The 112,810-nt window shown below is 72.7% G+C and carries 109 protein-coding genes and 1 pseudogene (2 of these 110 only partly in view); 89 read left to right on the top strand and 21 right to left on the bottom strand.

Annotated features, from left to right (window positions below; all coding sequences use genetic code 11):
- The 3 genes in view from grpE to J2S46_RS17255 are tightly spaced (at most 50 nt apart) and all read left to right on the top strand, a layout consistent with a single transcriptional unit that may run on beyond the window.
- Positions 1-800: the 3' portion of a nucleotide exchange factor GrpE gene (gene grpE / locus J2S46_RS17265; protein ID WP_191289647.1), read on the top strand. 151 nt of this gene lie to the left of the window's left edge; only the last 800 of its 951 coding nucleotides appear in the window; the start codon falls outside the window, past its left edge; the stop codon is at positions 798-800.
- A gap of 50 nt (positions 801-850) precedes the next feature.
- Positions 851-3,385 (top strand): Hsp70 family protein, encoded by a 2,535-nt coding sequence (locus J2S46_RS17260; RefSeq protein ID WP_191289648.1) that lies wholly within the window; start codon positions 851-853, stop codon positions 3,383-3,385.
- Positions 3,382-3,873 (top strand): tetratricopeptide repeat protein, encoded by a 492-nt coding sequence (locus tag J2S46_RS17255; RefSeq protein WP_191289649.1) that lies wholly within the window; start codon positions 3,382-3,384, stop codon positions 3,871-3,873. Before J2S46_RS17260 ends, J2S46_RS17255 begins: the two co-directional genes overlap by 4 nt.
- 38 nt (positions 3,874-3,911) lie before the next feature.
- On the opposite strand, the gene J2S46_RS17250 is transcribed toward J2S46_RS17255, so the two are convergent.
- The 4 genes from J2S46_RS17250 to J2S46_RS17235 form a co-directional block, all read right to left on the bottom strand.
- A complete protein-coding gene (locus tag J2S46_RS17250) occupies positions 3,912-5,003 on the bottom strand; it encodes an ADP-ribosylglycohydrolase family protein (RefSeq protein ID WP_191289650.1) in 1,092 nt (363 codons plus the stop codon).
- A gap of 46 nt (positions 5,004-5,049) precedes the next feature.
- Positions 5,050-6,351 (bottom strand): DUF2786 domain-containing protein, encoded by a 1,302-nt coding sequence (locus J2S46_RS17245; protein WP_229912639.1) that lies wholly within the window; start codon positions 6,349-6,351, stop codon positions 5,050-5,052.
- 118 nt (positions 6,352-6,469) lie between these two features.
- Positions 6,470-8,077 (bottom strand): transporter, encoded by a 1,608-nt coding sequence (locus J2S46_RS17240; protein WP_191289652.1) that lies wholly within the window; start codon positions 8,075-8,077, stop codon positions 6,470-6,472.
- Positions 8,074-8,862 (bottom strand): ABC transporter ATP-binding protein, encoded by a 789-nt coding sequence (locus tag J2S46_RS17235; protein WP_191289653.1) that lies wholly within the window; start codon positions 8,860-8,862, stop codon positions 8,074-8,076. Before J2S46_RS17235 ends, J2S46_RS17240 begins: the two co-directional genes overlap by 4 nt.
- A gap of 234 nt (positions 8,863-9,096) precedes the next feature.
- On the opposite strand from J2S46_RS17235, the gene J2S46_RS17230 reads away from it, so the two are divergent.
- The 9 genes from J2S46_RS17230 to J2S46_RS17190 all read left to right on the top strand — a co-directional run bounded on the left by J2S46_RS17230 (position 9,097) and on the right by J2S46_RS17190 (position 21,805).
- Positions 9,097-9,711 carry a DUF1707 and DUF4190 domain-containing protein gene (locus tag J2S46_RS17230; protein ID WP_229912640.1) on the top strand — a complete coding sequence of 205 codons (615 nt, stop codon included), beginning with the start codon at positions 9,097-9,099 and terminating at the stop codon, positions 9,709-9,711.
- A gap of 297 nt (positions 9,712-10,008) precedes the next feature.
- The gene (locus J2S46_RS17225; protein WP_191289654.1) at positions 10,009-11,682 is read left to right on the top strand and encodes a hypothetical protein; all 1,674 of its coding nucleotides are present in this window, start codon (positions 10,009-10,011) and stop codon (positions 11,680-11,682) included.
- Between the two features lie 68 nt (positions 11,683-11,750).
- Positions 11,751-13,343 (top strand): DUF2142 domain-containing protein, encoded by a 1,593-nt coding sequence (locus tag J2S46_RS17220; protein WP_191289655.1) that lies wholly within the window; start codon positions 11,751-11,753, stop codon positions 13,341-13,343.
- Between the two features lie 418 nt (positions 13,344-13,761).
- Positions 13,762-14,133, top strand: coding sequence for a 30S ribosomal protein S12 (gene rpsL / locus J2S46_RS17215; protein ID WP_014144289.1), 372 nt, complete (start codon positions 13,762-13,764; stop codon positions 14,131-14,133).
- A gap of 2 nt (positions 14,134-14,135) precedes the next feature.
- Positions 14,136-14,606: a 30S ribosomal protein S7 gene (rpsG, locus tag J2S46_RS17210; protein WP_073924319.1), complete on the top strand. Its 471-nt coding sequence runs from the start codon at positions 14,136-14,138 to the stop codon at positions 14,604-14,606.
- 39 nt (positions 14,607-14,645) lie between these two features.
- Positions 14,646-16,751 (top strand): elongation factor G, encoded by a 2,106-nt coding sequence (gene fusA / locus J2S46_RS17205; protein ID WP_190210875.1) that lies wholly within the window; start codon positions 14,646-14,648, stop codon positions 16,749-16,751.
- Between the two features lie 234 nt (positions 16,752-16,985).
- The gene (gene tuf, locus J2S46_RS17200) at positions 16,986-18,179 is read left to right on the top strand and encodes an elongation factor Tu (protein ID WP_190210874.1); all 1,194 of its coding nucleotides are present in this window, start codon (positions 16,986-16,988) and stop codon (positions 18,177-18,179) included.
- Positions 18,180-18,422: 243 nt separating this feature from the next.
- Entirely contained in the window at positions 18,423-20,483 is a 2,061-nt protein-coding gene (locus J2S46_RS17195) for a hypothetical protein (protein ID WP_194506020.1), read from the top strand.
- Between the two features lie 116 nt (positions 20,484-20,599).
- Positions 20,600-21,805 carry an acyltransferase family protein gene (locus tag J2S46_RS17190; protein WP_191289657.1) on the top strand — a complete coding sequence of 402 codons (1,206 nt, stop codon included), beginning with the start codon at positions 20,600-20,602 and terminating at the stop codon, positions 21,803-21,805.
- Positions 21,806-22,011: 206 nt separating this feature from the next.
- Here the strand turns inward: J2S46_RS17190 and rfbC are convergent, their stop codons facing one another.
- Positions 22,012-22,614: a dTDP-4-dehydrorhamnose 3,5-epimerase gene (rfbC, locus tag J2S46_RS17185; protein WP_073924315.1), complete on the bottom strand. Its 603-nt coding sequence runs from the start codon at positions 22,612-22,614 to the stop codon at positions 22,012-22,014.
- Positions 22,611-23,486, bottom strand: coding sequence for a glucose-1-phosphate thymidylyltransferase RfbA (rfbA, locus tag J2S46_RS17180; RefSeq protein WP_073924314.1), 876 nt, complete (start codon positions 23,484-23,486; stop codon positions 22,611-22,613). Before rfbA ends, rfbC begins: the two co-directional genes overlap by 4 nt.
- A gap of 82 nt (positions 23,487-23,568) precedes the next feature.
- Here rfbA and rfbB point away from each other — a divergent pair, with 82 nt between their 5' ends.
- The 43 genes from rfbB (at position 23,569) to glmM (ending at position 54,149) form a co-directional block, all read left to right on the top strand.
- Positions 23,569-24,546, top strand: coding sequence for a dTDP-glucose 4,6-dehydratase (gene rfbB, locus J2S46_RS17175; protein WP_073924313.1), 978 nt, complete (start codon positions 23,569-23,571; stop codon positions 24,544-24,546).
- The gene (gene rfbD, locus J2S46_RS17170) at positions 24,543-25,478 is read left to right on the top strand and encodes a dTDP-4-dehydrorhamnose reductase (RefSeq protein ID WP_191289658.1); all 936 of its coding nucleotides are present in this window, start codon (positions 24,543-24,545) and stop codon (positions 25,476-25,478) included. Before rfbB ends, rfbD begins: the two co-directional genes overlap by 4 nt.
- Entirely contained in the window at positions 25,475-26,806 is a 1,332-nt protein-coding gene (locus tag J2S46_RS17165) for a lipopolysaccharide biosynthesis protein (RefSeq protein ID WP_191289659.1), read from the top strand. The genes rfbD and J2S46_RS17165 overlap by 4 nt, the downstream gene beginning before the upstream one ends.
- A gap of 68 nt (positions 26,807-26,874) precedes the next feature.
- Positions 26,875-27,564, top strand: coding sequence for a glycosyltransferase family 2 protein (locus tag J2S46_RS17160; RefSeq protein ID WP_229912641.1), 690 nt, complete (start codon positions 26,875-26,877; stop codon positions 27,562-27,564).
- On the top strand, positions 27,561-27,953 hold the full coding sequence (locus J2S46_RS17155; RefSeq protein ID WP_073924310.1) for a DUF2304 domain-containing protein: 393 nt from the start codon (positions 27,561-27,563) through the stop codon (positions 27,951-27,953). Before J2S46_RS17160 ends, J2S46_RS17155 begins: the two co-directional genes overlap by 4 nt.
- A gap of 3 nt (positions 27,954-27,956) precedes the next feature.
- Complete coding sequence (locus tag J2S46_RS17150) at positions 27,957-28,865, top strand: glycosyltransferase family 2 protein (RefSeq protein ID WP_073924309.1); 909 nt, start codon at positions 27,957-27,959, stop codon at positions 28,863-28,865.
- A gap of 245 nt (positions 28,866-29,110) precedes the next feature.
- A complete protein-coding gene (locus J2S46_RS17145) occupies positions 29,111-30,919 on the top strand; it encodes a hypothetical protein (protein WP_191289661.1) in 1,809 nt (602 codons plus the stop codon).
- Between the two features lie 540 nt (positions 30,920-31,459).
- On the top strand, positions 31,460-31,768 hold the full coding sequence (gene rpsJ / locus J2S46_RS17140) for a 30S ribosomal protein S10 (protein WP_012785157.1): 309 nt from the start codon (positions 31,460-31,462) through the stop codon (positions 31,766-31,768).
- A gap of 14 nt (positions 31,769-31,782) precedes the next feature.
- Positions 31,783-32,430 (top strand): 50S ribosomal protein L3, encoded by a 648-nt coding sequence (gene rplC, locus J2S46_RS17135; RefSeq protein ID WP_073924307.1) that lies wholly within the window; start codon positions 31,783-31,785, stop codon positions 32,428-32,430.
- A gap of 4 nt (positions 32,431-32,434) precedes the next feature.
- A complete protein-coding gene (gene rplD / locus J2S46_RS17130; RefSeq protein ID WP_073924306.1) occupies positions 32,435-33,112 on the top strand; it encodes a 50S ribosomal protein L4 in 678 nt (225 codons plus the stop codon).
- On the top strand, positions 33,112-33,432 hold the full coding sequence (gene rplW / locus J2S46_RS17125) for a 50S ribosomal protein L23 (RefSeq protein WP_073924305.1): 321 nt from the start codon (positions 33,112-33,114) through the stop codon (positions 33,430-33,432). Before rplD ends, rplW begins: the two co-directional genes overlap by 1 nt.
- A 43-nt stretch (positions 33,433-33,475) precedes the next feature.
- The gene (gene rplB, locus J2S46_RS17120; protein ID WP_073924304.1) at positions 33,476-34,312 is read left to right on the top strand and encodes a 50S ribosomal protein L2; all 837 of its coding nucleotides are present in this window, start codon (positions 33,476-33,478) and stop codon (positions 34,310-34,312) included.
- A gap of 11 nt (positions 34,313-34,323) precedes the next feature.
- Positions 34,324-34,605, top strand: a complete 282-nt coding sequence (gene rpsS / locus J2S46_RS17115; protein WP_030055821.1) for a 30S ribosomal protein S19 — start codon at positions 34,324-34,326, stop codon at positions 34,603-34,605.
- 50 nt (positions 34,606-34,655) lie between these two features.
- Entirely contained in the window at positions 34,656-35,003 is a 348-nt protein-coding gene (gene rplV / locus J2S46_RS17110) for a 50S ribosomal protein L22 (RefSeq protein WP_033824229.1), read from the top strand.
- Complete coding sequence (gene rpsC, locus J2S46_RS17105; protein ID WP_073924303.1) at positions 35,003-35,839, top strand: 30S ribosomal protein S3; 837 nt, start codon at positions 35,003-35,005, stop codon at positions 35,837-35,839. The genes rplV and rpsC overlap by 1 nt, the downstream gene beginning before the upstream one ends.
- A gap of 5 nt (positions 35,840-35,844) precedes the next feature.
- Positions 35,845-36,264 (top strand): 50S ribosomal protein L16, encoded by a 420-nt coding sequence (gene rplP, locus J2S46_RS17100; protein ID WP_030055824.1) that lies wholly within the window; start codon positions 35,845-35,847, stop codon positions 36,262-36,264.
- Positions 36,264-36,488 (top strand): 50S ribosomal protein L29, encoded by a 225-nt coding sequence (gene rpmC, locus J2S46_RS17095; protein ID WP_030055825.1) that lies wholly within the window; start codon positions 36,264-36,266, stop codon positions 36,486-36,488. Before rplP ends, rpmC begins: the two co-directional genes overlap by 1 nt.
- Positions 36,488-36,766, top strand: coding sequence for a 30S ribosomal protein S17 (gene rpsQ / locus J2S46_RS17090; RefSeq protein ID WP_073924302.1), 279 nt, complete (start codon positions 36,488-36,490; stop codon positions 36,764-36,766). Before rpmC ends, rpsQ begins: the two co-directional genes overlap by 1 nt.
- Before the next feature lie 102 nt (positions 36,767-36,868).
- Complete coding sequence (rplN, locus tag J2S46_RS17085) at positions 36,869-37,240, top strand: 50S ribosomal protein L14 (RefSeq protein ID WP_035800854.1); 372 nt, start codon at positions 36,869-36,871, stop codon at positions 37,238-37,240.
- A 15-nt stretch (positions 37,241-37,255) separates the two neighbouring features.
- Positions 37,256-37,567, top strand: a complete 312-nt coding sequence (rplX, locus tag J2S46_RS17080; RefSeq protein WP_073924734.1) for a 50S ribosomal protein L24 — start codon at positions 37,256-37,258, stop codon at positions 37,565-37,567.
- Positions 37,567-38,145 carry a 50S ribosomal protein L5 gene (gene rplE, locus J2S46_RS17075; protein WP_073924301.1) on the top strand — a complete coding sequence of 193 codons (579 nt, stop codon included), beginning with the start codon at positions 37,567-37,569 and terminating at the stop codon, positions 38,143-38,145. The genes rplX and rplE overlap by 1 nt, the downstream gene beginning before the upstream one ends.
- 7 nt (positions 38,146-38,152) lie before the next feature.
- On the top strand, positions 38,153-38,338 hold the full coding sequence (locus J2S46_RS17070; protein WP_030393303.1) for a type Z 30S ribosomal protein S14: 186 nt from the start codon (positions 38,153-38,155) through the stop codon (positions 38,336-38,338).
- Positions 38,339-38,609: 271 nt separating this feature from the next.
- On the top strand, positions 38,610-39,017 hold the full coding sequence (gene rpsH, locus J2S46_RS17065) for a 30S ribosomal protein S8 (RefSeq protein WP_073924300.1): 408 nt from the start codon (positions 38,610-38,612) through the stop codon (positions 39,015-39,017).
- Positions 39,018-39,039: 22 nt separating this feature from the next.
- A complete protein-coding gene (gene rplF / locus J2S46_RS17060; protein WP_073924299.1) occupies positions 39,040-39,579 on the top strand; it encodes a 50S ribosomal protein L6 in 540 nt (179 codons plus the stop codon).
- Positions 39,580-39,582: 3 nt separating this feature from the next.
- Positions 39,583-39,966, top strand: a complete 384-nt coding sequence (gene rplR, locus J2S46_RS17055) for a 50S ribosomal protein L18 (protein WP_073924298.1) — start codon at positions 39,583-39,585, stop codon at positions 39,964-39,966.
- Between the two features lie 48 nt (positions 39,967-40,014).
- Positions 40,015-40,632: a 30S ribosomal protein S5 gene (gene rpsE, locus J2S46_RS17050; RefSeq protein ID WP_073924297.1), complete on the top strand. Its 618-nt coding sequence runs from the start codon at positions 40,015-40,017 to the stop codon at positions 40,630-40,632.
- Positions 40,632-40,814, top strand: a complete 183-nt coding sequence (gene rpmD / locus J2S46_RS17045; RefSeq protein WP_073924296.1) for a 50S ribosomal protein L30 — start codon at positions 40,632-40,634, stop codon at positions 40,812-40,814. The genes rpsE and rpmD overlap by 1 nt, the downstream gene beginning before the upstream one ends.
- A 1-nt stretch (position 40,815) precedes the next feature.
- Positions 40,816-41,268 carry a 50S ribosomal protein L15 gene (gene rplO / locus J2S46_RS17040; protein ID WP_073924295.1) on the top strand — a complete coding sequence of 151 codons (453 nt, stop codon included), beginning with the start codon at positions 40,816-40,818 and terminating at the stop codon, positions 41,266-41,268.
- A 330-nt stretch (positions 41,269-41,598) separates the two neighbouring features.
- A complete protein-coding gene (gene secY, locus J2S46_RS17035; protein ID WP_073924294.1) occupies positions 41,599-42,909 on the top strand; it encodes a preprotein translocase subunit SecY in 1,311 nt (436 codons plus the stop codon).
- Positions 42,909-43,556: an adenylate kinase gene (locus J2S46_RS17030; protein WP_191289662.1), complete on the top strand. Its 648-nt coding sequence runs from the start codon at positions 42,909-42,911 to the stop codon at positions 43,554-43,556. The genes secY and J2S46_RS17030 overlap by 1 nt, the downstream gene beginning before the upstream one ends.
- A gap of 154 nt (positions 43,557-43,710) precedes the next feature.
- Positions 43,711-44,550: a type I methionyl aminopeptidase gene (gene map / locus J2S46_RS17025; protein WP_190210859.1), complete on the top strand. Its 840-nt coding sequence runs from the start codon at positions 43,711-43,713 to the stop codon at positions 44,548-44,550.
- A 135-nt stretch (positions 44,551-44,685) separates the two neighbouring features.
- A complete protein-coding gene (mscL, locus tag J2S46_RS17020) occupies positions 44,686-45,111 on the top strand; it encodes a large conductance mechanosensitive channel protein MscL (protein ID WP_191289663.1) in 426 nt (141 codons plus the stop codon).
- A 166-nt stretch (positions 45,112-45,277) separates the two neighbouring features.
- Positions 45,278-45,499, top strand: a complete 222-nt coding sequence (infA, locus tag J2S46_RS17015; RefSeq protein ID WP_003956442.1) for a translation initiation factor IF-1 — start codon at positions 45,278-45,280, stop codon at positions 45,497-45,499.
- Positions 45,500-45,553: 54 nt separating this feature from the next.
- Positions 45,554-45,667 carry a 50S ribosomal protein L36 gene (rpmJ, locus tag J2S46_RS17010; RefSeq protein WP_003956441.1) on the top strand — a complete coding sequence of 38 codons (114 nt, stop codon included), beginning with the start codon at positions 45,554-45,556 and terminating at the stop codon, positions 45,665-45,667.
- 174 nt (positions 45,668-45,841) lie between these two features.
- Entirely contained in the window at positions 45,842-46,222 is a 381-nt protein-coding gene (rpsM, locus tag J2S46_RS17005) for a 30S ribosomal protein S13 (protein ID WP_073924290.1), read from the top strand.
- A 73-nt stretch (positions 46,223-46,295) separates the two neighbouring features.
- The gene (gene rpsK, locus J2S46_RS17000) at positions 46,296-46,703 is read left to right on the top strand and encodes a 30S ribosomal protein S11 (protein WP_073924289.1); all 408 of its coding nucleotides are present in this window, start codon (positions 46,296-46,298) and stop codon (positions 46,701-46,703) included.
- A 149-nt stretch (positions 46,704-46,852) separates the two neighbouring features.
- Positions 46,853-47,875 carry a DNA-directed RNA polymerase subunit alpha gene (locus tag J2S46_RS16995; RefSeq protein ID WP_030232516.1) on the top strand — a complete coding sequence of 341 codons (1,023 nt, stop codon included), beginning with the start codon at positions 46,853-46,855 and terminating at the stop codon, positions 47,873-47,875.
- Positions 47,876-48,018: 143 nt separating this feature from the next.
- Complete coding sequence (gene rplQ / locus J2S46_RS16990) at positions 48,019-48,492, top strand: 50S ribosomal protein L17 (protein ID WP_073924288.1); 474 nt, start codon at positions 48,019-48,021, stop codon at positions 48,490-48,492.
- A 103-nt stretch (positions 48,493-48,595) separates the two neighbouring features.
- A complete protein-coding gene (truA, locus tag J2S46_RS16985) occupies positions 48,596-49,516 on the top strand; it encodes a tRNA pseudouridine(38-40) synthase TruA (RefSeq protein ID WP_191289664.1) in 921 nt (306 codons plus the stop codon).
- Positions 49,517-49,599: 83 nt separating this feature from the next.
- On the top strand, positions 49,600-51,264 hold the full coding sequence (locus J2S46_RS16980; protein WP_191289665.1) for an ABC-F family ATP-binding cassette domain-containing protein: 1,665 nt from the start codon (positions 49,600-49,602) through the stop codon (positions 51,262-51,264).
- Positions 51,265-51,616: 352 nt separating this feature from the next.
- Complete coding sequence (gene rplM, locus J2S46_RS16975) at positions 51,617-52,063, top strand: 50S ribosomal protein L13 (protein ID WP_073924285.1); 447 nt, start codon at positions 51,617-51,619, stop codon at positions 52,061-52,063.
- A gap of 48 nt (positions 52,064-52,111) precedes the next feature.
- On the top strand, positions 52,112-52,615 hold the full coding sequence (rpsI, locus tag J2S46_RS16970) for a 30S ribosomal protein S9 (protein WP_073924284.1): 504 nt from the start codon (positions 52,112-52,114) through the stop codon (positions 52,613-52,615).
- A 166-nt stretch (positions 52,616-52,781) separates the two neighbouring features.
- Positions 52,782-54,149, top strand: coding sequence for a phosphoglucosamine mutase (gene glmM / locus J2S46_RS16965; RefSeq protein ID WP_073924283.1), 1,368 nt, complete (start codon positions 52,782-52,784; stop codon positions 54,147-54,149).
- Between the two features lie 123 nt (positions 54,150-54,272).
- On the opposite strand, the gene coaA is transcribed toward glmM, so the two are convergent.
- Complete coding sequence (coaA, locus tag J2S46_RS16960) at positions 54,273-55,268, bottom strand: type I pantothenate kinase (RefSeq protein ID WP_073924282.1); 996 nt, start codon at positions 55,266-55,268, stop codon at positions 54,273-54,275.
- Positions 55,269-55,367: 99 nt separating this feature from the next.
- Here coaA and glmS point away from each other — a divergent pair, with 99 nt between their 5' ends.
- Positions 55,368-57,224, top strand: a complete 1,857-nt coding sequence (gene glmS / locus J2S46_RS16955) for a glutamine--fructose-6-phosphate transaminase (isomerizing) (RefSeq protein ID WP_191289666.1) — start codon at positions 55,368-55,370, stop codon at positions 57,222-57,224.
- Between the two features lie 50 nt (positions 57,225-57,274).
- On the opposite strand, the gene J2S46_RS16950 is transcribed toward glmS, so the two are convergent.
- Positions 57,275-57,823: a Uma2 family endonuclease gene (locus J2S46_RS16950; RefSeq protein WP_191289779.1), complete on the bottom strand. Its 549-nt coding sequence runs from the start codon at positions 57,821-57,823 to the stop codon at positions 57,275-57,277.
- Positions 57,824-58,011: 188 nt separating this feature from the next.
- Between J2S46_RS16950 and J2S46_RS16945 the strand changes: the two genes are divergently transcribed.
- The 6 genes from J2S46_RS16945 (at position 58,012) to J2S46_RS16920 (ending at position 63,723) form a co-directional block, all read left to right on the top strand.
- Entirely contained in the window at positions 58,012-58,380 is a 369-nt protein-coding gene (locus tag J2S46_RS16945; RefSeq protein WP_190210852.1) for a holo-ACP synthase, read from the top strand.
- Positions 58,381-58,412: 32 nt separating this feature from the next.
- Positions 58,413-60,017 (top strand): NAD(P)H-hydrate dehydratase, encoded by a 1,605-nt coding sequence (locus J2S46_RS16940; protein WP_191289667.1) that lies wholly within the window; start codon positions 58,413-58,415, stop codon positions 60,015-60,017.
- 77 nt (positions 60,018-60,094) lie between these two features.
- On the top strand, positions 60,095-61,291 hold the full coding sequence (gene alr / locus J2S46_RS16935; RefSeq protein ID WP_191289668.1) for an alanine racemase: 1,197 nt from the start codon (positions 60,095-60,097) through the stop codon (positions 61,289-61,291).
- Positions 61,292-61,357: 66 nt separating this feature from the next.
- Positions 61,358-62,719, top strand: coding sequence for an alpha/beta fold hydrolase (locus J2S46_RS16930; RefSeq protein ID WP_191289669.1), 1,362 nt, complete (start codon positions 61,358-61,360; stop codon positions 62,717-62,719).
- Positions 62,720-62,845: 126 nt separating this feature from the next.
- A complete protein-coding gene (gene tsaE, locus J2S46_RS16925) occupies positions 62,846-63,388 on the top strand; it encodes a tRNA (adenosine(37)-N6)-threonylcarbamoyltransferase complex ATPase subunit type 1 TsaE (RefSeq protein ID WP_191289670.1) in 543 nt (180 codons plus the stop codon).
- Positions 63,389-63,507: 119 nt separating this feature from the next.
- Positions 63,508-63,723, top strand: a complete 216-nt coding sequence (locus J2S46_RS16920; protein ID WP_191289796.1) for a hypothetical protein — start codon at positions 63,508-63,510, stop codon at positions 63,721-63,723.
- Positions 63,724-63,803: 80 nt separating this feature from the next.
- Here the strand turns inward: J2S46_RS16920 and J2S46_RS16915 are convergent, their stop codons facing one another.
- Positions 63,804-64,376: a hypothetical protein gene (locus J2S46_RS16915; protein ID WP_191289780.1), complete on the bottom strand. Its 573-nt coding sequence runs from the start codon at positions 64,374-64,376 to the stop codon at positions 63,804-63,806.
- A 187-nt stretch (positions 64,377-64,563) separates the two neighbouring features.
- Here J2S46_RS16915 and tsaB point away from each other — a divergent pair, with 187 nt between their 5' ends.
- The 5 genes from tsaB to J2S46_RS16890 all read left to right on the top strand — a co-directional run bounded on the left by tsaB (position 64,564) and on the right by J2S46_RS16890 (position 68,115).
- Positions 64,564-65,217 (top strand): tRNA (adenosine(37)-N6)-threonylcarbamoyltransferase complex dimerization subunit type 1 TsaB, encoded by a 654-nt coding sequence (gene tsaB / locus J2S46_RS16910; protein WP_191289671.1) that lies wholly within the window; start codon positions 64,564-64,566, stop codon positions 65,215-65,217.
- Between the two features lie 50 nt (positions 65,218-65,267).
- Positions 65,268-65,753: a ribosomal protein S18-alanine N-acetyltransferase gene (gene rimI, locus J2S46_RS16905; RefSeq protein WP_191289781.1), complete on the top strand. Its 486-nt coding sequence runs from the start codon at positions 65,268-65,270 to the stop codon at positions 65,751-65,753.
- Positions 65,746-66,882: a tRNA (adenosine(37)-N6)-threonylcarbamoyltransferase complex transferase subunit TsaD gene (gene tsaD, locus J2S46_RS16900; protein WP_229912642.1), complete on the top strand. Its 1,137-nt coding sequence runs from the start codon at positions 65,746-65,748 to the stop codon at positions 66,880-66,882. The genes rimI and tsaD overlap by 8 nt, the downstream gene beginning before the upstream one ends.
- Positions 66,879-67,139: a hypothetical protein gene (locus tag J2S46_RS16895; protein ID WP_191289672.1), complete on the top strand. Its 261-nt coding sequence runs from the start codon at positions 66,879-66,881 to the stop codon at positions 67,137-67,139. Before tsaD ends, J2S46_RS16895 begins: the two co-directional genes overlap by 4 nt.
- 79 nt (positions 67,140-67,218) lie before the next feature.
- Positions 67,219-68,115 carry a polysaccharide deacetylase family protein gene (locus tag J2S46_RS16890; protein WP_191289673.1) on the top strand — a complete coding sequence of 299 codons (897 nt, stop codon included), beginning with the start codon at positions 67,219-67,221 and terminating at the stop codon, positions 68,113-68,115.
- Between the two features lie 41 nt (positions 68,116-68,156).
- Here J2S46_RS16890 and J2S46_RS16885 read toward each other — a convergent pair whose 3' ends face one another.
- Positions 68,157-69,332, bottom strand: coding sequence for a class I SAM-dependent methyltransferase (locus J2S46_RS16885; protein WP_191289674.1), 1,176 nt, complete (start codon positions 69,330-69,332; stop codon positions 68,157-68,159).
- 423 nt (positions 69,333-69,755) lie between these two features.
- Between J2S46_RS16885 and groES the strand changes: the two genes are divergently transcribed.
- The 3 genes from groES to J2S46_RS16870 all read left to right on the top strand — a co-directional run bounded on the left by groES (position 69,756) and on the right by J2S46_RS16870 (position 72,939).
- Entirely contained in the window at positions 69,756-70,061 is a 306-nt protein-coding gene (gene groES, locus J2S46_RS16880; RefSeq protein WP_049654366.1) for a co-chaperone GroES, read from the top strand.
- 116 nt (positions 70,062-70,177) lie between these two features.
- Entirely contained in the window at positions 70,178-71,809 is a 1,632-nt protein-coding gene (groL, locus tag J2S46_RS16875; RefSeq protein ID WP_073924271.1) for a chaperonin GroEL, read from the top strand.
- 128 nt (positions 71,810-71,937) lie between these two features.
- Positions 71,938-72,939, top strand: coding sequence for a LysR family transcriptional regulator (locus tag J2S46_RS16870; protein WP_191289675.1), 1,002 nt, complete (start codon positions 71,938-71,940; stop codon positions 72,937-72,939).
- A gap of 578 nt (positions 72,940-73,517) precedes the next feature.
- Here J2S46_RS16870 and J2S46_RS16865 read toward each other — a convergent pair.
- Positions 73,518-73,844, bottom strand: a complete 327-nt coding sequence (locus J2S46_RS16865) for a WhiB family transcriptional regulator (protein WP_073924269.1) — start codon at positions 73,842-73,844, stop codon at positions 73,518-73,520.
- Positions 73,845-74,397: 553 nt separating this feature from the next.
- On the opposite strand from J2S46_RS16865, the gene J2S46_RS16860 reads away from it, so the two are divergent.
- The 4 genes from J2S46_RS16860 to J2S46_RS16845 all read left to right on the top strand — a co-directional run bounded on the left by J2S46_RS16860 (position 74,398) and on the right by J2S46_RS16845 (position 79,315).
- Positions 74,398-75,009, top strand: coding sequence for a response regulator transcription factor (locus tag J2S46_RS16860; RefSeq protein WP_014136228.1), 612 nt, complete (start codon positions 74,398-74,400; stop codon positions 75,007-75,009).
- 553 nt (positions 75,010-75,562) lie between these two features.
- Positions 75,563-76,120 (top strand): RNA polymerase sigma factor ShbA, encoded by a 558-nt coding sequence (gene shbA / locus J2S46_RS16855; RefSeq protein ID WP_073924730.1) that lies wholly within the window; start codon positions 75,563-75,565, stop codon positions 76,118-76,120.
- A gap of 385 nt (positions 76,121-76,505) precedes the next feature.
- Positions 76,506-78,020: an IMP dehydrogenase gene (gene guaB, locus J2S46_RS16850; protein WP_190210837.1), complete on the top strand. Its 1,515-nt coding sequence runs from the start codon at positions 76,506-76,508 to the stop codon at positions 78,018-78,020.
- 167 nt (positions 78,021-78,187) lie between these two features.
- Positions 78,188-79,315: a GuaB3 family IMP dehydrogenase-related protein gene (locus J2S46_RS16845; RefSeq protein ID WP_191289676.1), complete on the top strand. Its 1,128-nt coding sequence runs from the start codon at positions 78,188-78,190 to the stop codon at positions 79,313-79,315.
- A gap of 56 nt (positions 79,316-79,371) precedes the next feature.
- On the opposite strand, the gene J2S46_RS16840 is transcribed toward J2S46_RS16845, so the two are convergent.
- The gene (locus J2S46_RS16840) at positions 79,372-79,938 is read right to left on the bottom strand and encodes a hypothetical protein (protein ID WP_191289677.1); all 567 of its coding nucleotides are present in this window, start codon (positions 79,936-79,938) and stop codon (positions 79,372-79,374) included.
- Positions 79,939-80,216: 278 nt separating this feature from the next.
- On the opposite strand from J2S46_RS16840, the gene J2S46_RS16835 reads away from it, so the two are divergent.
- Positions 80,217-82,238, top strand: a complete 2,022-nt coding sequence (locus J2S46_RS16835) for a serine/threonine-protein kinase (protein WP_191289678.1) — start codon at positions 80,217-80,219, stop codon at positions 82,236-82,238.
- Positions 82,239-82,250: 12 nt separating this feature from the next.
- Here the strand turns inward: J2S46_RS16835 and J2S46_RS16830 are convergent, their stop codons facing one another.
- Positions 82,251-82,817: an SHOCT domain-containing protein gene (locus tag J2S46_RS16830; protein WP_191289679.1), complete on the bottom strand. Its 567-nt coding sequence runs from the start codon at positions 82,815-82,817 to the stop codon at positions 82,251-82,253.
- Between the two features lie 96 nt (positions 82,818-82,913).
- Here J2S46_RS16830 and J2S46_RS16825 point away from each other — a divergent pair, with 96 nt between their 5' ends.
- The 8 genes and pseudogenes from J2S46_RS16825 to J2S46_RS16790 all read left to right on the top strand — a co-directional run bounded on the left by J2S46_RS16825 (position 82,914) and on the right by J2S46_RS16790 (position 95,493).
- Positions 82,914-83,990 (top strand): serine/threonine-protein kinase, encoded by a 1,077-nt coding sequence (locus J2S46_RS16825; RefSeq protein WP_191289680.1) that lies wholly within the window; start codon positions 82,914-82,916, stop codon positions 83,988-83,990.
- Positions 83,991-84,152: 162 nt separating this feature from the next.
- Positions 84,153-85,805: a serine/threonine-protein kinase gene (locus J2S46_RS16820; RefSeq protein WP_268255683.1), complete on the top strand. Its 1,653-nt coding sequence runs from the start codon at positions 84,153-84,155 to the stop codon at positions 85,803-85,805.
- Positions 85,806-85,910: 105 nt separating this feature from the next.
- Positions 85,911-87,539 carry a succinic semialdehyde dehydrogenase gene (locus J2S46_RS16815; protein ID WP_191289681.1) on the top strand — a complete coding sequence of 543 codons (1,629 nt, stop codon included), beginning with the start codon at positions 85,911-85,913 and terminating at the stop codon, positions 87,537-87,539.
- A gap of 207 nt (positions 87,540-87,746) precedes the next feature.
- Complete coding sequence (locus J2S46_RS16810) at positions 87,747-89,579, top strand: GMC family oxidoreductase (RefSeq protein ID WP_191289682.1); 1,833 nt, start codon at positions 87,747-87,749, stop codon at positions 89,577-89,579.
- A 326-nt stretch (positions 89,580-89,905) separates the two neighbouring features.
- On the top strand, positions 89,906-91,519 hold the full coding sequence (locus J2S46_RS16805) for a hypothetical protein (protein ID WP_307350372.1): 1,614 nt from the start codon (positions 89,906-89,908) through the stop codon (positions 91,517-91,519).
- Between the two features lie 1,185 nt (positions 91,520-92,704).
- Positions 92,705-94,300, top strand: a complete 1,596-nt coding sequence (guaA, locus tag J2S46_RS16800) for a glutamine-hydrolyzing GMP synthase (RefSeq protein WP_073924259.1) — start codon at positions 92,705-92,707, stop codon at positions 94,298-94,300.
- Positions 94,301-94,479: 179 nt separating this feature from the next.
- Positions 94,480-95,001: pseudogene (locus J2S46_RS16795) on the top strand (DoxX family protein); the annotation flags it as partial.
- Positions 95,002-95,049: 48 nt separating this feature from the next.
- On the top strand, positions 95,050-95,493 hold the full coding sequence (locus J2S46_RS16790) for a Rieske (2Fe-2S) protein (RefSeq protein WP_370882315.1): 444 nt from the start codon (positions 95,050-95,052) through the stop codon (positions 95,491-95,493).
- Between the two features lie 73 nt (positions 95,494-95,566).
- Here J2S46_RS16790 and J2S46_RS16785 read toward each other — a convergent pair whose 3' ends face one another.
- Together J2S46_RS16785 and J2S46_RS16780 are read right to left on the bottom strand one after the other, a co-directional pair.
- Entirely contained in the window at positions 95,567-95,884 is a 318-nt protein-coding gene (locus J2S46_RS16785; protein ID WP_191289685.1) for a hypothetical protein, read from the bottom strand.
- A complete protein-coding gene (locus J2S46_RS16780; protein ID WP_191289686.1) occupies positions 95,881-97,323 on the bottom strand; it encodes a PspC domain-containing protein in 1,443 nt (480 codons plus the stop codon). Before J2S46_RS16780 ends, J2S46_RS16785 begins: the two co-directional genes overlap by 4 nt.
- A gap of 132 nt (positions 97,324-97,455) precedes the next feature.
- Here J2S46_RS16780 and J2S46_RS16775 point away from each other — a divergent pair, with 132 nt between their 5' ends.
- Together J2S46_RS16775 and J2S46_RS16770 are read left to right on the top strand one after the other, a co-directional pair.
- Positions 97,456-98,934 carry a PspC domain-containing protein gene (locus J2S46_RS16775; protein WP_229912643.1) on the top strand — a complete coding sequence of 493 codons (1,479 nt, stop codon included), beginning with the start codon at positions 97,456-97,458 and terminating at the stop codon, positions 98,932-98,934.
- 16 nt (positions 98,935-98,950) lie between these two features.
- Positions 98,951-99,637 carry a LuxR C-terminal-related transcriptional regulator gene (locus J2S46_RS16770; protein WP_307350368.1) on the top strand — a complete coding sequence of 229 codons (687 nt, stop codon included), beginning with the start codon at positions 98,951-98,953 and terminating at the stop codon, positions 99,635-99,637.
- 86 nt (positions 99,638-99,723) lie between these two features.
- On the opposite strand, the gene J2S46_RS16765 is transcribed toward J2S46_RS16770, so the two are convergent.
- Positions 99,724-100,638: a hypothetical protein gene (locus tag J2S46_RS16765; protein ID WP_191289688.1), complete on the bottom strand. Its 915-nt coding sequence runs from the start codon at positions 100,636-100,638 to the stop codon at positions 99,724-99,726.
- A gap of 190 nt (positions 100,639-100,828) precedes the next feature.
- The gene (locus J2S46_RS16760) at positions 100,829-101,896 is read right to left on the bottom strand and encodes a C40 family peptidase (RefSeq protein WP_191289689.1); all 1,068 of its coding nucleotides are present in this window, start codon (positions 101,894-101,896) and stop codon (positions 100,829-100,831) included.
- Positions 101,897-102,166: 270 nt separating this feature from the next.
- On the opposite strand from J2S46_RS16760, the gene pcrA reads away from it, so the two are divergent.
- Positions 102,167-104,830, top strand: a complete 2,664-nt coding sequence (gene pcrA, locus J2S46_RS16755) for a DNA helicase PcrA (protein WP_191289690.1) — start codon at positions 102,167-102,169, stop codon at positions 104,828-104,830.
- Between the two features lie 103 nt (positions 104,831-104,933).
- On the opposite strand, the gene J2S46_RS16750 is transcribed toward pcrA, so the two are convergent.
- Together J2S46_RS16750 and J2S46_RS16745 are read right to left on the bottom strand one after the other, a co-directional pair.
- Positions 104,934-105,710 (bottom strand): M23 family metallopeptidase, encoded by a 777-nt coding sequence (locus J2S46_RS16750; RefSeq protein ID WP_229912644.1) that lies wholly within the window; start codon positions 105,708-105,710, stop codon positions 104,934-104,936.
- A 297-nt stretch (positions 105,711-106,007) separates the two neighbouring features.
- Positions 106,008-106,904, bottom strand: coding sequence for an esterase/lipase family protein (locus tag J2S46_RS16745; protein ID WP_191289692.1), 897 nt, complete (start codon positions 106,902-106,904; stop codon positions 106,008-106,010).
- A gap of 413 nt (positions 106,905-107,317) precedes the next feature.
- Here J2S46_RS16745 and icmB point away from each other — a divergent pair, with 413 nt between their 5' ends.
- Complete coding sequence (gene icmB, locus J2S46_RS16740) at positions 107,318-107,725, top strand: coenzyme B12-dependent isobutyryl CoA mutase small subunit (RefSeq protein WP_191289784.1); 408 nt, start codon at positions 107,318-107,320, stop codon at positions 107,723-107,725.
- 123 nt (positions 107,726-107,848) lie between these two features.
- Here the strand turns inward: icmB and J2S46_RS16735 are convergent, their stop codons facing one another.
- The gene (locus J2S46_RS16735) at positions 107,849-109,555 is read right to left on the bottom strand and encodes a DUF5691 domain-containing protein (protein WP_191289693.1); all 1,707 of its coding nucleotides are present in this window, start codon (positions 109,553-109,555) and stop codon (positions 107,849-107,851) included.
- Positions 109,556-109,687: 132 nt separating this feature from the next.
- Positions 109,688-111,013, bottom strand: coding sequence for an SWIM zinc finger family protein (locus J2S46_RS16730; protein ID WP_191289694.1), 1,326 nt, complete (start codon positions 111,011-111,013; stop codon positions 109,688-109,690).
- Between the two features lie 226 nt (positions 111,014-111,239).
- Between J2S46_RS16730 and J2S46_RS16725 the strand changes: the two genes are divergently transcribed.
- On the top strand, positions 111,240-112,352 hold the full coding sequence (locus J2S46_RS16725) for an ATP-binding protein (protein WP_191289695.1): 1,113 nt from the start codon (positions 111,240-111,242) through the stop codon (positions 112,350-112,352).
- 34 nt (positions 112,353-112,386) lie between these two features.
- Positions 112,387-112,810, top strand: the 5' end (the start) of a protein-coding gene (locus J2S46_RS16720; RefSeq protein WP_229912645.1) for a DUF5682 family protein. The gene runs 2,120 nt beyond the window's last position; the window shows 424 of its 2,544 coding nt (coding positions 1-424); it begins with the start codon at positions 112,387-112,389; its stop codon lies beyond the right edge, outside the window.

Here is a 112,810-nt window from a genome sequence, read left to right as displayed (position 1 = left end):
CCATCGACGAACAGCCGCTGCCGGTACCGCCCGGCGCCGCGGACGTGGACCTCGCGGACGCCTTCGGCAAGCTGCTCTTCCGCAGCGCCTTCGCCCAGCGCAAGCGTGCCGAGGAGGCCAGGGAGGCCGAGAGCGGCCTGCGCGACCTCCTGCTCGGCCTGCTGGAGGTCGACGACGCGCTCGGCGCCATCGCCGGCCCCGAACTCCAGCCCGGGCCGTACCCCGAACGCCTGCTCGGCGCCCCTGCCACGGCGGGGGCGGGGGCGGCGGCGACCCGGCGGCTGCTGCGGCTCAAGCTGGCCCGGGCCGGGGTGCGGCCGATGAGCTTCGACAACCGGCTCGCGAACACCGCCGTCTCGGAGATCGTGGCCACCACCCCGGTCGCTGGGATGCCCGAGGACACCGTGGTCGAGGTGGTGCAGGCCGGGTTCTTCTGGCAGGACCAAGTCCTGCGCCGGGCCCGGGTCGTGGTCTCCGTACTTCCGGAGGAGCTGCCGGAGGAGCTGCCAGGGGAACTGCCGGACGAGTCGCCGGCGCCCGAGCCCGTGCCCGAAGCGGCGTCCGAGGCCGTACCCGAACCCGTAGCCGAGCCCGTGCCCGAACCGGCGCCCGAGCCGCTCGCCCCCGAGCGCCCCCGGCCCGTCCGCAGGCAGCCGAAGCGGCAGCAGTCCCGGGCGAAGCGCCGTACCACCGCGGGCAGCGGCAGCGGCGCCGGCACGGGTGGCACCACCGACAGCACCAGCACCGACACCACCAGCGCCGACACCGGCAGTACCGGCACCGGCAACACCGGCGGCTGAGACCAGCAGCAGCACAGTGCCGACGGACGGCGCAGTGAGGGGACAGGGACGTGTACAGGACGCTCGGTATCGACCTCGGCACCACGAACTCCGTGGTCGCCCAACTCCGCCGGGGCGAACCGGAGATCATCCACAACCGGCAGAACCAGGAGGCCACCCCCTCGGTGGTCGGCCGGGGCAAGCGCGGTGAGCTGCTGGTCGGCTCCAGCGCGCGCGGCCGGGTGGCCACCGACGCCGAGAACATCATCCGCTCGGTGAAGCGCTTCATCGGCCGCAAGTTCAAGGACCCGCAGGTCCAGGCCGTGCTGAAGGATCTGGCCTACCGGGTCACACCGGGCCAGGACGGCGACGTCAACGTCTGGTTCAACGGCCGCGCCTACACGCCGATCGAGTTGTCGGCGATCATCCTGCGCAGGCTCAAGGAGGACGCCGAGCTGCGGTCCGGCGACGTGTTCCACCGCGCCGTGATCACCGTGCCGGCGTACTTCGGCGAGCGGCAGGTGGCCGCGACCCAGGAGGCCGGCCGGCTGGCCGGGTTCCAGGTGCTGCGGATCATCAACGAGCCCACGGCGGCGGCCCTGGCCTACGGGATGACCGGCGACCTCGGGGACGAGGGCCGGACCGTCCTCGTCTACGACCTGGGCGGCGGCACCTTCGACATCTCGATCCTGCTGCTGATGCCGGGTTCGGTGTCCGTGCTCGGCATCGAGGGCGACAACCTGCTGGGCGGCGACGACTTCGACCGGCTGCTCACCGAGGAGCTGCTGCGGGAGATCCGCGCCGAGCACGGCGCCGGCTACCAGCCCGACCAGCGGGACCGGCCGAGGATCGACGGCGCGGCCGAGGGCGCGAAGATCGAGCTGTCCAGCCAGCTGGTGGCCGACCTCAACCTGACCGGGCTCGGCGGCGGCCGGCTGATCCTGGAGACCGAGCTGGAGCGGGAGCGCTTCGAGCAACTGGTGGCCGGCCGGATCGAACGGACCCTGGAGCTGACCCGCAAGGCCGTCCGGGAGGCCAACCTGACCGTCGGGGACATCGACGAGGTCCTGCTGGTCGGCGGTTCGACCGCGATCCCGCTGGTCGAGCGGGAACTGGCGGCGCTGTTCGGGCCGGAGCGGATCCGCCGCGGCGTGAACCCGATGCAGTGCGTGGCGCTCGGCGCGGCCGTGCAGTCCGCGCTGATCGCCGAGCTTGACTGCCCGTCCTGCCGCACCGACAACCCGCTCGCCGCCGCGGACTGCGCCGGCTGCGGCAACTCGCTGCTCGGCGAGCCCCGGACGACCTGCCAGGGCTGCTTCCTGCCGGTCGACCCGCAGGCCGCCGAGTGCCCCAAGTGCGGGACGGCGCCCGTCCCCGACGAGAACCAGACACTGCCGCCGGTCCCGGCCGCAGCGGCCGGGGTGCGGAGCTGCCCGCGCTGCGGCACCGCCGCCGCGCCCGGGGCCCCCGCCTGCGGCCTGTGCGGCGAGTCGCTGGCGCCGGCCGCCGCCGACCGGGACACCGGCGGCCTGCGCTGCGCCGCCTGCGGGGTGCTCAACGCCCCCGGCGCGGAGTCCTGTTCGGGCTGCGGGGAGTGGATGCAGGTCGCCAACCCCTTCGACATCACCCCGAAGGACCTCGGGATCGAGCTCAACGACGGCCGGATGGCGGTGATCATCCCCAAGAACACCAACTACCCGACGGCGGAGCCGGTCCACAAGGACTTCTTCGCCACCGGCGGCGGCAGCCGGCGCCTGGAGGTCGCCGTCTACGAGGGCGACCACGAGGTGGCCCAGCAGAACGAGCTGATCGGCGCGCTCACCATGAAGCTGCCGGAGGACGCCACCGGCCGGGCCCGGATCACCGTCTCCTTCGGGCTCTCCGCCGACCGCACCATCACCCTGGAGGTGCGGATCAAGGGCGGCGAGGCGAAGACCGTCACCCTCCAGCGGACCGTCCTCGACCCCGAGTGGCGGGCCAAGGTGGACGACCGCCGGCGCGCGGTGGCGGAGTTCACCGAGCGCTGGGAGCAGGAGCTCACCCCGCAGGAGCGCCGAGCCGCCGAGAACCTGCTCGGCGAGCTCGACGACATGGCCGCCGGCCAGGTCAAGGGCCGCTCGGCCGAGCAGATGCTGGCCGACTCGCTGCAGCGCCAGGAGGCGCAGGCGATGGTCCGGGGCGTCAGCGCCTACCTGAGCGCGGTCATCCAGAGCTGCGACCGGCTGCTGCGCCCGGACGACCTGGACGAGCTCAAGCGGCTGCGGGCCGAGCTGGACGCGGCCCGGGACGCCGGCGACCAGGCGGCCGCGGTGGACGCCGCCGAGCGGGCGGACGCGGCGATCGCCGCCCTCGGTCACACCGTCCGGGTGCTGACGTACTGCCGGGTGTTCGTCGTCCAGGGCATGGTCAGCCCGGCGCTGGCCCAGCAGATCAGGGCGGCCCTGCAGCGCGTCGACGACGGCCTGGACACCGGCAACTTCGAGCTGGTGAACGCCGGCATGACCGACCTGGTGGAGTGCTACGCGCTCGCCGGGCAGGACATCGACGCGCACCACGGCTCGGTGCCGAGCGGCCCGGTGCGGCCCGAGGAGGCGGGGCCGCGATGACCTCGATCCCCCCGCCGGTCAGCCCCGAGCCGGTGATCCCCCGGCAGGACGACGGCGCCGGGTACGGCGTGCAGTGCCCGCTCTGCCGGCTCGCCCCCGCGCCGGACAGCCTGCGCTGCCCCGGCTGCCAGGAGGATCTCGCGCCGCTGGTGCACCTGCGGCTGCGCGGCCGGCTCGCCTACAACGAGGGCCTGCGGCTGGCCCGGGCCGGGTCGCTGGGGGAGGCGGTGGGCGAGCTGGAGCGCGCGGTGCGGCTGGAGCCCGGGCTGGTGGTGGCCTGGGTGGTGCTGGGCAAGGCGGCCGCCCGCCTGGGCGACCGGGCCCGCGCCGCCGAGGCGCTCGGCCGGGCCCTGCGGCTGGACCCGGGCCACCCGGGGGCGGGGGCCGCCCTCACCGGGCTCACCTCGGCCCGGCCCGGCGCAGAGCGGTCCGGCGGGGAGCGGTCCGGCGGCCACGCCGGGCACGCGTCGCCCGCCGCCGACGTCTGACCGCCTGACGGAGCGGCGGCTGCCCGCCCCCGCGGCCGCTACCCCACCGGGTAGCGGCCGTCGAGCACCGGGTGGGCCGGCTCCCGGCTGCCGAACAGCACCACCAGGTCGTCCGCGACCCTGCGCAGGACCTCCCGGCCCTCCACCGAGTCCGTCCAGGCGGCAGGCAGCGCCGTGGCGCCGTAGGCCGCGCCGACCAGGTTGCCGCAGACCGCGCCGGTGGAGTCGCTGTCACCGGAGTGGTTCACCGAGAGGAGCAGGGCCCGCCGGGCGCCAGCCGCGCCCTCGCCGCCCGCCAGCGCGCAGTACACGGCGACGGCCAGGCACTCCTCGGCGATCCAGCCGAGGCCGACCCGTTCCACCCAGTCGGCGCTCGGGTCGCCCTGGTCGGCGAGCAGCACGGCCCGCCGCAGCGCCTTGACGGTCTCCTCGGCGGCGGGCCAGCCGGCGGTCTGCTCGATGGTCTCCTCGACGGCGGTGCGCAGGTCCGTCCCGGCCGTCACCCGTTCGATCAGCGCGGCGAAGGCGCCCGCCGCCAGGTACCCGGTCGGGTGGCCGTGGGTGAGCTGGGCGCACTGGGCGGCCAGCCCGAAGGCCTGCTCGACGCCGAGCCGGGCCAGCCCGAACGGCGCCGAGCGCATCACCGTGCCGCACCCCTTGGAGTGGGCGTTGATCGGGCCGGGCTGCCCGAACATCGAGGGCGTCTCGAACTCCCGGTGGTACGCGACCCCGGTCATGCAGGCGTTGCCCGGCGCCCGCCGGGCGTACAGGAACGGCTGGCGGAGCAGCCAGCCGTCGTACGGCGCCTGCAGGGGCAGCAGGTCGGGCCCGTCCTGTTCCTGGGTCAGCAGCCAGCGCTGGTAGGCGCCGTGGACGGCCTCCGGCACCGAGCCGCCACCGCCGGACCAGCCCCGGACGAAGCCGCGGATCAGGCCCTCCGCGGTGAACAGGGTCATCTGGGTGTCGTCGGTGACCTGGCCGCCCCGGTTCGCCACCGGGCCGGTGACCCCGTCGGGGCCGTAGCGCCCCCGGATGTCGTCCAGGTGCAGGAACTCCACCGGCCAGCCGAGCGCGTCACCGACCGCCCCGCCGAGCAGGGCGCCCCGTACCCGGTCCGCGTACTCCGTCACAGCACCAATCCCCCTTCGTCCGGGCCCTCGCCCGGATCTTCGCCGTTCAGCGCCGGATGGCCCCGGCCCGCCCGTGCAGCGCGGCACGGTCGGCGGCGGCCCGGCCGGCCGCCCAGCCCTCGCCGTCGCTCACCCGGACGCGCTGCGAGGTCAGCTTCGGGAACATCCGTCCGATCGTCGCATCCACCGCCTGCTCCCGTGCGGCCAGTGCCGGGAGCAGCCGCTCGTCCGGTGTCAGCTGCTCGGCCGTGCCGTCCTCGCGCAGGTGCCGGCCGGCGGCCGCGTCCTGGGTGGCCTGCTCGGTCGCGGTGGTCAGCCGCTCCCGGATCCGGGCCGCGTAGGCGACCAGGAAGGACTGCCGGAACGCCTTGGTCCTGGACGCGCCGTCCAGGTGCTGGCGGCTGCCCGCCCTGTGCATCGCCGCGGTGGCCTGCACCAGCAGCGAGGTGTAGAGCAGTTCGACGCCGTCCAGGTCGGCGTCGAAGCCGACGATGGTGCAGAAGCCGAACTCCTTCGCCCAGACCACCCGGCAGCGGTTGGCCGCGGCCACCGCGTCCAGCAGCATCGTCTTGGGGACCTCGTACGGGCTGTCGACGCCGATCCGCAGCGCCGCCGGGGTGTCCGCGGCGGCCGCGGTGACGGCCAGCAGCGCCTCGTCGATGCTGTGCTGGGCCATCAGCTGCTGGGCCTTGGCGGTCAGCGCCTCGGCCTCCTCCGGGTACTCGGTGGACTCGGCCTTGGCGAGCAGCGCCCGGATCCGGGACAGCATCCGGGGCTCGCCGGTGACCGGCCCGCTCGGCCGCTCGGCCCGCGGGGCCTGGCCGGGCACCGGGCCGACCGGCTGGACGGGCGGCAGGTGCCCCCAGGTGCGGAGCAGTTCCAGCGCGGCGGTGGCCAGCGCGAAGCGGTCCAGCCGGTGGCGTCCGGCGAAGTCCGTGAGATAGGTCTCGTCGCCGGTCCACCACACCTCGGTGGCGAGTTCCCGCAGCTGCTCGTGCCAGCGCCGGTCGAGGGCCGCCGCCGGGTGGCGGCGCCCTTCGGCGGCGATCAGGTCGACGGCCAGCGCCAGGTGCACCGGCTTCAGCTCCCGCCGCACCACCCGGGCCAGGTCGGCCGGCCGCCAGCCCGCCGACCAGCAGCGTCCGACCGCCGTGTCCGCGTACCGCAGCAGCGCCCGGCTCACCTCCGGCCACTGGCCGGGGGCGGCGGCCAGCATCGACGCGCCGGTGTCCAGCGCGAGGTCCAGCCCCTCCGCGGGCGCGGCCACCACCCGGTGGACCGCCTGCTCCAGCAGCCCGCCGACGGCCTCGTCCGGCCCGGAGTCCTGCTGCTGCCTGCGCTTGCCCACGGTGAATCTGCTTTCGCTGCGTACGGTGTCCGGGGTGGTCGGCCCTCCTGCCATGATGCCGGAGCGCGGGCGCGGACCCGTCCGGCGGCGGGTGAGCCGCCAGCAGTGCGGCCCGGGATCAGCGCTCGACGGCCTTCGCCAGGATCTCCGGCAGCCGGCCGAGCAGTCGCCCGGCGGCCACCCGGACCCCGAGCGCGGCGGCCGCGGCGCCGTAGAGCGGCCCGAGCGGCAGGAGGAGCCAGGCCGGGCCGTCGGTCGCCAGCGCCCAGGCCAGGCAGCCGCCGGCCGGCAGGCTCAGCAGCAGCACCCCGACCATCGAGCCGAAGGTGTTGAGGAGGGTCAGCCCGCTCTGGCCCGGGGCCGCGTTGCGCATCGGGTTGCCGTCGGCGGGCATCGCGTACGGCGCGACCACGCTGAACAGCGCGCCGAGCCCGACGGCGCAGCCGAGCACCGACAGGGCCAGGCCGAGCGCGGGGGCGAACCCGGCCCAGTCGCCGGTGGCGCTCGCCAGCACCAGCCCGAGCAGCGCGGTGACCGGCACCGCGTAGAGGAGGACGGCGTAGGCCCGCCCGCGCAGCTCGTCCCGGGCGTCGGCGGGGGTGACCAGGGTGGCGGCGACCATCCAGAAGGCGGAGCCGTCCATCCCGAACAGGTTGACCATCTGCAGGCCGAGGAACATCCCGGCCATCACCACCAGGTAGACGCTGGACCACCCCTGGACGAGCGACAGCACGCAGACCACCAGCGTCATCCCGATGCTGGTGAACACCGCGGCCTTGGCCCGCGGCTCCCGCCAGGCGTACCGCAGGTGCCGCTGCATCACCGCGCCGGTCCGGCCGGCGGGCAGGAAACCCCAGCCGTGGGACTGCCCCACGCCGCGGGCCACCTCCAGGGTGGAGGCGTCGGCGGTCACCATCAGCTGCTGGAGACTGGCCAACCACCAGCGCAGCAGCAGCGCGAGCAGGACGGCGCCGGCCGCGAGCTGCAGCAGGGCCAGGGCGTAGTGCCCCTCGCCGGCCGTGCGGGCGGCGTCCAGGGCGCTGACCGGCGGCACCCAGCGCAGCACCGCGGCGAACGGCGCGAAGGGGGAGAGGTCCAGCGATTCGCCGGGCCTGCCGAGGGTGCTCTGGAAGCTGAGGTTGGCGACCTGCACGAGCAGGGCGAAGAGCAGTCCGCCGAAGACGGCGAAGTCCTTGCCGCGCCGGCTGGACAGCAGCCGGGCGTTGCCGGCGGCGACCGCCCTGGACAGCGTCACCACGCTCACCACGGTGAGCGGGACGCCGATCACGGCGGCCACCGCGGAGGCGGCGCCGTGCGCGCCGGCCAGCACCGCGCCGGTGAGCAGCACCAGGGCGACGGCGGGGCCGGGGCCGATCAGCGCGGCCAGCACCGAGCCGCGCAGCAGCGGTCCGGGCCGCAGCGGCAGCATGGTGAGCCGGGTCGGGTCGGCGCTCTCGTCGCTGGAGAAGAGGAAGAGCGGCACCGCGGCCCAGCCGAGGACCAGGGCGAAGGTCACCATGACGGCGGCGTCGCCGGCCCCGGCCCGGCCGTTCAGCAGGGCGAGGCCGAGTCCGAGGCCGGCGGCGAGCAGCAGGCCGGCCACGGTGCCGAGGACGTAGACGGCGGCCCGGCCGGGGCTGCGGCGCAGGCCGTTGCGGAGCAGCCGCAGTTTGAGCGAGACCAGGGCCCGGACGACCTGCCGGCCTTCGGGCGGCGCGGCGCTCACCGGTCGCCGCCGAGCCAGCCGAGGGCCTGGTCGTCGTCCTCGCGGACGCCGATCAGGTCCAGGAAGGCGGCGTGCAGCGAGCGCCCGCCGCGGACCTCGTCCAGCGGGCCGTGCGCGATCACCCGGCCGGCGTCGACCACCGCCACCCAGTCGCAGAGCTGCTCGACCAGTTCCATCACGTGGCTGGAGAAGACCACGGTGCTGCCGGCCGCGGCGTACCGCTTGAGCACCCCGCGGATGGTCTGGGCGGAGACCGGGTCGACGCCCTCGAAGGGCTCGTCCAGGAAGAGCACGTCGGGGTTGTGCAGCAGGGCGGCGGCCAGGCCGATCTTCTTGCGCATGCCGGTGGAGTAGTCGGCGACCAGCTTGTCCGCGTCGGCGGTGAGGTCGAGGACGCCGAGCAGTTCCCCGGCGCGGCGGTCCACCTCGGCGCCGGGCAGGCCGCGGAGCCGTCCGTTGTACTGCAGCAGTTCGCGCCCGCTGAGCCGCTCGAACATCCGCAGCCCCTCGGGCAGGATGCCGATCCTGGCCTTGACGGCGACCGGGTCCGCCCAGACGTCGGCGCCGTGGATCAGGACCGTTCCCTCGTCCGGCCGCAGCAGACCGGTGGCCATCGACAGGGTGGTGGTCTTGCCGGCGCCGTTCGGGCCGACCAGCCCGATGAAGGCGCCGGCCGGCAGTTCGAGGTTCAGCCCGGCGACGGCGGCCTGCCGGCCGAAGCGCTTCCACAGGTTGTGGATACTGACGGCGGCTCCGGGGGACGACGGCGGGGCGGACGCCTGCATGGGTGCTTCTCCAGGGTGGGGGAGGCGGGGTGACGGGGTGCGGCCCAGCCTGCCACCGTGCCGTCGGGCCGCCGGCGAGTCCCCGGATACGGCGTGTCTGGGCCAAATGGGCGAGCGTGGACGGATCCGAACACGCTCCCTGTCGAAATCGGCAACTACTCAGGGCGCTCCTTCGTCCTGCACTATGAGAGCAGCGAGCGCGCGCGGCGCGCCGGGTGTCGGGGAGGTGGCCGGATGGCCGTACAGCCGTGGGGTCAGCAGGGCTCCGGGTACGGGCAGCCCAATCCGTACGCCCAGCCCCCGACGAACCAACAGCCCCAGCCGTACGCCCAGCCCTGGCAGCCCGCCCAGACCCCGCAGGCCGCCATGCGCGCGGCTCACACGGACCGCGACCGCACGGTGGACGTCCTCAAGGCCGCCTACGCCGAGGGACGCCTCTCGGCCGAGGAGTACTCGCAGCGCTTCGACGCCGCGAACCGCGCCCAGACCTACGGTCAGCTCGCGCAGATCGTCGCCGATCTGCCCTCCGGCCCGATGGTGCTGCCGATGGGCGCGGCGGTTCCGGTCGTCCCGCCCACCTTCCTGCCGCCGCCGGTGATCCCGATGCAGCGGCCGACCAACGGTGTCGCGGTCGCCTCGATGGTGCTCGGCCTGCTCTGCGTCCCCACCGCCGGCACGCTCGCGCTGCCGGCGGTGATCTGCGGGCACATCGCCAAGTCGCAGATCCGGGCGCGGCACGAGGAGGGCGACGGGATGGCCACCGCCGGCCTGGTGATCGGCTACCTGTCGATGGCGGGCTGGCTGCTGCTGATGCTGCTCGGCGTGCTCGCCTCGGTCGGCGGCGGCTGAACCGGCCGCGGGCCGTCCGCCGGCCCCGGCCCGGGGCCGGCTCCCCGGCGTCCGGCGCGGCCCGTGGTGACCGGCCGCGGTGACCGGCCCGCCGTCCGGTACCACACCGACGGTATCGATTCCGCAGCGGCCGGGCCTCCACGAAGGCTCGTCAACGGGCAGGCCTTAGGATGCCCGGAGCGGCTACTGCTGTGTCAACGCAGGAGCCAGCCGCACTCGCCGTCGGCCGGATGCCCGGTGAGGGGGGCGTCAGACTCCGCGGTTCGCGGGACATCGACCACCGAGGACTCAAATCCAGTGACAGTCAGCACCGAGAGTGCGAGCACGCCTTCGCCGTCCCGCTCGCACGCCGGAGCAGGCCGCGCCGGCCGCCGGCCCCACCTGCGTCCGGCCTGGCGCTCACCGCTCCTCCTGGCGGCCGAGGCGGGGGTGGCCTTCGCCGCCGCACTCGTCCTGCCCTATCTGGCCCGCAGCTTCAAGCTCGACCCGCTGAACCGGCTCGCCCAGGTGAGCGGCCTGGCCGCGATCCAGCTCCGGTTCGCGGTGATCGGCCTGGTGCTGGTCGCCGCCGCGGTGGTCGCGATGCGCCTGCGCGGCGGACGCCACTTCGGCCTGGTCACCCGCTTCGCCAGCGCCGCCATAGCCGGGCTGGCCAGCGGCTTCGTCGCGGCGGGTGCGGTGGTCGCGCTGCTCGGCACCCCGTGGCCGATGTTCGGGCTGAACGGCGACAGCGGCCGGATCGTCGAATGGTCGCAGGCGGTGGCCCACGGGCTGCCCTCGCCCTCCCCGGTCTACCCGCCCGCGCCGCTGTACACCCTCGGGTACTACGCGCAGTGGTTCCACGACGGGAACACCGCCTACGCCTTCAAGGACCTCCAGATCCTGGGCGCCGCGGCCTTCGGCCCGCTGGTCTACCTGGCCTGGCGGATGCTGCTGAGCCCGATCCGCGCCCTGGCGTTCGGCGTCCTGCCCGCCTTCGCGCTGATCGACGCCTACAAGCCGTACAGCCAGACGGTGCTGGTCCTGCTGGTGCCGGTGCTGGTCGCGATGGTCATCCAGCTGAGGCGCAGCGGCACGGACGGCTGGCGGTTGTTGCTGCTCAAGGGCGCCGGCTTCGGCGCCCTGCTCGGGCTGCTGTTCCTGACCTACTCCGGCTGGTTCCTGTGGAGCGCGGCCGGCGTGCTGGTCGCCGCCCTCGTGTACTTCCCCTGGCGGGCCGACCGGCTGCGCGGGCTCGCCTTCGTCGCCGTCACCGCGGGGGCCTTCGCCGCGGTGGCCGGCCGCTACCTGGTGACCCTGCTCACCGAGGGTCAGACCACCAAGGACGTCAGCTTCCGGTTCGACAACTTCACCGACCCGGCGTACTTCCTGATGTGGCGCACCGACATGCCCGGCAAGGTCACCGAGTGGCCGCTGCCCGGCGAGTTCGGCGGCATGGGCCTGTTCGCCGTGGTGATGTTCGTCTGCCTGGGCGTCGCGCTCTGGCTGGGCCTGCGCAAGCCGATGGTGGTCACCATCATCTGCATGTTCGCCAGCGCCTGGGTGGTGCGGATGTACATCGCCTCGCACATGTACGAGACCCAGACGGTCCAGCTCTACACCCGCACCAACAACCAGCTGCTCTACTGTGGGCTGATCCTCTGTGCACTGGTGGCGCACCTGCTCTCGCTCCGACTGGCCGAGCGTCGTGGCGGGGCCGCCGACGGGACGGACGGGACGAAGACCTTGGGCGGTGGCTTCCCGAACCCGCAGGGCGCCGTCGTCGGCGCGCTGTTCGCCCTGCTGTTCCTGTTCGGCACCGTCTCCTCCTCGATGGCCGACCGCTACATGCCGGCCAAGGAGAACACGTACCGGATCCTGCCCTGGGTGTCGCACACCGTGCAGAAGCTCGACGGGAAGTGCCCGAAGTTCGCTCCGGGCGGCGTCTGCACCAAGGAGGGCGACCAGGCCTGGGTGGCGATGATCCAGTGACCGGCGGCGGTGGGTCCGCCCCTCCCGACAGCAAGACTTCTCCGAGTTCCCCAGAGGGCCATCTCCAGATGACGAACACCATGAAGCGGCTCGCCGACCGGCTCATGAAGACGCCCCGACGTCTGTGGGTGGTGTCCTTCGTGCTCTTCTTCATGCTGGGCGGCGCATTCTCGCTCTCCACACCCATGGGCGCCTCGCCGGACGAGCACGCGCACATCATCCGGGCGGCCGCGGTGGCCCGCGGGCAGCTGGGCGGCACCGAGGTGATGGTCCCGCACCGGGTGGCCAACATCGACGGGAACTTCGCCGAGACCGGCGTCCAGCTCCCCGCCTGGTACGAGGACCTCAAGACCATCAACTCGTGCTACGTCTTCCGGCCCGAGCGCTCGGCCGGCTGCGCACCGGGACTGGGGCACTCGGCGGAGCAGATCACCGAGGTGACCACCGCCGCGGGCCGCTACAACCCGGCGTACTACGCGGCGGTCGGCTGGACCAGCCGCGTCCTCGACGGGGTGAGCGGCCTCTACCTGATGCGCCTGGTCTCGGCCGCCATCGGTGCCGCACTGCTGGCCAGCGCCATGGTCGCGGCCGCCGAGTGGCACCGGCGATCCATCACGGTGCTCGGGATGCTGGCGGCGGCCACACCGATGTCCCTGTTCATGATCGGCATGGTGAACCCGAGCGGTGCGGAGATCGCCGCGGGCACCCTGGTCTGGAGCTCGGTGCTGCCGATCCTGATGTCGCCCGAACCCAAGCTGCTGACCAGGCGGCTGGCCCGGCTGGGGATCGGCGCCACGGTGCTGATCAGCATCAGGCCGCTGGGCATCATCTGGTTCCTCGGTGCCGTGGTCGGCGGCCTGCTGCTCCAGGAGCGCGGCGCGCTGCGCTCCGTCCTCAGCCGCAAGTCGGCCTGGATCTGGGGCCTCGTGGTGGCCGCCACCAGCGCGTCCGCGCTGGCCTGGACGGCCCTGCACCCCGACCACTCGGTGATAGACACCCCGGCGGACCTCACGGTGCGCAAGGCGGCCCGGATGTCCTTCGACAGCTCCCTGACCTACATCAAGCAGATGATCGGCTACTTCGGCTGGCTGGACACCCCGACGCCGGCCGCCCCGCTGCTGGTCTGGAGCACCGTGGTGCTGCTGCTGGCGATGCTTGCGCTCTGCTTCGCCCGGCTCCGGGAGACGGTGGCGGTGCTCGGGATCGTCGCGGGCATCATCCTGATCCCGGTGGTCGCGCAGGCGGCCCAGGCGCAGCAACTCGGCCTGATCTGGCAGGGCCGCTACCTGCTGCCGTTCGCGGTCGGACTGCCGATCACGGCGGCCGCGATCTGCGTGAAGCGCTCCCCGGTCAACGGGATGCCCTGGCGCCGGCTGGTGGCCCTGTCGGCGTTCTCGCTGTCGGTGGTCAACCTGACCTCATTCGTCTGGGCGCTGCGACGCAACACCGTGGGCACCGAGGGCTCGTTCCTGCTCCTGCACGCCCACTGGTCGCCGCCGGGCACCTGGCTGCTCTGGATCGTGGTCTACGGCGCGGCGGCCCTGGTGCTGACCCTGTTCGTGATGGCGGACGACCGCGGCCTCACCCCCGGGGGCTCCCCGCTCGGCGCCGGCCGGGTGCTCGGCCGCCGGGGCGAGCGCAAGGTCGCGCCGGCGGCTTGACGCCGACCCGCTCCGGATGCGGATCCGGAGCGGGTGTGATAGCGCTGGAGGGACGGACCGCGGCCGTGACGGACGCCATGACCTGGGCCGTCGCATTTGTTTTGACCGCGCCCGATGCGCTAGGTACGCTCTGACCTTGTGCCTGGGGTGTCCCCGGGTCCTTGTGCGTGCAAGCACACCGGCCGCCGCGCCACGGCGATGCGCTCTCCAGCGCCTCGCGCGCGTGAGCGCCGTCGCTGCACATCAGCTCATGGGATTCCGCGATTCCTCCACCGTCCGTGTCGGCTGCGAAGCCGGTGCGGAGGGGCTGGAAGAAGCCCAACACACCCGACCGCGTGGGTCGACCACGGGGCCGTGTGCGTTGGGAACACCGCAGGTTAGATCTACCAAGCGATGGCACACAGAAAACGGAGAAACGGTGCCTACGATCCAGCAGCTGGTCCGAAAGGGCCGGCAGGACAAGGTCGAGAAGAACAAGACTCCCGCGCTCAAGGGCTCGCCCCAGCGTCGTGGCGTTTGCACGCGTGTGTACACGACCACCCCGAAGAAGCCGAACTCGGCTCTCCGTAAGGTCGCCCGTGTGCGCCTCACCAGCGGGATCGAGGTCACCGCTTACATTCCGGGCGAGGGCCACAACCTGCAGGAGCACTCCATCGTGCTCGTGCGTGGCGGTCGTGTGAAGGACCTGCCGGGTGTGCGTTACAAGATCATCCGCGGCTCCCTTGACACCCAGGGTGTCAAGAACCGCAAGCAGGCCCGCAGCCGCTACGGCGCCAAGAAGGAGAAGTAAGAATGCCTCGTAAGGGCCCCGCCCCGAAGCGCCCGGTCATCATCGACCCGGTTTACGGCTCCCCTGTGGTGACGTCGCTGGTCAACAAGATCCTGCTGCACGGCAAGCGCTCCACCGCCGAGCGGATCGTCTACGGCGCCCTCGAGGGCGTTCGTGAGAAGACCGGTGCCGACCCCGTCGTCACCCTGAAGCGCGCGCTTGAGAACGTCAAGCCCGCCCTCGAGGTCAAGTCCCGCCGTGTCGGTGGCGCGACGTACCAGGTTCCGGTCGAGGTCCGTCCGGGCCGCGCCGCCACCCTGGCGCTGCGCTGGATGGTCGGCTACTCCCGCGCCCGTCGCGAGAAGACCATGACCGAGCGCCTCATGAACGAGATCCTCGACGCCAGCAACGGCCTGGGCGCTTCCGTGAAGCGTCGCGAGGACACCCACAAGATGGCCGAGTCCAACAAGGCCTTCGCGCACTACCGCTGGTAGTCCTAACCCCGTCACTAGACAGAGAGAGAACGAGCCACCATGGCTGCAACCTCCCTTGACCTTGCCAGGGTCCGCAACATCGGGATCATGGCGCACATCGACGCGGGCAAGACCACCACCACCGAGCGGATCCTGTTCTACACCGGTGTGTCGTACAAGATCGGTGAGGTCCACGATGGCGCTGCCACCATGGACTGGATGGAGCAGGAGCAGGAGCGCGGCATCACGATCACGTCGGCCGCGACGACCTGTCACTGGACCGTCGACGATGTTGACAACACGATCAACATCATCGACACCCCGGGTCACGTCGACTTCACCGTCGAGGTGGAGCGTTCGCTCCGCGTCCTCGACGGCGCCGTCACGGTGTTCGACGGTGTCGCCGGTGTCGAGCCCCAGTCCGAGACCGTGTGGCGGCAGGCTGACCGCTACGGCGTCCCGCGCATCTGCTTCATCAACAAGCTGGACCGCACGGGCGCGAACTTCTTCTTCTGCGTCGACACCATCGTGGACCGCCTCGGCGCCACCCCGCTGGTGATGCAGCTCCCGATCGGTGCCGAGGGCGACTTCGCCGGCGTTGTGGACCTGGTCCGCATGAAGGCGCTGGTCTGGTCCGCCGAGGCCGCCAAGGGCGAGATGTACGACATCGTCGACATCCCGGCCGACCTCCAGGAGCAGGCCGCCGAGTACCGCGAGGCGCTGCTGGACACCGTGTCGAACGTCAGCGACGAGGTGATGGAACTCGCCATGGAGGGCGAGGACGTCCCCGAGGAGCTGCTGGTCGCCGCGATCCGCAAGGGCACCCTGAACTCGGACTTCACGCCGATCTTCTGCGGTACCGCCTTCAAGAACAAGGGCGTTCAGCCCCTGCTCGACGCGGTCGTCAAGTACCTGCCGTCGCCGCTGGACATCGAGTCCATCGAGGGCACCAAGCCCGGCGACGACACGGTCAAGATCTCCCGCAAGGCCTCGGACGACGAGCCGCTCGCCGCGCTGGCGTTCAAGATCATGTCCGACCCGCACCTGGGCAAGCTCACCTTCGTCCGGATCTACTCCGGGCGCCTTGAGGCCGGCACCGCCGTCCTCAACGCGGTGAAGGGCCGCAAGGAGCGCATCGGCAAGATCTACCGCATGCACGCGAACAAGCGTGAGGAGATCGACTCGGTGGGCGCCGGCGACATCGTCGCCGTCATGGGTCTCAAGCAGACCACCACCGGCGAGACCCTGTCCGACGAGAAGAACCCGGTCATCCTGGAGTCCATGGACTTCCCGGCCCCGGTCATCCGCGTCGCGATCGAGCCGAAGTCGAAGGGTGACCAGGAGCGTCTGGGCACCGCGATCCAGCGGCTGGCCGAGGAGGACCCGTCCTTCCAGGTCAACACCGACGAGGAGACCGGCCAGACCATCATCGCCGGTATGGGCGAGCTGCACCTCGAGGTGCTGGTCGACCGTATGAAGCGTGAGTTCAAGGTCGAGGCCAACGTCGGCAAGCCGCAGGTCGCCTACCGCGAGACGATCCGCAAGGCCGTCGAGCGCATCGACTACACGCACAAGAAGCAGACCGGTGGCTCCGGCCAGTTCGCGAAGATCCAGATCGCGATCGAGCCGATCGAGTCCGGCGAGGGCTACGAGTTCGTGAACAAGGTCACCGGTGGCCGCGTTCCGAAGGAGTACATCCCCTCGGTCGACGCCGGTTGCCAGGAGGCCATGGAGTTCGGTGTCCTCGCCGGCTACCCGCTCCAGGGTGTCCGCGTGACGCTGCTCGACGGTGCCTCGCACGACGTCGACTCCTCCGAGCTGGCGTTCAAGATCGCCGGTTCGATGGCCTTCAAGGAAGGCGCCAAGAAGGCCGGTCCGGCCCTCCTGGAGCCGATGATGGCCGTCGAGGTCACCACGCCCGAGGACTACATGGGCGATGTGATCGGCGACATCAACTCTCGCCGTGGCCAGATCCGGTCCATGGACGAGCGTCACGGCGCCCGCGTCGTTTCGGCGCTGGTGCCGCTCTCCGAGATGTTCGGCTACGTCGGTGACCTGCGCAGCAAGACCTCTGGTCGCGCAAGCTACTCGATGCAGTTCGACTCGTACGCCGAGGTTCCGCGGAACGTGGCGGACGACATCATCGCCAAGGCCAAGGGCGAGTAAGGACCGGCTCCGGCCGTGTCCTCACCGAGGGCGGCGGACATCCCGAACATTCGGGACGTTCACGACCCCTTAGGCTGTTAGGAGACATACCCGGCGGGATCACACAGATCCCGCCGGCGTCTCCGCCCCCACCCGCGGGACGGCATGGAGCGCAAACCGGCGCTCCGTACCAAAACCCGATCAAAGACCAACTGACGTCGTACGGCGTACAGAACTGTCCTCAGGAGGACTGCAGTGGCGAAGGCGAAGTTCGAGCGGACGAAGCCCCACGTCAACATCGGCACCATCGGTCACATCGACCACGGTAAGACGACCCTTACCGCGGCGATCACCAAGGTGCTGCACGACGCGTACCCCGACATCAACCCCTTCACGCCGTTCGACCAGATCGACAAGGCGCCGGAGGAGCGGCAGCGCGGTATCACCATCTCGATCGCGCACGTCGAGTACCAGACCGAGGCGCGTCACTACGCCCACGTCGACTGCCCGGGTCACGCGGACTACATCAAGAACATGATCACCGGTGCGGCCCAGATGGACGGTGCGATCCTCGTCGTCGCCGCCACCGACGGCCCGATGCCGCAGACCAAGGAGCACGTGCTCCTGGCCCGCCAGGTCGGCGTCCCCTACATCGTCGTCGCCCTGAACAAGGCCGACATGGTGGACGACGAGGAGATCCTGGAGCTCGTCGAGCTCGAGGTCCGCGAGCTGCTCTCCGAGTACGAGTTCCCGGGCGACGACCTGCCGGTCGTGCGCGTCTCGGCGCTCAAGGCGCTCGAGGGTGACAAGGAGTGGGGCGAGAAGCTCCTCGGCCTCATGCACGCTGTCGACGAGGCCATCCCGACCCCGGCCCGCGCCACCGAGCTCCCGTTCCTGATGCCGATCGAGGACGTCTTCACGATCACCGGTCGTGGCACCGTCGTCACCGGTCGTATCGAGCGTGGCATCCTCAAGGTCAACGAGACTGTCGACATCATCGGCATCAAGGAGACCAAGACCACCACCACGGTCACCGGCATCGAGATGTTCCGCAAGCTGCTCGACGAGGGCCAGGCCGGTGAGAACGTCGGTCTGCTCCTCCGTGGCATCAAGCGCGAGGACGTCGAGCGCGGCCAGGTCATCATCAAGCCCGGTTCGGTCACCCCGCACACCGAGTTCGAGGCCCAGTCCTACATCCTGTCGAAGGACGAGGGTGGCCGTCACACCCCCTTCTTCAACAACTACCGCCCGCAGTTCTACTTCCGTACCACGGACGTGACCGGCGTCGTGACCCTCCCCGAGGGCACCGAGATGGTCATGCCGGGCGACAACACCGCCATGACGGTCGTGCTGATCCAGCCGATCGCCATGGAGGAGGGCCTCAAGTTCGCCATCCGTGAGGGTGGTCGTACCGTCGGCGCCGGCCAGGTCACCAAGATCCTCAAGTAATTTGACGGTCTGACCGCTCCCCGGGGACTCGTCCCCGGGGTGCAGCCAGGGCCCGGTGTCCGCCCCTTGGGCGGTCGCCGGGCCCTGGCGCTTTTTCCGGACGGCCGGGAGTTATGATCCGGCCGTGGGGGTTGGGTGGCCGAGCCCCGTGGACGGATCGGGCCGTGACAGCCAGGCCCCGTGATCCGGTCGAGTACATGATGGAAAGGTGCCTTGTCTCCCGTGGCGATCCGCTCAGCCGTTGTGAGAAGTAGGAATGCCGAGAGATCGCCGGCGGAAAGGGCCGGCGGCCCGGCCGGTGCCCGGCGGTGGACCGTCCTGGCGGCGGCCGTGGCGGCGTCCTGGGTGCTGCCGATGGTGCTGAACGCCGTCAGCCTGGACGTGGTGCTGATCCCCGTCCTGGTGCTGGCGGTGGCGAGCCTGCTCCGGGTGGGCGGCGGCCTGCTGGACCGCCTGGTGGTCGCGGCCTTCGTCGTCTGCGGCTCGGTGATGGCCTTCGGCCTGCTGTTCTCGGTCTGGCCCTGGGGCCTGTCACCGGTTCCGATGATGGGCTTCCTGCTGACGGTCGTCTCCCTCGTCGGCTGGCTGGCCCGCCGGCGGCCGCACATCCCGCTGAAGCTGCGCGGCTCGGACGTCCTGGTGCTCGGCACCGCGGCCGTGGTCTGGAAGTACGTGCACCACCCGCTGGTCGGCAAGTCCGCCGCGGACCGGATCGCCTACTTCGCCACCGCCGAGGACCGGATGGGGCACTTCTCGTACTTCGACGGCATCCACCACGTCGGCGGCTACAACTTCCTCCACCAGGAGGCCGCCAGGACGTACATGATGACGCCGGCCGAGGCGGTCTACCCGCAGGGCACGCACTTCCTGCTGGCCTGGATCGACGTCCTGGTCAAGTCCTCGACCGACGGCGGCGCGGCCCTCGGCATGATGAACCGCTACCTCCTCTACGTGATGGCCGCCTACGCCCTGTTCTGCGCGGCGCTGGTCTGGGCCGCCCGCTGGGTGGGCGGCCCGCGACTGCGCGGCTGGCGCACGGCGGCGGTCTGCGCCACGGTGCTGTCGGTCATGCTGTCCGGCTCGATGGCGTTCCTGGTGGAGAAGGGCTTCGACTCGGAGACGGTCGGCCTGCTGTTCCTCACCGTGGCCCTGGCCCTGCTGCTGCGACCGGCGATGGGCCGGGCCGAGTTCGCCCTGGTCGGGGTGGCCGCCCTGGTCGCCGTCACCTTCGTCTACAACCTCTACGGCGTCCTGGTGGGCATAGCGCTCGCCTCGGTGCTGGTCGTCCACCGGCGCCGGTTCGCGGCCAGGCGCGGGCTGCTGCTCGGCGCGCTCGCCGCCGGCGCCCTCGTCGCGGGGCTGCCCACCGTCTTCTCCGTGCTGACCAAGCTGGACGTGGCGAAGACCTCGAACCTCGCCGGGCCGATGGTCATCCCCGACCGTCCGGTCCTGATCGGCTGCACCCTGCTCGTCCTGGTGGCCGCCGCGCTGCCGGTGAACCGCCGCACCGCCACCGGCCGGACGGTGCTCGCGCTGGTGCTGGGCGCCGGCCTGGTGCTCGCGGTCTTCGGGTTCTGGCAGATGCACACCATCGGCTACCTCTCGTACTACTTCGAGAAGCTGGCGGCCGGCGTCCTGGTGATCGCGCTGATCTCGATGGGCATGGTCGGGCTGATGCTCCTGCCGGGAGAGCGGACCAAGGGCCCGCTGCTGCGGCGCCGGGCCGAGCGCCTGGGGCTCTCGGCAGTGGCCACCGCGGCGGCGCTCAGCATGTTCGCCGGCGTCCAGTGGGGGGTGCCCTCCGGGTGGAGCAAGCCCTCCGCCTGGTACGACAGCCCGATGGTGAAGTGGGCTAAGGGCGAGAACGGCAGCGACATGGGCCCGGCCGCCAACCTCCTCACCAAGCGCGACCTCAAGGGCGTCACCACGCCGGTGATCGCGCTGTACAGCAACGACTCGTACCACAACCTCAAGTCGACCTTCATCGCCCAGCTCCTCACCCACCAGGGCGGCAACATGGTGGGGCTGTACGAGATCTTCTACGTCAAGATCGGCGGCCCCGCGGTGCCGCCGAAGGACAAGGAGAAGCCGGCCGACAAGGACAAGACCGAGGCGGAGAAGGCGGCCGACCGTGAGAAGGAGTACCAGTCCTCACTCGGCCACCTGAAGACGGCCATCGCCAGCTGCCCGTCCGCGCCGACCATCCTGGTGGGCGACGCCAAGGTGGCGGAGCGCCTGAAGCACGACCTCGGCTCGGCCGGGGTGCAGGCGACCGTGGTGGACGCGCCCTTCCCGAGCAGCTGACCCTCGCCGGTCCGCGTCGACGGCCCGCCTCGTTCCCTGGGACGAGGCGGGCCGTCCGTGTTCGCCCGACCTCGGCCGGGTCGGATCGGGATCTGTCGGATGGCTACTATGCTCCGATGACAGCCAGCACGCGCAGTGGACAGGCCGCCCTCGGGCCGCGAGGAGCTCGGGGGAGACGTATCGCGCTGCTCGACGGTCTGCGCCTGGTGGCCGCGCTCATGGTGGTGTTCCACCACTACGTCGGGTACGGGGGCGGGAACACCGCCTCGGACAGCGCCTGGGGCCGGCCCGCCAACACCGTCTTCCACGGCGGTGCGGCGGTGGGGATCTACCTGTGGACCGGCATCTGCCTCTTCTTCCTCATCAGCGGCTTCGTCATCTGCATGAGCAGCTGGGGTCGGGGCCTTGCCGACTTCGCCAAGTCCCGGTTCATCCGCCTGTACCCGGCGTACTGGTTCGCGGTGTTCGCGACCACCGCGGTCCTGATGTGCTGGCCCCTGGTGCGGCGGCCGCTGGGCGTCTTCGACGTGCTGGCCAACCTGACGATGCTGCAGACCGCCTTCCACGTCGACGGCGTGGACGCCGCCTACTGGACGCTCTGGACCGAGATGCAGTTCTACCTGCTCTTCGCGATCGTCGTCTGGAAGGGCGTCACGTACCGCCGGGTGGTGATCTTCTGCTGCCTGTGGACGGTCGCCAGCTTGCTCACCGACTACATCCAGGTGACGCCCCTCGACGAGATCGTCGTCTCCTCGACCTCGTCGTTCTTCATCGCCGGCCTCGGGTTCTACCTGATGCACCGGTTCCGGCCGAACCTCCTGCTGTGGGGGATCGTCGGGATCTCCTGGATCCTCTCGACGCGCTACGCGCTGAACCACCAGCGCGACGTGTCCGCGGTGCTCGGGCTGGACGTCCCGCTGTGGCCGGCCGTCCTCCTGGTCAGCCTCGCCTATCTGGTGATGGCCGCCGTGGCACTGGGCTGGGGCGGGACGGGGCGGATCCGGTGGCGCTGGCTCACCGTCGCCGGAGCCCTCACGTATCCCCTGTACCTGCTGCACGAGGCCATCGGGTGGACGGCGATCCGGTTGCTGCGTCCCCACCTGAGCCCCTGGCCCTCGGTGGCCCTGGTGACCGCGTCGATGCTGGTGGCCGCCTGGCTGGTGCACCGCCTCGTGGAGCGGCCGCTGGCCCCGCGGCTCAAGGACGGGATGACCCGGGCCATCAGGGACTTCAGGGGGACCCCGGCCGCCGCGCCGGCACCCGTGGGTGCGACCCTCCCCGCCCAGGGCGACCCGGCCCCGGAGTCCGTGGTGGCCGGGTAGCCCGGGCCGCCGAGGCCGTGGCCCGGGTTCCGGCGGCAAGTGTCGGCCGGTCGGGCGGCTCGGGTGCGCGCGGGCGCGGGTCGGCATGATTCTGGTCACATCGCCCTGCCGCCGGCGGGCGCCCCGAGCCGTCCGGCCGCCGGAACGACCGGAGCCCCCGCCCCTCTTCGGGGGCGGGGGCTCCGGTGCGCCGGAACGGCGGTCGGTCAGTTCTGCTCGTCCAGCGAGGCGGTGAAGGCCTTGCAGGCCTCGTAGTCCGGCAGCAGGCCGGTCGCGATCGCGTCGGCGAGCGAGGGCGCGGCCTCGTCGCGGGCGGAGAGCAGCGGCAGGTCGGCCGGCCACTCGATGCCCAGGTCGGGGTCGAGCGGGTGGACCGAGTGCTCGCCGGTCGGGTTGTACGTCTCCGAGCACAGGTAGGAGAGCGTGGCGTCGTCGCTCAGCGCGCAGAAGCCGTGGCCGAGGCCCTCGGGGATGTAGACGGCGCGGCGGTCGACGTCGTCGAGCCGCACGCCCTCCCAACGGCCGAAGGTGGGGGAGCCCACCCGCAGGTCCACGATCACGTCCAGGACGGCGCCGCGCACGCAGGTCACGTACTTGGCCTGGCCGCGCGGCACGTCGGCGAAGTGGATGCCGCGGACCACGCCGCGGGAGGAGACCGAGAGGTTCGCCTGGGCGAGCCGCAGCGGGTGGCCGACGACCTCCGCCAGCCGGTCGAAGCGGTACCACTCGGTGAACAGGCCGCGCGGGTCGCCGTGCAGCTGCGGCGTGACCTCGATCAGGCCTTCGATGCTCAACTCACGGAACTTCACCGGGCGTTCTCCTCGTCGAGCAGGGCGATCAGGTACTGGCCGTAGCCGCTCTTCAGCAGCGGGACGGCGAGCTCACGGAGCTCGTCGGAGCTGATCAGGCCGGCCCGCCAGACGGCCTCCTCGATGCAGCCGATCTTGAAGCCCTGGCGCTCCTCGATGACCCGGACGAACTCCGAGGCCTGCACCATCGACACGAAGGTGCCGGTGTCGAGCCAGGCGGTGCCGCGATCCAGGATCGTGACGTTCAGCTCGCCCTTCTGCAGGTAGGCGTCGTTGACCGCGGTGATCTCCAGCTCGCCGCGGGCGCTGGGCTTCAGGCCGCGGGCGATCTCGACGACCTGGTTGTCGTAGAAGTACAGGCCCGGCACGGCGTACCGCGACTTCGGGTGCTCGGGCTTCTCCTCGATGGAGATCGCCTGGCCGTTCTCGTCGAACTCCACCACGCCGTACGCGGTGGGATCGGCCACCGGGTAGGCGAAGACCCGGCCGCCGGCCGCGTCGGTGTGCTCGGCGAGCCTGGTGCCCAGGCCGCTGCCGTGGAAGATGTTGTCGCCGAGGATCAGCGCCACGGACTCGTCACCGATGAAGTCGGCGCCCAGGACGAAGGCCTGGGCGATGCCCTCGGGGCGCTCCTGGACGGCGTACTCGAGGCGCAGGCCGAACTGCGAGCCGTCGCCGAGCAGCCGCTCGAACTGCTCCCGGTCGGCCGGGGTGGTGATGATGAGGATCTCGCTGATTCCCGCCATCACGAGGGTAGAGAGCGGGTAGTAGATCATCGGCTTGTCGAAGACCGGCAGGAGCTGCTTCGAGACAGCTCGGGTCAGGGGCCAGAGTCGTGATCCGGTGCCGCCTGCCAAGAGAATTCCACGCATGCGTGCACCTTATGCGAGACGCGAGGGGCTGGTGAGGGCCAGGTCGGTGCGGGCGTCCGGCCGACGGTAGACTGCGCACACTATGCGCATTCTCGTGACCGGCGGTGCCGGCTTCATCGGTTCTGAGTTCGTCCGCCAGCTGCTGGGCACGGACGCCACCGACCAGATCACTGTCTTCGACAAGCTCACCTACTCGGGCGTCGAGGCCAACCTGGCGTCCGTGGCGGGCCACAGCGGCTACACCTTCGTCAAGGGCGACATCTGCGACGTCGACGCCGTCGACCAGGTCATGCCGGGTCACGACGTCGTCGTGCACTTCGCCGCCGAGTCCCACGTGGACCGCTCCATCGCGGGTGCCGGCCCCTTCGTGCTGACCAACGTGGTCGGCACCCAGGTGCTGCTGGACGCCGCGCGCAAGCACCGCGTGGGCCGCTTCGTGCACATCTCCACCGACGAGGTGTACGGCTCGATCAGCGAGGGCTCCTGGACGGAGGAGTGGCCGCTGGTCCCGAACTCCCCGTACTCGGCCTCCAAGGCCTCCTCCGACCTGCTGGCGCTGGCCTACCACCGCACGCACGGCATGGACGTGGTGGTGACCCGCTGCTCCAACAACTACGGGCACTACCAGTTCCCGGAGAAGGTCATCCCGCTCTTCACCACCAACCTGATCGACGGCAAGAAGGTGCCGCTGTACGGCGACGGCGGCAACGTCCGCGACTGGCTGCACGTCTCCGACCACTGCCGGGCCATCGAGATGGTGATGCGCGGCGGCCGCGCCGGCCAGGTCTACAACATCGGCGGCGGCACCGAGGCCACCAACAAGGAGCTCACCGGCCTGCTGCTGGAGGCGGCCGGCGCGGGCTGGGACATGGTCGAGCACGTCGAGGACCGCAAGGGCCACGACCTGCGCTACTCCATCGACATCAGCAAGATCCGCGAGGAGCTCGGCTACGAGCCCCAGGTGCGCTTCGAGGACGGCCTCGCGGCCACCATCGCCTGGTACCGCGAGAACCGCGACTGGTGGGAGCCGCTGAAGACGAAGGCGGCCCTGGCCCAGTGACCGCCAACTCCTCGGACACCGTGCGCTGGCTCGTCACCGGCGCCGCCGGGATGCTCGGCCGGGACCTGCTGGCCGAGCTCGCCGCCGACCCGCGCGCCGAGGTCACCGCCCTCGGGCGGGCCGACCTCGACATCACCGACCCGGACGCGGTGCTCGCCGCCGTCCAGGGCCACGACGTGGTCGTGAACTGCGCGGCGTGGACCGACGTCGACGGCGCCGAGAGCGCCGAGGAGGCCGCCACCGCCGTCAACGGCGCCGGTGTCCGCAACCTCGCCGCGGCCTGCGCCAAGACCGGCGCCCGGCTGCTGCACGTCTCCACCGACTACGTGCTGCCCGGTGACGCCACCGAGCCGTACGCCGAGGACGCCCCGACCTCCCCGGTCAACGCCTACGGGCGCAGCAAGCTGGTGGGCGAGCAGGCCGTCGCGGAGCTTCTCCCGGAGACCGGCTACACCGTCCGGACCGCCTGGCTGTACGGCCAGCACGGCCCGAACTTCGTCGCCACCATGCTCAAGCTCGCCGCCCAGCGCGACAGCCTGGACGTGGTCGAGGACCAGCACGGACAGCCGACCTGGTCCTCGGCGCTGGCCCGGCAGCTGGTCGCGCTGGGCACCGCCGCCCTCGCCGGGCGGGCCCCCGCGGGGGTCTACCACGGCACCGGCGGCGGCCGGACCACCTGGTTCGGCCTGGCCCGCGAGACCTACCGGCTGGCCGGCCTGGACCCGGAGCGGATCCGTCCGACCGATTCCACGGCCTTCGTCCGGCCCGCCGTCCGCCCGGCCTTCAGCGTCCTGGCGCACGGCCGCTGGGCGCAGGCCGGCCTCGCCCCCCTCCCCGCCTGGCGCGACCAGCTGGCGGAGGCACTGGGCACCCCTGTGTTCACCGAACTGGCCCTCGCGGCCCGGACCACCGAGAGCGGCAGACCTCAGTGAAGAACCCGCTGGCCAAGGTAGCCGCCGCGCTGCCGCCGGGAACCCTGGCGGTGGCCGGCGGCACCGTGGTGCTCGGAGCCGCGTCGTACGTCCACCTCGGTGTGGCCGGGCACAGCCTCACGACCGACCAGATGGCCAACGTCTCGCTGCTGTGGACGATCGTGATGTCCATCGGCATCGGCGTCTTCTTCCCGATCGAGCAGGAGCTCACCCGGATCGTCGCCGCCCGGGCCGCGCTCGGCCACGGCGCCGGCCCGGTGCTGCGCCGCGCGACCGTGCTGACCGCCGGCATCCTCGGCCTCACCCTGGCGGCCCTGGCCGCCGCCGCCGGGCCGATCGCCGACGGGCTCTTCCGGGGTGACAAGGCCCTGGTGGCCGCCCTGGGCGCGGCCTTCTTCGGGATGGCCGTCTGCTACCTCACCCGCGGCGTGCTGGCCGGCCTCGGCCGGTTCGGCGCGTACGGCACCCAGCTGGGTCTCGACGGCGGGCTGCGGATCGTGCTGGCCTTCGGCTGCGCGGCCTTCGGCGTGCGGTCGGCGCTGGCCTTCAGCCTGATCCTCGCGGTCGCCCCGGTGATCGCGGTGCTGGCCACGCTGCCGCCGCTGGTGCGGGCGGTCAAGCCCGGGCCGGCGATCGCCTGGCGGGACCTCTGCGGCGGTCTCGGCCTGCTGATCTGCTCCACGCTGCTCTCCCAGGTGGTGGTGAACGCCGCGGTGCTGAGCACCAAGCTGCTCGCCCCCACCGACTCGGCACTGATCGCGGCCCTGCTGAACGCCCTGGTGCTGGCCCGGGTGCCGCTGTTCGTCTTCGGTTCGCTGCAGGCCTCGCTGCTGAACGGCCTGTCGGCCGCGCTGGCGGTGGGGGACCGCGCCGCGTTCTCCGGCATGCTGCGCAAGATCGGCGCCGTGGTGGGCCTGCTGGGCCTGCTCGGCGGCATCCCCGCGGTGGTGCTCGGCCCGTGGCTGATCCAGGTGCTGTTCGGCGCCGAGCCGGTGCTCGGCTGCCTCGACTTCTTCTGGATGTCCGCCGGCACGGTGGCGTACATGTTCGCGATGGTGCTCGGCCAGGCGCTGATGGTATTCAAGCGTCACAACCTCCAGCTGCTCTGCTGGGCCGCTGGCACACTGGTACTTCTCGGCGTCACGTTCGTGCCCGGCGACGTGGCCACCCGGGTCGTGCTGGCCTACGCGCTGGGCTCGCTGGCGACCGTCATCGGTATGCTGGCCGCCCTCAGGCGGAGCTTCCCCGACCGGACCGCGCCGGGCACGGTCGAGCCCGCGCACGAGTCCGCCCCGAGCCCTCTGGGCGCGGGTGTGGTCGGCGAATGACCGCCCCCGCCCCCGACATACGGCCTGCCGCGCGCACGCGCGGGCCCTACCCCGACCATGGAGCCCCCGTGTCCCAATACGACGATGTCTGGCTGGTGATCCCGGCCTACAACGAAGGCCAGGTGATCGCCGACGTTGTGGAGGGAGCGCGCAAGACGTTCCCGAATATCGTCGTCGTCGACGACGGCAGCGCGGACGACTCCGCGAAGCACATCATGACCACCGGCGCCCACCTGGTGCGCCACCCGGTCAACCTCGGTCAGGGCGCGGCGCTGCAGACCGGTCTCGCGTACGCGCTGGCCCAGCCGGGCGCGCAGTACTTCGCCACCTTCGACGCGGACGGGCAGCACCAGACCGCCGACGTCGAGAAGATGGTCGCGCTGCTCAGGGAGGGCCAGACCGACGTCGTGCTGGGCTCCCGCTTCATCGAGCAGAACGGCCAGGTGCCGTGGATCAAGCGCGTGGTGCTGCGCACCGCGGCCACGGTCAGCCCCACGGCACGCAAGCTCAAGCTCACGGACGCGCACAACGGTCTGCGGGTGCTGAACCGCGAGGCGGCCTCCCGCGTGCGGATCACCATGAACGGCATGGCCCACGCGTCGGAGATCGTCAGTTTCCTGGCGGGTTCCGACCTGCGGGTCGCCGAGCTGCCGGTGGACATCCTGTACACCGACTACTCACGCGCCAAGGGTCAGTCCCTGATCAACGGCGTCAACATCATCTTCGACATCTCGCTGCGGGAGCGTGGCCGCCGATGAACTACCTCTGGATCCAGCTGCTTCTCATCCTGGGCTCGGTCACCCTCGCCTTCATGTTCATCCGGCGCTGGGACGCCGCGAACACCCGGGCCTGGAAGCGCATCGCCTTCTCGGTGTTCGTGGTCGTGAACATCTACGCGGTGCTGCGTCCGACCGACGTGACCTGGGTCGCCCACAAGCTCGGCGTCGGCCGCGGCACCGACCTGGTGCTGTACGGCATGGTGCTCGGCATGGGCTTCCTGACCCTCAACACCTTCCTGCGGTTCCGCTCGCTGGAGAAGAAGCTCACCGACCTGGCGCGGACGGTGGCGATCAACGAGGGCGCCCGGCTCAACGAGGAGCGTTTCGACCTCGACGCGCCGGCCCCCGCCACCGCCACGAAGGCCTGATCCATGGTCACCTTCGACGTCATGCTGCCGTACTACGGCGACGTGGCACTGATGCAGGACGCCGTGCGCAGCGTCCTGGCCCAGACCGACCCGGACTTCCGGCTCACCGTCGTCGACGACGGCAAGGAGCCGGAGGTCCCGGGGTGGTTCGCCGAGCTCGGGGACGAGCGCGTGCGGTACCTGCGCAACGAGCAGAACCTCGGCATCACGAAGAACTTCCAGAAGTGCGTGGAGCTCTCCGAGCACGGCCACGTGGTGATCATGGGGTGCGACGACCTGCTGCACCCGCACTACCTGGCCACCGTCCGGGAGATCCTCAAGGAGTACCCGGACGCCGGCATGGTCCAGCCCGGGGTCGAGGTGATCGACGGCAACGGCGTGGTGGGCTCCAGCCTGGCCGACGCCACCAAGCGCCGGATCTACGCCCCCAACGTGGCCGGCCGCCGGGTGATGGGCGGGGAGGAGCTGGCCGCCAGCGTGCTGCGCGGCAACTGGCTGTACTTCCCCTCCATCTGCTGGAAGGGCGACGCCCTGCGGGCGGTCAACTTCCGGGACGACTACTCGGTCATCCAGGACCTCGCCCTGGTGGTCGACCTGCTGGAGCTGGGCGAGCAGATGGTGATCGACACGACCACCACGGTGTTCCAGTACCGCCGGCACGCGGTCAGCGAGTCCTCCGTCCAGGCGTTCTCGGGCACCCGGTTCACCGAGGCCGAGCGCTACTTCGCGGCGGTGGCCGAGCGGATGGACGCGCGGGGCTGGCCGAAGGCGGCGCGCGCGGCGCGCTTCCACAGCGCCTCGCGCCTGCACGCCCTGACGATGCTCCCGGGCGCCCTGCGCCGGGGACAGCGCGACGGCGCGCGCACCCTCGCGCGCCACGCCCTCACCCAGGGCCAGCGCACCAACGGCTGACCCGCCCGCCCGGGACGGCGGAGCGCGCGGCGGGGAGTGGATCCCCGCCGCGCGCTCCGGCGCCCGGGCAGGGCGGGCAGAGCCGTCTCAGCCCGTCGGTCGACGGGACCGGGGCCGTACACTCTCGCGTGAACAGGCCCCCGGACGGTGGATCGCGCCCGTCCGGCCCCCGTGGCGGGGACCCGTAGTCGACCTGAATGCCAACCAGTATGGGAAGTGCATCGGTGCAGCCGGTATCCGAATCCGTGGATGTGCCCGAGGCGGGCGGCGAATCCGGCCGGCACCGCGACGGGGCGCGGACCGACGACGGCCCGGACGACCGTCCGACGCTGCCCGGGTGGGTGCTGCGGCTCGCCTCCCACCGCCGGTTCCCGGCCTTCGCGTTGCTGGCCGGCTACCTCGGCCAGGTGCTGTTCCGGCTCTCCCTGGTGCTGCACAACAGCTACCCCTCGGTGCACGCGGACGAGGCCTCGTACCTGGTGATCGCCCGGGTCTTCGCCGGCGGCTCCAGCACCGAGATGCCCGTCGGGGTGGTGATCCCCGGCGGCTACCCCCTGCTGCTCGCGCCGGCGCTCCGGCTCGGTGGCAACCCGGTCACCGCCTACCACCTGGTGATGGGCACCAACGCCCTGGTCAACGCCCTGGTGTTCCCGCTGGCCTTCCTGGCGCTGCGCCGGCTCGGCCTGCCGCGGCTGCTGTCCTTCCTGATCGGCACCGCCGCGGCGCTGCTGCCGCCGGTGATCTTCTACTCCGAGTTCGCGATGTCGGACACGGTCTTCCCGGTGATCCTGCTCTGCTGGCTGCTCACCATGCACGGCTGGCTCTCGGACGGCTCCCTGCGCCGGCGGGCGCTGTTCGGTGCCGGGACGGGCCTGGCGGCCGGCTACGCGCTGGCCACCCACGACCGCGGCGGGGTGGTGGTCGCGCTCACGGCGCTGGTGCTGCTCGGCGCGCTGGTGTTCGGCTGGGCACCGCGCCGGGCGACGCTGGTCGCCGTCGCCGCGCTGGGCGTGACGGTGCTGGGCGCCAGGCTGATGGCGTCCTACGTGGAGTCCCGCTTCAAGGACAGCCCGCCCAGCTCGGTCGGCACGCAGGTGCTGGACAACCTGCTGAACACCGAGGTCCTCGGCCGGACGCTGACCCGGACCACCGGCCAGTTCTGGTACTTCATGACCTCCTCCTGGGGCTTCGGCGCGCTGGCCCTGGCGTTCTGCCTCTTCGCGGTGTTCAGCTCCCGCGTCGCGCGGGCCTCCCGGGTGGTCGCGTTCGTCATGGTCGCCGCGATGGTCGGGATAGCGCTGGCCTCGGCGGCGGGCCTCGGCGACGGCGACCGGCTCGACAACTGGATCTACGCCCGCTACCTGGCCCCGCTGGTGCCGGTGTACTTCCTGGTGGGGGCGGCGGTGCTGTACCGCTGCCGGCCCAAGGACACCCTGCGCCTGGCGCTGGCCGGCGGCCTGCTGGCGGTGGTCAGCGCCGAGGTGGTCATGCAGTACGCCGGCGGCGCGCTGCGCACCACCAACATCATCCCGTGGGCGATGCCCGACGCGCTGTTCCTGGCCTCGGAGTGGACCGGGCTGCACATGTGGCGCACCATGGCCGGCGCCTTCCTGGTGCTGGGGCTGTGCGTGCTGATGCGGGTCGCCGGCGGGCGCCGGGTGATGTGGGCGCTGACCGCCTCGCTCTGCGCCTTCGCGCTGTACGCGACCTCCACGGTCAGCGACAACGTTGCGGAGAAGCACGCCAAGGACCGCAGGTACGAGGCCACCGGCTTCACCAAGGACGCCGGGATCCGCAAGGGCGACAGCGTGGTGCTGGGCGACGACGTGGAGTGGGGCCTGCGGATGGCGCAGGCCTACGAGGTGTACTGGGGCCGGGTCTGGACCCAGGACCTGAAGGACGGCGGCACCCCCAGGGCGGGCGCGACGGCGGTGCTGCTGAAGCTGCCCGAGCCCTACGCCACGCCGGAGTCGAGCTGGCCGGGCGCGCCGGCCGGCTGGGAGGTCGACCGGGTGAGCATCAAACACAGCTGGGTGCTCTGGCGCAAGCGCTGAGGCGCCGGCCGGGGCCGGCCCATCGGGGATGGTCGGGGTCGGTCGGGGTCGGTCGTTCGGGGCCGGTGAGGAACGCCTCACCGGCCCCGATTGGCTTATCGGGTGCGAGCTGTGGCAGTATGTCCAAGTTGCTCGGTTGAGTTGCCGATGCTGCGCGCCTCCCGCCGGGAGGACCGGAAGCGAGTCCCACGTACTCGTCGTTCCCGTGATGGCCGTTCATGTGGTCCGCCTCAGCCCCCTGGGTGAAGGTGTGGGCCGCAGTGGTGTGTAAGCGACACCGCGGCAGCTGCGGGGCGGACGTACGGGAATCTTCCGGGAAGCGTGAGCAGGGCCTCGACCCGGTATCTGGTGGGTGCAAGACCTCCACCGACCCGCAGGAATCCGCAGGGAGTGATCTCTGGTGGATTTTTTGCAAGCACGAGGGCGACACGCCCGACCGCGTGGGTCGGAGGTAACCACCCAGGGGTACCACCGGACCAATCCACCCGGATGACTCCGGCCGCAGAAGCATCAGACGACACAAAGGACTACTGAGTAGCCATGGCGGGACAGAAGATCCGCATCCGGCTCAAGGCCTACGACCACGAGGTGATTGACTCCTCGGCGAAGAAGATCGTCGAGACCGTCATTCGCACTGGTGCGCAGGTCGCGGGCCCGGTGCCGCTGCCCACTGAGAAGAACGTCTACTGCGTCATCCGCTCGCCGCACAAGTACAAGGACTCGCGCGAGCACTTCGAGATGCGCACCCACAAGCGTCTGATCGACATCCTCGACCCGACCCCGAAGACCGTTGACTCGCTGATGCGCCTCGACCTTCCGGCCGGCGTCGACATCGAGATCAAGCTCTGAGAGGCGCGACGAAGATGGCAAAGCAGATTAAGGGCATCCTGGGCGAGAAGCTCGGCATGACCCAGGTCTGGGACGAGAACAACCGGATCGTTCCGGTGACCGTCGTCAAGGCCGGGCCCAATGTCGTGACCCAGGTCCACACCGCTGACAGCGCTGCCGGCTACGACGCCGTGCAGATCGGCTTCGGCGAGATCGACCCCCGCAAGGTGAACAAGCCCCTCGCGGGTCACTTCGCCAAGGCCGGTGTCACCCCGCGCCGCCACCTGGTCGAGCTGCGTACCTCGGACGCGTCCGAGTACACCCTCGGCCAGGAGATCACCGCCGAGCTGTTCGAGGCGGGTGTCAAGGTCGACGTGACCGGCACCTCCAAGGGCAAGGGCTTCGCCGGTGTCATGAAGCGTCACAACTTCAAGGGCCTCGGCGCCGGTCACGGCGTGCAGCGCAAGCACCGTTCGCCCGGCTCGATCGGTGGCTGCGCCACCCCGGGTCGCGTGTTCAAGGGCATGAAGATGGCCGGCCGGATGGGCCACGAGCGCGTGACCACCCAGAACCTGACCGTCCACGCCGTTGACGCGGAGAAGGGGCTGCTCCTCATCAAGGGCGCAATCCCGGGTCCGAACGGCGGCCTCGTCCTCGTCCGCACCGCGGCGAAGGGGCTGTGAGGATATGAGCACCATTGACATCCTGTCGCCCTCGGGCGACAAGACCGGAAGCCTTGAGCTGCCGGCCGAGATCTTCGACGCCAAGGTCAGCGTTCCGCTGATGCACCAGGTCGTCGTGGCGCAGCTCGCTGCGGCCCGTCAGGGCACCCACAAGGTCAAGTCTCGTGGCGAGGTCCGCGGTGGCGGTCGCAAGCCGTACCGCCAGAAGGGCACCGGCCGCGCCCGTCAGGGCTCGACCCGCGCTCCGCAGTTCGTCGGCGGTGGCGTCGTCCACGGTCCCGTTCCGCGTGACTACTCGCAGCGGACCCCGAAGAAGATGATCGCCGCCGCTCTGCGTGGCGCGCTCACCGACCGGGCCCGCCACAACCGCATCCACGTCGTCACTGACGTGGTCGCGGTCGAGGCGCCGTCGACCAAGGCCGCCAAGGGTCTGTTCGGCAAGATCACCGAGCGCAAGAACATCCTCCTCGTCGTCGAGCGTGCCGACGAGCTGGGTCTCAAGAGCGCCCGCAACCTGCCGAACGTCCACATCCTGGACGCCGGTCAGCTGAACACCTACGACGTGCTCGTCTCCGACGATGTGGTCTTCACCCAGGCTGCTTTCGAGCGTTTCGTGGCGGGTCCCGCCGCGTCCGCCAAGGCTGTGGCTGCTGAGGGCGAGCTCGAAGGGAGCGCCGCCTGATGGCTGCAGAGATCACGAGCAAGACGTTCACGGACCCCCGTGACGTTCTGGTGAAGCCGGTCATCTCCGAGAAGAGTTACGCGCTCCTCGACGAGAACAAGTACACGTTCGTCGTGTCGCCGGGCGCCAACAAGACCCAGATCAAGCAGGCCGTCGAGGCGGTCTTCTCGGTCAAGGTCGAGTCGGTCAACACGCTCAACCGTCAGGGCAAGCGCAAGCGCTCCAAGACGGGCTTTGGCAAGCGCAAGGACACCAAGCGCGCCATCGTGACGCTGGCCGAGGGCAACCGCATCGACATCTTCGGGGGTCCGGTCTCCTAACGGAGACTCGGATCGTCGATAAGGACGAGGACGAGAGAGCCAAATGGGCATCCGCAAGTACAAGCCGACTACGCCGGGCCGTCGTGGCTCCAGCGTGGCCGACTTCGTAGAGATCACGCGGTCCACGCCGGAGAAGTCGCTGGTTCGCCCCCTGCACAGCAAGGGCGGCCGTAACAACGCCGGTCGTATCACCGCTCGCCACCAGGGTGGCGGACACAAGCGCGCCTACCGCGTGATCGACTTCCGTCGTCACGACAAGGACGGCGTGCCGGCCAAGGTCGCACACATCGAGTACGACCCCAACCGCACTGCGCGCATCGCGCTCCTGCACTACGCGGACGGCGAGAAGCGCTACATCATCGCCCCGCGCGGTGTCGGCCAGGGCGACCGGATTGAGAACGGCCCCGCGGCCGACATCAAGCCCGGCAACAACCTGCCGCTGCGCAACATCCCGGTCGGTACCACCATCCACGCGGTGGAGCTGCGCCCGGGCGGCGGTGCCAAGATGGCCCGCTCCGCCGGTGCCGGCATCCAGCTGCTGGCGCGTGAGGGCAAGATGGCGCACCTGCGCATGCCCTCCGGTGAGATCCGCCTGGTGGACGCGCGCTGCCGCGCGACCGTCGGCGAGGTCGGCAACGCCGAGCAGTCGAACATCAACTGGGGCAAGGCCGGCCGTATGCGCTGGAAGGGCGTTCGCCCGACCGTGCGTGGTGTGGCCATGAACCCGATCGACCACCCGCACGGTGGTGGTGAGGGTAAGACCTCCGGTGGTCGCCACCCGGTCTCGCCGTGGGGCCAGAAGGAGGGTCGCACTCGTAGCCCGAAGAAGGCTTCGAACGCTCTCATCGTGCGCCGCCGCAAGACCAACAAGAAGCGCTAGGAGCAGGTCAGATGCCGCGCAGTCTCAAGAAGGGCCCCTTCATCGACGGCCACCTTCTCAAGAAGGTGGACGCGCAGAACGAGGCGGGTACCCAGAACGTCATCAAGACCTGGTCCCGTCGCTCCGTGATCTTCCCGGCCATGCTCGGCCACACGATCGCGGTCCACGATGGCCGTAAGCACGTCCCGGTGTTCGTCACCGAGTCGATGGTCGGCCACAAGCTCGGCGAGTTCGCGCCGACGCGTACCTTCCGCGGTCACGTCAAGGACGACCGCAAGTCGAAGCGTCGCTAGTCGCCAGCGAGATTACCGACTCAATGACTTACACCAGCAAGGGGACAACCATGGAAGCCAGGGCCCAGGCGCGGTACATCCGCGTCACGCCCATGAAGGCCCGCCGCGTGGTGGACCTCATCCGTGGCCTGAACGCCACGGAGGCCCAGGCGGTCCTGCGTTTCGCTCCGCAGGCCGCTACCGTGCCGGTCGGCAAGGTGCTCGACAGCGCCATTGCCAACGCCGTGCACAACTACAACCACAACAACGTGGACGACCTCGTCATCAGCGAGGCGTACGTTGACGAGGGCCCGACCCTGAAGCGGTTCCGTCCGCGCGCCCAGGGCCGTGCCTACCGGATCCGCAAGCGGACCAGCCACATCACCGTGGTCGTCAGCAGCAAGGAAGGGACCCGGTAATGGGCCAGAAGGTTAACCCGCACGGGTTCCGTCTCGGCATCAGCACGGACTTCAAGTCCCGCTGGTACGCCGACAAGCTGTACTCGGACTACGTCAAGGAAGACGTTGCCATTCGTCGCATGATGACGAAGGGCATGGAGCGCGCCGGCATCTCGAAGGTTGAGATCGAGCGCACCCGCGACCGCGTCCGGGTCGACATCCACACCGCTCGCCCCGGCATCGTCATCGGTCGCCGTGGCACCGAGGCCGACCGCATCCGCGGCGACCTCGAGAAGCTGACCGGCAAGCAGGTCCAGCTGAACATCCTCGAGGTCAAGAACCCCGAGCTGGACGCCCAGCTCGTGGCTCAGGGCGTCGCGGAGCAGCTGTCCTCCCGCGTGTCGTTCCGCCGTGCCATGCGCAAGTCGATGCAGGGCACCATGAAGTCCGGCGCCAAGGGCATCAAGGTCCAGTGCTCCGGTCGTCTCGGCGGCGCCGAGATGAGCCGTTCGGAGTTCTACCGCGAGGGCCGTGTGCCGCTGCACACCCTTCGCGCGAACGTCGACTACGGCTTCTTCGAGGCCAAGACGACCTTCGGTCGTATCGGCGTCAAGGTCTGGATCTACAAGGGCGACGTCAAGAACATCGCCGAGGTCCGCGCCGAGAACGCTGCTGCCCGCTCGGGCAACCGCCCGGCCCGCAACGACGCCCGCCCCGCGCGCGGCGGCGAGCGCGGTGGCCGTGGTGGCGAGCGCGGTGGCGCCCGTGGTGGCGCCCGTCGTCCCCAGAACACCGAGGCTCCGGCCGCGGCTGTGACGGAGACGCCGGCTGCCGAGAGCACCGGAACGGAGGCCTGACCGTCATGCTGATCCCCCGTCGGGTCAAGCACCGCAAGCAGCACCACCCGAAGCGCCGTGGCGCTGCCAAGGGTGGCACCGAGCTCGCCTTCGGCGAGTACGGCATCCAGGCCGTCACCCCGGCCTACGTGACGAACCGGCAGATCGAGTCCGCTCGTATCGCCGTCACCCGTCACATCAAGCGTGGCGGCAAGGTCTGGATCAACATCTACCCGGACCGTCCGCTCACCAAGAAGCCGGCCGAGACCCGCATGGGTTCCGGTAAGGGTTCGCCCGAGTGGTGGATCGCGAACGTGCACCCGGGTCGGGTCATGTTCGAGCTGTCGTACCCCAACGAGAAGGTGGCTCGTGAGGCGCTGACCCGCGCAGCTCACAAGCTCCCGATGAAGTGCCGGATCATCCGGCGCGAGGCAGGTGAGAGCTGATGTCGGCCGGCACCAAGGCTGCTGAGCTTCGCGAGCTGGACAACGAGGGTCTCGTTGCCAAGCTCCGTGAGGCCAAGGAGGAGCTGTTCAACCTCCGCTTCCAGGCGGCGACCGGGCAGCTCGACAACCACGGACGGCTCAAGCTCGTCCGTAAGGACATCGCGCGGATCTACACCCTGATGCGCGAGCGCGAGCTGGGCATCGAGACGGTGGAGAACGCCTGATGACTGAGAACACCACCAACGAAGAGACGCGCGGCTTCCGCAAGACCCGTGAGGGTCTCGTCGTCAGCGACAAGATGGACAAGACCGTCGTCGTCGCCGTCGAGGACCGCGTCAAGCACGCTCTGTACGGCAAGGTCATCCGCCGTACGAACAAGCTGAAGGCGCACGACGAGGCAAACGCCTGCGGCATCGGCGACCGGGTCCTCCTCGCGGAGACCCGCCCGCTGTCCGCGACGAAGCGCTGGCGCGTCGTCGAGATCCTCGAGAAGGCCAAGTAACGAAGTTGATGCGGTACGGCCGTATGTGCAGCGGGCCCCTCGCGGGCGCCGGTGTGAGCAGCGGCCGGCCCGTCAGCTCTCGTTGACGATCAGGAGAAAGCTGTGATCCAGCAGGAGTCGCGACTGCGTGTCGCCGACAACACGGGCGCGAAGGAAATCCTTTGCATCCGCGTTCTCGGTGGTTCCGGTCGCCGCTACGCCGGTATCGGGGACGTCATTGTCGCGACCGTCAAGGACGCGATCCCCGGTGGCTCGGTGAAGAAGGGTGACGTCGTCAAGTGCGTCATCGTCCGCACCGTGAAGTCGCGCCGTCGTCCCGACGGTTCGTACATCCGGTTCGACGAGAACGCCGCGGTCGTTCTGAAGAACACCGACGGTGACCCCCGTGGCACCCGCATCTTCGGCCCGGTGGGCCGCGAGCTGCGCGACAAGAAGTTCATGAAGATCATCTCGCTTGCGCCGGAGGTGCTCTAACCCATGGCGAACAGCATGAAGATCAAGAAGGGTGACCTGGTTCAGGTCATCACCGGCAAGGACCGCGGCAAGCAGGGCAAGGTCATTCAGGCCATGCCCGCCGAGAACAAGGTCCTCGTCGAGGGTGTGAACCGGGTCAAGAAGCACACCAAGCCCGGCCAGGGCACTCAGGGTGGCATTGTCACCGTCGAGGCCCCGGTGCACGTCTCCAACGTGCAGCTGGTCGTCGAGAAGGACGGCAAGAAGGTCGTCACTCGCGTTGGTTACCGCTTCGATGACGAGGGCAACAAGATCCGCGTTGCCAAGCGAACCGGTGAGGACATCTGATGTCTGAGACGACCATCGAGAACGTTGAGAAGGTGGCCCCCCGCCTCAAGGAGCGTTACAACTCCGAGATCAAGGGCCAGCTCAAGGAGGAGTTCTCCTACGAGAACGTCATGCTGATCCCCGGCCTGGTCAAGGTCGTGGTCAACATGGGTGTGGGCGAGGCCGCCCGCGACTCCAAGCTGATCGAGGGCGCGATCCGCGACCTCACCGCCATCACCGGCCAGAAGCCGGCGGTGACGAAGGCTCGCAAGTCCATCGCGCAGTTCAAGCTGCGCGAGGGCCAGCCGATCGGCACCCACGTCACCCTCCGTGGTGACCGCATGTGGGAGTTCCTGGACCGTCTGGTGTCGCTGGCCCTGCCGCGTATCCGTGACTTCCGCGGTCTCTCCCCCAAGCAGTTCGACGGCCGTGGCAACTACACCTTCGGTCTGACCGAGCAGGTTATGTTCCACGAGATCGACCAGGACAAGGTCGACCGTCAGCGCGGTATGGACATCACCGTCGTGACCACCGCTCAGACCGACGACGAGGGCCGGGCGCTCCTGCGCGCTCTGGGCTTCCCGTTCAAGGAGGCGTGAGCCGCACATGGCGAAGAAGTCCCTCATCGCGAAGGCCGAGCGCAAGCCGAAGTTCGGCGTGCGGGCCTACACCCGGTGCCAGCGCTGCGGTCGTCCGCACTCGGTGTACCGCAAGTTCGGCCTCTGCCGTGTGTGCCTCCGTGAGATGGCCCACCGCGGCGAGCTGCCGGGCGTGACCAAGAGCTCCTGGTAGTCCAGGACCCGCTGGTAACGCCATAGCGAAGCAGTGGTGCCCGATCCCACACGGCCCTTTTTTGGGGCTGCGTACGGAATCCCGTAAGGTAGTGGGGTCGGGCCCCCTGTCGCGGCAGCTCCGTAGCTGCCGTCGACCCTCTTCGGAGGGCTCGCACCCAGTCTTACTAACGCCGCAGGTCCCCTGCGTCTGTGCCCCTGTCGCACTCCTCGGAGTGCGGCGGGGGGACCTGGCGCGGAGAAACCACGGCGAGAGAGGCCTGAGGCCCATCATGACCATGACCGACCCCATCGCAGACATGCTCACGCGTCTGCGTAACGCGAACTCGGCGTACCACGACACCGTGGCGATGCCGGCCAGCAAGATCAAGGCGCACGTCGCCGAGATCCTGCAGCAGGAGGGCTACATCTCCTCCTGGAAGGTTGAGGAGCCGCAGGAGAACGAGGTCGGCAAGAAGCTGACCATCGAGCTCAAGTTCGGCCCCAACCGTGAGCGCTCGATCGCTGGCATCAAGCGGATCAGCAAGCCGGGCCTGCGGGTCTACGCAAAGTCCACCAACCTGCCGAAGGTGCTCGGCGGCCTGGGCGTGGCGATCATCTCCACGTCTTCCGGTCTCCTCACTGACAAGCAGGCCGCCAAGAAGGGCGTAGGCGGAGAAGTTCTCGCCTACGTCTGGTAATTCGGGAAACGGAGGTACAGCAATGTCGCGCATTGGACGGCTGCCCATCCCGGTTCCCGCCGGCGTGGACGTCACCATCGATGGCCAGGCGGTCTCGGTGAAGGGCCCCAAGGGCTCCCTCACCCACGTTGTCGCCGCGCCGATCGAGATCGGCAAGGGCGAGGACGGCACTCTGCTCGTCACCCGCCCGAACGACGAGCGTCTGTCGAAGGCCCTTCACGGCCTTTCCCGCACGCTGGTGGCGAACATGATCACCGGCGTGACCGCGGGCTACCGCAAGTCGCTGGAGATCAGCGGTGTTGGTTACCGAGTCGCAGCGAAGGGCTCCAACATGGAGTTCCAGCTCGGCTACAGCCACCCGATCCTGATCGAGGCCCCGGAGGGCATCACCTTCGTGGTCGAGTCGCCCACCAAGTTCCACGTGGACGGGATCGACAAGCAGCTGGTCGGCGAGGTTTCCGCCAAGATCCGCAAGCTTCGTAAGCCCGACCCGTACAAGGCCAAGGGCGTTAAGTACGCGGGCGAGGTCATCCGCCGCAAGGTCGGAAAGAGCGGTAAGTAAGCCATGAGTCTTTCTGTCAAGATCGGCAAGGGCAACGGCTACAAGAACGCTGCCCGCAAGCGCCGCGCCATCCGCGTTCGCAAGCGCGTCACCGGCACCGAGGTTCGTCCTCGTCTCGTCGTGACCCGCTCGAACCGGCACATGGTCGCCCAGGTCATCGACGACGCCAAGGGTCACACCCTCGCGTCGGCGTCCACTCTCGACGTGTCCATCAAGGGCGTCGAGGGCGACAAGACCGAGCTGGCCAAGAAGGTCGGAAGCCTGGTCGCCGAGCGCGCCAAGGCCGCCGGCATCGAGTCGGTCGTCTTCGACCGCGCGGGTAACCGCTACGCAGGCCGCATCGCCGCTCTGGCCGATGCTGCCCGTGAGGCCGGGCTCGACTTCTAAGCCGCTCGTCGGCTCTGTCGACGGACGTAAACGAGAGAGGTAATTCCAATGGCTGGACCCCAGCGCCGCGGTAGCGGCGCCGGCGGCGGCACCGGCGGTGGCGAGCGGCGTGACCGCAAGCGTGACGGCGGCGCCCCCGTCGTCGAGAAGAGCGCTTACGTCGAGCGTGTCGTCGCGATCAACCGTGTCGCCAAGGTTGTCAAGGGTGGTCGTCGTTTCAGCTTCACCGCGCTGGTCGTGGTGGGCGACGGTGACGGCACCGTAGGTGTCGGCTACGGGAAGGCGAAGGAGGTTCCGGCCGCCATCGCCAAGGGTGTTGAGGAGGCCAAGAAGAACTTCTTCAAGGTCCCCCGTATCCAGGGCACCATCCCTCACCCGATCCAGGGCGAGAAGGCTGCCGGCGTCGTGCTCCTGAAGCCGGCTGCCCCCGGTACCGGTGTTATCGCCGGTGGCCCGGTGCGTGCCGTCCTGGAGTGCGCCGGCATCCACGACATCCTGTCGAAGTCGCTCGGCTCGGACAACGCGATCAACATCGTGCACGCCACGGTGGCCGCTCTGAAGGGCCTCGTGCGCCCCGAGGAGATCGCCGCCCGTCGTGGTCTGCCGCTGGAGGACGTGGCTCCCGCCGCTCTGCTGCGGGCGCGTGCTGCCGGGGTGAGTGCCTGATGGCTCGCCTCAAGATCACGCAGACCAAGTCCTACATCGGTAGCAAGCAGAACCACCGTGACACCCTTCGTTCGCTTGGTCTCAAGCGGATGAACGACGTGGTCGTGAAGGAGGACCGTCCCGAGATCCGCGGGATGGCCCAGACTGTCCGTCACCTCGTCACGGTCGAGGAGGTTGACTGACATGGCGGACTCTCCGCTGAAGGTCCACAACCTGCGTCCTGCCCCGGGTGCCAAGACCGCCAAGACCCGTGTCGGTCGTGGTGAGGCGTCCAAGGGTAAGACCGCCGGTCGTGGTACCAAGGGCACCAAGGCCCGCTACCAGGTTCCGCAGCGCTTCGAGGGTGGCCAGATGCCCCTCCACATGCGCCTGCCGAAGCTGAAGGGCTTCAAGAACCCCTTCAAGATCACCTTCCAGGTGGTCAACCTCGACAAGCTGGCCGAGCTCTACCCGCAGGGTGGAGAGGTCACCGTCGAGGACCTGGTCGCCAAGGGCGCGGTTCGCAAGAACTCGCTCGTCAAGGTGCTCGGCACCGGCGACATCTCGGTCGCGCTGCAGGTTTCGGTTGACGCCGTCTCCGGCTCCGCCGCCGAGAAGATCACCGCCGCCGGCGGCACCGTCACCGAGCTCATCTGAGCCCGCTGACACCCGGGCCCCGCACTTCCCGCAAGGGAGGTGCGGGGCCCGTCGCATTTCCCGGCGCACCCTCCGGTGCTCCGGACACGGATTTCTCATCCGGAACCGGCAAGTCTTTTGTATGGCAAAACCGGTCATCCCGTACCCCATGCGTGGGGGAGGGGCGGCACGCGCTTCTGTCGAGTGGCCGTGCACTGTTAGAGTCCGTGGAGTTCCCTTGTAGGCTCGCGCAGCTCTGTCCGCGCCCGTCCGCCGGGGAGCGAGAAGGCAAACTCCCCCCATCAGGACCGACCCTCCCGCCGACGACGCGCGGGAGGCGCAGGAGGCACCGTGCTCAGTGCGTTCGCGCGGGCGTTCCAGACGCCCGACCTGCGCAAGAAGCTGCTGTTCACGCTGGGCATCATGGTGCTGTTCCGGCTGGGTGCGCACATCCCCGTCCCCGGGGTCAGTTTCACAGCAGTGAATGCCTGTTTGGACCAGACCAAGACCAGCGGCCTGTTCGGCCTCGTCAACCTGTTCAGCGGCAACGCGCTGCTGCAGCTGACGATCTTCGCCCTCGGCATCATGCCGTACATCACGGCCAGCATCATCCTCCAGCTCCTCACCGTCGTGATCCCGCGACTCGAGGCGCTGAAGAAGGAGGGCCAGGCCGGTACCGCGAAGATCACCCAGTACACCCGCTACCTGACCATCGCGCTCGCCGTGCTCCAGGGCACCGGCATCGTCGCGACGGCCTCCAGCGGCGCGCTGTTCTCGGGTTGCACCTTCGCCAACGAGATCGTCCCGGACACCTCGGTGTTCCGGATCGCGGTCATGGTCATCACGATGACCGCCGGCACCTCGGTGATCATGTGGCTCGGCGAGCTCATCACCGACCGCGGCATCGGCAACGGCATGTCCATCCTGATCTTCACCTCCATCGCGGCCGGCTTCCCCGGCTCGATGTGGGCGATCAAGAAGTCGGGCACCATCGGTGGCGGCTGGGTGGAGTTCTTCTCCGTCATCGCGGTCGGCGTGATCGTTGTGATGCTGGTCATCTTCGTGGAGCAGGCGCAGCGCCGGATCCCGGTCCAGTACGCGAAGCGGATGATCGGGCGCCGCGCCTTCGGCGGCACCTCGACCTACATCCCGCTGAAGGTGAACCAGGCCGGTGTCATCCCGGTCATCTTCGCCTCGTCGCTGCTGTACATCCCGGCCCTGCTGGTGCAGCTGACCAGCAGCCAGGCCGGCTGGGCCACCTGGATCAGGACGAACTTCGTCAAGGGCGACCACCCGATCTACATGGCGACCTACTTCCTGCTGATCGTCTTCTTCGCCTTCTTCTACGTCGCGATCTCCTTCAACCCCGAAGAAGTTGCGGACAATATGAAGAAGTATGGTGGCTTCATCCCGGGGATCCGGGCCGGCCGACCGACGGCCGAGTACCTGAACTACGTGCTTACCCGCATCACGTGGCCGGGTTCGCTCTACCTGGGCCTGATCGCGTTGATCCCGATGATCGCCCTGGTCGCCTTCGGACAGCAGACCAACTTCCCGTTCGGCGGCACCAGCGTGCTCATCGTCGTCGGCGTCGGACTCGAAACTGTTAAGCAGATCGAGAGCCAGCTCCAGCAGCGCAATTACGAAGGGTTCCTCCGCTGATGCGTATCGTCCTCGTCGGACCTCCCGGGGCCGGGAAGGGTACTCAGGCGCACCTGCTCGCCAAGACCCTGTCCATCCCCCACATCTCCACCGGCGACCTGTTCCGCGCCAACATCGGCCAGCGCACCCAGTTGGGGCTCGAGGCCAAGAGCTACATGGACGCGGGCCGCCTGGTGCCGGATGAGGTCACCATCGGCATGGCCAAGGACCGGATGGCCCAGCCGGACGCCGCGAACGGCTTCCTGCTCGACGGCTTCCCGCGCAACCTTGCCCAGGCCAAGGCGCTCGACGAGATCCTCGTCGAGTGGGGCATCGCCCTCGACGGCGTGCTCGACCTGGAGGTCCCCGAGGACGAGGTCGTCAAGCGCATCGCCGGTCGCCGGCTGTGCCGCAACGACGGTGGCCACGTGTTCCACGTGGACTACAACCCGCCCGCGAACGAGGGCGTGTGCGACGAGTGCGGCGGGGAGCTGTACCAGCGCTCCGACGACACCGAGGACAAGGTGCGGACCCGGCTGGAGGTCTACCACACGGAGACCGAGCCGATCATCGACTACTACGCGCAGCAGGGCCTGGTCGCGACCATCCCCGCGCTCGGCAAGGTGGACGAGGTCACCCAGCGTGCGATCGAGGCGCTGAAGAAGTAGCGAGCGGGCCCCGGCGCGAGCCGGGCCCGACCGACGTGCGTACGGCCGCGGTGCCCCCGGACGGGGCAGCGCGGCCGTACGGCGTCGTACGGTTGTACGAGTGCACGGCCGCCCGGCAAGGACCGGGCGGCGACCAACGGGAAGGCGTGGCCAGATGGTGGAGATCAAGACCCCCGAGCAGATCGCGAAGATGCGGGTGGCCGGGCTGGTCGTGGCCGAGGCGCTCAAGGCCGCCCGGGCGGCGGTGGCGCCGGGTGTGACCACCCAGGAGCTGAACGACGTCGCGGCCAAGGTGATCGCCGACCACGGCGCCACCTCCAACTTCCGGGCCCACCACGGCGGCCTGTGGTTCCCCGGGGTGATCTGCGCCTCGGTCAACAACGAGGTCGTGCACGGCATCCCCGGCGAGCGGGTGCTGGAGGAGGGCGACCTCATCTCCATCGACTGCGGCGCCATCGTGGACGGCTGGCACGGCGACGCGGCGATCACCGTCGCGGTGGGCGAGGTCCGGCCCGAGGTCGAGATGCTCAGCCGGGTCACCGAGGGCTCGATGTGGGCCGGCATCGCCCAGATGAAGAAGAACAACCGGCTGGTCGACGTCTCCAAGGCGATCGAGGGTTACGTCCGGCGCCAGCCGTTGCCCCCCAAGGGCAAGTGGGGCATCACCGAGGGCTACGGCGGCCACGGCATCGGCACCGCGATGCACATGGAGCCGCACGTGCTGAACTACGTCGAGCGCGGCCGGGGCAAGGGCCCGAAGCTCGTCCCGGGCACCGTGCTGGCGATCGAGCCGATGGTGTCGCTGGGCACCCCGCACACCTCGGTGCTGGAGGACGACTGGACGGTCGTCACCAACGACGGCACCTGGGCCTCGCACTGGGAGCACTCGGTGGCCGTGACGGAGCAGGGCCCGCTGGTGCTGACCGCCTTCGACGGCGGCCGGGCCGAGCTGGCGAAGCTCGGGATCACCGCCGCGCCGGACCCGCTGGGCTGACCTGCGCGGTTCCCCGCCTGACGTGAACTCAAAGCCCGGAAGCCCTGCTTCCGGGCTTTTCGTCCTTTTTGCTGCCCGGTGAACGTGTCGCTAAGCTGCCTGGCTTACCAGATGAGCTGAAAAAAGGGGACAGCGGTGCTCAAGGGCTTCCGGGACTTCATGATGCGCGGCAACGTCATCGACATGGCGGTCGGTGTCGTCATCGGTGCCGCCTTCACCGGGGTGGTGACCGGCTTCGTGTCGGCCTTCCTCACGCCGCTGGTGGGCGTCGCGGTCGGGGCCGCCGGCGACTTCAAGAACTACGCGTTCAGCGTCGGCGGGGTGACCTTCCCGTACGGGCAGTTCCTCAACGTCCTGATCGCGTTCGTGCTGACCGCCGCGGTGCTCTACTTCTTCGTGGTGCTGCCTGTGACCAAGGCCACGGCGCGCTACCTGCCGAAGAAGCCGAAGGCCCCCAGGCGCCCGTGCCCGGAGTGCCTGACCGAGATTCCGGAGGCCGCCCGCCGGTGCGCCGCCTGCACCGCGCAGGTCGAGCCGATCGCCATCGTGGCGCAGCGGTGACGTCGGTTTTGGCCGTACCCGCGCGACTGGCGTAGGATGGACCGTCGGCTCACTCGTAGCGTGCTTCAGCACGCCCTCTTCTCCCTCGCGGGGGTCGGGGTGAACCCAGGTTCGCACGAGCGTGCCGCATACGGTAGCCGGTCCCGGAAGGTGGATCTCGCAGTTCATGGCAAAGAAGCAAGGCGCCATTGAGATCGAGGGCACCGTGATCGAGTCTCTCCCGAACGCCATGTTCAAGGTTGAGCTGCAGAACGGTCACAAGGTCCTCGCGCACATCAGCGGAAAGATGCGGATGCACTACATCCGCATTCTCCCGGACGACCGGGTCGTGGTGGAGCTCAGCCCCTACGACCTGACGCGCGGCCGGATCGTCTACCGCTACAAGTAGCAACCTCGCTCCGCGAGGGTTAAACGTCAGATCTAGACCCGGAGAACCTGAACCATGAAGGTCAAGCCGAGCGTCAAGAAGATCTGCGACAAGTGCAAGGTGATCCGCCGCCACGGCCGGGTCATGGTGATCTGCGACAACCTGCGCCACAAGCAGCGCCAGGGCTGATCCAGCTCCGCATTTCTCGTAGTACTTCGCGCGACGCGAAAAACGTCATACGCGGGCTGCCCGATCCGTCCGGAAGGACGGACTGCCACCCCCGGTCAGAGGCCGGGGCTCCCAAGCCGAGAGGTTTCGGAGCAGGCCGCCCGTCAGACCTCTGAAGAACCACAGGAGCCATGAATGGCACGCCTCGCCGGCGTTGATCTCCCCCGCGAAAAGCGGATCGAGATCGCCCTCACGTACGTCTACGGCATCGGCCGTACCCGCGCCCAGCAGTCGCTGGCCGAGACGGGCGTGAACCCCGACATCCGGGTCCGCGACATTTCCGAGGAAGACCTCGTGAAGCTCGCGCAGTGGATCGACGCCAACTACACGGTCGAGGGTGACCTCCGCCGCTCGGTCGCCGCCGACATCCGCCGCAAGGTCGAGATCGGCTGCTACGAGGGTCTGCGTCACCGCCGTGGCCTCCCGGTCCGCGGTCAGCGCACCCACACCAACGCGCGTACCCGCAAGGGCCCGCGTCGCGCGATTGCCGGCAAGAAGAAGCCCGGCAAGAAGTAGTCCGTCCCGTAACCGGACATCCCTCCGGCCCGCGGGTTAGCGGACCGACCACCTCAGTAGGAGAAACAGACTTATGCCCCCCAAGGGTCGTCAGGCTGCCGGCGCCAAGAAGGTGCGCCGCAAGGAGAAGAAGAACGTCGCCCACGGGCACGCTCACATCAAGAGCACGTTCAACAACACGATCGTCTCGATCACGGACCCCTCGGGCAACGTGATCTCCTGGGCCTCCGCCGGCCACGTCGGCTTCAAGGGCTCGCGCAAGTCCACCCCGTTCGCCGCGCAGATGGCCGCCGAGGCCGCTGCCCGTCGCGCGCAGGAGCACGGCATGCGCAAGGTCGACGTCTTCGTGAAGGGTCCGGGCTCCGGCCGCGAGACCGCGATCCGTTCGCTCCAGGCCACCGGCCTGGAGGTCGGCTCGATCCAGGACGTCACCCCCACCCCGCACAACGGCTGCCGTCCGCCGAAGCGCCGCCGCGTCTGACGCAGCGCCTTCGGGCAGGGTGTTGCGGGGCTACCCCCGCGCCACAGCACGACACCGCGTACGGGGTCCTGTTTCGCACAGGACCCCGTACGCTGGTTCTGTTCGGCATCAAATAGTGGGTGCCGAAGACAACTGGAGGATCTGAAAACATGCTGATCGCTCAGCGTCCCTCGCTGACCGAAGAGGTCGTCGACGAATTCCGCTCGCGGTTCGTGATCGAGCCGCTGGAGCCGGGCTTCGGCTACACCCTCGGCAACTCGCTCCGCCGCACGCTCCTCTCCTCGATCCCCGGCGCCGCTGTCACCAGCATCCGCGTCGACGGTGTCCTGCACGAGTTCACCACCGTGCCGGGCGTCAAGGAGGACGTCACCGACCTCATCCTCAACATCAAGCAGCTGGTCGTCTCCTCGGAGCACGACGAGCCGGTCGTGATGTACCTGCGCAAGCAGGGCCCGGGTGTGGTCACCGCCGCCGACATCGCGCCCCCGGCCGGTGTCGAGGTGCACAACCCCGAGCTGGTCCTCGCCACGCTCAACGGCAAGGGCAAGCTGGAGATGGAGCTGACCGTCGAGCGCGGTCGCGGCTACGTCTCCGCCGTCCAGAACAAGGCCTCCGGCCAGGAGATCGGCCGGATCCCGGTCGACTCGATCTACAGCCCCGTGCTGAAGGTCACCTACAAGGTCGAGGCCACCCGTGTCGAGCAGCGGACCGACTTCGACAAGCTCATCGTCGACGTCGAGACCAAGCCCGCCATGCGCCCGCGTGACGCCATGGCCTCGGCCGGCAAGACCCTGGTGGAGCTGTTCGGTCTCGCCCGCGAGCTGAACATCGACGCCGAGGGCATCGACATGGGCCCGTCCCCCACGGACGCCGCCCTGGCCGCCGACCTGGCGCTGCCGATCGAGGAGCTGGAGCTCACCGTTCGGTCGTACAACTGCCTCAAGCGCGAGGGCATCCACACCGTGGGTGAGCTCGTCGCCCGCTCCGAGGCCGACCTGCTCGACATCCGCAACTTCGGTGCGAAGTCGATCGACGAGGTCAAGGCGAAGCTGGCCGGCATGGGCCTGGCCCTCAAGGACAGCCCGCCCGGATTCGACCCGACCGCCGCCGCCGACGCCTTCGGCGCCGACGACCTGGACGACGCGGGTTACGCGGAGACCGAGCAGTACTGATTTTGGGCGGGGGCGGCCCACCGGGCCGCCCCTGTTCGATGCACACCGGGCCCTCGGGCCCACGCTAAGCCGTCCGGGCAACCGTGCCCGGCCGCCCGTTCCGGTACCTGACACGGCCGGATTCGGAGATTTAAGGAGCTACCATGCCCCGTCCCGCGAAGGGCGCCCGCCTCGGCGGCGGCCCGCACCACGAGCCGCTGCTGCTCGCCGGCCTCTGCCGGGAGCTCTTCCAGTACGGCCGCATCACCACGACCGAGGCCAAGGCCCGTCGGATGCGCCCGCTGGCGGAGAAGTTGATCACCAAGGCGAAGGTCGGCGACATCCACAACCGTCGCATCGTCCGCAAGACGATCACCGACGTCTCCGTGCTGCACACCCTCTTCACCGAGATCGCGCCGCGCTACGAGAACCGCCCCGGTGGCTACACCCGCATCACCAAGATCGGTCCCCGTCGTGGCGACAACGCCCCGATGGCCGTGATCGAGCTGGTCGAGGCCCTGACCGTCGCGCAGACCGCCGTCGGCGAGGCCGAGGGTGCCACCAAGCGCGCCGTGAAGGAGGCCGAGCAGGCCGCCGAGACCAAGGCTGACGAGACCCCCGAGGTCGAGACCGCCTGAACACCCTGAGGTGTCGGACGGGCCCGTTCCCCCAGTTCTGCTGGGGGAACGGGCCCGTTCTTTTCGTCCCGACCGGAGCAGCAGCCCCACTGGAGTAGCAGCAGTGCTGAAGGAATGTGCCGAGACCGCAGGCCCCCGCCCGGACGGCCCCGCCGAGGGGACGGTCCGGATCCGGCTCGATCTCGCCTACCACGGGGCCGAGTTCTCCGGCTGGGCCCGCCAGCCAGGGCGGCGCACCGTCCAGGGCGAGATCGAGAGCGCCTTGAAGGTCGTCACCCGCAGCGAGGAGACCTTCGACCTGACGGTGGCCGGGCGCACCGACGCCGGCGTGCACGCCCGCGGCCAGGTCGCCCACGTGGACCTGCCGGTGGACCTCTGGGCCGCGCACGGCGACAAGCTGCTGCGCCGGCTGGCCGGCCGGCTGCCGGGGGACGTCCGGATCTACCGGCTGGGCGAGGCGCCGGCGGGCTTCGACGCCCGCTTCGCGGCGATCTGGCGCCGGTACGCCTACCGGGTCGCGGACCACCCGGGCGGGGTGGACCCGCTGCTGCGCGGGCACGTGCTCTGGCACGACCGCCCGCTCGACGTGGACCGGATGAACGAGGCCGCCGAGCTGCTGATCGGCGAGCACGACTTCGCCGCGTACTGCAAGAAGCGCGAGGGTGCCACCACCATCCGCACCCTGCTCGACCTGTACTGGGAGCGGGTGCCGGCGGACAGCCACACCGCGGGCGTGGCGGGCCCGCTGGCGGTCGCCACCGTCCGGGCGGACGCCTTCTGCCACAACATGGTGCGCGCCCTGGTCGGCGCCATGCTGCTGGTCGGTGACGGGCACCGGCCGGTGGAGTTCCCCGGTGAGGTGCTGGCCGGCGGGGTGCGCAACTCCGCCGTCAACGTGATCCGGCCGTACGGCCTGACGCTGGAGGAGGTCGGCTACCCGGCCGACGACCAGCTGGCGGAGCGGGGCCGCGCCGCCCGCCGGATGCGCACCCTGCCGGGGCAGCCCCGGCCGGCCGGAGGCTGAGGCCGGCCGCCGGCGGGGCACGGGGGAGCGCGGCGACCTAATCCGTTTGGGCCACAGGCCGTTCTCTTGGCAAAATCCGCCATATGGGACACGTCGAGATTTCGCACCTTGAGTACTACCTGCCGGACGGGCGGGTGTTGTTCGACGACGCGTCCTTCCGGGTGGGGGAGGGCTCCGCGGTCGCCCTGGTGGGCGCCAACGGGGCCGGCAAGACCACCCTGCTGCGCATGATCGCCGGGGACATCCAGTCGCACGGCGGCACCGTCACGATCAGCGGCGGGCTCGGCGTGATGCGCCAGTTCGTCGGCACCACCGGCCGGGAGGACCAGCGCGAGACGCCGGGCGCGCTGCCCCCGGACGCCTCGGTACGGGACCTGCTGGTCTCCGTCGCGCCGCCCAGGATCGCCAAGGCCGCCAAGGCGGTGGACGCGGCCGAGCTGGCGATGATGGCGCAGGACGACGAGAAGACCCAGATGGCGTACGCCCAGGCGCTCTCCGACTGGGCCGACGCCGACGGCTACGACTACGAGACCGACTGGGACGTCTGCACCACGGCGGCCCTGGGCATGCCCTTCGACCGGGCGCAGTTCCGCGGGCTGAACACCCTCTCCGGCGGTGAGCAGAAGCGGCTCGTGCTGGAGGCGCTGCTTCGCGGCCCGGAGGAGGTCCTGCTGCTGGACGAGCCGGACAACTACCTGGACGTCCCCGGCAAGCGCTGGCTGGAGGAGGCCATCAAGTCCACCTCCAAGACCGTGCTGTACATCTCGCACGACCGCGAGCTGCTCTCCCGGACGGCGGAGAAGATCATCGCCGTCGAGTCCGGGTTCGGCGGCGGCGGCAGCAGCGTCTGGGTGCACGGCGGCGGCTTCGACTCCTTCCACGAGGCCCGCAAGGAGCGCTTCGCCCGCTTCGAGGAGCTCGGCCGCCGCTGGGACGAGGAGCACGCCAAGCTGAAGAAGCTGGTGGTCAACCTCCGCCAGGCGGCCTCGGTCAGCCACGCCCTGGCCACCCGCTACGCGGCCGCGCAGACCCGGCTGAAGAAGTTCGAGGAGGCCGGCCGGCCGGAGGAGCCGCCGCGCGAGCAGAGCATCTCCATGCGGCTCAAGGGCGGCCGCACCGGTGTGCGTTCGCTCACCCTGGAGAACCTGGAACTGACCGGCCTGATGAAGCCCTTCGACCTGGAGGTCTTCTACGGGGAGCGGGTCGCGGTGCTCGGCTCCAACGGCTCCGGCAAGTCGCACTTCCTGCGGATGCTGGCCGGCGACGAGTCGGTGAAGCACACCGGCAGCTGGAAGCTCGGAGCCCGGGTGGTGCCCGGCCACTTCCGGCAGACCCACGCCCACCCGGAGCTGTTCGGGCGGACCGTCCGGTCGATCGTCGAGGAGGAGCACGCGCTCAGCCGCGGGGCCGCGATGGGCGCGCTGCGCCGCTACGAGCTGGACCGCCAGGAGGAGCAGAAGTTCGAGTCGCTCTCCGGCGGCCAGCAGGCCCGGCTGATGATCCTCAAGCTGGAACTCTCCGGCGTCACTGCGCTGTTGCTGGACGAGCCGACCGACAACCTGGACCTGGAGAGCGCCGAGGCGCTGCAGGAGGGCCTGGAGGCCTTCGAGGGCACCGTGCTCTGCGTCACGCACGACCGCTGGTTCGCCCGGAGCTTCGACCGGTTCCTGGTGTTCGGCTCCGACGGCCGGGTCTACGAGGCCCCGGAGCCGGTCTGGGACGAGACCCGGGTCGTCCGCGACCGCTGATCCGGCCCTGACCCCTGGGCCGATCCACCCCCGATCCACCCCCGGAGCAGACCCGGAGCAGACCCGGCGCAGGCCCGGTTTCCACCGGTTCCGGGGCCCGCGGGGAGCGCCCGCCCGCCGCCGCACACCCGGCCGCGGGCGGGCGTTTTTGACCCCCACCGATGCGGCCGGTAGGCTGGGCGCTTGTTGTGCGTATTGGCTCGCTCCATCTCACGTGAGAGGTCGGTACGCCGGAGACACCCGGCCGACGATCAGCGGCTCCCCTTGAATTGCGTCCAAGGCGAGCCAGGCTGTTCTTCTCGTTCAGGTGCTCCTGTCAGGACTCACTCACTGAAAAGCGAAGGCTACGACCGTGCGTACGTACAGCCCCAAGCCCGGCGACGTCCAGCGTCAGTGGCACGTCATCGACGCGACCGACGTCGTGCTCGGCCGCCTGGCCTCCCAGGCCGCCAACCTCCTCCGGGGCAAGCACAAGGCGATCTACGCGCCGCACGTTGACACTGGTGACTTCGTCATCATCATCAACGCGGACAAGGTGCACCTCTCGGGTAACAAGAAGACCCAGAAGCTGGCCTACCGCCACAGCGGTTTCCCGGGCGGTCTCCGCTCGGTGCGCTACGACGACCTCCTGGACAAGAACCCGGAGAAGGCCGTCGAGAAGGCCATCAAGGGCATGATCCCGAAGAACACCCTGGGCCGCCAGATGCTCTCGAAGCTGAAGGTCTACTCGGGCGACCAGCACCCGCACGCTGCCCAGCAGCCGGTGCCGTTCGAGATCACCCAGGTCGCGCAGCAGTAAGTCCGGCCACCAAAACCCCATCCCAATTAGCAGGAGCTGAGGAACACCGTGGCCGAGACCACTGAAACCCTTGAGGTCGACTTCGACGAGACCGTCGTCGAGGGCGAGTACACCTCCGAGGAGAGCTACACCTCCGAGTCGCTGGCCGGCCGCTTCGGCGAGGCCACCCCGGGCGCCGGCCTCGGCCGTCGCAAGGAGGCGATCGCCCGCGTGCGCATCGTCCCGGGCACCGGCGTCTGGAAGATCAACGGTCGCACCCTGGAGAACTACTTCCCCAACAAGGTGCACCAGCAGACCGTCAACGAGCCCTTCAAGCTGCTTGAGCTCGACGGCCGCTACGACGTTGTCGCCCGCATCTCGGGTGGCGGCGTCTCCGGTCAGGCCTACGCGCTGCGCCTCGGCGTGGCCCGTGCCCTGAACGAGGCGGACGTGGACAACAACCGCGCCGCCCTGAAGAAGGCCGGTTTCCTGATGCGTGACGCGCGTGCCGTCGAGCGCAAGAAGGCCGGTCTCAAGAAGGCCCGCAAGGCGCCGCAGTACAGCAAGCGCTAGTCGCGCCCCCGGGGGTGCGTACCGCCCTGGTGGTGCGCGCCCCTGGAATGCGCTCATACGCCCCGGAGTACCTCGTGTACTCCGGGGCGTCGTGTTCCCCGGCCGTTGTGCGGCGGACGGGGGTTCAACAGGATGACTGCCAGCAGCGGCAATGGAGGACAGGACAGTGGGACGACTCTTCGGTACGGACGGCGTACGCGGTGTGGCCAACGAAGGCCTGACGGCCGAACTGGCCCTGGGCCTCTCGGTGGCCGCCGCGCATGTTCTCGGCGACGCGGGCGCTTTCGACGGGCATCGTCCGGTCGCTGTGGTCGGCCGCGATCCCCGGGCGTCCGGTGAGTTCCTGGAGGCCGCCGTCATCGCCGGCCTGGCGAGCGCGGGCGTCGACGTCCTGCGGGTCGGCGTGCTGCCCACGCCGGCCGTGGCCTACCTGACCGGCGCGCTCGGCGCCGACCTCGGCGTGATGCTCTCCGCCAGCCACAACGCGATGCCCGACAACGGCATCAAGTTCCTCGCGCGCGGCGGCCACAAGCTGGACGACCGCATCGAGGACGCCATCGAGGCGCACTACCACCGCTACCGCGAAGGCGCCGGCGAGGAGTGGAAGCGGCCCACCGGCGCGGCCGTCGGCCGGGTGCGCGAGTACACCGAGGGCTTCGACAAGTACGTCGCCCACCTGATCGGCGTGCTGCCGAACCGCCTGGACGGCGTCAAGGTCGTCATCGACGGCGCGCACGGCGCGGCCGCCCGGGTCGCCCCGGAGGCGTTCGCCCGGGCCGGCGCCGAGGTCGTCCACACCCTGGGGGCCGAGCCCACCGGCCTCAACATCAACGACGGCGTCGGCTCCACCCACCTGGACAAGCTGCGCGCCGCGATGACCGAGCACCGGGCCGACCTCGGCATCGCCCTCGACGGCGACGCCGACCGGTGCCTGGCCGCCGACGCCGACGGCAACGAGGTCGACGGTGACCAGATCATCGCCATCCTCGCGGTGGCCATGCGGGAGGCCGGCACGCTGCGCGGCAACACCGCCGTGGCCACCGTGATGTCCAACCTGGGCTTCAAGCTGGCCATGGAGCGCGAGGGCATCGACCTCGTCCAGACCGCGGTCGGCGACCGCTACGTGCTGGAGGAGATGAAGCAGCACGGCTTCGCCCTCGGCGGCGAGCAGTCCGGCCACGTCATCCTGCTGGACCACGCCACCACCGGTGACGGCACCCTGACCGGCCTGATGCTGGGCGCGCGGCTCGCCGCCACCAAGCAGCCGCTGGCCGACCTCGCCGCCGTGATGACCCGGCTGCCGCAGCTCCTGATCAACGTCAAGGGTGTCGACAAGAGCCGGGTGGACAGCTGCCCCGAGCTGACCGCCGCCGTCGCCGAGGCCGAGGCCGAGCTCGGCGGCACCGGCCGGGTGCTGCTGCGCCCGTCCGGCACCGAGCCGCTGGTCCGGGTGATGGTCGAGGCCGCGGACCAGGTGCAGGCCAAGGCCGTCGCCGAGCGGCTGGCCGAGGTCGTCCGCACCCACCTGGGCTGAGACGTCCGCACGCACCAGGGCTGAGACGCCGTCACCTGGGTGACCGTCACCCCGGACAACGGTCGGCGCCCCGCCGGAGATCCTCCCGGCGGGGCGCCGACCTCTGCACGGGGTGACCCGGACTCAGAGCTTGCGCAGCAGCGCCCTGCGGACCTTGTGGTCGGCGCCCTTCTGCAGGATCAGGGTGGCCCGGCCCCGGGTGGGCAGGACGTTCTCCACCAGGTTGGGCTTGTTGATGGTGCGCCAGACCTGACGGCCGTAGTCCATCGCCTCCTCCTCCGGCACCTCGGTGAAGCGGCGGAAGTAGGAGTTCGGGTTCTGGAAGGCGGTGTCCCGCAGCTTCTTGAACCGCGACAGGTACCAGTTCTCGATGTCGTCGGTGCGGGCGTCGACGTAGATCGAGAAGTCGAAGTAGTCCGCGACCGCGAGCCGGGTGCGGCCGTCGGTGCCGGGCAGGGCCGGCTGCAGGACGTTCAGCCCCTCGACGATCAGGATGTCCGGGCGCTCCACGGTGAGGCGCTCGTCCGGCACGATGTCGTACACCAGGTGCGAGTACACCGGGGCGGTGACCCGCTCCTTGCCGGCCTTCACGTCCGCGACGAACCGCATCAGCGCCCGCCGGTCGTACGACTCGGGGAACCCCTTGCGCGCCATCAGGCCGCGCCGGCGCAGCTCGGCGTTGGGCAGCAGGAACCCGTCGGTGGTCACCAGCTCGACCCGGGGGTGCTCGGGCCAGCGGGCCAGCAGGGCCTTCAGCAGCCGTGCGGTGGTCGACTTGCCGACCGCCACCGAACCGGCCACCCCGATGATGAACGGCGTGCGGGTGCGCTCGGTGTCCCCGGTGTCCAGGAAGGTGCCCACGGCCCCGCGCAGCTCGTGCGTGGCGTGGATGTAGAGGTTCAGCAGCCGGGACAGCGGGAGGTAGACGTCCCGGACCTCGTCGAGGTCCAGGGCGGTGCCCAGACCGCGGAGCCGTTCCACCTCCTCGGCGGTCAGCGGCAGCGGCGTACGCTCGCGCAGCGCGCTCCACTCGGCCCGGCTCAGGTCCACGTACGGGGACGGGGAGGGGCCGGGCGTGGCGGCGCCCCGCGTACAGAGTTCGGTCAGCACGTGCTCCATTGTGGGCCGTGCGGGCTCCCCGGCACGCTGTGGTGTCTGTCACGCGGGGTTTCGCACACGGGATGAGGCCACGCCTGGGCGGCCCTTATGCTGGCACGCATGTGCGGAATTGTTGGATACGTGGGCGCTCAGCCCGCTCTTGACGTAGTAATCGCAGGCCTGCAACGGCTGGAGTACCGGGGGTACGACTCCGCCGGTGTGGCCGTCCAGACCCTTGGCTCCGACGGGCAGTGGAGCCTCGCCACCGACAAGCGGGCGGGCAAGCTCGCCAACCTCGAGAAGTCGCTCGCCGAGACCCCTCTTCCCGGCGGCACCACCGGCATCGGCCACACCCGCTGGGCCACCCACGGCGGCCCGACGGACGCCAACGCCCACCCCCACCTGGACGACGCCGCCAAGGTCGCGGTCGTCCACAACGGCATCATCGAGAACTTCGCCCAGCTGCGGGCGGAGCTCGCCGAGCGCGGCCACACGCTGCGCTCGGAGACCGACACCGAGGTCGTCGCCCACCTGCTGGGCGAGGCCTACCAGGGTGACCTGGCGGAGGCCATGCGGGTGGTCTGCCGCCGGCTGGACGGTGCCTTCACCCTCGTCGCCGTGCACGCGGACGCCCCGGACGTGGTCGTCGGCGCGCGCCGCAACTCGCCGCTGGTGGTCGGGCGCGGCGTGGGCGAGAACTTCCTCGCCTCCGACGTGTCGGCGTTCATCGCGCACACCCGGGAGGCGCTGGAGCTGGGCCAGGACCAGGTCGTCGAGCTGCGCCACGACGCGGTGACCGTCACCAACTTCGACGGGACCCCCGCCGAGGTGCGCGAGTACCACGTCGACTGGGACGCCTCCGCCGCCGAGAAGGGCGGCTACGACTACTTCATGCTCAAGGAGATCGCCGAGCAGCCGAAGGCCGTCGCCGACACCCTCCTCGGCCGGATCGGCACCGACGGCCGGCTCACCCTGGACGAGCTGCGGATCGCCGACGCGGACCTGCGCGCCGTCGACAAGGTCGTCATCGTCGCCTGCGGCACCGCCTTCCACGCCGGCATGATCGCCAAGTACGCGATCGAGCACTGGACCCGGATCGCCTGCGAGGTCGAGGTCGCCTCCGAGTTCCGCTACCGGGACCCGATCCTGGACGAGCGGACGCTGGTCATCGCCATCTCGCAGTCCGGCGAGACCATGGACACCCTGATGGCGCTGCGGCACGCCCGCGAGCAGGGCGCCAAGGTGCTGGCGATCTGCAACACCAACGGCTCGACCATCCCGCGCGAGTCCGACGCGGTGCTCTACACCCACGCCGGCCCCGAGGTCGCGGTCGCCTCCACCAAGGCGTTCCTGACCCAGCTGGTCGCCTGCTACCTGGTCGCGCTGTACCTCGGCCAGGTCCGCGGCACCAAGTGGGGCGACGAGATCTTCGCCGTCATCAAGGAGCTCGGCGGCGCCCCGAAGGCGATCGAGCAGGTGCTGGAGACCATGGAGCCGGTCCGTGAGCTGGCCCGCTCGCTGGCCGACGCCAAGTCGGTGCTGTTCCTCGGCCGGCACGTGGGCTTCCCGGTGGCCCTGGAGGGTGCGCTCAAGCTCAAGGAGCTGGCGTACATGCACGCCGAGGGCTTCGCGGCGGGCGAGCTCAAGCACGGCCCGATCGCGCTGATCGAGGAGGGGCTGCCGGTCGTGGTGGTCGTTCCCTCGCCGCGCGGCCGGTCGATCCTGCACGACAAGATCGTCTCCAACATCCAGGAGATCCGGGCCCGCGGTGCGCGGACCATCGTGATCGCCGAGGAGGGCGACGAGGCGGTCGTGCCGTACGCCGACCACCTGATCCGCATCCCGGCCACGCCGGTGCTGCTGCAGCCGCTGGTCTCGACGGTGCCGCTGCAGGTCTTCGCCTGCGAGCTGGCCACCGCCAAGGGCCACGAGGTGGACCAGCCGCGCAACCTGGCGAAGTCCGTCACGGTCGAATAGTCCGTCCGGGCGCGTGCGCCCCTGCGGTGGAGGTGCCTGACTCCAGGGCCCTACCGCAGGGGCGCCGTGTCGAGCGCGAAGGAGAACGGCGCCGGCAGGTCCAGCGGCTTGCCGAACGGGACCTGGACGTGGGCGGTGTAGTCGCCGTCCTCCGGGGCGGCGAAGAGCGTGACGTTGCCGTCGGTGCGGTCGACCAGCAGGTAGCAGGGGATGTCGGCGGCGGCGTAGCCGAGGCGTTTGACACCCCGGTCATTGTCGGGACGAGTCGAGGTGTCCTCCAGCACGAGCCTGACGTCCGTCGGTTTCGACCAGGAATCCTGGGCACGGAAGTGTCCGACCGGGGCGACTGTGGCGTCAGGGATGAAGCGACCGTTCGGTGTGATCAGGCCTTTGCCTCCACTGACGTACAACTCCTCCGCTGCGTGGCGGGCGACAGCACGGGCGAACCGTGCGATCACGTCCTCGTGGTCACCGTCCGGCGGTGGGGTCACGACGATCTCCCCTTCGATGAGCTCGGCCTTGAAACCGGCCGGTGTCTCCAGCTCCAGGAACGCCTGGAGGACGTCGTCCTCGGTCAGGGGGTGCTCGACGGCGGGCATGGCGACCATGGCCTTTCTCCCTCCTGCTGGTCCGTGCCACGCGACACGGTAGGCGTACGGACCAGGGCGGGCGGGGGTTCGCAACGGCTCTCACCCGAAAGTGTGCCGTAAGGTCCGCGGCAGCGGGCCGCCGTCACCGCCGACGACACGGGCGGACGCACCGGCGGACGACACGGAGGAGTACCGGAGTGATCATCGGGATCGGCATCGACGTGGCCGCCATCGACCGGTTCGGTGCCGCGATGGAGCGCACACCCGGGATGGCGGAGCGGCTGTTCACCCCGGCCGAACTGACCCTCCCCTCCGGCGCCCGGCGCTCCCCGGCCTCGCTGGCGGCCCGGTTCGCCGCCAAGGAGGCGCTGGCCAAGGCCCTCGGCGCGCCCGGCGGACTGCACTGGCACGACGCCGAGGTGCACACCGAGCCCTCCGGACGGCCGGTCCTGCGGGTCACCGGGACGGTCGCCGCCCGCGCCGCCGAACTCGGTGTCGGGTCGTGGCACGTGTCGCTCAGCCACGACGCGGGCGTAGCGTCGGCGGTAGTGATCGCCGAAGGCTGAGCCGGCGGCGCCGAGCCCCTGGAGGCCGAGGAATGCGCCACGCACACACCGTCGAGCAGGTCCGGGCGGCCGAGGCCGCGCTGATGGCCCGGCTGCCGGACGGCACCCTGATGCAGCGGGCCGTCGCCGGCCTCGCCGCCACCTGCGCCCGGCTGCTCGCCGGAGCCCGCGGCAGGGTCTACGGCAGCCGCGTGGTGGTGCTGGCGGGCAGCGGCGACAACGGCGGTGACGCCCTGTACGCCGGAGCGCTGCTGGCCCGGCGCGGCGCCGCCGTCACGGCCGTCCTGCTCGACCCCGCCTGGGCCCACCCCGGCGGCCTCGCCGCACTGCGGGCCGCCCGCGGCCTGGTGCTGACGGACCAGGAGGCCGGCCTCGCCGCCTTCACCGGTGCCGACCTCGCCCTGGACGGGATCGTCGGCATCGGCGGCCGGGGCGGCCTGCGGCCCCCCGCACAGCCGTACGCCGCGGCGCCGCGGCCCGGCACGGTGGTCGCGGTGGACGTGCCGAGCGGGGTGGACCCCGACACCGGCGAGGTGCCCGGCGTGGCCCTGCGGGCCGACGTCACCGTCGCCTTCGGCACCCTCAAGCCGGGCCTGCTGATCGACCCGGGCGCCTCGTACGCCGGGGCGGTGCAGCTGGTCGGTATCGGGCTGGACCTGCCGCCGGCCGCCCTGACGGCCCTGCAGCACCCGGACGTGGCCGCGCTGCTGCCCCGGCCGGACACCGAGAGCGACAAGTACCGGCGGGGCGTGGTGGGCGTGGCGGCCGGCTCGGCCCGCTACCCGGGCGCGGCGCTGCTCGCGGTGGCCGGCGCGCTGCGCGGCGGCGCCGGCGCGGTGCGGTACGTGGGGACGGCGGCCGAGGAGGTGGTCCGGCGCTTCCCCGAGGTGCTGGTCACCGAGGGCGGCCCGGCGGGCGCCGGCCGGGTCCAGGCCTGGGTGGTCGGCCCGGGCGGCGGCGAAGGGGCCGAGCGGGCCCTGCGCGAGGCCCTGGCGAGCGACGTGCCCGTGCTGGTCGACGCCGACGGCCTGACCGAACTCGCCCGGCTCGGGCCCGCCGCCCTCGCCGGGCGCACCGCCCCCACCCTGCTCACCCCGCACACCGGCGAGGCCGCCCGGCTGCTGGCGGGCGCCGACCAGGGCCCGCCGCCGCAGGCCGACGGCCTGGCGGCCGCCCGGCTGCGCACCGCGTACCGGCTGGCCTCGGCCTACCGGGCGACGGCCCTGCTCAAGGGCTCGACCACGGTGGTCGCCGAGCCGACCGGAGAGGCCCGCGTCAATCCGACCGGCACCTCCTGGCTGGCCACGGCCGGCAGCGGCGACGTGCTGGCCGGGCTGGCCGGCTCGCTGCTGGCGGCCGGCCTGGCGCCGCTGGACGCCGCCTCGGCGGCCGCCTACCTGCACGGCCTGGCCGGCCGCCGGGCCGCGGGCCGCGGCGCGCCGGTGACGGCGACCGACGTGGCCCGGCAGCTGCCCGCCGTCTGGCGGGACGTCCACGGCGGCGCGGCGCAGGCCCGTCGGGGCGGGCGGGGCGGCGACCCGTACGCCCGGACGGACGCCCGGCCTGACCCGCAGCCGTACGCCCGGACAAACGTCCGGCGGCCCGCCGCGGGCAGCCGTCCAGGTGGGCGGCACTGATGGACGGCCCCTCCGGCGGGCGCCGCGCCGCCGGGGCGTTCGGCGGGCACCCGGCCCGGTCTGGGAGACTGACCCCGATGACAACTGCGAAGACGACCGGGCCGGCCACCGACACCGACGCCGACGGTCGACACCATCGGGCCGAGGCGACCGTCGACCTGGCCGCCCTGCGCGCCAACCTGGCCGCGCTGCGGGAGCGGACCGGCGGCCCCGCCGTGATGGCCGTGGTCAAGGCGGACGCCTACGGCCACGGCGCGCTGCCGTGCGCCCTGGCGGCCCTCGAAGCCGGCGCGAGCTGGCTCGGCACCGCCACGCCGGAGGAGGCGCTGGCCCTGCGGGCCGCCGGCATCGGCCCGGACCGGGCCCGCATCCTGTGCTGGCTCTGGACCCCGGGCGGCCCCTGGGAGCAGGCGCTGCGCGCCGACGTCGACGTCTCGGTCGGCGGGCAGTGGGCGCTGGACGAGCTGCTCGCCGCCGTCCGCGCCGGCGGCGTCCCCGCCCGGGTGCACCTGAAGGCCGACACCGGCCTCGGCCGGGGCGGCTGCCAGCCGCACGACTGGCCCGCGCTGGTCGCCGCCGCCCGCCGCGCCGAGGCCGAGGGCCTGCTCACGGTGGCCGGCGTCTGGTCGCACTTCGCGGCCGCGGACGAACCGGGCCACCCGTCCATCCAGCTCCAGCTGGACGGCTTCGCGGCCGCGCTGGCCCATGCCGAGGCCGCCGGGCTGCGCCCGGAGGTCCGGCACCTGGCGAACTCGCCGGCCACGTTGCTGCTCCCGCAGTCGCACTACGACCTGGTCCGGCCGGGCCTCGCGATGTACGGGCTGTCGCCCGTCCCGGAGGTCGGCGGGCCGGCCGACTTCGGGCTGCGCCCGGTGATGTCGCTGACCGCCCGGCTGGCCCTGGTCAAAGAGGTGCCTGGCGGGCACGGCGTCAGCTACGGCCACCACTACACGACCCCCGGCACCACCACGCTGGGCCTGGTGCCGCTCGGCTACGCCGACGGCATCCCGCGGCACGCCAGCAACACCGGGCCGGTGCAGATAGGCGGCAAGTGGCGCACGGTCGCCGGCCGGGTCGCGATGGACCAGTTCGTGGTCGACCTCGGCGGCGACGTCCCCGCCGTCGGGGACGAGGTGCTGCTCTTCGGCTCCGGCGAGCAGGGCGAGCCGACCGCCGAGGACTGGGCCCGGGCCTGCGGCACCATCTCGTACGAGATCGTCACCCGGATCGGCGCCCGGGTGCCGCGCCGCTACGTCGGCACCGTCCGGGGATGAACGCCGGGCGCTGAACGTCGAGGGACGGTCGTCGAGCGGTGACCGTCGAGAGATGAACGGGGAGAGATGAGCGAGGAGGGCGGGGGAAGCCCGATCGTGGCCGTGGCCCGGGCCGCCGAGACCGCTTCGGCCGGCGTCAGCCGGGCCGGGCTGATCGGCATCTCGGTCGGCGTGGTCGCGGCCGGCGCCGCGGCGGGCGTCGCGGTCGAGCGGCTGACGGTCGGCCGCGCCATGCGCCGCCGGGCCCGGGAGGCGCTGGACGCCACCGCCTCGTACGGCTCGCTGCGCGGGCGCCCGCGCACCGTCGCCGCCCCGGACGGCACCGAGCTGTACGTCGAACTGGACGGCAGCGGCTGGCCCGGCCCGGTGCAGGTGCACCCCGAGGAGCAGAAGGGCCCCAGACGCGGCTGGTTCGCCCGGCGGCGCGGCGAGGCGGGGCCGGTCGACCGCAGCGGACTGCCCGGACTGCTCGCCGGCTCCGGCGCCCTGGTGCGGGCCAGCAGCCGCCGCGGGTTCGGCGGCTCCGCCGCACCGGCCGGGGCACCGCTGACCGTGGTCTTCTGCCACGGCTACTGCCTCAGCCAGGACAGCTGGCACTTCCAGCGCGCCGCGCTGCGCGAGGGCATGCGGCTGGTCTTCTGGGACCAGCGCAGCCACGGCCGCTCCGAGCGCTCCCGGTCCTTCCTGGCCGGCGAGCCGGCCAGCATCGACCAGCTCGGCGGCGACCTCAAGGCCGTCATCGACGCCGTCGCGCCCGAGGGGCCGCTGGTCCTGGTCGGGCACTCGATGGGCGGGATGACGGTGATGGCCCTCGCCGACCGCCACCCCGAGCTGTTCCGCGAGCGGGTGGCCGGCGTCGCCCTGGTCGGCACCCTGGCGAGCGACTGGGACAGCGTCACCCTCGGTCTGCCGGCCTTCGGGGCGAAGGTCTTCCGGCGGGTCGCCCCCGGGATGATGAAGCTGCTCGGCCGCCAGGTCGAACTGGTCGAGGCCACCCGGCGGTTCGGCGCGGACTTCGCGGCCGTCTTCTACCGCCGGTTCTCCTTCGGCACCCAGGACGTCGACCCCGGCGTGGCCCGGTTCGCCGAGCAACTGCTGGACGCCACCCCGATCGACGTGGTCGCCGAGTTCTACCCGGCCTTCGGCCGGCACGACAAGCACGCCGCGCTGGCCGCCATGCGCGGCATCCCGGCGCTCGTCCTGGCCGGCACCAGGGACCTGCTCACCCCGCCCGCCCACAGCGAGGCGATCGCCCGGGAGCTGCCGGACGCCGAACTGCTGCTGGTGGAGAACGCCGGTCACCTGGTGATGCTGGAGCGCCCCGAGCTGGTCGACCGCCGGCTGGCCGCGCTGCTCCAGCAGGCCGTCGAGTACGCCGGCGCGGCGCCGCTGCCGCCGTCCGTCCGGGAGGCCGGGCAGCCCGAGTGAGCCCGCGGCGCCCGGTCCGGCGCCCGGTCCGGTTCCGGGCCGACGCGGACCGGCCCGCGGATGTGGCACCGTAGCGGTGGCGCTCGACCGGCGGCGCCGCACGGATCCGAAGGGCATGACACGCGCATGGGCTCGCACGCCACTCTCACCGTTCCCACCCCCGAGCGGATGGGCCGGCTCGGCCGCGAACTGGCCGGGCTGCTGCGCCCGGGGGACCTGGTGCTGCTCTCCGGCGAACTGGGCGCCGGCAAGACCACGCTGACCCGCGGCCTGGGGGAGGGGCTCGGGGTGCGCGGCGCCGTCACCTCGCCGACCTTCGTGATCGCCCGGGTGCACCCGTCCCTGGTCGGCGGCCCGGCGCTGGTGCACGTGGACGCGTACCGGCTGGGCGGCGGCCTGGACGAGATGGAGGACCTCGACCTGGACGTCTCGCTGCCGGAGTCGGTGGTGGTGGTCGAGTGGGGCGAGGGCAAGGTCGAGCAGCTCTCGGAGGACCGGTTGGAGGTGCGGATCGAGCGCGCCCTCGGCGGCGCCGCGCACGCCGGCCCGGACGGGACGCCGGCCGCCGAGGAGGAGGCCGGGGACGACGCGGACCCGCGCCGGGTGGTGCTGACCGGGCTCGGCCGGCGCTGGGACACGGTGGAGCTGGCGGCGCTGGCGGAGGACTGACCGCCGGGCGGGTTGCGACGGGCAGGGTTCCGACAGGCTGTCGGGAAGATGTTGCGGCCGGGGTGCCGGGCGTGGTGGGATGGGTGCTGCGGTTAGGTCTGCCTAACTAGGGAGGCGCCATGTCGAGCACCACCCCCGCCCCGGATCGCGCGTCGCGTGACCGGGCCGGCGAGCCCGCCCGTCCTGCCTCCGGCCAGGGCCGACGCCCTGACGAGGCCGCGGCCGCCGCACCCCTGCCCGGGGTCGCGATGCGTACGCTGCTGGCCTCCTGCGCCGCCGCCGAGGCCGTGTCCACGCCGCCCGGGCGCCGCGGGGAACGGCGTACCGCCGCCTGACCGCACCCGTCCCGCCCCGGCCCCCGGGATCCCACGGGCCGGCACCCGGCCGGAGCATGCTCGGACGGTGAGGACCGGTCTCAGGCGACGACCACGACCTTGGTCCCGTTCGGCGCGAAGTCCCAGAGCAGCTGGCCGTTCTGCCGGCTCTGCCGGATGCCGCCGGTCTTCACGGCCGGGTCGGGCGTCGGCAGCGCGCCGTCCTGGGCCGCGCTGAAGCCGAAGACGATGCCGTTCTGCTGGGCGAACAGCACCACGTGCTCGATCTGCTTGCCGTCGGTGCCGGTGGTGGTGGGCCGCCGGCTGTAGACGGTGTAGCTGCCCGCGGTCGGCTCGACCGAGCCCGGCGTCACCGTGAAGGCCGCCACGACCTGCGGCGTCTTCTTGGGATCGACCAGCCAGACGGTGTGCGTCCCGAGCGAGTACACCACCCGCAGGCCGGTGCCCGAGGTGGCGGGCAGCGCGGGGATCGTCGGTGTGGCGGAGGCGGTCGGCGCCGCGGTGGAGGCGGAGGGGCCGGGGGAGGCGGTGCTCGCGGTCGGCTTCGGCGGCCCGCCGGCCCGGTCCACGGCGCCGTTGGCCTGGAAAGCCAGCAGGCTCACCAAGGCCAGAGCCCCCAGGGTCAGCCCGGTGACCACCACTCCAGGACCCATCTTCGCCACGTGTGCTCCCACCGCTGTCCGGAACCGTCGGCCCCAATCGTGCCAGGTCCGCCGGGCGCGCCCGCACCGATCCGGACGTGTGTTCCGTCCTGGCACGGAAATCCGGCCGGCGGGAGCGACGAGGACCGACCCGCGGGACCGACGGAGGCCGACCCGCGGGACCAACTAACCTGGACCCGTGCTGCTGCTCGCGTTCGACACCGCAACCCCCGCCGTCACCGCGGCCGTCCACGACGGCACGGCCGTCCTCGCCGAGACCTTCACGGTCGACGCCAGACGCCACGGTGAGCTGCTCCTGCCCGCCGTCGACCAGGTGCTGCGGGAGGCCGGCGTCGACAAGCACCGGCTGACCGGCGTCGTGGTGGGCGTCGGGCCCGGCCCGTACACCGGCCTGCGGGTCGGCCTGGTCACCGCCGCCGCGCTCGGCCACGCGCTCGGCCTGCCCGTGCACGGCGTCTGCACCCTCGACGCGATCGCCCACCAGGCTCGCGCCGAGGGCCTCGCCGGGCCGTTCACCGTCGCCACCGACGCGCGCCGCAAGGAGGTCTACTGGGCCTCGTACGACGCCGACGGCGCCCGGACCGCCGGCCCGGCGGTGGACCGCCCGGCCGAGCTGACGCCCGGCCCGCGCTCGGTCGGCGCCGGCGCGCTGCTCTACCCGGACGGTTTCCCGGGCGCGACCGGCCCCGAGCACGTGTCGGCCGGCGCGCTGGCCGCCTTCGCCGCCGCCGAGCTGGCCGCCGGGCGGGAGCTGCTGCCCTGCGTCCCGCTGTACCTGCGGCGCCCCGACGCGCAGGTCCCCGCCGGGTACAAGGCGGTGCTCCCGGCGTGACCCCCGGCCCGAACGGCGCCGCCGGCCCCGGCGGGACCACCCTGCGACCCATGCGCTGGTGGGACATCGCCCCGGTGATGGAACTGGAACTGCGGCTCTTCCCCGAGGACGCCTGGTCCACCGGCATGTACTGGTCCGAGCTGGCCGAGACCCACCCCGGCGGTACCCGCCACTACACCGTCGCCACCACCCCCGACGGCGCCGTGGCCGGCTACGCCGGCCTGATGGTGGTGGCCGGCGAGGGCGACGTGCAGACCATCGCCGTCGACGAGCCGCTGCAGGGCGCCGGCCTCGGCGCCGTGCTGCTCGCCGACCTGATCCGGGAGTCCGCCCGGCGCGGCTGCACCGAACTGCTGCTGGAGGTGCGGGTGGACAACCCGCGCGCCCAGCGCCTGTACGAGCGTTTCGGGTTCGAGCCGGTCGGCATCCGGCGCGGCTACTACCAGCCCGCCGACGTGGACGCGCTGGTGATGCGCCTCGACCACCCGAGCACCGATCCGAAGACCGACGTGATGAAGGACCCCCGCCATGGCTGACGAACCGCTCGTCCTCGGCATCGAGACCTCCTGCGACGAGACCGGCGTAGGCATCGTCCGCGGTACCACCCTGCTCGCCGACGCCGTCGCCTCCAGCGTCAACGACCACGCCCGCTTCGGCGGCGTGGTGCCCGAGATCGCCAGCCGCGCGCACCTGGAGGCGATGGTCCCGACCATCCAGCGGGCGCTGGACACGGCCGGCGTCAAGGCCTCCGACCTGGACGGCATCGCCGTCACCGCCGGGCCCGGCCTGGCGGGCGCCCTGCTGGTCGGGGTCAGTGCCGCGAAGGCCTACGCCTGGGCGCTGGACAAGCCGCTGTACGGGGTCAACCACCTCGCCTCGCACATCTGCGTGGACCAGCTGGAGCACGGCCGGCTGCCCTCGCCCACGATGGCCCTGCTGGTCTCCGGCGGGCACTCCTCGCTGCTGCTCAGCGAGGACATCACCAGCGACGTCCGCCCGCTCGGCGCGACCATCGACGACGCGGCCGGCGAGGCCTTCGACAAGGTCGCGCGGGTGCTCGGCCTCGGGTTCCCCGGCGGCCCGGTGGTCGACCGGATGGCCCGCGAGGGCGACCCGAAGGCGATCGCCTTCCCGCGCGGGCTGAGCGGCGCGAAGGACCCGGCGTACGACTTCTCCTTCTCCGGCCTGAAGACCGCCGTGGCCCGCTGGGTCGAGGCGAAGCGCCGGGCCGGCGAGGACGTCCCGGTCGCGGACGTCGCGGCCTCCTTCCAGGAGGCGGTCACCGACGTGCTGACCCGCAAGGCCGTCAAGGCCTGCAAGGACAGCGGCGTGGACCACCTGATGATCGGCGGCGGCGTGGCCGCCAACTCGCGGCTGCGCGAGATGGCCCAGCAGCGCTGCGACAAGGCCGGCATCCGGCTGCGGGTGCCGCGTCCGGGCCTGTGCACCGACAACGGCGCGATGGTCGCCGCGCTCGGGTCCGAGATGGTCTGGCGGGGCCGTACGCCGTCCTCCGCCGACCTCTCCGCGGACTCCTCGCTGCCGGTCACCGAGGTGCACGTGCCCGCGGCCGGACCGGCCGGCGGCGGGCAGGGCGGGCAGCAGGCCGACCTGCACGGCGACGTCCACGGCCAGGCCTACCGGGCGCTCGGCGGCGGCCGGTGACCGTCGCCGCGATGTGGGAGGCCCGGGCGGCCGACGGCCGGGCCGCCGAGCTGGCCGCCTGGGTGCACGGCACCGCGCTGCCCGCGCTGCGCGGCTCCGCGGGCCCGGTCCGGGCCGAGGTGCTCGCCGCGCCGGGCGGCCGGGTGCTGCTGATCACCTGGTGGGAGGGGGCCCCGGTGGCGGTCGCCGACCCGCCCGCGGACCTGCTCGCCCGGCCGGTCCACCGCTGGGAGTTCACCAGCCAACACGTCGAGTAGCGCCCTGCGGGGGGAACCGGTCGCCGGCCGGTAGCGTGCTTCCTGGGAGTCTGCTGAACGATCTGGGGGGCACGGCGCGGTGGAGCGGTACGGCTGGAACAGGACGAGGACGTACGCGGCGGGGGCGCTGGCGCTGACCGCGCTGGTGGCCGGCTGCGGGAGCGCCGCCCCCGAGGTGCCGAGCGGCCCGCCGGCCACCGGAGCGGGCTCGCCGGCCGCCTCCCGGCCGCCGGCGCCGACCCGTGGCGACCCGGCCTCGCCGGCCGCCGACGCGGCCGTCGCGGTCTGGGCGAAGTGGAACCTGAAGCCACTGCCGCCCGCCCCGGCGCCGCCCGCGGACAAGCCGCTGAAGCTCACCGCCACCGGCGCGGTGCCGGTCTTCAGCGAAGTCCCGACCTCCGACAAGGTCGTCTTCGTCACCCTCGACGACGGCGCCGAGAAGGACCCGAAGTTCGTCGAGATGCTCACCGACCTCAAGGTGCCGGTCTCGATGTTCCTGACCCGCGACATCGTCAAGAACGACTACGGCTATTTCAAGCCGTTGAAGGCCCTCGGCAACCACATCCACAACCACACCACCGACCATCCGGCGATGAGCACCAAGCCGGCCGAGGTCCAGAAGTCCGAGGTGTGCGACGCGCAGGCCGCGCTCACCCAGCAGTACGGCGTGGCCCCGATGCTGTTCCGCCCGCCGTACGGCGACGGCGCCCACACCCCCGCGCTCAACACGGCGGTCCAGCAGTGCGGGCCCAGGGCGATCGTGCTCTGGCGGGAGTCGATGCAGATCCACGACATGCAGTACCAGGCGGCCGACAAGAAGCTGAAGCCCGGCGACATCATCCTCGCCCACTTCCGGGGCCCCAAGGACCTCAAGGGCGAGACGATGACCCAGATGTTCGGCGAGCTGCTCGCCCGGATCCAGGAGCAGGGCTTCGCGGTGGCCCGCCTGGAGGACTACATCAAGCCACCGGCGTAGCCGGCGGGCCGGCCGGGCGGGGCGGGCCCGTGCCGCCCTTGCTACCCGCCGGCGGCCGGCCGGCCGATCATCATCAGGTGCCCGTCGCCGACCCGGGACAGGATGACGGTCGCGGTCGCCGGCCCCTGGGGCTTCAGCTTCTGCCGCAGCTCCTCCGGGGTCATGGAGAGGCCGCGCTTCTTGATCACCACGGTGCCGACGCCGCGTTCGCGCAGCAGCGCCCTGAGCTTCTTCACGTTGAACGGCAGGACGTCGGTGAGCTCGTAGGCGTGCGCGTACGGGGTGGCCACCAGCTGGTCCGAGGTCAGGTAGGCGATCATCGGGTCGATCAGCCGGCCGTCCACCTGCCCGGCCACCTCGGCGACCAGGTGGGCCCGGATCACCGCGCCGTCCGGCTCGTAGAGGTAGCGCCCGACCGGCCCGGCCGGCGGGTCCGGCAGGGTGCCGCCGGCCAGCGTGCGGTCGTGCGGCAGCAGGGTCGCCCGGTGCGGCTGCCCTGCCCCGGTGCCGAACCAGAGCACCGCCTCCTTGACGTCGCCGTGGTCGGAGACCCACTCGGCCTCGGCGTCCTCGGGGACCAGCTCGTGCGGGATGCCCGGGGCGATCTTCAGCGCGCCGAAGGGCGTCCGCCGGGCCGCCTCGATCGCCCAGGACAGCGGCGGCGAGTACGCCTCGGGGTCGAAGACCCTGCCCTTGGTGGTGCGCCGCGCGGGGTCGGTGAACACCGCGTCGAAGCCCGTCACGTCCACCTCGGTGACGTCCGCGCAGCGCACCTCGATCAGCTCGGCCAGGCCCAGCGCCGCCGCGTTCGCCCGGGCCGCCGCGCAGGCGGCCGGGTCGCGGTCGACCGCGAGGACGAAGATCCCCTGCCGGGCCAGCGCCACGGCGTCCCCGCCGATCCCGCAGCACAGGTCGGCCAGCCGCCGCACGCCCAGCGCGGCGAAGCGCTTCGCCCGCCACTCGGCCACGCTGCGCCGGGTGGACTGCTCGACGCCGTTCGGCGTGAAGTACATCAGGTCCGCGTCGTCGCCGAACTTGGCCCGCGCCCGTTGCCGCAGCCGGGCCTGGCCCAGCGCGGCGGAGACCAGCTCCGCCGGGTGGTCGCGGCGCAGCCGGGTGGCCAGCGTCAGCTCGTCGCCGGGCGCGTAGCAACGCAGCTCGGCGAGCAGCGACTGCCCCTCGGGGGTCAGCAGGGCCTGCAGGTTCTCGGTCTCCACCCGCCCATTCTCGCCGCTCGGGGCGGGGTGGCGGGAGCTCGGGGCGGCGACGGGGGCGGCGGTCGGAGGGAAGGGCGGCGGGGTGTTGGACACCGGCGGCTCGACCGGCGCCCGACCCCGCCGGGCCGGTGCGGTGACGCGGGTGGGTGCGGAGCGGGGGTCCGGGGACGCGCTGCAGGCCCTCGCCGGACCGGCGGTCCGCACCCGGCCGATCCGTACGGGCTTGCGACTCCGAGAATCTTCCGGCCGCGCCGTTGGCACTCTGGTTGACTGAGTGCTAACCGCGGCCTATGGTCAGTCCTGGCACTCCCCACCGGGTGAGTGCTAACACGGTGAAGCGTGTCTGACCCCCGCGACGGCAGGCACGCAGGCACCACAACTACCTGTTAGACAACCCCGTAATCTCCGAAGGGGAGCTCGGACGTGACCACCAGCAGCAAGGTTGCCATCAAGCCGCTCGAGGACCGCATCGTGGTCCAGCCGCTCGACGCCGAGACCACCACGGCCTCCGGCCTGGTTATCCCGGACACCGCCAAGGAGAAGCCCCAGGAGGGCGTCGTCCTGGCCGTCGGCCCGGGTCGCTTCGAGGACGGCCAGCGTCTTCCGCTCGACCTCGCCGTGGGCGACATCGTCCTGTACTCGAAGTACGGCGGCACCGAGGTGAAGTACAAGGGCGAGGAGTACCTCGTCCTCTCGGCCCGCGACGTCCTCGCGGTCATCGAGAAGTAAGACCTCACGGGCCCGCGGGCCCGTATCCGCCCGCCCCGGATCCGTGTCTTCACCGACAGGGGCCCGGGGCGCGGCTGTTGGCTCACGCATTCAGTAACCCTGAGGGAAACGGGAACATGCCGAAGATTCTGCAGTTCGACGAGGACGCCCGCCGCTCGCTGGAGCGCGGCGTGAACAAGCTGGCCGACACGGTCAAGGTGACCATCGGTCCCAAGGGCCGCAACGTCGTCATCGACAAGAAGTTCGGCGCCCCGACCATCACCAACGACGGTGTCACCATCGCCCGCGAGGTCGAGCTCGACGACCCGTACGAGAACCTCGGCGCCCAGCTCGTCAAGGAGGTGGCCACCAAGACCAACGACGTCGCGGGTGACGGCACCACCACCGCCACCGTGCTGGCCCAGGCCCTGGTCAACGAGGGTCTGCGCAACGTCGCCGCGGGCGCCGGCCCGGCCGCCCTGAAGAAGGGCATCGACAAGGCCGTCGCGGCCGTCTCGGAGCACCTCCTCTCCATCGCCCGCGAGGTCGACGGCAAGGACGACATCGCCGCCGTCGCCGGTCTCTCGGCGCAGGACTCGCAGGTCGGCGAGCTCATCGCCGAGGCGATCGACAAGGTCGGCAAGGACGGTGTCATCACCGTCGAGGAGTCGAACACCTTCGGCGTGGAGCTCGACTTCACCGAGGGCATGCAGTTCGACAAGGGCTACCTGTCGCCGTACTTCGTCACCGACGCGGAGCGTCAGGAAGCGGTCCTGGAGGACCCCTACATCCTGATCAACCAGGGCAAGATCTCCTCCATCCAGGAGCTGCTCCCGCTGCTGGAGAAGATCCTGCAGGGCGGCGCCTCCAAGCCGCTGCTGATCATCGCCGAGGACGTCGACGGCGAGGCGCTGTCCACCCTCGTGGTGAACAAGATCCGTGGCACCTTCAACGCGGTGGCCGTCAAGGCCCCGGGCTTCGGTGACCGCCGCAAGGCCATCCTGGGCGACCTGGCCACCCTGACCGGTGCCACCGTCATCTCCGAGGAGGTCGGCCTCAAGCTCGACCAGGCCGGCCTGGAGGTGCTGGGCACCGCCCGTCGCGTCACCATCACCAAGGACGACACCACGGTCGTCGACGGTGCCGGTGACTCCGAGGCCGTCGCCGGCCGCGTCGCCCAGATCAAGGCCGAGATCGCCAACACCGACTCGGACTGGGACCGCGAGAAGCTGCAGGAGCGCCTGGCCAAGCTGGCCGGCGGCGTCTGCGTGATCAAGGTCGGCGCCGCCACCGAGGTGGAGCTCAAGGAGCGCAAGCACCGCCTGGAGGACGCCATCTCGGCGACCCGTGCCGCGGTCGAGGAGGGCATCGTCGCCGGCGGTGGCGCCTCCCTCGTGCACGCGCAGAAGGTGCTCGACGGCAGCCTGGGCCTGACCGGCGACGAGGCGACCGGTGTCGCCGTCGTCCGCAAGGCGCTCGCCGAGCCGCTGCGCTGGATCGCCCAGAACGCCGGCCTTGAGGGCTACGTCATCACCCACAAGGTCGCCGAGCTGGAGGCGGGCTTCGGCTACAACGCCGCCACCGGCGAGTACGGCGACCTGCTGAAGGCCGGCGTCATCGACCCGGTCAAGGTCACCCGCTCCGCGCTGGAGAACGCCGCCTCGATCGCCTCGCTGCTGCTCACCACCGAGACCCTCGTGGTGGAGAAGCCGGCCGAGGAGGAGGCCGGCGCCGGTCACTCGCACGGCGGCCACGGCCACTCGCACTGACACCTCACGGTGACCGGAGGCCCGGCCGCGCCCTCAGGGCGCGGCCGGGCCTCCGGCGTGCTGTTCCAATGTTCAACCACATATCACAAGAATTTTGCGAGCAACAAAGAATGCCTTATAACTGAGGCATGATCGAGGCCCGCCACCTGCGCGTCCTGCGTGCCGTCGCCCGCACCGGCTCCTTCTCCGCCGCCGCCCGCGAGCTGGGCTGCACCCAGCCCGCCATCAGCCAGCAGATGAAGGCCCTGGAGAAGTCCGTGGACACCCCGCTGGTGGTCCGGGCCGGCCGGGGCATGCAGCTCAGCGAGGCCGGCCGGGTGCTGCTCAAGCACGCCAACGGGATCCTGGCCGGGCTGTCGGCCGCCGAGGAGGAGGTCGCCGCCATCGCCGGCCTGCGGGCCGGGCGGGTGCGACTGGTGTCCTTCCCGACCGCCAGCTCCACGCTGGTGCCGCCCGCCGTCGCCCGGCTGCGCGCCAGCCACCCCGGGGTCCGGGTGTCGCTGGTCGAGGCGGAGCCGACCGAGTCGCTGGCGATGCTGCGCGGCGGCGAGTGCGAGGTCGCGCTGGCCTTCCGCTACCCCGACTCGCAGGGCGGCCTGGCCGTCCCCTCCCCGCACAGCACCCCGCGCGAGGCGCGCGCCGAGGCGACCCTGGAGGCGGCGGCCGCGGCGGCCGCCAACGACTGGTCCGACCTGGTGGTCCGGCCGCTGCTGGACGATCCGCTGGTCGGCCTGCTGCCGGCCGGCCACCCGCTGGCCGGCCGGTCCGGCGGCGCGCCGGTGGACCTGGCGGAACTCGCCGGGGAGCAGTGGATCGCCGGCTGCCCGCAGTGCCGGGGCCACCTGGTGGAGCTCTGCGCGGGCGCGGGCTTCGAGCCGAGGATCGACTTCGCCACCGACGACTACCCGGCGGTGGTCGGCCTGGTCGCGGCCGGCCTCGGGGTGGCGGTGCTGCCGGGGCTCGCGCTGGACTCGGTGCGCCAGGAGGGCGTGTCGGCCGTCCAGGTGCGGGCCGCCTCGGGTGAACCGGCGCTGCGCCAGGTGGTGGCGCTGACCCTGCCTGACCTCGCCGAGGTGCCGGCGGTGGCCCTGATGCTCGACCGGCTGGCGGGCACCGCGGCCGGCCGCTGACCCCGGCCGCCGACCCTGGCTGCCGGGCCGGCCGGCGGGCGGCGGTGCTCCGGGCGGGCCGCGCCCGGGCGAGGTACGTCCGGCGGGTGCGCCCGTCGGGGCGGTGCGGGCCGGCGGCAGGGGTGGCCCGGCCGGCTGAGCAGGTGGGCGCCGTGGGCAAGCGGCGGGGAGGGGCGGGTGCGGCGGCGACGGGGGCCGGGGACGATCCGTCAGGCCGGCTGCCTGGGCGGCTGCGAGGCGGTCCTGGACCGCGGTCGTCCGGCGGGCGCTCGCGGCCGGGGCCGGTGGGCCGGGAGGTCTCCGGCAAGGTCTCCGGCAGGTCCGCGCCGGTTCTCCGGGGCGCCTGTCCGCCGATGGCGCTTCGCTTCGTCGCTCGGCGGTGCGGCTCCGTCCTGCGGTGCGGCTCCGTCCTGCGGCTCGGCCGTCCCGCGCGGAGGGTGTCGCGCGGCCGGGTCCGGTGGTGGCCGGCCCGGGTGCTCCGGTGCGCCGTGGCTACCGGCCGGCGGCACGGTGGGTGCCGGTCCGGGCGCCATGGAAACCGTGAAGAAACGTTTCTTCACGGCCGGTGTGTCGTTCTTCTAGCGTCGTACTCCCGAGGGCATGGTCAGCGGGACCTCGACCAGGCGGTTGCGCGAACGGCCCATCATCTCCTCGCGTTCGTCCTCGGTCAGGCCGCCCCACACGCCGTACGGCTCACGGACCGCCAGGGCGTGGGCCGCGCACTCGGTGCGTACCGGGCAGCGCATGCAGACCTCCTTGGCGCTGGCCTCGCGCGAACTGCGCGCGGCGCCGCGCTCGCCCTCCGGGTGGAAGAAGAGCGAACTGTCCACGCCTCGGCAGGCGGCGGAGAGCTGCCAGTCCCAAAGGTCCGCGTTGGGGCCGGGGAGGCGGGAAAAATCTGCCATGGCTCATTCCCTTCAAGGGCTCGTCGGCCCCGCGCCGGCCCGGGGATCGCTCGGCTCGGCTCGGCGGGGCTTCGGTGCGCTGGTGTGGACACCTGGAAATATGACTTAAGGCAACCTCATGGACAAGTCACCCACAGAGTGGCACAACAGTCAATGACCGTACAAAAGCTATAAAAACGGGCAAAGTGGGCATGTGGTTTGGCGGGCAGGGACGTGGCAATCGAGTGGCCGGTACGGGCGAGCGGGCCCGTACCGGCGTGCGCGTCGCGCGCCGACCGCGCACCAGCTGCAGAAAAGTGCGGCGCGCGCCCCGCGATGCGGCTGATCCGTAATGGGTTGGCCACGTACAGTGGTGGAGATGGCCCTGAAGGCCGTAACTCATTCGAGTGACGGTCGTTGGATGTGCGGAGGCGGTTAGCGGGCGCCGGACGTCGGGAACGATCGCGGGGAGAACCGGCGATCAGCACGAGGTCTGACGCCAATCGGCCGTGTCGGAGAGATTCGTACCAGCCAGGAGGCTCAACGTGACGCGGATCAGCAACGGAGGACGGTCATGACTTCCGTTCTCGTTTGCGACGATTCCCCGCTCGCCCGCGAGGCGCTTCGCCGCGCGGTCGCGACCGTACCCGGTGTCGACCGGGTCACCACCGCGACGAACGGTGAGGAGGTCCTCCGCCGCTGGGTGGCCGACCGCTCCGACCTCGTCCTGATGGACGTCCGGATGCCCGGACTCGGCGGCGTCGAGACGGTGCGGCGACTGCTGTCCGCCGACCCGGGCGCGCGCATCATCATGCTCACCGTCGCCGAGGACCTCGACGGCGTCGCCCTCGCGGTGGCGGCCGGGGCGCGCGGGTACCTGCACAAGGACGCCTCGCGCGCCGAACTGCGGGCCACCGTCACCCAGGCCCTCGCCGACCCGACCTGGCGGCTCGCCCCGCGCCGGCTGCGCAGCCCCGACATGGGTGCGGCGCCGACGCTGACGGCGCGTGAGATCCAGGTACTGGAGGGCATGAGCCACGGCCGCAGCAACGCGGAGATCGGCCGGGAGCTCTTCCTCTCCGAGGACACCGTCAAGACGCACGCCCGGCGGCTGTTCAAGAAGCTCGGCGCCTCGGACCGCGCGCACGCGGTGGCCCTGGGATTCAGGTGGGGTCTGGTCCGCTGACCGGGACCGGCCTGCCGCCCGCGGCACCCTCCTCGCGATTCCCCTCGCGCAGACGTGTGACGTTACGGTCCCGAGGTTGCACCATGGAGGAGTGGAGCACCTCGGGGACCAGCGGACAGGCACTGCGGCGGACGACGCAGCCGCAGGACACTCGGCGGACGGCGCGGCAGGCGGGACAACCGACGGCGGCGGGGCGGGAGGCGGCACGGTGGACGACGGCCCGGGGCTCGGCCCGCCGGTGCCCACCACGCCCGCGGGCGACCGGCCGGTACCGGGCGTGGCGGCGGCAACGCATAACGTTCCGGTGCACAACTCCGGACGCGGTGCCATGTTTTCCGGCCCGACCAGGCACCATGGACCGATGCGCGACGACGTTTCCACCGCTCCCGGCGGGGCGGACCCAGAGGAGGCCGGGCTCTCCGGCCCGGGTCAGGAGTCGCCGTACGCCGACGGCCTGCCGGAATCCGGCGCCGACACCGAGCCGGACGCGGGGCCGGAGACCACCGGGCCCACCGAGCGTCCGCCCGTTCTCGGCGCCGCCGGATCGCCGCTGATGGCCGACCTGGTCGCCGCCGCCGTGCGCGGCGAGGGTCCGGCCATCGACACGCTGCTGGCCTACGTCCACCCGCTGGCGCTGCGCTACTGCCGCGGCCGGCTGGTGCGGCTGCCCGGTGGCGCGCGCCACCACGTGGACGACATCGCCCAGGAGGTCTGCGTCGCGGTGCTCTGCGCGCTGCCGCGCTACCGGGACCAGGGCCGGCCCTTCGAGGCCTTCGTCTACGGGATCGCCGCGCACAAGATCGCCGACCTGCAGCGGGCCGCCATGCGCGGGCCGGGATCGACCGTGATCCCGCCCGACGACCTGCCCGAGCTGCCGGACGACGCCCTCGGCCCGGAGGAGCGCGCGCTGCTCAGCAGCGACGCGGCCTGGGCGAAGGAGCTGCTCTCCAACCTGCCGGCCCGTCAGCGGGAGCTGGTCCTGCTCAGGGTCGCCGCCGGACTGTCGGCGGAGGAGACCGGCGAGGTGCTCGGCATGTCGCCCGGCGCGGTGCGGGTCGCCCAGCACCGGGCGCTGAGCCGGTTGCGGGCCCTGGCGGAGGAGTCCTCCTGACCGCCGCGCCGCGGGCCGCGCGGGCGGGTCGGGCGCGGGCCGCGGAGTGAACGCGGCGTGATCGTACCGGCACGTACGGGCCGTGGAATCACTCACGTGTGACCGGTGTTGTCAAGGGGGCGCGAGTCGGCATTCCCGGTGCCAGTACCATGGGGTATCGGCGCCTGGGCTGGTCGCCAAAGTTTCGTGGGTGCGGACGGGGTTCTCCTGGAGGTTCCTCCAAGGCATCGAGCGTTTCGGCGGCCTGTGCCCGTGCCGGTGAGCGCGCGGGTGGGACGGCGCCGTACCCGGTTGTCCGTCCGCCCGTCGAAGGATCAGTGCGCCCCCACCCTCAGCCGGGCGCATTGCAGTTGAATTCGGCCGGCCACGGAAGGTAACCCCCAAGATGCCCATCAACGACGGCGTCAACGCCGCAGGCGTACCCGAGAAGTTCGCGATGCTCGGACTGACGTACGACGACGTCCTGCTGCTGCCCGGGGCCTCCGAGGTGCTGCCGAACCAGGTGGACACGTCCTCGCGGGTCTCCCGCAACGTGCGGGTCAACATCCCGCTGCTGTCGGCCGCCATGGACAAGGTGACCGAGTCGCGGATGGCGATCGCGATGGCCCGCCAGGGCGGCGTCGGCGTCCTGCACCGCAACCTCTCGATCGAGGACCAGGTCAACCAGGTCGACCTGGTCAAGCGCTCCGAGTCCGGCATGGTGACCGACCCGATCACGGTCGGCCCGGAGACCACGCTCGGCGAGGCGGACGCGCTCTGCGCCAAGTTCCGGATCAGCGGCGTGCCGATCGCCGACGAGTCGGGCCGGCTGCTGGGCATCGTGACCAACCGCGACATGGCCTTCGAGTCGGACCGCAGCCGCAAGGTCCGCGAGATCATGACGCCGATGCCGCTGATCACCGGCAAGGTCGGCATCTCCGGCGAGGACGCGATCGGGCTGCTGCGCCGCCACAAGATCGAGAAGCTCCCGCTGGTCGACGACGAGGGCCGGATCAAGGGCCTGATCACCGTCAAGGACTTCGTCAAGGCCGAGAAGTACCCGAACGCCGCCAAGGACGCCGAGGGCCGGCTGCTGGTCGGCGCCGCCGTCGGCGCCAGCGCCGAGGCCTTCGACCGCGCCCAGGCGCTGGTCGGCGCCGGCGTGGACTTCCTGGTGGTCGACACCTCGCACGGGCACAGCCACAACGCGCTGTCCTGGATCGCCAAGATCAAGGCCGCCGTCGGCGTCGACGTGGTCGGCGGCAACGTCGCCACCCGGGACGGCGCCCAGGCGCTGATCGACGCCGGTGTGGACGGCGTCAAGGTCGGCGTCGGCCCCGGCTCGATCTGCACCACCCGCGTGGTCGCCGGCATCGGCGTCCCGCAGGTCACCGCGATCTACGAGGCCGCCGTGGCGTGTCAGGCGGCCGGCGTCCCGGTGATCGGCGACGGCGGCCTGCAGTACTCCGGCGACATCGGCAAGGCGCTCGCCGCCGGCGCCGACACGGTGATGCTCGGCAGCCTGCTGGCCGGCTGCGAGGAGTCGCCCGGCGAGCTGATGTTCATCAACGGCAAGCAGTTCAAGTCCTACCGCGGCATGGGCTCGCTCGGCGCCATGCAGTCGCGCGGCCAGGGCCGCTCGTACTCCAAGGACCGCTACTTCCAGGCCGAGGTCTCCTCGGACGACAAGCTCGTCCCCGAGGGCATCGAGGGCCAGGTGCCCTACCGCGGCCCGCTCTCCGCGGTGCTGCACCAGCTGGTCGGCGGCCTGCGCCAGACCATGGGCTACGTGGGCGCCGCCACCGTCGCCGAGATGGAGAGCAAGGGCCGGTTCGTCCGGATCACCTCGGCGGGTCTCAAGGAGAGCCACCCGCACGACATCCAGATGACCGTCGAGGCGCCGAACTACACCAGCCGCTGAGCGCACCCCGCGCCGCGGACCCCGCGAGGCCCGCCACCGGCCGGTGGCGGGCCTCGCCCCGTGTCCGCCCGTTGACCGGCTGCGCCGTGGCGGTCCGCGGGTGCGGGATACTGGGGTCGGCCGGGGTGACCCGGCAGGTATGAGCAAAAAAACCGGAAGGGCTCGAAGTGACTGAGATCGAGATCGGGCGAGGCAAGCGCGGACGCCGGGCGTACTCCTTCGACGACATCGCCGTCGTCCCCAGCCGCCGTACGCGGGACCCGAAGGAGGTCTCGATCGCCTGGCAGATCGACGCCTACCGCTTCGAGCTGCCGTTCCTGGCCGCCCCGATGGACAGCGTGGTCTCCCCGCAGCAGGCCATCAACATCGGCCGGCTCGGCGGGCTCGGCGTGCTGAACCTCGAAGGCCTGTGGACCCGCTACGAGGACCCGCAGCCGCTGCTCGACGAGATCGCCGCGATCACCGACCAGGCCGCCGCGACCCGCCGGCTGCAGGAGATCTACGCGGCCCCGATCCAGGCCGACCTGATCGGGCAGCGCATCAAGGAGGTCCGCGAGTCGGGCGTCGTGACGGCCGCCGCGCTGTCGCCGCAGCGCACCGCGGAGTTCTCCAAGGCCGTGGTGGACGCCGGCGTCGACGTCTTCGTGATCCGCGGCACCACCGTCTCCGCCGAGCACGTCTCCGGCGCGGCCGAGCCGCTCAACCTCAAGCAGTTCATCTACGAGCTGGACGTGCCGGTGATCGTCGGCGGCTGCGCCACGTACACCGCCGCGCTGCACCTGATGCGCACCGGCGCGGCCGGCGTGCTGGTCGGCTTCGGCGGCGGCGCCGCGCACACCACCCGCAACGTGCTCGGCATCCAGGTGCCGATGGCCACCGCGGTGGCGGACGTCGCGGCCGCCCGCCGGGACTACATGGACGAGTCCGGCGGCCGGTACGTGCACGTGATCGCCGACGGCGGCGTGGGCTACAGCGGCGACCTCGCCAAGGCCGTGGCCTGCGGCGCGGACGCCGTGATGATCGGCGCGGCGCTGGCCCGGGCCACCGACGCCCCCGGCCGGGGCTTCCACTGGGGCATGGAGGCCGTCCACGAGGAGCTGCCGCGCGGCAAGCGGGTGGACCTCGGCACGGTCGGCACCACCGAGGAGATCCTCACCGGCCCGTCGCACACCCCCGACGGCACCATGAACCTCTTCGGCGCCCTGCGCCGCGCGATGGCCACCACCGGCTACTCGGAGCTCAAGGAGTTCCAGCGGGTCGAGGTCACGGTCAACTCGGCCCCGCAGCAGGGCTGACGACGACATGGGCAGGGCCCCGCCGGATCCGGCGGGGCCCTGCGCGTACCCGGGGGTCAGGCGCTGATCCGCCGGGTGAAGACGAAGCCCTCGAAGAGCGCGATCCCGTAGAACAACGCGTCCATCGGCCCCAGGACGGCCTTCCAGTCCTCCAGGGTGACGCTGAACTCCGGGCCGTACAGCTCGCCCAGGGAGGCGCCGGTGAGTTGGTGCAGGTACAGGCCGACCCCGAAGAACTGGCCGAGCAGCAGTGACAGCGCCGCCAGCAGGGCGCCGGCCACCGGGAGCACCGGGTTGCGGCCGCCCAGCTTGCCCAGCGGCCAGGCGACCGCCGCCGCCAGGCCGATGACCAGCCAGCCGAACTCGCGGTCCAAGGCCTTCATCAGGAACCCGTAGGCCAGCGCGCCGACCACCGCCGCGCCGAGCGCGGCCGCCAGCGCGGCGCCGGCGTTCGGCCGGCGGGGCGCGGCGGCCGGCAGCGGGGCGTACGCGTACGGTGCGGGCGCGCCGGGCATGCCGGGCGCCACGTAGCCGGCCGGGGCGTCGGGCTCGTACAGCGGGGCGGCGTAGTGCTGGGCGGCCGGGGCTGCCTTGCCGTCAGGGCCTGGCACGGATGCGGTCATGCGGGTTCCCCCCGGGGAAGTGTGGTGCGGCGCGGCGTCGAAGATAGCAGCGCCGATACGCGCTCGAACACCGGCTTTTGATTACGGGTCGGGCACAGAGCGCCGGTCGCGCAACGGCGTACGCCGGTGCGGGCCCCGGCCGGGCGGCCGCCCGGCCGGGGGCCGGGTGGTCGCGGGCCCCCCGGACAGGGGATGATGGAGGCTTGGCATGCGGAGCCCTACGCCGGGCCGATACGCCGTCACTTCGACCGCCAGCACCACATGGGGGAACTCTCCAAATGACCCAGGCGCAGGGTTCCACCGGCCGTCTCCTGGCCGGACGCTACCGGCTGGACGCGGTGCTCGGACGTGGCGGTATGGGTACCGTCTGGCGGGCCGAGGACGAGATGCTCGGCCGGGTCGTCGCGGTCAAGGAACTGCGGATGCACGGCGGTGTCGACGAGGAGGAGAAGCACCGCCTGATCGTCCGCACCCTGCGTGAGGCCAAGGCGACCGCGCGGATCCGGCACACGGCCGCGGTCACCGTCTTCGACGTGGTCGAGGAGGACGACCGGCCCTGGATCGTCATGGAGCTGGTGGAGTCCCGCTCGCTGGCCGAGGTGATCAAGGAGGACGGGCCGCTCACGCCGGTCCGGGCCGCCGAGATCGCGCTCGACGTCCTGGGCGTGCTGGTCGCCGCCCACAGCCACGGCATCCTGCACCGTGACGTCAAGCCGTCCAACGTGCTGATCGGCGAGGACGGCCGGGTGGTGCTCACCGACTTCGGCATCGCCAGCGTCGAGGGTGACGCCTCGGTGACCTCCACCGGCATGCTGGTCGGCGCCCCCTCCTACATATCGCCCGAGCGGGCCCGGGGCCAGAAGCCCGGGCCGCCGGCCGACCTGTGGTCGCTGGGCGGCACCCTCTACGCGATGCTGGAGGGCCGCCCGCCCTACGACCGTGGCTCGGCGCTCGCCACCCTGACCGCCGTGATGACCGAGGACCTGGCCGCGCCCGCCAACGCCGGGCCGCTGAAGCCCGTCATCGAGGGACTGCTGGAGAAGGACCCGGCCCGCCGCCTGGACGCCTCGCAGACCCGCGCGATGCTCCGCCGGGTGGTCGCGCAGGCCACCGTGAAGTCCGAGGCGACCACCCAGCAGGCGGTGCCGGTGGCCGGCACCGACCGCCCTGCCGCCGCTGCCGCTGCCGCTGCCGCCCCCGCTGCCGCCGCCCCGGCGGAGGAGCCGGGCACCCCGGCCGGCCCGGAGGCCCCCGCCGGCGGCGCCAAGCGCCCGGTGGGCGGGCTGCTCGGCACCGTCCGGGTGGGGAGCCGCTCGAAGGCGCCCGCGCAGGCGCCGGCGGAGCCGGAGCGGCCCGCCGCCACGCCGGCCGCCGCCGTCGGTACGGCTGCCGCTGCCGGTGCTGCCGCCGGGGCCCCGGCGGCCGCGCCGGGGGCCGGCCAGTGGTCCGCCGGCGAGACGGTCAGCGCCCGGCCGGGCGCCCGGCTGGTGCGGGCCGTCGGCGGGCGCCGGCGGGCGGTGATCCTGGCCGTGGTGCTGGCGCTGCTGCTGATCGCCGGCGTGGTGCTGGCGCGGACGCTGGGCGGCTCCGAACAGAACGACGCGGGCAAGGGTGGCGGCCGGAACGGCGCCGCCGCCACCGCGGGCGGCGCCAACCCGCCCGCCCCGGCCGGCGACACGGCCTCCGGCGAGCCCGCGGGGAGCCCGCCGGCGGCGCAGAGTCCGGCCCCCGGGGCCTCCTCCCAGGACGCCGGGCCCGGCCCGGCCCGGACCACCCCGGCCGGCGAGCCGCAGGCCTCTCGCTCCGCGGGCCCGGTGGCCGCGACCACGCCGGCGGCGCCGGCCGGCCCCGCCGTCCCGGCCGGCTACCACGAGCACAAGGACGCCGCCGGGTTCAGCATCGTGCTGCCGGACTGGCTGGCCGACGCGGGCGAGGACTACGACCACACCAGCCGCAAGTTCGAGGGCCAGGGCCTGAAGCTGGTCGTCGACTGGACCCAGCCGGGCGGCGCCAGCGCCCTGGCCGACTGGCAGAGCGCGGAGTCCGGCCAGCGCGGCGGGTACCAGCGCGTCGCCCTGCAGGCCATCACCTACCGGCAGTGGACCAACGCCGCCGACTGGGAGTGGACCTTCAACAGCAGCGGCGGCACCCGGATGCACTCGCTCAACCGCGGCTTCGTCACCGGCGGCGGCAAGTACGGGTACGCCCTCTACTGGACGACCACGGACGCCGCCTGGGCCGCGCCCGGCAACGTCCAGGCACGCCAGACCGGCTTCGACAGCTTCCAGCCCGCGCCGTAGCCGCGCAGTCGTTCAGCCGAGCAGGCGCTGCTTGGCCCGGCTGAACTCCTCCTCGGTCAGGGCGCCGGCGGTCCGCAGGGCGGCCAGCCGCTCCAGCCGGTCGAGCAGGTCCTCGCCGTCCGCGGCGGCGGCCGGGGCGGCCGAGGCCGGGGCGGGGGCTACGGGCGCGGCGGCGGCCAGGGCGGCCTCGTAGGCGCTCCTGGCAGCAGCGGCACCGGCCCGGAGCCGCTCGGCGAAGGGTTCGGCCTTGACCACGTCCTCGAAGCGGTGGGCACCGGTGAGCGCCACCACCTGCAGCACCTCGCCGTTGAACGTCGTCCGGCTCACCCGCACCTCGGTGACCGCCTCCAGCGGAACCGGCAGCGGGGGCTTGCCGTCCTTGAGGAAGAGCAGCCGGTGGGTGGTCAGCACCAGGGTGCCCTTGCGGAAGTGGTCGGGGTGTCGGGCGGCGGTTGCCGCCACCGGCCTCTCACCGGGTGCGATGGTGGCCTCGACGGTCCGCACGGCCGCGGCCCGGCGGTCGCCGCTGCCGTCCCCGGCCACGTCGAAGGCCACATCGATGAGATCGGTCCAGTCCATGGACCGAGCGTACCCACGTGGGGCACGTACGCTGGCGGTGACGAGAGGATCAGCATGCTGGCGGGCCCCGGGCAGGTGTTGGCAGGGCGGTACCGGGTGACGGACCGTCCGGAGTACCTGCGGGTGCTCGCGCAGGACGAACAGAGCGGCACCTCGGTGCAACTGACGGGGCTGGAGCTGCCCGGACTGCTGACCGCCGTGGACCCGGCGTACGGCGAACCCGGCTACGGCGAGCCGGTGCACGGCGACCCGGTGCCCGCTCAGGGCGAGCGGCTGGTCCGTCGGGTGGCCGCGGTGGCGGCCGGCGTGCCCAAGCATCCGCGGCTGCTCGGCGGCGCCGGGGCCTTCGTGGACGACGAACTGCTCTGGACGGTCGAGGAGTGCCCGGCCGGCGTCCCGCTGGCCGCGCTGCTGGAGGACGGGCCGGTGCCGCCCTACCGGGTGGCGGAGCTGGCGGCGGACCTCGCGGGAGCACTGCGGGCGCTGCACGAGGCCGGTCTGACGCACGGAAACGTTTCGGTCGACACGGTGCTGGTCTGCGAGGACGGCGCCGCCCTGCTCGGCGGGCTGGACGCGGGCGTGGCGCTGGAGGCGCTCTGCGAGGAGCTGGGCGGCCCGGCCGGCCGGCGCCGGTACGAGGTGCGTGCCGGACTGCTCGGCCCCCGGACCGAGCGCTGGCCGATGGACGGCGGCCCGGCCGGCGACTGCTGGGCACTGGGCGTCCTGCTGTTCCGGCTGCTCAACGGCGCCGCGCCGTACCCCGAGGACGACCTGGCGACGCTGCTCGGCGCCGTCCGGGACGACCGGCGGGCCTCCACCCACGGGTGCGGCCCGCTCGGGCCGCTGGTCGAGCGGCTGCTCCAGCCGGACGCGGCGCTGCGGCCGACGGCCGTGCAGGTCTGGCGGGAGCTCACCGAGCTGCTCGCGGCCGCCCCGGAGCCGTTCGGCCCGGTGCCGCCGGTGCTGCTGCCGGTACGCCGTCCGGAGGGGCCGCTGGTGCCCCGCGGGCGCCGGGGCGGGCGCGCCGCCGGACCGGCCGCGGACGCCGACGGGAGCGGCCCGCAGCCCCGTCCGCCGCGGGTGCCGCCGGCGCTGCTGGGGCCGCTGCTGCTGGCCGCGGTGCTGGTCGCGCTGGTGCTGGCGGTGGGCGCCGTGGTGTTGTTCGCAGGCTGACGGGCCGTGCGGCAGGTCACAGGGCGGTCACGTGGCCGGGGCGGGATCCTCCCGGTGGATCCTCCGGCCTAATCTGTGCGTGAGAGTTGTTCGAACGGTGGTCAGCGGTGCACCGGACCCTCCGTCGGGGTGACGGCAGGTGGATGAGGGGGAGCGGTCGCCATGGGCGTTCAGGACAGGCCGGAGACGGCTGCGGAGCAGCGCCTGCTGGCGGACCGCTACGAACTGGGGGAGCGCCTCGGCCGGGGCGGCATGGGCACCGTCTGGCGGGCCCGGGACAGGATGCTCGACCGCGAGGTCGCGGTCAAGGAACTGACCGTCAGCCACCTGCCCGAGGAGGAGCTGGAGATCCTCAACGCCCGGATGAAGCGTGAGGCCAGCGCCGCCGCCCGGATCAAGCACCCCGGCGTGATCACCGTCCACGACGTGCTGGAGCAGGACGGCCGGCCGTGGATCGTGATGGAGCTGGTGGACGGCCGCTCGCTGGCCGACGTGATCAGCCAGGACGGCACCCTGCTGCCCCGGGAGGCGGCCGAGGTCGGCGCCCAGGTGCTGGCCGCGCTGCACCGCGGCCACCAGCTCGGCGTGCTGCACCGGGACGTCAAGCCCGGCAACGTCCTGCTGGAGCGCGGTACCGGCCGGGTGGTGCTGCTGGACTTCGGCATCGCCACCTACGAGGGCTCCGCCGAACTGACCCGCCCCGGTGACCTGGTGGGCTCGCCCGACTACCTGGCGCCCGAGCGGGCCCAGGGCGAGCGCCCGGGGCCCGCCTCGGACCTCTGGGGCCTGGGCGCGACGCTGTACGCGGCGGTGGAGGGGGAGTCGCCGTTCCGGCGGACCTCCCCGCTGACCACGCTGGCCGCGGTGGTCGGCGACCCGCTGCCCGAGCCGCGCCGGGCCGGCGCGCTCGGACCGGTGCTGGCGGCGCTGATGGCCAAGGACCCGGCCGAGCGGCCGACCGCCGACCAGGCGCTGCGGATGCTGGCCGAGGTGACCGCCGGGCACACCATGGGTTTCAAGAAACCCGAGCCGAAGAGCGCGCCGAAGGTGCCGACCCAGTCGGTGCCGGTGGTGGACCGCACCACCACGCCGCCCGCCGGGACGGACCCGGAGCCGGCCACCGTGCCGCAGCCGGCCGGCGTCTCCCGGCCGGGCGCCGCCGGGCCGCCCGCCGCCCCCGCCGGCCCGGCCCGCCGCGCCCCCAGGGCCCGGCTGGTCCTCCAGGTGGCGGCGCTCGGCCTGGCGACCGCGCTGGTGGCCGGCGGCGCCGCGTACATGGTGACGGCCAAGGACGCCCCGGGCGGCGGGGCCGGCCCCGGGCCGACCCCGACCGTCCAGCAGTCCCCGACCTCCGGCGCGCCGGCCGCGGCCGGCTACCGCTGGACGGAGGACCCGGGCGGATTCCGCTTCCTGCTGCCCTCCGTGGGCCCCGCCTGGGAGCGGACGACCGGTGACAACCAGATCTACTACAGCCCCGACAACAAGGCGCACTACCTCCAGTTCGCCGTCACGGTCGGGCAGTCGACCTCCCCGCTGGAGCACCTGCAGCAACTGGAGGCCAGCGTCTCCAAGAACCTGACCGGCTACAAGCAGGCCAGGATGGCCGACGCCAAGGTCAAGGGCCACGACGCGGCGGTCTGGGAGTTCTCGTACGCGGCCAAGGAGGGCGGCCGCCGGCACGCGATCGAGGCCGAGTTCATCGACGACCAGGGCACCGCCTACGCCGTCTACCTGTCCTGCCCGGACAAGGACTGGACCGAGGGCGAGCGCCGCTTCACCACGGTGCTGAACAGCTTCGAGCCCGTCGTCCGCTGACGGCGGGCACCGCCCGGGCGCCGGGCGGCGGCGCGGGGAAGTCGCCGGAGTTTTCCGGTTACTGGCGGGTACCGAACCGGCCGCCGAGCGCTTAGGCTTCGCCGCATGACCGACCTCACGGCAGATGCACAGGCGCCCGCCCAGCCCGGACGCAACCCCGCGGCGCCCGGCGGCGCCCGTACCGTCGCCTCGGCGGTCACCCCCGCCCTGGTCGCCCGGCTCGCGGCCGGCGTGACCGCGGCCGGCGAGCCCGTGCCGGTGCACACCGTCGCACCGCTCACCGGCGAGCGGCTCGCCACCCTGCCGCAGTCCACCCCCGCCGACGTGGAGCTGGCCTACGAGCTGGCCCGCCGCGCCCAGCACGGCTGGGCCGCGCTGCCGCTGCGCCGGCGGGCCGCCGTCCTGCTGCGCTTCCACGACCTGCTGCTCCAGCGGCAGGACGAGGTGCTGGACCTGATCCAGGCGGAGACCGGCAAGGCCCGCCTGCACGCCTTCGAGGAGGTGCTGGGCGCCGCGCTGGCCGCCCGGCACTACGGCCGCGCCGCCCGGAAGTACCTGCGGGACCGCCGCCGGGGCGGCGCCGTGCCGGTGCTCACCCACACCGTCGAGGCCCGCCGGCCGAAGGGCGTGATCGGGCAGATCTCGCCGTGGAACTACCCGCTTGAGCTGTCCGTCGGCGACGCGCTGCCCGCCTTCGTGGCCGGCAACGCGGTGGTCAACAAGCCGGACACGCAGACCGCGCTGACCGCCCTGTGGGCCCGGGAGCTGCTGGTCGAGGCGGGGCTGCCGGCCGACCTGTGGCAGATCGTGATCGGGGACGGCCCGGTGATCGGCCCGGCCGTGGTCGAGCACGCCGACTACGTCTCCTTCACCGGCTCCACCCGCACCGGCCGCGAGGTGGCCCAGAAGGCCGCCGCCCGGCTGGTCGGGGCCTCGCTGGAGCTGGGCGGCAAGAACGCCCTGCTGGTGCTCGCCGACGCGGACCTCGACAAGGCCGCCGAGGGCGCCGTCCGGGCCTGCTTCTCCTCGGCGGGGCAGCTCTGCATCTCGGTCGAGCGGCTCTTCGTGCACCGCTCGGTCGCGGACGAGTTCCTGGCCCGCTTCGCGGCCCGCACCGGCGCGCTGCGGCTCGGCGGCGGCCTCGCCTACGGCGCGGACATGGGCTCGCTGGTCTCCGACCGGCAACTGGAGGTCGTCACCCAGCACGTCAAGGAGGCGGTCAAGGCCGGCGCCACCGTGCTGGCGGGCGGCCGGGCTCGCCCCGACCTCGGCCCGCTGTTCTTCGAGCCGACCATCCTGGACGGGGTCACCCCGGGGATGGCGGTCTGCGCCGAGGAGACCTTCGGCCCGGTCGTCTCGGTCTACCGCTTCGACACCGAGGACGAGGCCGTCGCGGCGGCCAACTCCACCTCGTACGGGCTGAACTCCAGCGTCTGGACGAAGGACCCGCGGCGCGGCCGGGCGGTCGCGGCCCGGCTGCGCACGGGCACGGTCAACGTCAACGAGGCGTACGCGGCCGCCTACGGCTCGGTCGCCTCGCCGATGGGCGGGATGGGCGACTCCGGGCTCGGCCGCCGGCACGGCGCGGAGGGGATCCTGCGCTACACCGAGGCCCAGACCATCGCCAGCCAGCGGCTGCTGCCGATCGGCCCGTCGCTCGGCATGGACGACGAGAAGTTCGCCGCGCTGTTCACCACCGGACTGCGGGCGATGAAGGCCTTCCGGCTCAAGTAGGCGCGCCCGGCCGGGCCTGTGTGCGCAGGCCTGTTTGTGCTCGGCCCGGTTGTGCCGGGCCTGGTTGTGCCGGGCCCGACGGGCGGGCGGTCCCGGGCAGGGCGGGCGACAGGGCGTCCGTCCGCCCGTCCGGGTACCCGGACGGGCCCGGCAGTCGATCGGTAGGCCGGTGGTGCGCCGGCCGGTAACGCGAAGGAGCAGCGGGCGATGGCAGTGGCACCGGAAGCGACCCCGGCGGGGCGGCAGCCCGCGGAGGCCGACGAGTTCGACTACGACGTGGTGGTGGTCGGCTCCGGCTTCGGCGGCTCGGTCACCGCCCTGCGGCTCACCGAGAAGGGGTACCGGGTCGCCGTCCTGGAGGCCGGCCGCCGGTTCCGGGCGGACGAACTCCCGGCCACCTCCTGGGACACCAGGAACTACCTCTGGGCGCCGGCCCTCGGCCTGTACGGCATCCAGCGGATCCACCTGCTGGCGAACGTGCTGATCCTGGCCGGCGCGGGCGTCGGCGGCGGCTCGCTCAACTACGCCAACACCCTGTACGTGCCGCCGAAGCCGTTCTTCGAGGACCGCCAGTGGAGCCACATCACCGACTGGCAGGAGGAGCTGGCGCCGTTCTACGACCAGGCGCAGCGGATGCTCGGCGTCCGGCTCAACCCGACCGTCACCCCGGCCGACGTCCACCTCAGGGCGGCGGCCGAGAAGATGGGCGTCGGGGACACCTTCCACCTGGCGCCGGTCGGGGTGTTCTTCGGTGACGGCAAGGACTCCGACGGCACCGCGAAGGCCGCGCCCGGCGCGGAGAGCGAGGACCCGTACTTCGGCGGCGCAGGGCCCCGGCGGCGGGCCTGCACCGAGTGCGGCGAGTGCATGACCGGCTGCCGGCACGGCGCCAAGAACATGCTCACCGAGAACTACCTCTACCTGGCCGAGCGCAACGGCGCCGAGATCCACCCGCTCACCACGGTGTCCCGGATCCGGGAGCAGGGGGAGGGCTTCGCGGTCGACGTGCGGCGCACCGACTCGCGCTCCCGGGACCGCGTGAAGGCCGGCGCCCGGACGATCACGGCGGCCCGGGTGGTGGTCGCGGCGGGCACCTACGGCACCCAGAGCCTGCTGCACCGGATGCGCGACGGCGGTCACCTGCCCGGCATCTCGGCCCGGCTCGGCGAGCTCACCCGCACCAACTCCGAGGCCCTGGTGGGGGCGCAGACCAACGACCGGCGCTACGGCTCGAAGGCGGACTTCACCAAGGGCGTCGCGATCACCTCCTCGATCCACCCCAACGCCAACACCCACATCGAGCCGGTCCGCTACGGCAAGGGCTCCAACGCGATGGGCGCGCTCTCGGTGCAGCAGGTCCCCGGCGGCGGCCGGGCGCCCCGCTGGCTGACGTACGCGATCACGGCGGCCACCCACCCGGTCAACTTCGCCCGCTCGATGAGCCTGCACCGGTGGTCGGAGAAGACCATCATCGGCCTGGTGATGCAGTCGCTGGACAACTCGATCACCGTCTCGCTGAAGACCAAGGGGCTCGGCAAGGGCAAGCTGACCTCCCGGCAGGGCCACGGCGAGCCGAACCCGACCTGGATCCCGGCCGCCGAGGAGGGCGCCAAGGCGCTCGCGGCGGAGATCAACGGGTTCCCCGGCAGCACGGTCGGGGAGATCTTCGACATCCCGATGACCGCGCACTTCCTCGGCGGCTGCCCGATCGGGGACGCCCCTCGGACCGGTGTGGTCGACCCGTACCACCGGCTCTACGGGTACCCGGGGATCAGCGTGGTGGACGGTTCGGCGGTCTCGGCGAACCTCGGGGTCAACCCCTCGCTGACGATCACCGCGCAGGCCGAGCGCGCCATGTCGATGTGGCCCAACAAGGGCGAGGCGGACCCCCGACCGGCGCAGGGCGAGGACTACCGCCGGGTCGCGGCGGTGGCCCCGGTGCGGCCGGCGGTGCCGAAGGGTGCCTTCGGGGAGCTGCGGCTGCCGCTGCTCGCGGTACCCGCGGTGCCGGCCAGGCCGGCCCCGGCGGAGCTGGACTGACCGCTCCCGGGCGGGAGTTCGGGCCCGTACCGTCGGCGGTTGACAGTCTCGGACGGCCGGTGGGATAAACAGGGGCTCATCGAGGGCTTGCGACGACGGGGGACGCGGCTATGGCCATCTGTGCATCGTGCGGGGCTGCTTCGGCGCAGGGGGCGCGGCGCTGCGCCTCCTGCGACCGGCCGCTCGCGCCGCCACCACCACCGCCCTCGGCGCCGCCGCTCGCAGGGCCGGTCGCGGCGCCGGCCGCGGCGTCCTTCGCGCCGCCGGCCGGGCCGCCCGCCGCAGCGGTGCCGGTGCCGCCCGCCGCGCCGCCGACCGCGCCTCCCGTGGCCGCGCCGGCCCCGCCGCAGCCCACCGCCGCCCCGGCGGTGGGCAGTTGGGGTGCGGGCACCCCGCTGGCCGCGGGAGCGGAGCAGCCCGCCGCGCTGCGCTGGTTCACCGGCTCGGACTGGCGTCCGGCGCTGCGGGTGGTGGTCGCACCGACCCTGGTGCTGCTGCTCGCCGCTCTGCTGGCGGCCGTTCCGGGCAGCTACGGTGGCGAGTTCCCGGCTCCGTTCGGCACCCGTTACGGCGGCGCCCTGGCGGCGGCCCTGGCCGCGCTCGGCGCGCCCTTCGAGGGCCTGGTGTCGATGGGCGGCGGGCGGACGTCGATGTCGCTGGCGTACACCGTGCGGGTCCTCCCGATGACGGTCACCCTGCTGTGGGCGCTGGCGCTCTGGGCCGGGCTGCGGTCCGGGCTGCGCCGCCGGCAGGCCCGGACCGGCGGCCAGGCGGGCCGGCGGTTCGCCTTCGGCGAGGCGGCCAGGACGGGGCTGGTGGCGGCCGCCGTCACGCTGCTGCTGGGCCTGCTCTGCGGGACCCGGTGGCAGCCGGCCGAGCGCGGCCGCGGGAGCTACGACGAGGACCGGTACGAGGGGCTGTTCGGCGGCCCCGCCTTCGAGCTGGACGCCGGCTGGGTGCAGGCCCTCGGCTGGACCTTCCTGCTGGCCGGGCTGATCGCCCTGGCCGTGTACGGGACGGACGCCCTGCGCTGGGCGGCCTGGCGCAACGCCGGGGTGCGCGGCTGGGCGGTGGCCGGGCTGACGGCGGGGCGGGTGATCGCGACGGTGGTCGCCCTCGCCTCGGTGGCGGCCTTCGTGATCGTCGCGGCGCAGGGCGAGGGCGGGCTGACCCTCGCCTCGCTGGCGTTCCTGCCGAACCTCGGCCTGCTGCTGCTCGGCTTCGGCTCGGGGGCGACCTTCGAGGCGGGCCGGCAGAACTACGCGGTGTCGGGGTACGACGGGGACGGCTACTCGCCCGGCCGGTTCCAGTACTCCTTCTTCGACCTGAAGGACCTGCCGGGCGACTGGCGCTGGACGGGCCTGCTGGCCCTGGTGACGGCGGCCCTGCTCGGCTGGACGGCGTTCCGCCGCCGGTTTGACACGGTGGACCGGATCCGGCTCGCGGTGGTCCACGGCGTCGCGCTGAGCCTGCTGATCCTGCTGGCGGGGGCCGTGCTGACCACCGAGGGGACGGGCGCGGGGAGCGTCGCCTCACGGATCGGCGGGGAGAAGTCCTCGGTGGGTCTGGCCTTCGGCGGCGTGCTGGCGGCGAACCTGCTCTGGGCCGCGGCGGGCGCGCTGGCGCTGCCGCCGCTGCTCGCCATGCTGGGGGTGCGCCGGCCGGCCGCCGGCCCGGGCGTGCCCGCGACGGGTGCGCCGGTGGTGCCCGCGCAGGGCGGGTACGCCGGCGGCGGGGCGGACGCCGGGGTGCCGGCCCCGGTGGTGCCCGCGCCGAGCGACCTGCTGGACTCGCACGGACCGGACGTGCACGGACCGGACGCGCTGGACGTCGGCGGGCGGAGCCGGGAGGCGCACGACGGGGCGCGGCCGGCGGCCGGCGACCGCACCGCGGCCGAGGACTCCTCGGTCTGGCGCAAGCAGGACCCGGCGGACTCGTAGCGGCGCGCGCCGGAGAAGGGCCACCGGAAAAGGGCAAAGGGCCCCGCGGGGGAACGGGGCCCTTTGTCGCTCAGCACTCGGCGTCAGGGCTGCGCCGGTGCTGTGGTGACGGCGCCGGGGGAAGAGCGCCGTCGCGGCGGATGGCTTCGGATGTCGCGCGCGGCCGGCGTGGGTGAGCCGGCGTGCGGCGCGTGTGCGCGGTCGTGCGCGGTCCGCCGCGCCTGCCGGGACGGGCCGACGCTCACGGAGCGTGAGGTGATGACCGTTGTCGCCGTCGGGTTGCGGCGGCACCGGCACGGACCCGCCGCCGACCTGACCGCGGTCGCCGGGCGAACCCCCTCCCTCAGCATCGTGCTGGACGGGCCCCTTGCTCTGCAACCGGTTCGACGCAGTTCGGCACAGTCCATTTCGCCGGGAGCCCCGCGCGCAGGCCCGCCGGGAGGCCGGTAGGGAGGTCCGCCCGGGCCTGCCGGAGCGGCCGGCGGGGGCTCCCTGGAGGGTCCGGGTACGACGGGTGATGATCACGTTGCGTAGTGGTCCGCGGGCCGGAGCGCACGGGGACGCGCGTAGCGGCGCGCGGTGCCGGGGACGCGCGCCGTCGGCGCTGTCGGGTACTCCGGCCGGCCCCGGGACAGGGGTGACGGGAGGCGGCCCGCGGGACGGGTACGGGGGCGCGCGGGGGACGCCTGCGCGCCGGGTCGGGTCGGGACGGGTCGGGTCGGCGGTGCGGCGGCCTGCGTCCGGGCGTCCCCGGGCGCAGGCCGCCCCACCTCCTTGGACCCAGTCGCGGCCGGGGTCGCTGTCCCCTGCTGTCCGGTCGCGGCACCCGCGCACGGTCCCACGGCGGGCCGTCCCCCCGGCTGACCGGGAGGGCGGCGGCGCCACGTGCGCCGGTGGACTGGCGATGAGCTCCACGCGTGGTCCTGCAAGCCCGTACGGAACCGCCCCCGGACTGCGGGGCCGAGGCGGCGCACCAGGCGGGTGCGACGCGGTCGTACGGTCGTGAGGAGAAACGAGCCGGCGGCCCGGGCGGTCACGGTGCCAACAGGGTGACGTACCGGGTGAAGCGGGAGGCCCCGGGCGGGCCGGTAGACTGGGGGCCGACACCCCCACATACCACCCGCCGCCGCCCTGCCGGGCGCCGTGGCGTGTGGCACCTCCCGTTCCGCTGCCGGAAGGCCGTTCGTGTCCTCTGCTACCCCCGACCACTCCGTACCGCCGGCCGACACCGTCCTGGTCGTCGACTTCGGCGCCCAGTACGCCCAGCTCATCGCCCGCCGCGTCCGTGAGGCCCGGGTCTACAGCGAGATCGTGCCGAGCACGATGCCCGTGGAAGAGATGCTGGCCAAGAACCCCCGGGCGATCATCCTCTCCGGCGGCCCGTCGTCCGTGTACGCCGAGGGCGCTCCGACCGTCGACCGGTCGCTGTTCGAGTCCGGCGTCCCGGTCTTCGGCATGTGCTACGGCTTCCAGCTGATGGCCACCACGCTGGGCGGCACCGTCGACGACAACGGCGCCCGGGAGTACGGCCGTACCCCGCTGCTCGTCTCCAAGACCGGCTCGACCCTCTTCGAGGGCACCCCGGCCGAGCAGTCGGTGTGGATGTCGCACGGCGACGCCTGCTCGGCCGCGCCGGAAGGCTTCACCGTCACCGCGTCCACCGACGTGGTCCCGGTCGCGGCCTTCGAGAACGACGAGAAGAAGCTGTACGGGGTCCAGTACCACCCCGAGGTGATGCACTCCACGCACGGCCAGCAGGTGCTGGAGCACTTCCTCTACCGGGGCGCGGGCATCGAGCCGAACTGGACCACCACCAACGTGGTGGAGGAGCAGGTCGCGCTCATCCGCGAGCAGGTCGGCAGCAAGCGCGCGATCTGCGGGCTCTCCGGCGGTGTCGACTCCGCGGTCGCCGCGGCGCTGGTGCAGAAGGCCATCGGCTCGCAGCTGACCTGCGTGTACGTGGACCACGGCCTGATGCGCAAGGGCGAGACCGAGCAGGTCGAGAAGGACTTCGTCGCGGCCACCGGCATCCAGTTGAAGGTCGTCGACGCCGAGGAGCGCTTCCTCGCCGCCCTCGCCGGGGTGAGCGACCCCGAGACCAAGCGGAAGATCATCGGCCGCGAGTTCATCCGGGTCTTCGAGCAGGCCCAGGCCGAGATCGTGGCCGAGGCCGGCGCGTCCGGCGAGGACGTCGCGTTCCTGGTGCAGGGCACGCTCTACCCGGACGTGGTCGAGTCCGGCGGCGGCACCGGCACCGCGAACATCAAGTCGCACCACAACGTCGGCGGCCTGCCCGACGACATCGAGTTCGAGCTGATCGAGCCGCTGCGCAAGCTGTTCAAGGACGAGGTCCGGATGGTCGGCCAGGAGCTCGGCCTGCCGGAGGAGATCGTCCAGCGCCAGCCGTTCCCCGGCCCGGGCCTGGGCATCCGGATCGTCGGCGAGGTCACCAAGGAGCGCCTGGACCTGCTGCGCGAGGCCGACGCCATCGCCCGCGAGGAGCTCACCGCGGCCGGCCTGGACCGTTCGATCTGGCAGTGCCCGGTCGTGCTGCTGGCCGACGTCCGCAGCGTCGGCGTGCAGGGTGACGGCCGTACCTACGGCCACCCGATCGTGCTGCGCCCGGTCTCCTCCGAGGACGCCATGACGGCCGACTGGTCGCGGGTGCCCTACGAGGTGCTGGCGAAGATCTCGACCCGGATCACCAACGAGGTCGACGAGGTGAACCGCGTGGTGCTGGACGTCACCAGCAAGCCGCCGGGCACCATCGAGTGGGAGTAGGTCTCCCGCCGGACTGAACAGCCGCGCCGTCGCACCCGTATCCATGGGAGCGACGGCGCGGCCGTTCGCGGTGCGGGGGCCGCCCGTCGGGTGGGCCCTCCCACCGAAAGCGCTCGGCAACGGGCAGAATCGGACCGGATCTGTCAGGGGGCTGACGGGCCGAGAGGGAAGGTGGAGGCATGTCGCAGGCCAGCAACGACCGGCCGGGCGGTACGGAGCCCGGTGGCGGCGACCGGGTGGAGCGGCTCAGGCGGCTCGCCTCGCAGTACGCGCTGCTGCCGCTGCGGCTGTTCCTCGGCGTGACCTTCGTGTACGCCGCGTTGGACAAGCTCTCGGACGCGCACTACCTGGCCGGCGCGGGCGACCCGGCCTCGTTCGTCTCGCAGACCCAGGCGGTGAAGGCGGCCAGCCCGATCTCCTTCCTGCTCGGGCCCGCCCTGGACCAGCCCACCTTCTTCGCCCTGCTGATCGCCTTCGGCGAGCTGGCGGTCGGGCTGGGCACCCTGTTCGGCCTCTGGGGCCGGATCGCGGCCGCCGGCGGTGCGCTGATCAGCGCCAGCCTCTGGTTCACCGTCAGCTGGGGCGTCACGCCGTACTACCTGGGCAACGACCTGGCCTACCTGATGGCCTGGACCCCCCTGGTGCTGGCCGGCACCCCGTACCTCTCGGTGGACGGCTACCTCGCCGCGCGGGCCGGCCGGGACCGCGCCCGGGGCCTGGGCGGCCGGCAGATCCGGCGCCGGTCCCTGGTGGACGGCTCGATCGCGGCGGTGGCGATCGGCGGCGCCGGGCTCCTCGCCGGATCGCTGACGGCGACCTTCGGACGGGACAGGACGGTCAAGCCGCGGCAGACGGCGGCGCCGACCCCGGTGCCGGCCGGCCCGGTGGTCTCGGTCGCGGTCTCGGCAGTCCCGGTCGGCGGCTCGGCCCAGGTCAAGGACCCGGCCACCGGCGACGCCGTCTACATGGTCCAGCCGACCGCCGGCCGGTACTGCGCCTTCTCCTCGGTCTGCACGCACTCCGGCTGCGCGGTCGACGCCCCGAAGAACGGCCAGATGTACTGCCCCTGCCACGGCTCGAAGTTCGACGCCGCCACCGGCGCGGTGATCAACGGCCCGGCGACCAAGCCGCTGCCCAAGTACGCCGTGACCAAGGAGGGCGACAAGCTCAACCTCGGTCCGCTGCAGGCCTGACCCGGCCCCGCGGGGGCCGCACGGCAGGGAGGAGGCCCGCGCGGAGCGGGCCCGGCGCCCCGGTGGGGACGGCTCAGCGGCCGTCCGCCCCGGGGCGCTCGCCGTCCAGCAGGCCCAGCTCGCGCAGGTGGGCGTCCAGGTCGCCCTCGGGGGTGCCGGGGGCACCGGGCGCCGTCCGCGGGGCCGCGGGCGCCTCGGTGCGGCCGCGCCGGGCCATCGCCAGCACCGCGCCGGCCAGGCCCGCGGTGCCGAGCACGATGAACGTCACCGGGATGACTATCCGCCCGTTCACCGAGAAGTCGTTCAGCGAGGCCACCAGGTAGAGCGTGGCCACCACGGTGAAGAGGGCCCCCGCGATCAGCGAGAACAGGTCGAGCCGGTGCTTCCTCATGCCTGGACCACCTTGATGTCGCCGAGCCCGACCGTCAGCGAGAGGTCGAGCGTCCCCTTCGGTGCCTGCCCGTTCAGCGGGTGCAGTTCGTAACTGCGGTCGTTGCTGTCACCGGTGTCGTCGATCCCGGTGATCTGTACGTTGCCGAGGATGTGCCTCGCCCGCACGTCGACCAGGACATCCGGGGGTACCAGGACCGTCAGGTCGCCCGCGCCGACCCGGACGGTCGTGCTCAGGGTGGCCCCGGCCGGGTCCAGCCCGCGCAGGTCGAGCGTCGCGCTGCCGGCGCCCAGCCGGTACTCCCCGTGCAGCTCGCCCGCGGTCGCCGGGGCCCAGACCCGGTCGCCGAAGGCGTCGCCGACCGTCACCCGGGAGTGGCCGGTGGTGGCCAGCGCGACGGTCAGCAGCAGGGCGGGCACCACCAGCCCCCGGGCCCGGCCGAACTTCGCGCCGACCAGCAGGGTCAGGCCGATCCCGAGCAGCAGCGCCGCCAGCACGGTGGTGAGCAGCACGTCCTTGCCGAGGCCGCCGGGGCGCACCCAGACCGCCGCGCAGACCCCCACCGTCACCAGCAGGCCGAGCGGGCCCAGGAAGGAGCGGTCGCGGCAGCGCGCGGGCGGCGAGGGCCGCCCGGCGGGGGCCGCCGCGGGGGCCTTGCGCAGCGGGTCGCCCTCGGGCAGGTCGGTCCGCTGCCACCAGGGCCGGGCCGGTGCGCCGGGCGCCGCGGCCGGGCCGGGGTACGGGCCGGCGTACGGGTTGCGCTCCGGGTGGCGCGGATCCCAGAGGTAGCCGGTCGGGCCGGGGTGCGGGGTGTCCAGGGGGACGGTCCCGGCCTCGCGCTCCCGGGCGTGCCGGGCCCGGGCGTCCGCGTCCTGCCGGTCCTCGCCCCCGGCCGTGGCGTCCGTCACCGCCGGTCCGTCCCCGAAGGGCGCCCGGGCGTACAGCCGGTCGTAGGGGCCGCCGTGGCGCCGGCCCCGGCGGCGCCGGCGCTGCCGCCCGCCGCGCCGCTGCTCGGGGTCGTGGCGCACCGCGAGGAAGACCAGGCCGCCGAGCAGCAGCAGCGGGAAGAGCTGGTCGCCGTCGCCCATCGAGGAGAAGAAGACGCCGGTGCCGATCACGGTCAGCAGGACCGCGCCGATCGACTGGCCGTCCACCCGGCCGGTCAGCACCCGCTGCAGCTCGGTGCGCCCGTCCCGACCCTCCCCGGGCTCGACCGGCATCACCAGCCAGGCCAGCCCGTACAGGAAGAGGCCGAGCCCGCCGGAGAGGCAGAGCACCGCGATCACGACCCGGAACACCACCGGGTCGATGTCCAGGTGCCGGCCCAGACCGCCGCACACGCCGGCCACCACCCGGTGGTGCTCGCTGCGGGTCAGCGGGGGGCGCTCGGTCTCCGGCGGGGAGAGCGGCCCCGCCCCCGGCGTGTGGTCGTCCGTCATGCCTCCATCCTGGTGGCCCGCGGGCGGTTGCCCAACCGTTCCCGGCCCTGTCCGGACCCTGACTTGTCCCTGAGAGATCCTCGGGGCTCACCCTGATGCGCCCGGGCCCGCGCGCGTGTGACCATCGGTGGCGTGGCAGCACCCGGTACCGATCCCAAACCCCACGTCCCTGACACCCCGTCGGCGGCGGGCGGCGACCCGGCCTCCCCGGCCGAGGGCCGCCCGCCCTACCGCCGGCTCTACCGCAGCCCGCACGGGCGGATGCTCGGCGGGGTCGCGCACGGCCTCGCCGTGCACCTCGGGCTGCCGGTCACCTGGGTGCGGGCCGCGTTCGTGCTGCTCTTCTTCGCGCAGGGGATCGGCGCCCTGCTGTACGCGGCGTTCTGGTTCGTGGTGCCGATCGGCATCGGCGAGCCGGCCCCGGGCAGCGCCGCCCACTGGGCGTACGTCGACGGCGCGTTCGTGCCCGCCGCGCCGGGCCAGAGCGGCAGTGCGCTGCGCAAGGGCGGTCCGGGCCGGGTGGCCCGGCTGCGGGAGCTGCTGCAGCGGACCTTCCAGGGCGAGCCGGCGCTGCCCGCCGCGGCCGCCCCCCCTGCCCAGGAGGGGGCCGCGGCGCCCGCCGAGCGCGACGGCGCCGGGAAGCAGGGGCTGGGCCAGCTCGCCGCCCTGGTGATGCTGGTGATCGGCATCATGGCGCTGCTGAACGCCCTGAACATCCAGACCGCCAAGCCGTACACCTGGCCGCTGCTGGCGATCGGCGTCGGTGTCGCGCTGGTCTGGCGCCAGGCCGACGACTCGCGCTGGCAGCGCTGGTTCGGCCTGGAGGAGGGTGAGCGGCGGCGCGGGGCCTACACCCGGGTCGGCGCCGGTGTGCTGCTGGTGGTGGCGGGCATCATCGGCTTCCTGATCCTGCAGGGCACCGGCTCCACCATCGGTTCGGTGATCGAGGCCTCGATCGCCGTCCTCGCCGGTGTGCTGGTCCTGGTCGGCCCGTACGCGCTGCGGATGTGGCAGGACCTCGGCGCCGAGCGCACCGCCCGGATCCGGGCCCAGGAGCGGGCCGAGATCGCCGCGCACGTCCACGACTCGGTGCTGCACACCCTCACGCTGATCCAGCGCCGGGCGGAGGACCCGAAGGAGGTGCTCCGGCTGGCCCGCGCGCAGGAGCGCGAGCTGCGCCTGTGGCTCTACCGGCCGGAGGCCGCCGCCGAGGACGCGCCGGACACCCTGGCCGAGCGGATCCGCGAGGTGGTCGCCGAGGTCGAGGACCGGCACGGGGTGCCGGTGGAGCTGGTCTGCGTCGGCGACTGCCCGATGGACGAGCGGATCTCGGCACAGATGCGGGCCGCGAGGGAGGCGATGGTCAACGCGGCCAAGTACGGTGGCGGGGGACCGGTCCAGGTCTACGCCGAGGTGGAGGGGCGCACGGTGTCCGTCTTCGTACGCGACCACGGGCCCGGCTTCGACCCGGACGAGGTGCCGGAGGACCGGATGGGCGTTCGCGAGTCGATCGTCGGCCGGATGAAGCGCAACGGCGGCACCGCGAGGGTGCGGCCCGCGCCCGACGGCGGGACCGAGGTCGAGCTGGAGATGGAGAGAGCAGATGACTGAGCCTGCAGGTGGGGCCATGGGGGTACCCCCGGCCGAAGGCGCGGGGAGGGTGGCCCGGGTGGTCCTGGTGGACGACCACCGGATGTTCCGCACGGGGGTGCGGGCCGAGATCGGCCGCACCGAGGCGACCGGGATCGACGTGGTCGGCGAGGCCGACGACGTCGAGTCGGCGGTCCGGGTGGTCGCCGAGACCAGGCCGGACGTGGTGCTGCTCGACGTCCACCTGCCCGGCGGCGGCGGGGCCGAGGTGCTGCGGCGCTCCGCCGCGCTGATGGCGGACCCGCAGGGGGTGCGCTTCCTCGCGCTGTCCGTCTCGGACGCGGCCGAGGACGTGATCGGGGTGATCCGCGGCGGCGCCCGCGGCTACGTCACCAAGACCATCACCGGGACCGACCTGGTGAACGCGATCTTCCGGATCTCCGACGGCGACGCCGTCTTCTCGCCGCGACTGGCCGGCTTCGTCCTGGACGCCTTCGCCGCCACCGACACCCCGCCGGTGGACGAGGACCTCGACCGGCTGACCCAGCGCGAGCGCGAGGTGCTGCGGCTGATCGCCCGCGGCTACGCGTACAAGGAGATCGCCAAGCAGCTGTTCATCTCGGTGAAGACGGTGGAGAGCCACGTCTCGGCGGTGCTGCGCAAGCTCCAGCTGAGCAACCGTCACGAGCTGACCCGCTGGGCGACGGCGCGCCGGCTGGTCTGACGGGGGTTCACGTACGACGCGGGCCCGCCGCTCCGGTGACGGAGCGGCGGGCCCGGTGCAGGTCCGGCGCGCGTGCGGTCGAGGGGTCAGCCGCGGGCGCGGCGACGGGCGACCAGGACGCCGCCGGCGCCGAGCAGGACGAGGGCGCCGCCGGCGCCGATCAGCGGGCCGGTGCTGCGGCTGCCGCCGGTCTCCGCCAGTCGGGCGGGCGCGGCCGAGGGTGCGGCGGCCGCGGTGGCCGGGGCGCCGGTGGCGGGTGCCGGGGCGGCGACGGCGGCCGGTGCGACGGTCGAGGTGGGCGTCGCGACCGGGGCCGGGGCCTTCGCGGTGGGGGTGGCCTTGCCGGTGGGGGTGGTCTTGGCGGTGGGCTCGGCCGCCGGGCGGCTGATCCTCACCGTGCGGCGGTCGGTCCGCCCCGGGGTCTCGGAGGTGGCGGTGTGGCTGTCGGTCAGCACCTGGAGGTCGGTGCGGTCCTTGGGGGCGCCGGCCGTCAGCGCCATCCGGATCCGGACCACCGCGGTGCCGCCGTCGTCCAGGCGCTGCCGGTACGCCGGCTCGGCCTCCACCACGCCGGTGCAGTTGACCGAGAGCTTCAGCGGCTCCCAGCCGCCGCCCGGCACCAGCATCTCCACCCGCACGTCCTGCGGCGTCAGGGCCTTCGCCTGACCGGGGGAGTGGATCCCGAAGCTGGGGCGCACACCGGACTGCATCTCGCCGGTGGTGTTGTGGATGCTGACGCCGAACGAGGCCCAGGCGCCGCCCGCGTCGACCGAGCCGGCGCTGTCGGCGGTGAAGGCGGCGTCGGGCGCGACCGGGTGGATGCCGTCGTGGACCACGGCGCCACCGGTCAGCCGGCCGTCGGCGCAGGCCCAGGCGGCGTCCGCGGGGAGCAGCTGGACGGCGCCGCCGAGGAGCAGGGTGGCGGCCAGGCCGACGATCTTGGAGCGGCGGGAGATCAAGGGGGCGTTCTTCGTGAAAGCGGAGATACCGGACGCGCGCATGATGTGTTCCCCAGAGGCGTGGTGCTGACGACGTGGTGGGTGAAGGTGATCGGCCCGCTCGCTACGAGCGGAGTGCGCCCCCCGGCTGCGCCGGTCTCGCTCTCCGTGCCCTTCATCCCTAAAGACGTCCGTCCGCCCCGGAGGTTGCAGGTGGGGTCGAAGTTTTTTCGGACGACGTCCCGGCGTGCGGTCAGGACGGCCGGACGGCGCCCGCGAAGGGCATCACGTCGATGCTCTCGTAGCGCACCGGAGCGCCGGGATGCGGCGCGTGGATCATCCGGCCGCCGCCGCTGTACAGGCCGACGTGGGTGACGCCCGGGTAGAAGAACACCAGGTCACCGGGCTGCAGCTGGTCCCTCCGGACGCGCCGGGCGGCGTCGATCTGGTCGTAGGTGGTGCGCGGCAGGCTGACCCCGGCGGCGGCCCAGGCGGCCTGGACCAGGCCGGAGCAGTCGTACGAGCCGGGGCCGGTGGCGCCCCAGACGTACGGCTTGCCGAGCTGGGCGCGGGCGAAGGCGATCGCCTCGACGGCCCGGCCGGAGGCGAATGGGGCGCCGGGGTCGACGTCCGGGGCCAGGCCCGGGTCCAGGCCCGGGTCCAGGTCGGTGCGCGTGCCGTCGCGGGAGGCCCGGTCGAGGCTGCCGTGCTGCTCGGCGGTGAGCCGGGCGAGCAGGGCCTGCGCCCGGCCCAGCCGGTCCTGGACGGTGGCCTTCTCGGCGGCCAGCTCGCGCTGCCGGGCGTCGAGGTCGGCGAGCCGCAGCCGGGCCTCGGCCGTGCTGGTGTCCAGGGCCAGGCGCTGCCGGCCGAACTCCGCCAGTGCCTGGCGCTCGACGGCGCCGGCCTGGTCGAGCATGCCGGCGCGCTGCAGGAACTGCCGAGGGTCGTCCGAGAGGGCGAGCTGGAGCCCGGGCGGGAAGCCGCCGTCGCGGTACTGCTCGGCGGCCAGCTCGCCGAGCCGCTCGCGGCCGGCGTCCATCGCGGCGGCCCGCCGGGCGACCTCGTCCTGCAGGGCGGTCACCTGCTTCTGCAGCGCCTCGGTCTGCTCCTTCGCCCCGTCGTAGCGCTGGGTGGCCTGCTCGGCCTCCTGGTACAGCTGGTCCAGTTGCGCCCGGACCTGTTCGGGGGCCGGCCGCGGCTCGGCGTGCCCGGCGGGGGCGAGGACGGTGGCGGAGGCGGCGGCCGCCCCGGCGACGGTGGCGGCCGTCCGGCGGGCCCGGCCGGTGAGCGTGCTGCGCCTGGGTTTCCTGTGCGACGCCATGGCGGCGTCCTCCTTTCGTCCGGCGGGTGGACCGGCCGGCTCGGGCCGGCCCGGTCCGCCCGCCACCGACCGGCTCAGGACGGGGACGCTAGCGCCATGGCGGGCCGGACGGGCCGCACGTCACGGCCCTGCCCCGATCTGTCCGGAACTGTCCGTTCCGGTGCCGGGTGGCGGCGCAACGGGGTGCCGGTCCGGTCGGAGCCCGACCGGACCGGCTGGCCCGGTGACCCGGCCGGTGTTGTCGGTCCTGGGTCATAGACTCGGAGTGCCATGAGTAGCCTCTTTGACGACCTCCCGCTCCCCGGCTTCGAGCTGCCCGCCGCCCGGAAGCCCGCCGGCCCGAAGCGGCCCGCCGCCGCGGGTGCCGCGCCCCTGGACGAACCCTTCGACCCGCCCGTCGACGAGGAGCCGCCGCCGTACGAGGAGGACGTCCCGTACCCCGCGTACGAGGAGGCCATCCCGGCCGACCTCTTCCGCACGGACTACGCCGCGCAGACCGAGCGCGACGCCTACTACCGCAACGGCCACGCCCGGACCGTGATCGACCCGGCCCAGCTGCTGGAGGGCATGAACGACCCGCAGCGCGAGGCGGTCCTGCACGCGGGCGCGCCGCTGCTGATCGTGGCCGGCGCCGGCTCCGGCAAGACCCGGGTGCTGACCCACCGCATCGCCTACCTGCTCGGCGCCCGCCACGTGCAGCCCGGCGAGATCCTGGCGATCACCTTCACCAACAAGGCCGCCGGCGAGATGCGTGAGCGCGTCGAGCAGCTGGTCGGCCCGCGGGCCCGGGCGATGTGGGTGTCGACCTTCCACAGCGCCTGCGTGCGGATCCTGCGCCGGGAGAGCAAGCTGCTCGGCTTCACGTCGAGCTTCTCCATCTACGACTCGGCGGACTCGCAGCGGTTGATGGGCCTGGTCTGCCGGGACCTGGACCTCGACCCCAAGCAGTACCCGCCGAAGTCCTTCACCTCGAAGATCAGCAACCTCAAGAACGAGCTGATCGACGAGGAGACCTACTCCGCCCAGGCGGCCAACCCGACCGAGAAGAAGCTCGCCGAGGCGTACTTCCTCTACCAGCGGCGCCTGCGCGAGGCCAACGCGCTGGACTTCGACGACATCATCATGACCACGGTGAACCTGCTGCAGGCCTTCCCCGCCGTCGCCGAGTACTACCGCCGCCGGTTCCGGCACATCCTGGTCGACGAGTACCAGGACACCAACCACGCCCAGTACATGCTGGTCCGCGAGCTCAGCGGCGGCACCGCCACCGCGGCGCCGAAGCGCACCGTGGACGGCGACCTGGTGAACCCGGCGGCCGCGGCGGCGGCCGAGGTGCCGCCGGCCGAGCTGTGCGTCGTCGGTGACGCGGACCAGTCGATCTACGCCTTCCGCGGCGCGACGATCCGCAACATCCTCCAGTTCGAGGAGGACTACCCGAACGCCACCACCATCCTGCTGGAGCAGAACTACCGCTCCACCCAGACCATCCTGAGCGCCGCCAACGCGGTCATCGAGCGGAACACCAGCCGCCGCGAGAAGAAGCTCTGGACGGCCGGCGAGGACGGCGAGAAGGTCGTCGGCTACGTCGCGGACGACGAGCACGGCGAGGCCCAGTTCATCGCCGACGAGATCGACCGGCTCACCGACGCGGGCGACGCCCGCCCCGGCGACGTGGCGATCTTCTACCGGACGAACGCGCAGTCCCGGGTGTTCGAGGAGGTGTTCATCCGGGTCGGCCTGCCGTACAAGGTGGTCGGCGGCGTCCGCTTCTACGAGCGCAAGGAGGTCCGGGACGTCCTCGCCTACCTGCGGGTGCTCTCCAACCCCGAGGACACCGTGCCGCTGCGCCGGATCCTCAACGTCCCCAAGCGGGGCATCGGCGACCGGGCCGAGGCGATGATCGACGCCCTCGCCGCCCGCGAGCGGATCAGCTTCGCGCAGGCGCTCGTCCGGGTGGACGAGGCGTACGGGATGGCCTCGCGCTCCGCCAACGCGGTGAAGAAGTTCAACACCCTGATGGCCGGGCTGCGCCAGATCGTCGAGTCCGGCGCCGGCCCGGCCGCGGTGCTGGAGGCGGTGCTGGAGGAGACCGGCTACCTCGCCGAGCTGCAGTCCTCCACCGACCCGCAGGACGAGACCCGGGTGGAGAACCTCCAGGAGCTCGCCTCGGTGGCCCTGGAGTACGAGCAGGACCCGGGCGAGCGCCCGGAGGCCGAGGAGGGCGACGCCACCCCGCCGCTCGGCTCGCTGGCCGACTTCCTGGAGCGGGTCGCGCTGGTCGCCGACTCGGACCAGATCCCGGAGGACGACGAGGGCGCGGGTGTCATCACGATGATGACCCTGCACACCGCCAAGGGCCTGGAGTTCCCCGTCGTCTTCCTGACCGGCATGGAGGACGGCATCTTCCCGCACATGCGGGCGCTCAACCAGGTCAAGGAGCTGGAGGAGGAGCGGCGGCTCGCCTACGTCGGCCTGACCCGGGCCCGGCAGCGGCTCTACCTGACCAGGTCGGTGCTGCGCAGCGCCTGGGGCCAGCCCTCGTACAACCCGGCCTCGCGGTTCCTGGAGGAGATCCCGGAGCCGCTGGTTGACTGGAAGCGCAAGGGCGCGGCCTCGGCGCCGCCCTCGCGCGGCTACTCGGGCGGCTCGGGCTCCGGCGGGTTCACCGCGGGCAGCGGCGGCTCGCGCGGCGGTTCGCGCGGGGCCGTGACCACCGCCTCGCCGAAGGCCGGCTGGGGCCAGTCGGCCCGCCGGGTCACCGAGCGCGAGGTGGTCGGCCTGGCGGTCGGCGACCGCGTCACCCACGACACCTTCGGCCTCGGCACGGTGGTGGCGACGGCCGGTGTCGGCGACAAGGCGCAGGCCACCGTGGACTTCGGCACCGCCGGCCGCAAGCAGCTGCTGCTGCGCTACGCGCCGGTGGAGAAGCTCTAGGGTCCGCACCGGACCGGGGCGGTGGCCCCGGGCCGGGCCGTCCCGGTGCTCGGCCTGCCGGTGGTCGGCCTTGGGTGGTCGGCCTGCGGGTGCCGGGCCGGTTTCAGCGCGGGTCGAGCCCCTGGCCGAGCAGCCAGGGCAGCGGGTCGATCGGGGCGCCGCCGTCGGGGCGGACCTCGAAGTGCAGGTGCGGGCCGGTGCTGTTGCCGCTGCTGCCCGAGTAGGCGATCACGTCGCCGGCCTTTACCTGGCCCTTGCGGACCTTGTAGGTGCGCAGGTGGCAGTACCAGGTCTCGGTGCCGTCCGGGGCCTTCACTATGGCCATGTAGCCGTACGCCGAGTTCCACTGCGTGCGGACGGTGCCGTCGGTGACCGCCATCACCGGTGTCCCGCCCTGGACGGGGAAGTCGATCCCGGTGTGCCGTGCCGTCCAGTGCGTACCGGCCTCGCCGTAGGTGGCGCTCAGGCCGTGCAGCTCCACCGGCAGCGACACCTTGGGGCGCTCCGGGACGGGCGCCGGGGCCGGCGCGGTCTCGGTGGGCGCCGCCACCGGCTCCTGGGCGGACAGCGGGGGACGGGCCTCGCCGCGGGCGGCGCGCCCGGCGTCCGTCCCGCCGGCCGCGTCGGGCGTCCGGCCGTCGTCGGGGGCCGCGGCCGGGGCGGCCTCGGTGGCGGGCCCGGCGACCGTCGAGCGGTCGGCGTCGCCCCGCACCGTGACGGCCGCGGCGCCGGCCACGCCGAGGGCGGCCAGCGAGGGCAGTGCGACACCGAGCAGGGCCGTGCGGGTGGCGGCCTTCGCGGCGCCGCGGCGCTCCGCGCGCGACTGCGCGCGGGCGGCCACCCGCAGTTCCGCGCGGGTGGGGCGGACTGCGTCAGCCATCGGGCGGTGCCTCCTGGTGGTCCTCGGGTGAGGGGGAAAACAGGCGAGACTGTAGCCGCCCTGGCGGAGTCCGGACAAAAGTCCGGATGTCAAGAGGGCTGACGGCCATTCAGGCAGCCGGATCGCTCCGGCGCTGTGGCGATGGCGTGTCGGTGCGGTGCGGCGGGCGTGTCCCGCGGGGCACGGGGGCGGCGGCATGGTGCCCCCGTGGCGGCCCCGGGATCAGGCCGAGAGCCCGGGTCAGACCGACATCCCGGGGCAGGCCGACAGCCCCCGGGTCAGGCCGAGGCCCCGTGGTCAGGCCGACAGACGGTCGGCCGGCGGTTCGGTCGGGGGCTGCTCCGACCGTCCGCCCGGTTGGCCGGGCAGTTGCCCGTCCACCCGTCCGTCGGCGCCGACGGCCTCCGCGGCGGCCAGGATCCGGCGCACGCCGTCCACCACCCGGCGGTCCACCGGCAGGGCCGCATGGCCGGCGCCCGGGACCATGATGTTCTCGGCCGCCAGATCGGGGTGCCGCAGCCGGCCGTTGCGGGCGGGCAGCACGACCTCGTCCAGCTCGCCCCAGAAGGCCGTGAACCGGGTGCGGCACTGCGCCGCCGGCTGCCGCAGCTCGGCCAGCAGGTCGCTGCCGGGCCTCATCTGCCGGGTGATCGGGAACGGGTTGGGCAGGTGCGCGGCGAGCGTCCCCTCGTGCGGGGCGGCCAGGGTGATCACGGTCGGCACGTGCTCGTCCCCGCAGAGGCGCTGGACGTAGTACCGGGCGATCAGCCCGCCCAGGCTGTGCCCGACCAGGGCCACCGGCGCGCCCCGGTGCGCCCGGCGGGCCCACTCCACGTGCCGGCCGAGCAGCACGGCGGCGGTCCGCACGTCACCGGTCAGCGGGGAGTGGTTGAGGGCGTGCAGATGCGTCCAGCCGTCCCGGCGCAGGGCCCGCAGCAGGGGGTGGAAGACCGCGCGGTTGTCGGCGAAGCCGTGCAGGAACAGCACCGGCCCGTGGTGCGGCCGGCCGCTCGCGGGTGCGCCCCCGGGCCCCGGCGCGGGCCCGTCGTGCTCCGGCGGGCAGGGGCGTCCCGGAGCCGGGCGGGGCTCGTCGCCCACGCCGGTGGGGTAGCGGACCAGGTGGCCCGCGATGGCGGCGGCCTCGGCCCCGGCGCCCCGGACGGCGTCGGCGGCTCGCTGGAAGGGAACGGACATGCGGCGGCTCCCCGGGGTCGGCGGCGGGGGCGGGGCGCCCGGTCGGGCGGCACGGGGTGACGGGACGGGTGGCCCCGTCGGCCGGGCGCGGCCGGCCGGTGAGCGGCCGCCGTGGCCCGGGGCCGGTATCGGGTGCGGCGGTGCGTTCCCGGTCGTGCGTCCCCGGTCGGGGTCCCTGTGGTGCGGGTGGCGGGTACGGCGGGGCCCGCCCGGGCACGCGGGAGCCCGGGGGGCGCAGGGTGGGGCCGCGGCGAACACGCGGTGCTGTGATTTTCCCCTCCCTTGGAAGGGCGAAACGACCAACCGGCCCCCTGGGCGCTAACCTCCCCTCAGGTTTAGTTATCGATGGTTAACAACACCCGGACCGGACACAATCCGCAGGGGTGGTGGACAACGTCGTCCAGGAGGCAGTGATGGGTGTGTCAGGGCCGATCCGCGTAGTGGTGGCCAAGCCGGGGCTGGACGGTCACGACCGTGGTGCCAAGGTGATCGCCCGCGCGCTGCGCGACGCCGGCATGGAGGTCATCTACACGGGCCTGCACCAGACTCCCGAGCAGGTCGTGGACACCGCGATCCAGGAGGACGCGGACGGCATCGGCCTCTCGATCCTCTCGGGCGCCCACATGACGCTCTGCGCGCGGGTGCTGGAGCTGCTCCGGGAGCGGGACGCGGCGGACATCAAGGTGTTCTGCGGCGGGATCATCCCCGAGGAGGACATCATCGAGCTCAAGGCGCTCGGCGTCGCGGACATCTTCACGCCGGGCACCCCCACCCGGGACGTGGTGGCCTGGGTCGAGGCGAACCTGCGGGCCGCCGGCTGACGGCCGCGGCGGCCCGGCTCCCGTAGCCGCCGGCAGGGCGCCACCGGATTCGCCCGGGGGCGCCCTGTCGCCTTTCCCGGGTGTTCGCGCGCTGCCTGCGCGTCCCCGGCCGGGCTCCGGGGCTCAGACGTCGAGCTCGGCCAGCATCGCGGCCCGGAAGCGCAAGGTCCCGGCGAGCCGGGCGAAGGTCTCCGCCCAGGCGGTGTCCGGTGCGGCGTCCGACGCCAGTGCCTCCACGGCGGGGGCGGCCTCCGGGGCGAGTGCCCGCTCGGTCATCCCGAGGACCCCGCTGTGGCTCCACGGGTACGTCCCCGAGCTGGCCGCCCGTTCCAGGGCGGCCACCACGGCGGTGGAGAGCGGGGGCGTCCACGGGGTGGCGCACGCCCCCAGCAGCTGGAAGGCCTCGCCCAGCCCGTGCGCCTGGATGAACGCGGCCGTCCAGGCCGCCCGCTCGGGCGCGGGCAGGACGGCGAGCAGCTTGGCGGGCGCCCCGGCGGTGCGTGCCGTCCGGCCGTCCCGCCCGGGCCTGGGGGCGGGGCCGAGCAGCGCGCGGGCCCAGTCGGCGTCGTGCTGGCGTACGGCGGCCCTGGCCCAGCCCTCGCGCAGGTCGTCCGTCCAGGTGCCGTCGGCCGGGTCGGTCCCGCTGCCGTCCGGGCCGGCGTCGCCGACCGGCAGCCCGAGCAGCCGGGCGGGTGTCAGGCCGGTGTCGTCCGTCCAGGTGCGCAGCGGGGTGGCCGCGACGATCTCGCCGAACCACCAGGCGCGTTCGCCGCGCCCGGTCGGCGACTTGGGGGCCACGCCGTCCCGCTGCATCGCGGCGTCGCACTCGGATGGCGGGGTGACCAGCAGCGCGCGGCCGGTGCCGGCGAGCCGCACGGCGGCCCGGGCGCGCTCGGCCATCCGGGTGGCGAGGGCGGAGCCGGCGAGGGTGGAGAGCAGTTCGGCGGCCGTCGCGCGGACGTTCTTGCTGCGGTCGCCGAGGGCGGCCTCCAGGAAGGGTTCGTCGGCCGGGGAGAGGCCGTCCTGGAGGGCGTCCAGGAAGAGCAGGCGGTCCTCGGCCCGTTCGGTCGTCCAGGTGCCGCGCAGCAGGTCGAGTCCGGCCGCCGGGTCGGTGCGGCGCAGCCGGGTCAGGTGGGTGACGCGCTCGGCGAACAGACCCTCGTGCCAGATCCGGTGCTCGTCGCCCGGGGCGGCACGGTCGCCGACGGCACCCGGGTCACCCGTGCCGGTCGGGTCACCCGTGCTGGTGGGGACAGCCGGGTCGCCCGTGCCGGCGGCGTCCGTGACGGTGCGCAGGACGAAGCGCCAGTCGGGGTTCCGCTCCGCCAGCCAGCGCCCGAGCGGGCCGGCCAGCGCGACCGCGTCCCCGCGCAGCTCGCTGCGGGCGCGGGCGCTGTCCAGCAGGGCGGGCAGCAGCGCGGCGGGCGGGCGCAGGCCCCGGGCCCGGGCGGTGGCGAGCCACTGCGGGAGCAGTTCGGTGAGGTTGGCGAGGGTGCCGCCGGCGCTGCCGGACCGGCCGTCCAGCAGGACGGTGAGCCGGCGGGCGGCGGCCACGGGCAGCTCGGGCCGCGGGTCGGCCGGGGCGGCGGGCCCGGCGGGCTGCACCGCGCCGGGCCTGGCGCCGGCCCGGCGCCGGACGGCGGTGAGGGCGGCCAGCTCCAGCAGGGCGGTGGCCGGGTCCGTCCGGTCGACCGCGGTCGCGGCGGCGACCAGGGCCGGCGATCCGGCGGGCGCCGGCAGCGGGCGGCGGTCGGTGCCCAGCAGGGCGGTGGTCCGGAGCTCCTCCCAGGCGTCGGCCTGGGCGGCGGGTTCGGTTCGGGTGGCCGTCACGTGCGGGCTCCTGAAGGGTGGTGGCCGGGCCGCGCCGGTCGGCTGCGGGCGCGGCTGTGGCTGCGGGTGTCGGGGGCTCCGGGGCGGTGGCGGTGCGCACGGCACCCGGGCAGGGGCGCCGGCGGCGGAGCCCTACTGGGTGAGGCCGCTCGGGCGGCCGAGCTCGTCCCAGACGGTGACGGGGGTGAAGCCGCGGTGGCCGCACTCGCCGAACAGGGTGACCGGGCGGCCCCCGGATACGGCGGCGAGCCGCCAGAGGGCCGGCTCGGGCAGGCCGGCCCGGTGCAGCCGCAGGGTGTCCCGGCCGTCCGTGAGGTGCCAGCCGTCGACGTCGTGGACCGGGATCACCCCGGTCAGCACGGTGGGCCAGGACTCCGTCCACGGGTCCTCGGCGACGGCCGCGCCGTACCCGGCCAGCGCCTCGGCCGGGGAGACGCCCGCGGGGACGGCGTCGTCGGAGGGCTGCGGCGCGCCGTGGCGGGTGCCGAGGACGGCGCGCAGCGGGCGGGCGCCGGGGTGGAAGGCCAGCTCGGCCTCCAGCACCTGGCCGGTGGGCAGGGCCAGGTCGGGGGCCTGGCCGGGGCGGCCGAAGGCGAGCAGCAGGGCCGGGCGGCCGGTCTTGGCACCGCGCAGCCAGAGCCGGCGGGTGGTCAGCCGCTCGTCGGGGGTGTCCCGCACCCCCAGGACCTGCCAGCGGTCCCGGACGGTGGGGCCGGTGAGCAGCTCCGCCGTCTCGGTGGTGAAGCCGACCCGGGCCCGGACGGTGGCGCCGAGCGCCTCGGGCAGTTCGTCGACCCGGCCGTAGGCGGTGGCCAGCAGGTGCAGCATCGCGTACTCCTCCAGCAGGTCGCCCTGCGCGGTGTGGTCCAGCTCGCGGACCTTGGTGGCCAGGCCCGGGGCCTGGGCGTCGACCATCCGGGCGGCGACCTCCTCCCAGCCCGAGCGGCCGGCGCCGTCGTCGGCCAGGCCGTGCCGGATCCGGTCGGCGAGGCGGAGCCTGAGCTCCTGCGCGCCGGCCGCGACCCGGGCGGAGCGCTTCTCGGCCCGGCGCCGCGCGGCGGCCGGGTCGGCGGCGGCCGCCTCGGCCTTGGCGGTGCGCCGCTCGGCGGCCTGCTCGGTGCGCTCCTGGCGCTCCTTCAGCCAGTCGGCGGCCCAGTCGGCGGGCTCGCCGCCGGCCGGGACGGCCTCGGGGCTGCCGCTCCACAGCAGGAGCAGCCCGAGGGCGTGCTTGCACGGGAACTTGCGGCTCGGGCAGCTGCACCGGTAGGCGGGCGTGGTCAGTTCGACGACCGTCCGGTAGGGCGTGCTGCCGCTGCCCTTGCACTCGCCCCACAGAGCCTGGCCGTCGGTGCCCGTGCCCGACCAGGGCGCGGGCGAGGACAGCTTGCCCGCGGCCTTGCGTGAGGGGGCGTCAGGTGCCAGGGACAGGACGTGTTCGGTGCTCCAGCGTTCCTCCATGGCCACGACGCTAGGGGGAGGGACTGACAACGGCGGCCGCCGAACTGACCGCCGGTCAGCCGTCCGGGGCCGGTTGTCAGTGGCGGGGTGCATGGTTGTTCGAGCAGGCCGGACGGGGCCCCTCCCGCCGGCCGGACGACATCTGCGCCGATGCTCCCCATCGATCACCCCGCCGCCCGCGACCCCTGCCACAGGTGTGTCCGGCGGCAGACCAGAAGGAGCCCCCATGACGACTGCGACGACCGCCGGGACGACCACCGCCGAGGTGCTGCGGGAGCACGCCGAGGACGCGTTCGCCGCCGAGCTGGCCGCGCTCGCCGCGCAGGACGACCGCCCGCGCCCGGAGCGCTGGCGGCTCTCGCCGTGGGCCGTGGCCACCTACCTGCTGGGCGGGGCCCTGCCCGACGGCACCGTGATCACTCCCAAGTACATCGGCCCGCGCCGGATCGTCGAGGTCGCCGTCACCACGCTGGCCACCGACCGGGCGCTGCTGCTGCTCGGGGTGCCGGGGACGGCCAAGACCTGGGTGTCCGAGCATCTGGCGGCCGCGATCAGCGGGGACTCCACGCTGCTCGTCCAGGGCACCGCCGGCACGCCCGAGGAGGCCGTCCGGTACGGCTGGAACTACGCCCAGCTGCTCGCCCACGGCCCCAGCCATGACGCGCTGGTGCCCTCCCCGGTGATGCGGGCGATGGCCGACGGCAAGATCGCCCGGGTGGAGGAGCTGACCCGGATCCCGGCCGACGTCCAGGACAGCCTGATCACCATCCTGTCCGAGAAGACCCTGCCGGTGCCCGAGCTGGGCGGTGAGACCCAGGCGGTCCGCGGCTTCAACCTGATCGCCACCGCGAACGACCGGGACCGCGGCGTCAACGAGCTGTCCAGTGCGCTGCGCCGCCGGTTCAACACGGTGGTGCTGCCACTGCCCGCGACGCTGGACGAGGAGGTCGACATCGTCACCCGCCGGGTCGGCCAGCTGGGCCGCTCGCTGGACCTGCCGGAGCTGCCGGGCGGGGCGGAGGAGATCCGCCGGGTGGTCACCGTCTTCCGCGAGCTGCGGGACGGCGTCACCGCCGACGGGCGGACGAAGGTGAAGACGCCGAGCAGCACCCTGTCGACGGCCGAGGCGATCTCGGTGGTCACCAACGGCCTCGCGTTGGCCGCGCACTTCGGCGACGGGGTGCTCCGGGCCGGTGACGTGACCACCGGCATCCTCGGGGCCGTCCTGCGCGACCCGGTCGCCGACCAGGTGGTCTGGCGCGAGTACCTGGAGGGCGTGGTCCGCGAGCGCGAGGGCTGGAAGGACTTCTACCGGGCCGCCCGCGAGAACGTCCGCTGAACCCGACCGACGGTCTTCGAGGAGAGGAGGCGCGATGAGCGCAGAGGTGACGCTGCTCGGCGTCCGGCACCACGGCCCCGGCTCGGCGCGCGCGGTGGCCGCCGCGCTGGAGCAGCTGCGGCCGGACGTGGTGCTGGTCGAGGGCCCGCCGGAGGCCGATCCGATCATCGGCCTGGCCGCCGAGAAGGAGATGGTCCCGCCGGTCGCCCTGCTGGCCCACGCGGTGGACGACCCGGCCAGGGCGGCCTTCTGGCCCTTCGCCGTCTTCTCCCCGGAGTGGGTCGCGGTCCGGTACGCCCTCGACGCCGACGTCCCGGTCCGGTTCGTCGACCTGCCCGCGGCGTACGGCCTCGCCGCGGAACCGACCGGGCACCGGGGCCCGTCCGAGCCGTCAGGGGGAGTGCCGGGGGGCACTTCTCCGGACGGCCGCCCGGGCCCGGCCCTCCCGGACGGCGACG

Origin of the sequence: Kitasatospora herbaricolor, from assembly GCF_030813695.1 — a bacterium.
Classification (GTDB): Bacteria; Actinomycetota; Actinomycetes; order Streptomycetales; family Streptomycetaceae; genus Kitasatospora; species Kitasatospora herbaricolor.
This window is presented reverse-complemented; position numbering and strand designations above follow the sequence as displayed.

Bases quoted from the DNA above. Each gene is read 5' to 3' on its own strand.
- J2S46_RS17255 (WP_191289649.1), top strand. From the start codon at position 3,382: ATGACCTCGATCCCCCCGCCGGTCAGCCCCGAGCCGGTGATCCCCCGG.
- J2S46_RS17235 (WP_191289653.1), bottom strand. From the start codon at position 8,862: ATGCAGGCGTCCGCCCCGCCGTCGTCCCCCGGAGCCGCCGTCAGTATC.
- J2S46_RS17230 (WP_229912640.1), top strand. From the start codon at position 9,097: ATGGCCGTACAGCCGTGGGGTCAGCAGGGCTCCGGGTACGGGCAGCCC.
- J2S46_RS17220 (WP_191289655.1), top strand. From the start codon at position 11,751: ATGACGAACACCATGAAGCGGCTCGCCGACCGGCTCATGAAGACGCCC.
- rpsG (WP_073924319.1), top strand. From the start codon at position 14,136: ATGCCTCGTAAGGGCCCCGCCCCGAAGCGCCCGGTCATCATCGACCCG.
- fusA (WP_190210875.1), top strand. From the start codon at position 14,646: ATGGCTGCAACCTCCCTTGACCTTGCCAGGGTCCGCAACATCGGGATC.
- J2S46_RS17190 (WP_191289657.1), top strand. From the start codon at position 20,600: ATGACAGCCAGCACGCGCAGTGGACAGGCCGCCCTCGGGCCGCGAGGA.
- rfbA (WP_073924314.1), bottom strand. From the start codon at position 23,486: ATGCGTGGAATTCTCTTGGCAGGCGGCACCGGATCACGACTCTGGCCC.
- rfbB (WP_073924313.1), top strand. From the start codon at position 23,569: ATGCGCATTCTCGTGACCGGCGGTGCCGGCTTCATCGGTTCTGAGTTC.
- J2S46_RS17155 (WP_073924310.1), top strand. From the start codon at position 27,561: ATGAACTACCTCTGGATCCAGCTGCTTCTCATCCTGGGCTCGGTCACC.
- J2S46_RS17150 (WP_073924309.1), top strand. From the start codon at position 27,957: ATGGTCACCTTCGACGTCATGCTGCCGTACTACGGCGACGTGGCACTG.
- rpsJ (WP_012785157.1), top strand. From the start codon at position 31,460: ATGGCGGGACAGAAGATCCGCATCCGGCTCAAGGCCTACGACCACGAG.
- rplC (WP_073924307.1), top strand. From the start codon at position 31,783: ATGGCAAAGCAGATTAAGGGCATCCTGGGCGAGAAGCTCGGCATGACC.
- rplD (WP_073924306.1), top strand. From the start codon at position 32,435: ATGAGCACCATTGACATCCTGTCGCCCTCGGGCGACAAGACCGGAAGC.
- rplW (WP_073924305.1), top strand. From the start codon at position 33,112: ATGGCTGCAGAGATCACGAGCAAGACGTTCACGGACCCCCGTGACGTT.
- rplB (WP_073924304.1), top strand. From the start codon at position 33,476: ATGGGCATCCGCAAGTACAAGCCGACTACGCCGGGCCGTCGTGGCTCC.
- rpsS (WP_030055821.1), top strand. From the start codon at position 34,324: ATGCCGCGCAGTCTCAAGAAGGGCCCCTTCATCGACGGCCACCTTCTC.
- rplV (WP_033824229.1), top strand. From the start codon at position 34,656: ATGGAAGCCAGGGCCCAGGCGCGGTACATCCGCGTCACGCCCATGAAG.
- rpsC (WP_073924303.1), top strand. From the start codon at position 35,003: ATGGGCCAGAAGGTTAACCCGCACGGGTTCCGTCTCGGCATCAGCACG.
- rplP (WP_030055824.1), top strand. From the start codon at position 35,845: ATGCTGATCCCCCGTCGGGTCAAGCACCGCAAGCAGCACCACCCGAAG.
- rpmC (WP_030055825.1), top strand. From the start codon at position 36,264: ATGTCGGCCGGCACCAAGGCTGCTGAGCTTCGCGAGCTGGACAACGAG.
- rpsQ (WP_073924302.1), top strand. From the start codon at position 36,488: ATGACTGAGAACACCACCAACGAAGAGACGCGCGGCTTCCGCAAGACC.
- rplX (WP_073924734.1), top strand. From the start codon at position 37,256: ATGAAGATCAAGAAGGGTGACCTGGTTCAGGTCATCACCGGCAAGGAC.
- rplE (WP_073924301.1), top strand. From the start codon at position 37,567: ATGTCTGAGACGACCATCGAGAACGTTGAGAAGGTGGCCCCCCGCCTC.
- J2S46_RS17070 (WP_030393303.1), top strand. From the start codon at position 38,153: ATGGCGAAGAAGTCCCTCATCGCGAAGGCCGAGCGCAAGCCGAAGTTC.
- rpsH (WP_073924300.1), top strand. From the start codon at position 38,610: ATGACCATGACCGACCCCATCGCAGACATGCTCACGCGTCTGCGTAAC.
- rplF (WP_073924299.1), top strand. From the start codon at position 39,040: ATGTCGCGCATTGGACGGCTGCCCATCCCGGTTCCCGCCGGCGTGGAC.
- rplR (WP_073924298.1), top strand. From the start codon at position 39,583: ATGAGTCTTTCTGTCAAGATCGGCAAGGGCAACGGCTACAAGAACGCT.
- rpsE (WP_073924297.1), top strand. From the start codon at position 40,015: ATGGCTGGACCCCAGCGCCGCGGTAGCGGCGCCGGCGGCGGCACCGGC.
- rpmD (WP_073924296.1), top strand. From the start codon at position 40,632: ATGGCTCGCCTCAAGATCACGCAGACCAAGTCCTACATCGGTAGCAAG.
- rplO (WP_073924295.1), top strand. From the start codon at position 40,816: ATGGCGGACTCTCCGCTGAAGGTCCACAACCTGCGTCCTGCCCCGGGT.
- J2S46_RS17030 (WP_191289662.1), top strand. From the start codon at position 42,909: ATGCGTATCGTCCTCGTCGGACCTCCCGGGGCCGGGAAGGGTACTCAG.
- map (WP_190210859.1), top strand. From the start codon at position 43,711: ATGGTGGAGATCAAGACCCCCGAGCAGATCGCGAAGATGCGGGTGGCC.
- infA (WP_003956442.1), top strand. From the start codon at position 45,278: ATGGCAAAGAAGCAAGGCGCCATTGAGATCGAGGGCACCGTGATCGAG.
- rpmJ (WP_003956441.1), top strand. From the start codon at position 45,554: ATGAAGGTCAAGCCGAGCGTCAAGAAGATCTGCGACAAGTGCAAGGTG.
- rpsM (WP_073924290.1), top strand. From the start codon at position 45,842: ATGGCACGCCTCGCCGGCGTTGATCTCCCCCGCGAAAAGCGGATCGAG.
- rpsK (WP_073924289.1), top strand. From the start codon at position 46,296: ATGCCCCCCAAGGGTCGTCAGGCTGCCGGCGCCAAGAAGGTGCGCCGC.
- J2S46_RS16995 (WP_030232516.1), top strand. From the start codon at position 46,853: ATGCTGATCGCTCAGCGTCCCTCGCTGACCGAAGAGGTCGTCGACGAA.
- rplQ (WP_073924288.1), top strand. From the start codon at position 48,019: ATGCCCCGTCCCGCGAAGGGCGCCCGCCTCGGCGGCGGCCCGCACCAC.
- J2S46_RS16980 (WP_191289665.1), top strand. From the start codon at position 49,600: ATGGGACACGTCGAGATTTCGCACCTTGAGTACTACCTGCCGGACGGG.
- coaA (WP_073924282.1), bottom strand. From the start codon at position 55,268: ATGGAGCACGTGCTGACCGAACTCTGTACGCGGGGCGCCGCCACGCCC.
- glmS (WP_191289666.1), top strand. From the start codon at position 55,368: ATGTGCGGAATTGTTGGATACGTGGGCGCTCAGCCCGCTCTTGACGTA.
- J2S46_RS16950 (WP_191289779.1), bottom strand. From the start codon at position 57,823: ATGCCCGCCGTCGAGCACCCCCTGACCGAGGACGACGTCCTCCAGGCG.
- J2S46_RS16940 (WP_191289667.1), top strand. From the start codon at position 58,413: ATGCGCCACGCACACACCGTCGAGCAGGTCCGGGCGGCCGAGGCCGCG.
- alr (WP_191289668.1), top strand. From the start codon at position 60,095: ATGACAACTGCGAAGACGACCGGGCCGGCCACCGACACCGACGCCGAC.
- J2S46_RS16930 (WP_191289669.1), top strand. From the start codon at position 61,358: ATGAGCGAGGAGGGCGGGGGAAGCCCGATCGTGGCCGTGGCCCGGGCC.
- tsaE (WP_191289670.1), top strand. From the start codon at position 62,846: ATGGGCTCGCACGCCACTCTCACCGTTCCCACCCCCGAGCGGATGGGC.
- J2S46_RS16920 (WP_191289796.1), top strand. From the start codon at position 63,508: ATGTCGAGCACCACCCCCGCCCCGGATCGCGCGTCGCGTGACCGGGCC.
- J2S46_RS16915 (WP_191289780.1), bottom strand. From the start codon at position 64,376: ATGGGTCCTGGAGTGGTGGTCACCGGGCTGACCCTGGGGGCTCTGGCC.
- rimI (WP_191289781.1), top strand. From the start codon at position 65,268: ATGCGCTGGTGGGACATCGCCCCGGTGATGGAACTGGAACTGCGGCTC.
- tsaD (WP_229912642.1), top strand. From the start codon at position 65,746: ATGGCTGACGAACCGCTCGTCCTCGGCATCGAGACCTCCTGCGACGAG.
- groL (WP_073924271.1), top strand. From the start codon at position 70,178: ATGCCGAAGATTCTGCAGTTCGACGAGGACGCCCGCCGCTCGCTGGAG.
- J2S46_RS16870 (WP_191289675.1), top strand. From the start codon at position 71,938: ATGATCGAGGCCCGCCACCTGCGCGTCCTGCGTGCCGTCGCCCGCACC.
- J2S46_RS16865 (WP_073924269.1), bottom strand. From the start codon at position 73,844: ATGGCAGATTTTTCCCGCCTCCCCGGCCCCAACGCGGACCTTTGGGAC.
- J2S46_RS16860 (WP_014136228.1), top strand. From the start codon at position 74,398: ATGACTTCCGTTCTCGTTTGCGACGATTCCCCGCTCGCCCGCGAGGCG.
- shbA (WP_073924730.1), top strand. From the start codon at position 75,563: ATGGCCGACCTGGTCGCCGCCGCCGTGCGCGGCGAGGGTCCGGCCATC.
- guaB (WP_190210837.1), top strand. From the start codon at position 76,506: ATGCCCATCAACGACGGCGTCAACGCCGCAGGCGTACCCGAGAAGTTC.
- J2S46_RS16840 (WP_191289677.1), bottom strand. From the start codon at position 79,938: ATGACCGCATCCGTGCCAGGCCCTGACGGCAAGGCAGCCCCGGCCGCC.
- J2S46_RS16835 (WP_191289678.1), top strand. From the start codon at position 80,217: ATGACCCAGGCGCAGGGTTCCACCGGCCGTCTCCTGGCCGGACGCTAC.
- J2S46_RS16830 (WP_191289679.1), bottom strand. From the start codon at position 82,817: ATGGACTGGACCGATCTCATCGATGTGGCCTTCGACGTGGCCGGGGAC.
- J2S46_RS16820 (WP_268255683.1), top strand. From the start codon at position 84,153: ATGGGCGTTCAGGACAGGCCGGAGACGGCTGCGGAGCAGCGCCTGCTG.
- J2S46_RS16815 (WP_191289681.1), top strand. From the start codon at position 85,911: ATGACCGACCTCACGGCAGATGCACAGGCGCCCGCCCAGCCCGGACGC.
- J2S46_RS16810 (WP_191289682.1), top strand. From the start codon at position 87,747: ATGGCAGTGGCACCGGAAGCGACCCCGGCGGGGCGGCAGCCCGCGGAG.
- J2S46_RS16785 (WP_191289685.1), bottom strand. From the start codon at position 95,884: ATGAGGAAGCACCGGCTCGACCTGTTCTCGCTGATCGCGGGGGCCCTC.
- J2S46_RS16780 (WP_191289686.1), bottom strand. From the start codon at position 97,323: ATGACGGACGACCACACGCCGGGGGCGGGGCCGCTCTCCCCGCCGGAG.
- J2S46_RS16770 (WP_307350368.1), top strand. From the start codon at position 98,951: ATGGGGGTACCCCCGGCCGAAGGCGCGGGGAGGGTGGCCCGGGTGGTC.
- J2S46_RS16765 (WP_191289688.1), bottom strand. From the start codon at position 100,638: ATGCGCGCGTCCGGTATCTCCGCTTTCACGAAGAACGCCCCCTTGATC.
- J2S46_RS16760 (WP_191289689.1), bottom strand. From the start codon at position 101,896: ATGGCGTCGCACAGGAAACCCAGGCGCAGCACGCTCACCGGCCGGGCC.
- pcrA (WP_191289690.1), top strand. From the start codon at position 102,167: ATGAGTAGCCTCTTTGACGACCTCCCGCTCCCCGGCTTCGAGCTGCCC.
- J2S46_RS16750 (WP_229912644.1), bottom strand. From the start codon at position 105,710: ATGGCTGACGCAGTCCGCCCCACCCGCGCGGAACTGCGGGTGGCCGCC.
- J2S46_RS16745 (WP_191289692.1), bottom strand. From the start codon at position 106,904: ATGTCCGTTCCCTTCCAGCGAGCCGCCGACGCCGTCCGGGGCGCCGGG.
- icmB (WP_191289784.1), top strand. From the start codon at position 107,318: ATGGGTGTGTCAGGGCCGATCCGCGTAGTGGTGGCCAAGCCGGGGCTG.
- J2S46_RS16730 (WP_191289694.1), bottom strand. From the start codon at position 111,013: ATGGAGGAACGCTGGAGCACCGAACACGTCCTGTCCCTGGCACCTGAC.
- J2S46_RS16725 (WP_191289695.1), top strand. From the start codon at position 111,240: ATGACGACTGCGACGACCGCCGGGACGACCACCGCCGAGGTGCTGCGG.